The organism is Faecalibacterium intestinale (genome assembly GCF_040096575.1).
GTDB lineage: Bacteria > Bacillota > Clostridia > Oscillospirales > Ruminococcaceae > Faecalibacterium > Faecalibacterium intestinale.
Genome location: NZ_JBBMEN010000006.1, coordinates 1 through 101827, shown reverse-complemented (window position 1 = coordinate 101827; position 101827 = coordinate 1). Strand labels below are relative to the sequence as shown.

General features: G+C 57.3%; 106 protein-coding genes, 2 tRNA genes, 3 pseudogenes and 1 other annotated feature. Of the genes and pseudogenes, 80 read left to right on the top strand and 31 right to left on the bottom strand.

The window, feature by feature from the left end; all coding sequences use genetic code 11:
* The 6 genes from WMO20_RS07255 to WMO20_RS07230 all read left to right on the top strand — a co-directional run.
* Positions 1 to 186, top strand: a 186-nt coding sequence (locus tag WMO20_RS07255) for an L-2-amino-thiazoline-4-carboxylic acid hydrolase (RefSeq protein WP_349186262.1), incomplete at its 5' end; no start/stop codon positions are given.
* Between the two features lie 151 nt (positions 187 to 337).
* Positions 338 to 1288: a helix-turn-helix domain-containing protein gene (locus WMO20_RS07250; RefSeq protein ID WP_349186261.1), complete on the top strand. Its 951-nt coding sequence runs from the start codon at positions 338 to 340 to the stop codon at positions 1286 to 1288.
* Between the two features lie 108 nt (positions 1289 to 1396).
* Entirely contained in the window at positions 1397 to 2176 is a 780-nt protein-coding gene (locus WMO20_RS07245; RefSeq protein ID WP_349186260.1) for a hypothetical protein, read from the top strand.
* Positions 2177 to 2250: 74 nt separating this feature from the next.
* Entirely contained in the window at positions 2251 to 4020 is a 1770-nt protein-coding gene (locus WMO20_RS07240; protein WP_179859046.1) for an ABC transporter ATP-binding protein, read from the top strand.
* A gap of 3 nt (positions 4021 to 4023) precedes the next feature.
* The gene (locus tag WMO20_RS07235; protein WP_349186259.1) at positions 4024 to 5751 is read left to right on the top strand and encodes an ABC transporter ATP-binding protein; all 1728 of its coding nucleotides are present in this window, start codon (positions 4024 to 4026) and stop codon (positions 5749 to 5751) included.
* Between the two features lie 130 nt (positions 5752 to 5881).
* Complete coding sequence (locus tag WMO20_RS07230) at positions 5882 to 7441, top strand: recombinase family protein (RefSeq protein ID WP_349186258.1); 1560 nt, start codon at positions 5882 to 5884, stop codon at positions 7439 to 7441.
* Positions 7442 to 7684: 243 nt separating this feature from the next.
* Here the strand turns inward: WMO20_RS07230 and WMO20_RS07225 are convergent, their stop codons facing one another.
* Complete coding sequence (locus tag WMO20_RS07225; RefSeq protein WP_316539410.1) at positions 7685 to 7999, bottom strand: helix-turn-helix transcriptional regulator; 315 nt, start codon at positions 7997 to 7999, stop codon at positions 7685 to 7687.
* Between the two features lie 374 nt (positions 8000 to 8373).
* On the opposite strand from WMO20_RS07225, the gene WMO20_RS07220 reads away from it, so the two are divergent.
* The 4 genes from WMO20_RS07220 (at position 8374) to WMO20_RS07205 (ending at position 14275) form a co-directional block, all read left to right on the top strand.
* Entirely contained in the window at positions 8374 to 10620 is a 2247-nt protein-coding gene (locus WMO20_RS07220; protein WP_349186257.1) for an alpha-galactosidase, read from the top strand.
* A gap of 72 nt (positions 10621 to 10692) precedes the next feature.
* Complete coding sequence (locus tag WMO20_RS07215) at positions 10693 to 10899, top strand: hypothetical protein (protein WP_349186256.1); 207 nt, start codon at positions 10693 to 10695, stop codon at positions 10897 to 10899.
* Positions 10900 to 11276: 377 nt separating this feature from the next.
* Positions 11277 to 13274: an FAD-dependent oxidoreductase gene (locus WMO20_RS07210; RefSeq protein ID WP_349186255.1), complete on the top strand. Its 1998-nt coding sequence runs from the start codon at positions 11277 to 11279 to the stop codon at positions 13272 to 13274.
* 119 nt (positions 13275 to 13393) lie between these two features.
* Positions 13394 to 14275: a radical SAM protein gene (locus WMO20_RS07205; protein ID WP_349186254.1), complete on the top strand. Its 882-nt coding sequence runs from the start codon at positions 13394 to 13396 to the stop codon at positions 14273 to 14275.
* Between the two features lie 44 nt (positions 14276 to 14319).
* Here WMO20_RS07205 and WMO20_RS07200 read toward each other — a convergent pair whose 3' ends face one another.
* Positions 14320 to 15621, bottom strand: coding sequence for a GHKL domain-containing protein (locus WMO20_RS07200; RefSeq protein ID WP_349186253.1), 1302 nt, complete (start codon positions 15619 to 15621; stop codon positions 14320 to 14322).
* Complete coding sequence (locus tag WMO20_RS07195; protein WP_112090379.1) at positions 15621 to 16325, bottom strand: LytR/AlgR family response regulator transcription factor; 705 nt, start codon at positions 16323 to 16325, stop codon at positions 15621 to 15623. Before WMO20_RS07195 ends, WMO20_RS07200 begins: the two co-directional genes overlap by 1 nt.
* 258 nt (positions 16326 to 16583) lie before the next feature.
* Between WMO20_RS07195 and ilvA the strand changes: the two genes are divergently transcribed.
* Together ilvA and WMO20_RS07185 are read left to right on the top strand one after the other, a co-directional pair.
* Positions 16584 to 17789, top strand: a complete 1206-nt coding sequence (gene ilvA / locus WMO20_RS07190; protein WP_005920741.1) for a threonine ammonia-lyase — start codon at positions 16584 to 16586, stop codon at positions 17787 to 17789.
* A 315-nt stretch (positions 17790 to 18104) separates the two neighbouring features.
* A complete protein-coding gene (locus tag WMO20_RS07185; RefSeq protein WP_349186252.1) occupies positions 18105 to 18479 on the top strand; it encodes a RidA family protein in 375 nt (124 codons plus the stop codon).
* Positions 18480 to 18568: 89 nt separating this feature from the next.
* Here the strand turns inward: WMO20_RS07185 and WMO20_RS07180 are convergent, their stop codons facing one another.
* The gene (locus WMO20_RS07180) at positions 18569 to 19786 is read right to left on the bottom strand and encodes an ATP-binding protein (RefSeq protein ID WP_055186969.1); all 1218 of its coding nucleotides are present in this window, start codon (positions 19784 to 19786) and stop codon (positions 18569 to 18571) included.
* Between the two features lie 181 nt (positions 19787 to 19967).
* Positions 19968 to 20225: a binding site (T-box leader), on the top strand.
* An 87-nt stretch (positions 20226 to 20312) separates the two neighbouring features.
* On the opposite strand from WMO20_RS07180, the gene ilvB reads away from it, so the two are divergent.
* The 4 genes from ilvB (at position 20313) to ilvD (ending at position 25499) form a co-directional block, all read left to right on the top strand.
* Positions 20313 to 21977 carry a biosynthetic-type acetolactate synthase large subunit gene (gene ilvB, locus WMO20_RS07175; protein WP_044959584.1) on the top strand — a complete coding sequence of 555 codons (1665 nt, stop codon included), beginning with the start codon at positions 20313 to 20315 and terminating at the stop codon, positions 21975 to 21977.
* 15 nt (positions 21978 to 21992) lie between these two features.
* A complete protein-coding gene (gene ilvN / locus WMO20_RS07170; protein WP_005920730.1) occupies positions 21993 to 22556 on the top strand; it encodes an acetolactate synthase small subunit in 564 nt (187 codons plus the stop codon).
* Positions 22557 to 22655: 99 nt separating this feature from the next.
* Positions 22656 to 23675, top strand: a complete 1020-nt coding sequence (gene ilvC / locus WMO20_RS07165) for a ketol-acid reductoisomerase (protein ID WP_055186968.1) — start codon at positions 22656 to 22658, stop codon at positions 23673 to 23675.
* A gap of 165 nt (positions 23676 to 23840) precedes the next feature.
* Positions 23841 to 25499 (top strand): dihydroxy-acid dehydratase, encoded by a 1659-nt coding sequence (gene ilvD / locus WMO20_RS07160; protein ID WP_112090382.1) that lies wholly within the window; start codon positions 23841 to 23843, stop codon positions 25497 to 25499.
* 141 nt (positions 25500 to 25640) lie between these two features.
* On the opposite strand, the gene upp is transcribed toward ilvD, so the two are convergent.
* From upp to WMO20_RS07135, 5 genes are all read right to left on the bottom strand, one after another.
* The gene (upp, locus tag WMO20_RS07155; protein ID WP_005920380.1) at positions 25641 to 26267 is read right to left on the bottom strand and encodes a uracil phosphoribosyltransferase; all 627 of its coding nucleotides are present in this window, start codon (positions 26265 to 26267) and stop codon (positions 25641 to 25643) included.
* A gap of 104 nt (positions 26268 to 26371) precedes the next feature.
* Positions 26372 to 26818 carry a ribose 5-phosphate isomerase B gene (gene rpiB / locus WMO20_RS07150; RefSeq protein WP_112090383.1) on the bottom strand — a complete coding sequence of 149 codons (447 nt, stop codon included), beginning with the start codon at positions 26816 to 26818 and terminating at the stop codon, positions 26372 to 26374.
* Positions 26819 to 26859: 41 nt separating this feature from the next.
* Entirely contained in the window at positions 26860 to 27570 is a 711-nt protein-coding gene (tsaB, locus tag WMO20_RS07145) for a tRNA (adenosine(37)-N6)-threonylcarbamoyltransferase complex dimerization subunit type 1 TsaB (RefSeq protein WP_112090384.1), read from the bottom strand.
* Positions 27567 to 27992: a tRNA (adenosine(37)-N6)-threonylcarbamoyltransferase complex ATPase subunit type 1 TsaE gene (gene tsaE, locus WMO20_RS07140; RefSeq protein ID WP_112090385.1), complete on the bottom strand. Its 426-nt coding sequence runs from the start codon at positions 27990 to 27992 to the stop codon at positions 27567 to 27569. Before tsaE ends, tsaB begins: the two co-directional genes overlap by 4 nt.
* An 85-nt stretch (positions 27993 to 28077) precedes the next feature.
* Complete coding sequence (locus tag WMO20_RS07135) at positions 28078 to 29289, bottom strand: hypothetical protein (RefSeq protein WP_349186251.1); 1212 nt, start codon at positions 29287 to 29289, stop codon at positions 28078 to 28080.
* Positions 29290 to 29535: 246 nt separating this feature from the next.
* Here WMO20_RS07135 and WMO20_RS07130 point away from each other — a divergent pair, with 246 nt between their 5' ends.
* Positions 29536 to 30753 carry an FtsW/RodA/SpoVE family cell cycle protein gene (locus WMO20_RS07130; RefSeq protein ID WP_308563446.1) on the top strand — a complete coding sequence of 406 codons (1218 nt, stop codon included), beginning with the start codon at positions 29536 to 29538 and terminating at the stop codon, positions 30751 to 30753.
* A 130-nt stretch (positions 30754 to 30883) separates the two neighbouring features.
* On the opposite strand, the gene WMO20_RS07125 is transcribed toward WMO20_RS07130, so the two are convergent.
* Entirely contained in the window at positions 30884 to 32212 is a 1329-nt protein-coding gene (locus tag WMO20_RS07125; protein ID WP_349186250.1) for an MATE family efflux transporter, read from the bottom strand.
* Positions 32213 to 32250: 38 nt separating this feature from the next.
* A complete protein-coding gene (locus tag WMO20_RS07120; protein WP_349186249.1) occupies positions 32251 to 33162 on the bottom strand; it encodes a pyridoxal-phosphate dependent enzyme in 912 nt (303 codons plus the stop codon).
* 226 nt (positions 33163 to 33388) lie between these two features.
* Between WMO20_RS07120 and WMO20_RS07115 the strand changes: the two genes are divergently transcribed.
* The 8 genes from WMO20_RS07115 to uvrC all read left to right on the top strand — a co-directional run bounded on the left by WMO20_RS07115 (position 33389) and on the right by uvrC (position 40228).
* Entirely contained in the window at positions 33389 to 33772 is a 384-nt protein-coding gene (locus tag WMO20_RS07115) for a sigma factor-like helix-turn-helix DNA-binding protein (protein WP_015536880.1), read from the top strand.
* A gap of 26 nt (positions 33773 to 33798) precedes the next feature.
* Positions 33799 to 35154 carry a signal recognition particle protein gene (gene ffh / locus WMO20_RS07110; protein ID WP_349152541.1) on the top strand — a complete coding sequence of 452 codons (1356 nt, stop codon included), beginning with the start codon at positions 33799 to 33801 and terminating at the stop codon, positions 35152 to 35154.
* 69 nt (positions 35155 to 35223) lie between these two features.
* Positions 35224 to 35466 carry a 30S ribosomal protein S16 gene (gene rpsP / locus WMO20_RS07105; protein ID WP_022257433.1) on the top strand — a complete coding sequence of 81 codons (243 nt, stop codon included), beginning with the start codon at positions 35224 to 35226 and terminating at the stop codon, positions 35464 to 35466.
* Between the two features lie 17 nt (positions 35467 to 35483).
* Complete coding sequence (locus tag WMO20_RS07100) at positions 35484 to 35717, top strand: KH domain-containing protein (RefSeq protein WP_005920371.1); 234 nt, start codon at positions 35484 to 35486, stop codon at positions 35715 to 35717.
* 200 nt (positions 35718 to 35917) lie between these two features.
* Complete coding sequence (gene rimM, locus WMO20_RS07095) at positions 35918 to 36454, top strand: ribosome maturation factor RimM (RefSeq protein ID WP_005920369.1); 537 nt, start codon at positions 35918 to 35920, stop codon at positions 36452 to 36454.
* A 3-nt stretch (positions 36455 to 36457) separates the two neighbouring features.
* A complete protein-coding gene (gene trmD / locus WMO20_RS07090) occupies positions 36458 to 37705 on the top strand; it encodes a tRNA (guanosine(37)-N1)-methyltransferase TrmD (RefSeq protein ID WP_097782477.1) in 1248 nt (415 codons plus the stop codon).
* A 282-nt stretch (positions 37706 to 37987) separates the two neighbouring features.
* Positions 37988 to 38251, top strand: a complete 264-nt coding sequence (locus tag WMO20_RS07085) for an HPr family phosphocarrier protein (RefSeq protein ID WP_005920365.1) — start codon at positions 37988 to 37990, stop codon at positions 38249 to 38251.
* A 126-nt stretch (positions 38252 to 38377) separates the two neighbouring features.
* On the top strand, positions 38378 to 40228 hold the full coding sequence (gene uvrC, locus WMO20_RS07080; protein ID WP_316544891.1) for an excinuclease ABC subunit UvrC: 1851 nt from the start codon (positions 38378 to 38380) through the stop codon (positions 40226 to 40228).
* A gap of 55 nt (positions 40229 to 40283) precedes the next feature.
* Here uvrC and WMO20_RS07075 read toward each other — a convergent pair whose 3' ends face one another.
* The 5 genes from WMO20_RS07075 to WMO20_RS07055 form a co-directional block, all read right to left on the bottom strand.
* Entirely contained in the window at positions 40284 to 41384 is a 1101-nt protein-coding gene (locus WMO20_RS07075; protein WP_349186248.1) for a DUF1700 domain-containing protein, read from the bottom strand.
* Between the two features lie 3 nt (positions 41385 to 41387).
* Positions 41388 to 41705, bottom strand: coding sequence for a PadR family transcriptional regulator (locus tag WMO20_RS07070; RefSeq protein ID WP_005920353.1), 318 nt, complete (start codon positions 41703 to 41705; stop codon positions 41388 to 41390).
* Positions 41706 to 41969: 264 nt separating this feature from the next.
* On the bottom strand, positions 41970 to 42797 hold the full coding sequence (locus WMO20_RS07065) for a transporter substrate-binding domain-containing protein (RefSeq protein WP_349186247.1): 828 nt from the start codon (positions 42795 to 42797) through the stop codon (positions 41970 to 41972).
* 48 nt (positions 42798 to 42845) lie between these two features.
* Entirely contained in the window at positions 42846 to 43646 is an 801-nt protein-coding gene (locus WMO20_RS07060; RefSeq protein ID WP_349186246.1) for an amino acid ABC transporter ATP-binding protein, read from the bottom strand.
* An 18-nt stretch (positions 43647 to 43664) separates the two neighbouring features.
* Positions 43665 to 44348 (bottom strand): amino acid ABC transporter permease, encoded by a 684-nt coding sequence (locus WMO20_RS07055; protein ID WP_349186245.1) that lies wholly within the window; start codon positions 44346 to 44348, stop codon positions 43665 to 43667.
* A gap of 359 nt (positions 44349 to 44707) precedes the next feature.
* Between WMO20_RS07055 and WMO20_RS07050 the strand changes: the two genes are divergently transcribed.
* From WMO20_RS07050 to WMO20_RS07025, 6 genes are all read left to right on the top strand, one after another.
* Complete coding sequence (locus tag WMO20_RS07050) at positions 44708 to 45742, top strand: NAD(P)H-dependent glycerol-3-phosphate dehydrogenase (RefSeq protein WP_147323020.1); 1035 nt, start codon at positions 44708 to 44710, stop codon at positions 45740 to 45742.
* Between the two features lie 237 nt (positions 45743 to 45979).
* Positions 45980 to 46777, top strand: a complete 798-nt coding sequence (locus WMO20_RS07045) for a zinc dependent phospholipase C family protein (protein WP_112090398.1) — start codon at positions 45980 to 45982, stop codon at positions 46775 to 46777.
* A gap of 42 nt (positions 46778 to 46819) precedes the next feature.
* Positions 46820 to 48076, top strand: coding sequence for an MFS transporter (locus WMO20_RS07040; RefSeq protein WP_349186244.1), 1257 nt, complete (start codon positions 46820 to 46822; stop codon positions 48074 to 48076).
* A 201-nt stretch (positions 48077 to 48277) separates the two neighbouring features.
* Positions 48278 to 49255 carry a TAXI family TRAP transporter solute-binding subunit gene (locus WMO20_RS07035; protein WP_349186243.1) on the top strand — a complete coding sequence of 326 codons (978 nt, stop codon included), beginning with the start codon at positions 48278 to 48280 and terminating at the stop codon, positions 49253 to 49255.
* Between the two features lie 34 nt (positions 49256 to 49289).
* Positions 49290 to 50474: a sodium/glutamate symporter gene (gene gltS, locus WMO20_RS07030; RefSeq protein WP_112090401.1), complete on the top strand. Its 1185-nt coding sequence runs from the start codon at positions 49290 to 49292 to the stop codon at positions 50472 to 50474.
* Between the two features lie 59 nt (positions 50475 to 50533).
* On the top strand, positions 50534 to 50740 hold the full coding sequence (locus WMO20_RS07025) for a hypothetical protein (protein WP_316539392.1): 207 nt from the start codon (positions 50534 to 50536) through the stop codon (positions 50738 to 50740).
* Between the two features lie 141 nt (positions 50741 to 50881).
* On the opposite strand, the gene WMO20_RS07020 is transcribed toward WMO20_RS07025, so the two are convergent.
* The 6 genes from WMO20_RS07020 to WMO20_RS06995 form a co-directional block, all read right to left on the bottom strand.
* Positions 50882 to 52252: an NCS2 family permease gene (locus WMO20_RS07020; protein WP_349186242.1), complete on the bottom strand. Its 1371-nt coding sequence runs from the start codon at positions 52250 to 52252 to the stop codon at positions 50882 to 50884.
* Positions 52253 to 52552: 300 nt separating this feature from the next.
* Positions 52553 to 55306 (bottom strand): insulinase family protein, encoded by a 2754-nt coding sequence (locus tag WMO20_RS07015; protein WP_349186241.1) that lies wholly within the window; start codon positions 55304 to 55306, stop codon positions 52553 to 52555.
* A gap of 48 nt (positions 55307 to 55354) precedes the next feature.
* Positions 55355 to 55666 carry a hypothetical protein gene (locus WMO20_RS07010; protein ID WP_055185601.1) on the bottom strand — a complete coding sequence of 104 codons (312 nt, stop codon included), beginning with the start codon at positions 55664 to 55666 and terminating at the stop codon, positions 55355 to 55357.
* A 113-nt stretch (positions 55667 to 55779) separates the two neighbouring features.
* On the bottom strand, positions 55780 to 56778 hold the full coding sequence (locus WMO20_RS07005; RefSeq protein ID WP_097778562.1) for an ABC transporter permease subunit: 999 nt from the start codon (positions 56776 to 56778) through the stop codon (positions 55780 to 55782).
* A gap of 18 nt (positions 56779 to 56796) precedes the next feature.
* Positions 56797 to 58338, bottom strand: coding sequence for a sugar ABC transporter ATP-binding protein (locus WMO20_RS07000; RefSeq protein ID WP_349186240.1), 1542 nt, complete (start codon positions 58336 to 58338; stop codon positions 56797 to 56799).
* 156 nt (positions 58339 to 58494) lie between these two features.
* Entirely contained in the window at positions 58495 to 59547 is a 1053-nt protein-coding gene (locus WMO20_RS06995) for a substrate-binding domain-containing protein (RefSeq protein ID WP_349186239.1), read from the bottom strand.
* Between the two features lie 735 nt (positions 59548 to 60282).
* Here WMO20_RS06995 and WMO20_RS06990 point away from each other — a divergent pair.
* The 10 genes from WMO20_RS06990 (at position 60283) to WMO20_RS06945 (ending at position 69882) form a co-directional block, all read left to right on the top strand.
* The gene (locus WMO20_RS06990; RefSeq protein WP_112090406.1) at positions 60283 to 60570 is read left to right on the top strand and encodes a chemotaxis protein; all 288 of its coding nucleotides are present in this window, start codon (positions 60283 to 60285) and stop codon (positions 60568 to 60570) included.
* Positions 60567 to 62012 (top strand): terminase large subunit domain-containing protein, encoded by a 1446-nt coding sequence (locus WMO20_RS06985; RefSeq protein ID WP_349186238.1) that lies wholly within the window; start codon positions 60567 to 60569, stop codon positions 62010 to 62012. Before WMO20_RS06990 ends, WMO20_RS06985 begins: the two co-directional genes overlap by 4 nt.
* A 25-nt stretch (positions 62013 to 62037) precedes the next feature.
* Positions 62038 to 63822 carry a portal protein gene (locus WMO20_RS06980; protein WP_349186237.1) on the top strand — a complete coding sequence of 595 codons (1785 nt, stop codon included), beginning with the start codon at positions 62038 to 62040 and terminating at the stop codon, positions 63820 to 63822.
* A 1-nt stretch (position 63823) separates the two neighbouring features.
* Positions 63824 to 64750 (top strand): ribosomal-processing cysteine protease Prp, encoded by a 927-nt coding sequence (locus WMO20_RS06975; protein ID WP_349186236.1) that lies wholly within the window; start codon positions 63824 to 63826, stop codon positions 64748 to 64750.
* Between the two features lie 23 nt (positions 64751 to 64773).
* Positions 64774 to 65772 carry a N4-gp56 family major capsid protein gene (locus WMO20_RS06970; RefSeq protein WP_015536641.1) on the top strand — a complete coding sequence of 333 codons (999 nt, stop codon included), beginning with the start codon at positions 64774 to 64776 and terminating at the stop codon, positions 65770 to 65772.
* A 10-nt stretch (positions 65773 to 65782) separates the two neighbouring features.
* Complete coding sequence (locus WMO20_RS06965; RefSeq protein ID WP_005927203.1) at positions 65783 to 65995, top strand: hypothetical protein; 213 nt, start codon at positions 65783 to 65785, stop codon at positions 65993 to 65995.
* 75 nt (positions 65996 to 66070) lie between these two features.
* A complete protein-coding gene (locus WMO20_RS06960; protein ID WP_112090410.1) occupies positions 66071 to 66454 on the top strand; it encodes a hypothetical protein in 384 nt (127 codons plus the stop codon).
* A gap of 12 nt (positions 66455 to 66466) precedes the next feature.
* Positions 66467 to 68347 carry a hypothetical protein gene (locus tag WMO20_RS06955; RefSeq protein ID WP_349186235.1) on the top strand — a complete coding sequence of 627 codons (1881 nt, stop codon included), beginning with the start codon at positions 66467 to 66469 and terminating at the stop codon, positions 68345 to 68347.
* The gene (locus WMO20_RS06950; RefSeq protein ID WP_112090412.1) at positions 68335 to 68520 is read left to right on the top strand and encodes a hypothetical protein; all 186 of its coding nucleotides are present in this window, start codon (positions 68335 to 68337) and stop codon (positions 68518 to 68520) included. The genes WMO20_RS06955 and WMO20_RS06950 overlap by 13 nt, the downstream gene beginning before the upstream one ends.
* Before the next feature lie 18 nt (positions 68521 to 68538).
* The gene (locus WMO20_RS06945; protein WP_349186234.1) at positions 68539 to 69882 is read left to right on the top strand and encodes a cell envelope biogenesis protein TolA; all 1344 of its coding nucleotides are present in this window, start codon (positions 68539 to 68541) and stop codon (positions 69880 to 69882) included.
* 445 nt (positions 69883 to 70327) lie between these two features.
* Here the strand turns inward: WMO20_RS06945 and WMO20_RS06940 are convergent, their stop codons facing one another.
* A complete protein-coding gene (locus WMO20_RS06940) occupies positions 70328 to 71398 on the bottom strand; it encodes a tyrosine-type recombinase/integrase (protein ID WP_349186233.1) in 1071 nt (356 codons plus the stop codon).
* A 253-nt stretch (positions 71399 to 71651) separates the two neighbouring features.
* Positions 71652 to 72104 carry a helix-turn-helix domain-containing protein gene (locus WMO20_RS06935; RefSeq protein WP_349186232.1) on the bottom strand — a complete coding sequence of 151 codons (453 nt, stop codon included), beginning with the start codon at positions 72102 to 72104 and terminating at the stop codon, positions 71652 to 71654.
* Between the two features lie 148 nt (positions 72105 to 72252).
* Between WMO20_RS06935 and WMO20_RS06930 the strand changes: the two genes are divergently transcribed.
* From WMO20_RS06930 to WMO20_RS06870, 13 genes are all read left to right on the top strand, one after another.
* Positions 72253 to 72495, top strand: coding sequence for a hypothetical protein (locus WMO20_RS06930; RefSeq protein WP_349186231.1), 243 nt, complete (start codon positions 72253 to 72255; stop codon positions 72493 to 72495).
* A 3-nt stretch (positions 72496 to 72498) separates the two neighbouring features.
* Positions 72499 to 72657, top strand: coding sequence for a hypothetical protein (locus WMO20_RS06925; protein ID WP_349186230.1), 159 nt, complete (start codon positions 72499 to 72501; stop codon positions 72655 to 72657).
* Between the two features lie 103 nt (positions 72658 to 72760).
* Positions 72761 to 73006, top strand: coding sequence for a hypothetical protein (locus WMO20_RS06920; RefSeq protein WP_349186229.1), 246 nt, complete (start codon positions 72761 to 72763; stop codon positions 73004 to 73006).
* On the top strand, positions 72987 to 73283 hold the full coding sequence (locus tag WMO20_RS06915; RefSeq protein ID WP_349186228.1) for a helix-turn-helix domain-containing protein: 297 nt from the start codon (positions 72987 to 72989) through the stop codon (positions 73281 to 73283). Before WMO20_RS06920 ends, WMO20_RS06915 begins: the two co-directional genes overlap by 20 nt.
* A 43-nt stretch (positions 73284 to 73326) precedes the next feature.
* Positions 73327 to 73605 carry a hypothetical protein gene (locus WMO20_RS06910; RefSeq protein ID WP_349186227.1) on the top strand — a complete coding sequence of 93 codons (279 nt, stop codon included), beginning with the start codon at positions 73327 to 73329 and terminating at the stop codon, positions 73603 to 73605.
* A 120-nt stretch (positions 73606 to 73725) separates the two neighbouring features.
* The gene (locus WMO20_RS06905; protein WP_349186226.1) at positions 73726 to 74067 is read left to right on the top strand and encodes a hypothetical protein; all 342 of its coding nucleotides are present in this window, start codon (positions 73726 to 73728) and stop codon (positions 74065 to 74067) included.
* Entirely contained in the window at positions 74064 to 74285 is a 222-nt protein-coding gene (locus tag WMO20_RS06900) for a hypothetical protein (RefSeq protein ID WP_349186225.1), read from the top strand. Before WMO20_RS06905 ends, WMO20_RS06900 begins: the two co-directional genes overlap by 4 nt.
* A complete protein-coding gene (locus tag WMO20_RS06895; RefSeq protein WP_349186224.1) occupies positions 74282 to 74614 on the top strand; it encodes a LexA family protein in 333 nt (110 codons plus the stop codon). The genes WMO20_RS06900 and WMO20_RS06895 overlap by 4 nt, the downstream gene beginning before the upstream one ends.
* Before the next feature lie 45 nt (positions 74615 to 74659).
* A complete protein-coding gene (locus WMO20_RS06890) occupies positions 74660 to 76873 on the top strand; it encodes a phage/plasmid primase, P4 family (RefSeq protein WP_349186223.1) in 2214 nt (737 codons plus the stop codon).
* Positions 76874 to 77133: 260 nt separating this feature from the next.
* Positions 77134 to 77637 carry a hypothetical protein gene (locus WMO20_RS06885; protein WP_349186222.1) on the top strand — a complete coding sequence of 168 codons (504 nt, stop codon included), beginning with the start codon at positions 77134 to 77136 and terminating at the stop codon, positions 77635 to 77637.
* A 127-nt stretch (positions 77638 to 77764) separates the two neighbouring features.
* Positions 77765 to 78115, top strand: a complete 351-nt coding sequence (locus tag WMO20_RS06880; protein WP_349186221.1) for a hypothetical protein — start codon at positions 77765 to 77767, stop codon at positions 78113 to 78115.
* Positions 78112 to 78390, top strand: a complete 279-nt coding sequence (locus tag WMO20_RS06875; protein WP_349186220.1) for a hypothetical protein — start codon at positions 78112 to 78114, stop codon at positions 78388 to 78390. The genes WMO20_RS06880 and WMO20_RS06875 overlap by 4 nt, the downstream gene beginning before the upstream one ends.
* 188 nt (positions 78391 to 78578) lie before the next feature.
* Complete coding sequence (locus tag WMO20_RS06870) at positions 78579 to 79070, top strand: hypothetical protein (RefSeq protein WP_349186219.1); 492 nt, start codon at positions 78579 to 78581, stop codon at positions 79068 to 79070.
* Positions 79071 to 79165: 95 nt separating this feature from the next.
* Here WMO20_RS06870 and WMO20_RS06865 read toward each other — a convergent pair.
* The 4 genes from WMO20_RS06865 to WMO20_RS06850 all read right to left on the bottom strand — a co-directional run bounded on the left by WMO20_RS06865 (position 79166) and on the right by WMO20_RS06850 (position 80620).
* Positions 79166 to 79242, bottom strand: a tRNA-His gene (locus WMO20_RS06865).
* A gap of 8 nt (positions 79243 to 79250) precedes the next feature.
* A tRNA-Arg gene (locus tag WMO20_RS06860) sits at positions 79251 to 79324 on the bottom strand.
* Between the two features lie 167 nt (positions 79325 to 79491).
* Complete coding sequence (locus WMO20_RS06855; protein WP_112090414.1) at positions 79492 to 80028, bottom strand: phosphatase PAP2 family protein; 537 nt, start codon at positions 80026 to 80028, stop codon at positions 79492 to 79494.
* 28 nt (positions 80029 to 80056) lie between these two features.
* Entirely contained in the window at positions 80057 to 80620 is a 564-nt protein-coding gene (locus tag WMO20_RS06850) for a DUF1643 domain-containing protein (RefSeq protein ID WP_349186218.1), read from the bottom strand.
* 174 nt (positions 80621 to 80794) lie between these two features.
* Here WMO20_RS06850 and WMO20_RS06845 point away from each other — a divergent pair, with 174 nt between their 5' ends.
* The gene (locus WMO20_RS06845) at positions 80795 to 82726 is read left to right on the top strand and encodes a BMP family ABC transporter substrate-binding protein (protein ID WP_349186217.1); all 1932 of its coding nucleotides are present in this window, start codon (positions 80795 to 80797) and stop codon (positions 82724 to 82726) included.
* 21 nt (positions 82727 to 82747) lie between these two features.
* Positions 82748 to 83413 (top strand): metallophosphoesterase family protein, encoded by a 666-nt coding sequence (locus WMO20_RS06840; protein ID WP_112090417.1) that lies wholly within the window; start codon positions 82748 to 82750, stop codon positions 83411 to 83413.
* 127 nt (positions 83414 to 83540) lie between these two features.
* On the opposite strand, the gene WMO20_RS06835 is transcribed toward WMO20_RS06840, so the two are convergent.
* The gene (locus WMO20_RS06835; RefSeq protein ID WP_112090418.1) at positions 83541 to 83831 is read right to left on the bottom strand and encodes a DUF6465 family protein; all 291 of its coding nucleotides are present in this window, start codon (positions 83829 to 83831) and stop codon (positions 83541 to 83543) included.
* 201 nt (positions 83832 to 84032) lie between these two features.
* A complete protein-coding gene (locus WMO20_RS06830; RefSeq protein ID WP_349186216.1) occupies positions 84033 to 84362 on the bottom strand; it encodes a hypothetical protein in 330 nt (109 codons plus the stop codon).
* A 324-nt stretch (positions 84363 to 84686) separates the two neighbouring features.
* Between WMO20_RS06830 and WMO20_RS06825 the strand changes: the two genes are divergently transcribed.
* From WMO20_RS06825 to WMO20_RS06720, 22 genes and pseudogenes are all read left to right on the top strand, one after another.
* Positions 84687 to 84902 carry a helix-turn-helix domain-containing protein gene (locus tag WMO20_RS06825; protein ID WP_165853682.1) on the top strand — a complete coding sequence of 72 codons (216 nt, stop codon included), beginning with the start codon at positions 84687 to 84689 and terminating at the stop codon, positions 84900 to 84902.
* 129 nt (positions 84903 to 85031) lie between these two features.
* The gene (locus WMO20_RS06820; RefSeq protein ID WP_120020528.1) at positions 85032 to 85910 is read left to right on the top strand and encodes a DUF6017 domain-containing protein; all 879 of its coding nucleotides are present in this window, start codon (positions 85032 to 85034) and stop codon (positions 85908 to 85910) included.
* Positions 85879 to 86742: a ParA family protein gene (locus WMO20_RS06815; protein WP_120020529.1), complete on the top strand. Its 864-nt coding sequence runs from the start codon at positions 85879 to 85881 to the stop codon at positions 86740 to 86742. The genes WMO20_RS06820 and WMO20_RS06815 overlap by 32 nt, the downstream gene beginning before the upstream one ends.
* On the top strand, positions 86699 to 87628 hold the full coding sequence (locus tag WMO20_RS06810) for a ParB/RepB/Spo0J family partition protein (protein ID WP_120020530.1): 930 nt from the start codon (positions 86699 to 86701) through the stop codon (positions 87626 to 87628). Before WMO20_RS06815 ends, WMO20_RS06810 begins: the two co-directional genes overlap by 44 nt.
* Before the next feature lie 61 nt (positions 87629 to 87689).
* Positions 87690 to 88112: a hypothetical protein gene (locus WMO20_RS06805; RefSeq protein ID WP_120020531.1), complete on the top strand. Its 423-nt coding sequence runs from the start codon at positions 87690 to 87692 to the stop codon at positions 88110 to 88112.
* Positions 88113 to 88120: 8 nt separating this feature from the next.
* Complete coding sequence (locus WMO20_RS06800) at positions 88121 to 88741, top strand: DUF3846 domain-containing protein (protein WP_120020532.1); 621 nt, start codon at positions 88121 to 88123, stop codon at positions 88739 to 88741.
* Positions 88742 to 88771: 30 nt separating this feature from the next.
* Positions 88772 to 89230 (top strand): PcfB family protein, encoded by a 459-nt coding sequence (locus tag WMO20_RS06795; protein ID WP_349186215.1) that lies wholly within the window; start codon positions 88772 to 88774, stop codon positions 89228 to 89230.
* Entirely contained in the window at positions 89227 to 91008 is a 1782-nt protein-coding gene (locus WMO20_RS06790) for a VirD4-like conjugal transfer protein, CD1115 family (protein ID WP_349186214.1), read from the top strand. Before WMO20_RS06795 ends, WMO20_RS06790 begins: the two co-directional genes overlap by 4 nt.
* A 137-nt stretch (positions 91009 to 91145) precedes the next feature.
* Positions 91146 to 91274, top strand: a pseudogene (locus tag WMO20_RS06785) (Maff2 family mobile element protein); the annotation flags it as partial.
* Between the two features lie 226 nt (positions 91275 to 91500).
* Entirely contained in the window at positions 91501 to 92166 is a 666-nt protein-coding gene (locus tag WMO20_RS06780) for a DUF2178 domain-containing protein (RefSeq protein ID WP_050540877.1), read from the top strand.
* A gap of 2 nt (positions 92167 to 92168) precedes the next feature.
* On the top strand, positions 92169 to 92369 hold the full coding sequence (locus tag WMO20_RS06775) for a helix-turn-helix transcriptional regulator (protein ID WP_032747079.1): 201 nt from the start codon (positions 92169 to 92171) through the stop codon (positions 92367 to 92369).
* Between the two features lie 142 nt (positions 92370 to 92511).
* Positions 92512 to 92916 (top strand): annotated as a pseudogene (locus tag WMO20_RS06770) (helix-turn-helix domain-containing protein); the annotation flags it as partial.
* 160 nt (positions 92917 to 93076) lie between these two features.
* Positions 93077 to 93520, top strand: coding sequence for an RNA polymerase sigma factor (locus tag WMO20_RS06765; protein WP_007054578.1), 444 nt, complete (start codon positions 93077 to 93079; stop codon positions 93518 to 93520).
* Complete coding sequence (locus WMO20_RS06760) at positions 93513 to 93713, top strand: helix-turn-helix domain-containing protein (RefSeq protein ID WP_349186213.1); 201 nt, start codon at positions 93513 to 93515, stop codon at positions 93711 to 93713. Before WMO20_RS06765 ends, WMO20_RS06760 begins: the two co-directional genes overlap by 8 nt.
* Before the next feature lie 582 nt (positions 93714 to 94295).
* Positions 94296 to 94694, top strand: coding sequence for a plasmid mobilization protein (locus tag WMO20_RS06755; protein ID WP_314856985.1), 399 nt, complete (start codon positions 94296 to 94298; stop codon positions 94692 to 94694).
* The gene (locus WMO20_RS06750; RefSeq protein WP_349186212.1) at positions 94666 to 96288 is read left to right on the top strand and encodes a relaxase/mobilization nuclease domain-containing protein; all 1623 of its coding nucleotides are present in this window, start codon (positions 94666 to 94668) and stop codon (positions 96286 to 96288) included. Before WMO20_RS06755 ends, WMO20_RS06750 begins: the two co-directional genes overlap by 29 nt.
* A 184-nt stretch (positions 96289 to 96472) precedes the next feature.
* Positions 96473 to 96685 carry a hypothetical protein gene (locus WMO20_RS06745; RefSeq protein ID WP_082425188.1) on the top strand — a complete coding sequence of 71 codons (213 nt, stop codon included), beginning with the start codon at positions 96473 to 96475 and terminating at the stop codon, positions 96683 to 96685.
* Entirely contained in the window at positions 96675 to 97415 is a 741-nt protein-coding gene (locus tag WMO20_RS06740; RefSeq protein WP_349186211.1) for a phage replisome organizer N-terminal domain-containing protein, read from the top strand. The genes WMO20_RS06745 and WMO20_RS06740 overlap by 11 nt, the downstream gene beginning before the upstream one ends.
* Positions 97412 to 98269, top strand: coding sequence for an ATP-binding protein (locus WMO20_RS06735; protein WP_004612252.1), 858 nt, complete (start codon positions 97412 to 97414; stop codon positions 98267 to 98269). The genes WMO20_RS06740 and WMO20_RS06735 overlap by 4 nt, the downstream gene beginning before the upstream one ends.
* The gene (locus tag WMO20_RS06730) at positions 98266 to 98454 is read left to right on the top strand and encodes a transposon-encoded TnpW family protein (protein WP_002569233.1); all 189 of its coding nucleotides are present in this window, start codon (positions 98266 to 98268) and stop codon (positions 98452 to 98454) included. The genes WMO20_RS06735 and WMO20_RS06730 overlap by 4 nt, the downstream gene beginning before the upstream one ends.
* 111 nt (positions 98455 to 98565) lie before the next feature.
* A complete protein-coding gene (locus WMO20_RS06725) occupies positions 98566 to 100176 on the top strand; it encodes a recombinase family protein (RefSeq protein WP_349186210.1) in 1611 nt (536 codons plus the stop codon).
* Positions 100177 to 100266: 90 nt separating this feature from the next.
* Positions 100267 to 100359, top strand: a pseudogene (locus tag WMO20_RS06720) (Maff2 family mobile element protein); the annotation flags it as partial.
* A gap of 118 nt (positions 100360 to 100477) precedes the next feature.
* Here the strand turns inward: WMO20_RS06720 and WMO20_RS06715 are convergent.
* Positions 100478 to 100648, bottom strand: coding sequence for a hypothetical protein (locus WMO20_RS06715; protein WP_349186209.1), 171 nt, complete (start codon positions 100646 to 100648; stop codon positions 100478 to 100480).
* Between WMO20_RS06715 and WMO20_RS06710 the strand changes: the two genes are divergently transcribed.
* On the top strand, positions 100587 to 101453 hold the full coding sequence (locus tag WMO20_RS06710) for a VirB6/TrbL-like conjugal transfer protein, CD1112 family (protein ID WP_120020536.1): 867 nt from the start codon (positions 100587 to 100589) through the stop codon (positions 101451 to 101453). The genes WMO20_RS06715 and WMO20_RS06710 overlap by 62 nt on opposite strands.
* 15 nt (positions 101454 to 101468) lie before the next feature.
* Positions 101469 to 101827, top strand: a 359-nt coding sequence (locus tag WMO20_RS06705) for a PrgI family protein (protein WP_349186208.1), incomplete at its 3' end; no start/stop codon positions are given.

Genomic DNA, 101827 nt, shown 5'->3' with positions numbered 1-101827 from the left:
GATATGATGAAGTGTCCCTATCACGACACCTGCACAGAATACGGCTGCCCGGAGCTGTGCCGCTGCTTTTGCGACAGTGATGACATCAGCTATACCGGCCTGCATCCGAAGCTGATCTGGGAGAGAAGCATGACGCTGGGGCGTGGAAATGACCGCTGCGATTTTTGCATGAAAACCATAAAATAGATGCACAGGAAGCGGAGAAAATGAAGAAAGAAGAAACGACACCAGAAACTTCAGGAAAGAATACGATGCTTTTTTTGCAGAGAAATTGAATTTGACAGTTCACGTCTGCGAATCAGTAAGAAAAGCGAATCTTCAGGAAAAGAGAATGGCTATGTATAAATCACTTTTTGATCTTTCCCCGGAGCAAACTGCTTCCACGGCGATGCCCCGCACCGTCGTGTTCTCCAACGGAACGGGGAGCGGGAGTATGACCATCTGTCCACTATTTTTGGGTGCAGAGCTGTATTATAACGATATGCACCTTGCATTCTTTGAGGAAGCCACGGCACCAATGCGGAATGTCATTGAGATCAACCACGGCCGCGTGGGGCGTTACGAGTGCAGTTTTGGGGCAAATAGCTGCTGCTATCTGGCGGCAGGGGATTTTGCGGTGTGTGCAGCGGCGCGCAAAAAGTCGTCCTCCTGCTTTCCGCTGCGGCACTACCACGGCATCACCATCCTACTGGATCTGGATGCGATTTCGCCGGAAATGCGGAAACAAATGGAATGGTACGGCGTAGACCTTGATGTCATACGGCGGTACATCTGCACGGAAAACCGCTGCTGTATCCTGCGGTCAGAACCGACCATTGCACATATTTTTTCAGAGCTTTACACAGCGCATTCTGTGCCGGACACCGGCTATCTTCGGCTGAAAGTGCTGGAGTTGCTGCACGTTCTGAGCCGCCTGAAAGGCCGGGATGATGTGCAGCAGACAGACTACTTCAACCAGCATCAGGTGGAATGTGCCAGACGCGCGGCAAAACTTCTCACACAGAGACTGACCGTCCATCAAACCATTGAACAGCTTGCGCAGGATGTTGGACTTTCGGCTACGGCACTCAAGACCTGCTTCAAAGGCGTTTACGGCAGCTCGGTCTATGCATATCAGAAGGAATACCGCTTGCAGCTGGCACAGAAGCTGCTGACCGAAACGGACAGCACTATTGCAGAAATTGCACACCAGATCGGCTACGAAAATCCAAACAAGTTTTCTTCCGCGTTTCGCCAGTCTTTTGGTATGACCCCGACGCAATATCGGAAGATGCGTCCGATTGGATAGATTTTGTCTGCTTGGTTCTTGTAAAAAACGGCCTGTTCCAGTAAAATCTGTTTGTGGTTAGTGGACGCTAATTGCAAAATCAAACGATTTTTCTGGAGGGGATTTTCCATGCGTATGATGAAAAAAGTTCTGGGTACGGTAACCGTACTGGCTCTGTCGGTCTCTTTGCTGGCCGGTTGCGGCAGCACGGCGGTATCCCCAGTGTCTTCTACTGCAAGCACTGCGGCAGAGAGCACTACAAGCTCTGTTGTTTCCGAAACGACATCCGCAGCGGCGGATGAAAACGAAGCTGCCGCTGCACAGCTGCTGAACGACCTAACAGGCAGCTATCAGGAACTGTGGCCGGTGATTCTGGCGGACGAATATAAGCAGACATGGCTGGATGATTGTACCGCTCTCGTGGGCGAGGACAATGCCGAAGCTGCTTTTGAGAAGCTGTCCTCTATGGTGACAGGTGATGTTTACGGCGAAGATGCAGTTAAAGCGTATGCCAACGGCGGCGGAGCCTATTTCTGCGGCTTTACCAATAGCCTTGCGACCTTGACCTTCGATGGTGAAACTTCTACCATTTCCGGCACCGATAAGGACGGCAATGTGCTGTTCTCCCATACCTATCACTATATTGGCATGGAGCCTGTGCGTGGGCTGTATGAGTTTCAAAGCGATGATGCCGATTCCGGCGAGTTCACCTACTTCTTCCTTGCGCCGGACACCAGTGCGGAAACTTACCATATTGAGTTTCGCTATGGTTCGGATGCAGAAGCTCTGAGCCAGTACGATACAGGCGAATATGCTTACTGGCTGGCCTCCGGCATTTCCACCGACTGTGACCAGACGATGATCGACAACTGCATTGAGCTGTTCTGCACCGAAAATCTGGCGGGTTAAAACGCAGAATGTGCTGTGGAGTTGAAATACCACAGCACATTTTTGCCGCAATCTGATTTGAAGGAGGTCTTTCCGTGAAAAAACAGTCCGATCTTTCCCGGCTGATGGGCTACGCCGGGAACTACCGATATTTCACCTACGCTTCGTGGGTGCTGTCTGCGGTCAGTGCGCTGGTGGCGCTGGTGCCTTTTGTGTACATCTGGAAGATCCTGCGGGATGTGTTGAACGCCGCGCCGGACTATGCGCAGGCGGTGAACATCCCCCATTACGGCTGGATGGCAGTGCTGTTTGCGGTGCTGGCTTACCTCATTTACATTGCGGCACTGATGTGCTCCCATCTGTCGGCGTTCCGGGTGGCGACCAATCTGCGGCTGGAGGTTTCCGAACACCTTGCCACACTGCCGCTGGGCTTTACGGAGACGTTTGGCAGCGGTAAGCTGCGCAAGATCATCCACGAGAGTACTGGCGCAGCGGAGACATTTCTCGCCCATCAGCTGCCGGACAAATATAATGCAATGGCAACACCCATAGGTCTGTTGGTTCTTTTGCTTGTGTTCGACTGGCGGCTGGGTCTGCTGAGTCTCGTTCCGGTGGCACTGGGCTTCGTCATCATGTCCGCCATGACAGGAAGGCGGATGGCAGACAAAATGCGGCAATACGGTAATGCGTTGGAATCAATGTCTAACGAGGCCGTGGAGTATGTCCGCGGCATCCCGGTAGTCAAGACCTTCGGGCAATCCGTCTTTTCGTTCAAAAAATTCAAAGCGACCATTGATGAGTACGAAAAGTGGGTCATTGCCTACACCAAAGAGCTGCGGATGCCGATGATGCTCTATACTGCCGCAATCAACGGTGTGTTTGCTTTCTTGATTGTAGGTGGGCTTCTGTTCACCCGGAACGGTGTGACTTCGGAATTTCTGCTGAACCTGCTGTTCTACATCATCATTACCCCGGTAATCTCCCTGACCCTGACCCGCATCATGTACATGAGCGAAAATGAACTCGTTGTGGCAGATGCGTTGGCTCGTGTGGATTCGGTTCTGGATGCGGAACCTGTGCCAGAAAACGATCATCCGCGGCATCCGAAAGATGCCTCTGTGTCCCTGAAGGATGTGCATTTCAGCTATGATGGCAAAACGGATGTTATCAAGGGCGTTTCGCTGAAAATTCAGCCGGGTCAGATGGTGGCTTTCGTTGGCCCCTCCGGCGGCGGCAAATCCACACTGGCAAACCTGATTTGCCGGTTCTTTGATGTGCAGAGCGGCAGCGTCCGGGTGGGCGGAGCGGATGTGCGGGACATCCCCAAGGAAGAGTTGATGGACACCATCTCCTTTGTGTTCCAGAACAGCCGCCTGCTCAAGGGCAGCATTCTGGACAACGTCCGGCTGGGCAGAGCGCAGGCCACCGAAGCCGAGGTGCTGGCGGCGCTGAAAGCTGCACAGTGCATGGATATCGTGGAAAAGTTCCCGGAGGGCATCCATACCGTCATTGGCACAAAAGGCGTGTATCTGTCCGGCGGCGAGCAGCAGCGCATTGCCATTGCCCGCGCCATGCTGAAAAATGCGCCCATCCTGCTGCTTGACGAGGCCACCGCTTTTGCCGACCCGGACAATGAAGCAAAGGTGCAGGCAGCCTTTGCTCAGCTTGCCAAGGGCAAAACCGTGCTGATGATCGCACACCGTCTGTCCACCGTAGCCAACGCCGACTGCATCTATGTGGTGCAGGATGGGCAGATTGTGGAATCCGGCACAAAGGACGAACTGTGCGCGCAGAACGGCCTGTTTGCCCGGATGTGGCAGGACTATCAGGCCTCGGTGCAGTGGAAGGTCGCAAAGGAGGGGTAAGGAATGATCGAAAAAATTCAACACGCCACAGCCAGTTCCCCGGAGGGCGCAAAGGGTCTGGTGAAGGGCGTTCTGGCCTGTGCGTTCCAGAACATGGCGTTCATGCTGCCCACCTGTCTGCTGTATTTTTTGGTAAAAGACCTGCTGAATGACACAACTTCCGGCAAAGCCGTTTTTTATCTGCTGGGCTGTATCGTCTGCTTCGGGCTGATTCTCCTGACAACATGGTTCCAGTACAACGGAACCTATTTTACGACCTATAAAGAAAGCGGTATCCGCCGTCTGGCTCTCGCAGAACGTCTGCGTAAGCTGCCACTGTCTTTCTTTGGCAAACGAGATCTGGCCGATCTGACCAGTACCATCATGTCGGACTGTGAGGTTTTGGAAAAGACCTGCTCTCACTTTATTCCCGGCCTGTTCGGTTCCTTGATCTCCACCGTGATCATTGCGCTGAGCCTGTTTGCGTTCGACTGGCGGATGGCACTGGCAGTTCTGTGGGTCATCCCGGTGTCCATCGCCATCGTGCTTGGCAGCTATCGGGTGCAAGATCGCATTCAGGCCAGAACGATGGCGGTCAAGATGGATTGCGCCGATGGGATCCAAGAGTACATTGAAACGCTCCGGGATCTGAAAGCGAGCAATGCGGAACAAGGCTATCTTTCCGGCCTTTCCAAAAAGATTCGTGCGGTGGAAAAACAATCCGTTGCGGCAGAACTGGAAACCGCCCTGTTTGTATCTTCGGCAAGCATGGTTCTGAAACTTGGCATTTCTTCGGTTGCGCTGACTGGATCGGTCTTGCTGGTCAATGGCAGCATTGATGTACTAACGCTGTTTCTTTTCCTGATGGCAGCTTCCCGGATGTACGATCCTATGCAGGGCGCTTTGCAGAATCTGGCAGCCGTCATTGCCATGCGCACCAACGTGGGCCGGATGAATGAGATTCTGGAATACCCAGTCCAGACCGGCAGCGAAACGATGACCAATCAGGGCTGCGACATCGTGTTTGATCATGTGGGTTTTGCCTACAACTCCGGTGAGACAGTGCTGAAAGACGTTTCCTTTACGGCAAAGCAAGGCGAGGTCACTGCACTGGTCGGACCCTCTGGCGGCGGTAAAACTACCGTTTCCCGTCTGGCCGCTCGATTCTGGGACAATCAGAAGGGCTGTATTACCGTGGGCGGCATGGATATTTCCAAAATTGACCCGGAAAAGCTCATGAGCCTGTATTCCATCGTTTTTCAGGATGTGACCCTGTTTGACAACACAATCCTCGAAAACATCCGTCTGGGCCGCAAAGGTGCAACGGACGAAGAGGTTCTGGCGGCGGCAAAACTGGCAAACTGTGATGAATTTGTCGAAAAGCTGCCGGACAAGTGGAACACCAACATCGGCGAGAACGGCTGCACTCTTTCCGGCGGTGAGCGGCAGCGCATTTCCATCGCCCGCGCCTTCCTGAAGGATGCGCCCATCATCCTGCTGGACGAGGCCACCGCAAGTCTGGATGTTGAGAACGAAACGGCGATTCAGGAGGCTCTGTCCCGCCTCATCAAAAACAAGACCGTTCTCATCATCGCTCACCGGATGCGTACCGTGGCAGGTGCAGACAAGGTTGTTGTGCTGAAGGATGGCATCGTGGCCGAGCAGGGCAGCCCGGCAGAGCTGTACGCCCGGAAGGGACTGTACACCCACATGGTGGATCTGCAGTCGGCAAGCCAGAACTGGACGATCTGAGAATGATGGCGGCTTTTATTTGGGAAAAAGTCTTGCATTCAGTTAAAAACTGTGGTATATACATTATACGAAACACTATTTTGAAAGAACGCTCCACCGTTCAATGATGTGTAAATGGGAGGTGCCTGCCATGACCGCCGTGATCTATGCCCGCTATTCTACTGACAGTCAGCGCGAAGAATCCATTGAAGGTCAGATCCGGGAATGCACTGCCTATGCGGAAAAGAACGGCTTCACCATCGTCAAGCACTATATTGACCGTGCCATCTCTGCCAAGACGGACAATCGCCCGGAGTTTCAGCAGATGATAAAAGACAGCGACAAAAAGCTGTTTGACATCGTGCTGGTCTGGAAGCTTGACCGTTTTGCCCGGAACCGCTACGACAGTGCCCGGTACAAGACCCAGCTGAAGAAGAATGGTGTCAAGCTCATGTCTGCCACCGAGATCATCTCCGAGGGGCCGGAGGGCATCATTCTGGAATCGGTGCTGGAAGGTTATGCCGAGTATTATTCCGCTGACCTGTCTGAAAAGGTCATTCGTGGTATGACCGAAAACGCACTGAAGGGAAAGTTCACTGGTGGTGCCATTCCCTTTGGCTACATCATCAACGCAGACCACCGCTTTGAAATCGACCCGTTGACTGCTCCCTTTGTGGCAGAAACCTTCCAGTGGTACAACGATGGCCAGACCATGCGGGAAATTCGGGATTGGCTCAATGAAAAGGGCATCAAGAATAAGCGCGGTGGGCCAATGACTTTCAATGTCATCCAGCACATGCTGAGCAACCGCCGATATATCGGCGAGTTGAAGTACCGGGACGTCCTGATTCCCGATGCGATTCCACCTATCGTGTCCGTAGAGCTTTTCAACGATGTACAGGAGAAGATGTTGAAAAACAAGAAAGCCCCTGCCCGTAGAAAGGCAGAGGACGACTATCTGCTCACCACCAAGCTGTTCTGCGGCTACTGTGGGGCGTTGATGTTTGGCGAAAGCGGCACGAGTCGGACGGGTGAAGTTCACCGCTATTATAAATGTGCTACTGCCAAAAAGCACAAGGGCTGCAAGAAAAAGACTGTCCGTAAACAGTGGCTGGAAGATTTGGTAGTCAACCAGACGATGCAGCTTGTCAAAGACGATGCCGCCATGGAATCCATCATCGCCAAGGTGATGGAACTGCAAAATAAGGAGAATACCAACATTCCTCTCTATGAGAAACAGCTTCGTGATGCGGAATCCGGTATCCAGAATATGCTGAACGCGATACAGGCTGGTATTCTGACCAGCTCCACCAAGGAGCGGCTGGAGCAGCTGGAAGAAACCAAGCGTGAACTTGAAGCCCGCATTGCGGAAGAAAAGCTGGCAAAGCCCAAGGTCACAGAGGAGTTCATTCGCTTTTGGTTGCTGCGGTTCCGCAAGCTGGACATGAGCCTGAAAGACCAGCGGCAGGCATTGGTGGATACCTTCATCAATGCGATTTATCTATACGATGATAAGGTTTTAATAACCTTCAACTATAAGGAAGGTACACAGACCGTCACCTTTGGAGAAGCGACAGAAGTTGCATCCGAGGGAAATGGTTCGGATTTGGATTGCTTTACTGCACCACAAGAGAGACAGCTTTTGATAGCTGTCTTTTTTGTTTTATACGGCAATTTCTCTTTAACAGCAACAGCGGATAAGAGGACTTGAACAGCAACGACGACGACCGCTGCCTGCGGCAGAAACAGGGAGGAGTTGCCCGAGCAGCGTTCTGATTTTTCAAAGCCCTGCCAAGGGGCTGCGGAAAAATCAGCAAACGCAACCCGTAAGGCCCCGCGCAGCGCCGTAAGCAATCAGCCCAGTGGGCTGTTGCTTAGCCCGCGGTTCCCAACCCATAGGAATGTCTAACGGGAGGACTGCCGCTGATTTATTTCACTGTATTGAGACCAATTTTTATAGTGCAAAATGCTTTGCACGGTAGTCCCGTGGGCTGATGCCATATACATTTTTGAACGCACGGGAAAAGTGAAGCTGATTGGGATAGCTGACCATGGTGCTGATGGTGCTGATGGGAAGGCGGCTTTCAGTCAGCAACTGTGCCGCCCGTGCCATGCGGTAGTGCAGCAGGAACCCCTGTGGGCTTTCGCCCATGGTATCTCGGAACACCTTGCTGAAATAGCTGCGGTTCAGTCCGCAGAAGGAGGAGATGTCCTCGATGGAAATATCTTCGCTGTAATGCTGCTCTATGAAGGACAGAGCCTCTTTCATAATAATTCGCAGTATTCCTTCAAATTGAGATATAACAAGTCGCATTTTTGCATTTACGAAACTACTGGCAGATAGTATAATAATGACACAACAAGAGAAAAGAAACTGTGCAATGTGATGATGCACAAAATTTTCTCACTGCTTTTGTAAGAGCTGACAAAAGCAAGAAAATCGACCCGGCCGGTACGACACAGTACGAAGATCACCCTACGGAATAAGGACTTTGGAGGAGAATAAAAATGAAGATCTCTCGCAGACAATTCGTAAAGGCAATGGCAGCAATGAGCGCCGCCGACAGGCGGGTAGCCGTTCCGACACGACCGCCTGCCTGTCGGCATTTTTATTAAAAATAATCTCGTTGAGGTATAGGATCCATGAGTATTCGATTTGATTCCGAGGCCCGCATTTTTGTATTGGAGACTGCCCATACCAGCTACCACATGAAGGTGGATGCGCTGGGGCACCTGCTGCATCTGTACTACGGCAAAACCATCGGCACCGGGGACCTGATGCAGCTGTATCCCCGCACAGACCGGGGATTTTCGCCGGATTACTACGCTTACCGCACCCACCGGGGCATTTCCCCGGATCTACTCCCGCAGGAGTATACCGGCTGCAATGTGGGCGATTTCCGTCTGTCCTGCCTGACGGTGGCCGACAGCCGTGGCGCCTTTGGCGCGGACTTTACCTATGTGAGCCACACGGTGGAGGCGGGCAAATATCAGCTGACCGGTCTGCCCTGTGCCCACGCAGAGGAAAACGATGCCGAGACCCTGATCGTCCGAATGCAGGACGAGACCACCGGTCTGACGCTGGAGCTGCTGTACGGCGTGTTTGCACAGCAGGATGTCATCACCCGTGCGGCGCGGCTGACAAACCACGGAGATACCACGCTGCGGCTGGACAAGGCGGCATCTGCCTGTCTGGATCTGCCCTTTGGCAGATGGGATCTGCTGCATTTCCATGGCAGACACGCTATGGAACGGCAGCTGGAGCGGGAAGCTGTGGGCACCAATATCCAGACGATTTCTTCGGTGCGGGGCAGCTCCAGCCACCACAATAATCCCTTCCTGATCCTCTGCCAGCAGGATGCAACGGAGACCAGCGGTGCCTGCTACGGAGTGATGATGGTCTATTCCGGCAGCTACCAGATGGACGTGGAGCGCTCTCAGACCGGGCTTGTCCGGGTAGTGAGCGGTATTCAGGAGGAGCGCTTTGCGTGGAACCTGAAGCCGGGCGAGACCTTTGACACCCCGGAGGTGATCCTCTCCTTTGCGGCAGAGGGTCTGACCCCGCTTTCCCAGCAGTACCACCGCTTTTTGCGGCGCAACATCTGCCGCGGCCCGTGGAAGGACAAACGCCGCCCGGTGCTGATCAACAACTGGGAGGCCACCTATTTTGATTTCAACACCGAAAAGATCGTAAAGATCGCTGAAAAAGCGGCCTCTCTTGGCGTGGAGATGATGGTGCTGGACGATGGCTGGTTCGGCACCCGGAATGACGACAATCAGGGTCTGGGCGACTGGACCGTGAACTGCGAAAAGCTGCCCGGCGGACTGGATCCGCTGATCGGGCAGATCAATGCGCTGGGCATGAAATTCGGCCTGTGGATCGAACCGGAAATGGTCAACGAGAACTCCCGGCTGTACCGCACCCACCCGGACTGGGCGCTGACCCTGCCCGGACGCAAGCCTGCCATGGGGCGCAACCAGCTGGTGCTGGATCTCTCCCGCCCGGAGGTGGTGGACTATCTGGCAGGGGTTATCGGCAAGCTGTTGCGGGAGCATCACATTGAGTATATCAAGTGGGATATGAACCGCAGCATGAGCGATGTGTACAGCCGTGCTTTCCCTGCCGAACAGCAGGGTGAGATCATGCACCGCTATATGCTGGGCGTTTATGCGCTGGCAGAGCGGCTGACGCAGGGCTTCCCGGAGGTGCTGTTCGAGGGCTGTGCCGGCGGCGGCGGACGCTTTGATGCCGGAATGCTGTGCTACTATCCCCAGATCTGGTGCAGTGATGATACCGATGCCATTGAACGGTTGACGATCCAGCACGGCACCTCCTTTGGCTATCCGGTCTGCACCATGGGTGCTCATGTTTCTGCCTGCCCCAACCACCAGACCGGCCGCACTACGCCCATCGACACCCGTGCTGTGGTGGCGATGAGCGGCACCTTTGGCTACGAGCTGGATCTGGGTAAATTAAAGCGCGCCGAGTGCACTGCAGTGAAAAACCAGATCAAGCGGTTCAAACGGCTGAACGACCTGATCCGTACCGGCGATTATTACCGGCTGACCGACCCGGCAGAAAACGCATATTTCACGGCATGGCAGTTTGCCGCAGAGGACGGCAGCGAGGCACTGCTGAATCTGGTGGTGACCCATCCGCAGGCAAATCCCTTGCCCATCCACCTGTGCTTCCGTGGGCTGGAAGAAGATGCTGTGTATGAGCTGGATGGCATCGACTATTTCGGCTCCCGGTATGCCCACGACGTAGAGGACGGCATTCACAAGGGAATGCGGTTCAGCGGCAGCACTCTGCTGTATGCGGGGCTTGTCCTGCCGCAGCTGTTTGGCGATTACCCCAGCGTGCAGCTTCATCTTACGCGAAAAGGATAAAGAAAGAGGACAAGTCAAGATAATTTTGCAGTCCGGTTTGCCAAACATAAGGACGAACTGGAATGGCTGTTCATGGAGCTGTACCACAACCCCGGCGTGCTGGCGCTGGTACGCAAGCGCGGCAAGGAAACGCTGGTGGGACTGTTCAACTTTACCGAGTACCCGGCAGGGGCCAGTCTGGACGCTCTGGGCGGCGAGTATCACACCCCGGAGGGTGCTTCCGTCTGGCTGGCGGATGCGGAGCTGGAGCCGTATCAGGCGCTGCTGGTGCGCCGCTGAAAGGAGCAGCCATGGGTATTATAACGATTGGTGAAGTTTTGATCGACCTGACCCCTTCCGCACCGCTACGCTGGATGCTGCCGCCTGCGCCAAAAAGCTGAGCGCTGTCATTACTTATGACCCGAATTACCGTCCAAACCTCTGGAAAAACAAAGAGGATATAGAAACTACAGACGCTCGCTATTCCGCCATACAGATTCATCAGTGACTTCGGCGCATCTGCCCCGGCATACCTCCCCATTACGCAGGGCTTTTTGTCCAACTACGCAATGGAAACGCCCAGTTGCGCAGGATGATTGCAACTCTTTCCTGAAATTGCTATTCTTTTGTCAATCGCCGTATACGAACGGAACAACATACCAAAAGGAGAAGATTTCATGGCAAACAAGGTTTCCAGAAGACAGTTCCTGCACACCGCATCCATTGGTGCGCTGGGGGCTGCTATGGCAGGGGCTCTGGTGGGCTGCTCCGGTTCCTCCGGCAGTTCCAGCACTGCTTCTGCCAGCGGTACTTACACTCCCGGCAGTTATTCTGCCACCTCCAAGGGCATCAGCTCAGACGTTACCGTCACCATGACCTTTGACGCTGAGAGCATCACGGATGTGACCATTGATGTTTCCGGTGAAACCGAGGGCTTTGGCAAGGGCATTGGCGATGAGCTGAAGGAGCAGATCCTCAAGGCTCAGAGCGCCGAGATCGACGGTCATTCCGGTGCGACCATTACCTCGGATGCCGTTAAGGATGCTGTTGCAAACTGTGTGGCACAGGCCAAGGGCGAACCGGTGGTCAGCACCACTCCCGGCCAGAGCACCGCAGAAGGTGAGAGCTGGCGCACCGCTCCCGATGCGATCACTGAATTTGCAAAGGAGTACACCGCCGATGTTGTCATCGTGGGCGGCGGTCAGGCCGGTACGCCGGCTGCCCGTGCCGCTATTGAAGCCGGAGCCAGCGTGATCGTGATCGAGAGCCAGACCGAGGACGCCATGAGCTTCCGCGGCGGCGGACAGATCGGTCACCTGAACAGCGAGTTTTTGGCCAGCAAGGGCATTCCCCAGATCGACATACAGGAGTTTGTTACCGACTGGCAGCTGCGCACCAACAATCGCAGCCGCTGCGGCCTGATCATGGCCTATGCCAAGAACAGCGGCAAGTGCTTTGACTGGATGACCGACAGCTTTACTGCAGAGGAAAAGGACAGCTGGAGTGTACGTCAGTGGCCGCTGAGCAGCAACTACACCCAGAAGAAGAGCGGCATCAGCACCTGGGTGGGCACCCCCACCCTGAACGGTGATGCTTCGCCGGTCAAGCGCTGCATGGAGATCGCCCGCGAAAAGGGCGCAGACTACCACTTTGGCACCAAGGCCTGCCAGCTGATCAAGGACGGCGATGCCGTTGTTGGCGTGGTGGGCAAGGAGGCCGATGGCAGCTATATCAAGTTCACCGCCAAGAAGGGCGTGATCCTTTGCGGCGGCGGCTTTGGTGGCAACGCTGAAATGTGCCGTGACCTGCTGATTGAGATCAGCGACTACTGCTCTGACGATACCGCTATTGGCGGCATGGACGACGATGGCTCCGGCATTCAGCTGGGCTACTGGGCTGGCGGCCGTCTGGAGAGCCGTCCGCTGTCCAGCATGGGCGGTAACTACGTCTACCCCTGCAACAGCCCCGGAGACCCTATTGGCACCACCGCTGCACTGTGGGTCAACTGCCACGGTAAGCGCTACTGCAATGAGGGCTTTGGCGATATCGTGCTTGCAGCAATGGCCGGTGCAAAGGAACCGCAGGGTAAGATCTTTACGGTATTCAACGATACCATCCGCACCGATCTTACCTATCAGGCACCCGGCCACATGGCTGTTGATTATGCCAACGGCGAGGACGAGAAGCTGGATGATATCATGCAGGGTGCCATTGACGGCGGCGATGCCGGCTACGAGGTGACCGGCATGAGCACTGTGACCGTGTATGCCGGCGAGGATGCCCAGCAGCTGGGTCAGCGTCTGGGCTTTACCGGCACCGATCTGGAAAATTTTGTTGCCACCGTAGCACGCTACAACGAGCTGTGCGAAAAGGGCGTGGACGAGGATTTTGCTAAGGAGCCGGTGCTGCTGCGTCCGCTGAACGGCAAGCATATCTTTGCCTACGGTGCTGAGAAATCCATGGGCAGTATGCTGGTGACCACCGGCGGCCTGTTGACCGATGATAACAGTCAGGTGCTGGGCGAGGACTTTGAGCCGATCAAGGGTCTGTTTACAGCTGGCAACAACTGCGGCGGCCGCTTTGGCTTCCAGTATTCTACCTCCATCCCCGGCGAGAGTCTGGGTCTGGCCAACACGCAGGGTATGATGGTTGGTCAGTACGTTGCTGCACTGTAAAAGCGGCATTTCTGAGCGTTTTTCTTTTTTCTTCTTTTTCAGGAGAGCTGCCCCGGTGTCGTTTACGCATCGGGGCAGCTTTCCCTGTCCGGCTGTCTTTGTGCGAAAGGAGTTTTGCCATGTCTGCCCCGCTGCATCTTTATCTGCACGTTCCGTTCTGCGTCCGGCGCTGCACCTTCTGCAACCAAAAAATCTATCCCGCCACGCCGGAGACCTGTAAGGCCTATGCAAATGCACTGCTGGCCGAGCTGGAAGCTACCGCACCGGATTTTTCCGGCGACCCGGTGCAGACGGTCTACTGGGGCGGCGGCAGCCCTACGGCGCTGTCGCAGGACGATTTTGCACGGATCATGCGCCGGATCAGGGAGCTGTTCTCTCTGGCTGCGGATACCGAGATCACCGTGGAAGCATTGCCCAACCGTGTGGATGCCTCGTGGATGGTCGCCTTCCAGAACACCGGGGTCAACCGGCTGGTGCTGGGGCTGGCTACTGCTCGCATCCCGGAGCTGGAACGCATTGGCAGCGCAAACAATATGCCTAGTTCCGAGACCAGCCTGATCCTTCCGCAGCTGTTCCATTTGCCCGGGTATGAGGCAACGCTGCTGTATGGGATTCCGGGGCAGACGGCGGCAAATTTTGCCACCAGCCTGCGGTTCGCAGTCAAGTACAAGGTGTCTGCCTTACGGCTGGACCCCTTGACCCTGCCGAAGGGCGTGGAAGAAACCGTGTGCAGGGACGAGGTTCCGGCGATGCTGGACTATGCTGCCCGCCATCTGACCGAGAAGGGCTACCATGAGTATCTGCCCGGACGCTGGGCAAAACTCGGGCAGGAATGCCGGGACCTGCTGGCGCGCCAAAGCACGGAAAACTACCTGAGTTTTGGCCCGGGCACTACCACCCGGGTAGACGGAGGTCTGTCCCGCAACACAGAGAATATTGCCGTGTACACCCTGCACCCGCAGGAGCCGGAACTGCTGTATAAGCCGGTGACCAGGGCATAAAAGGCACCAGAGGCCGCTGCACAAATGCGCAGCGACCTCTGGTTTTATTTTTTCTCCGGGAACAGCAGGGTGAGCACGAACTCTCCGTTCTCGCTCCGCAGACTCATCTGCCCGCCGTATTTTTCGGTGGCCGAGCGGATACTGGTAAGGCCGAAGCCGTGATTCTCCGGGTCGTCCTTGGTGGTTTTGGGCAGGGCATCTACCGGCAGATGCTGCTGCAGGCAGGCGTTGCGGAAATTGAGCACCACAAACCCGCCCCGCTTCTGGCATCGCACACTCAGGGCGCGGCTGTCCGGATCCGGCAGCGCAGAGCAGGCTTCGATGGCGTTGTCCATGGCGTTGCCAAAAATGACGCAAAGGTCGATGGGCTGTATAAAATTCAGCAGCTTGCCGTCCACTGTAATGGTGCAGGCGATCTGTGCCTGTTGGCATCGTGCCAGCTTTTCACTCAGCAGGATGTCCACGGTCTCGTTGCCGGTGGCGGTCATCTGCTCATAGGGCTGCACCTCCTGCAAGATCTGCCGGATGTGCGCCTGCACGGTTGCCTGATCGCTGCTCTGCTCCAGATAGAGCAGAATATTTTTCAGGTCGTGGTACTTGCACCGTACCGAGTCCACCGCTGTTTTGCGCAGCAGATACTGCTGCTGTTGCTGCTCTGCGGCGATGCGCAGCTGCAGCATGGTGCGCTTTTCCTCCTCAGCGATGGCATAGCTCAGAAAGCTGATGTTTACCAGCAGCGCCAGCACACAGCACCCGGTCAGAAGCACCGGCACGGCGGTGGTCAGTTCTTCATTGGTCAACGGCAGCCAATAGGTGAGCCGACAGACAAACAGATAGGGAACAGCGGCCAGAACATACAATGCAAGTGCAGCGCTGCGAAGGATGCGCAGCTTTTCAGCCGGGCAGAAACTGCGCAGCAGCCACAGCAGCGTTCCCTGCACGGTTGTCAGTGGCAGATACGCCAGCAGCGCCGCCCAGAATGTGCCGGAGCGTAGCGGGTCGTATCCCAGCAGCCGCATATTAGCAAACCGCATGATGGTGTCGGTGCAGTCGGTGAGCAGAAAAAAGCACAGTGCTTGCTGTAGGGCCAGCCCGATGCTACGGCGCAGCAGGGCATAGGCAGTAATGGCATAAAGGGCGATGGAGCAGACGATGCCGACATACTGTCCACCGAGGGTGGCAAAGGTCTGCTCCCACTGCAATATCACCGTCAGTGCCAGCACCAGCACCACCGGCTGCAAGCCCTGACGCTGCAGACTGCGTCGCAGCTCGGTGCCGCAGACGTAAAAGGGGAGCAGCAGTCCATAGCTGACTGCCCGCAAAAAAGTACACAGGCTGATGGTCATCACAGTGCCTCCCCCCAACAGGCTGCCAGCGCGGCAAGCAGCATCTTGCGGCGGTATTTGCTTACCGGTAATCGCTCACTGCCCAGCACAACATCAGCACCGTCCAGCCGGGTCACCTGCTCCAGATTGATCAGAAAGGAGCTGTGGCAACGGAAAAATCCGTTTCCTAAATCCTTTTCCAGTGCGGCAAGGGTGCCGCTGTAGCTCACCACACCCGCTGTGGTATGCAGTACCAGCCGGTGGCTGAACACCTCCACATAGACAAGGTCCTTTGCACGCAGACGGAATACCCCATCGTTGTTTTTAATGGTCAGGATGTGCTCTGCCTGTTGGCAGATCCGGCGGCAGGCACGCTCAAGGCTGCGGCAAAACCGCGGATAGCTGACCGGTTTGACCAGATAATCCAGTGCAGCGACCTCGTAGCTTTCCAGCGCATAGCCGGTAAGGCTGGTGATGAACACAATCTCCAACTCCGGCAGCGTTCCCCGCAGGCGGTGGGCAGTCTCCATGCCGGAAAGCCCTGGCATCTGGATGTCCAGCAATGCCAGCTGCAACCCTTGGGGAATGTTTTCCAGCAGCTGAGAGCCGCTTTCAAAAAACACCGCCTGCACCGGCTGGCCGTTTTCTGCTTGCCAGCGGTCAAGATATTCCTTTAATGCAGTCTGCGCGCTGGTCTCATCCTCTGCGATTGCAATCTTCAGCATTAATCTTCACCGTCACCCATATCCATAGCGTTTTTTCTATTCTACCATATTTATGCTTGCAGGAAAAGCGCTAAAAGCATCCTTATAGAATAGAAAACCGAACCCTAAGAAAGCAGGTAGAGTAAACCGAAAATAGGGTGCGCCCTGCCCTTGCCTTTCTCTTTTTTATGCCGTTTATTGTGAATGAAATTCATTTGACAAAACAATTTTTGTAACTTATACTGGATGACATCACAAAAAATAAAGGAAGTATCTGTCATGCTGACTCTGGATAAGATCTACCACGCCGCCTTTGTGCTGAAGGACGTTGCCCGCAAGACCGACCTCATCGAAGCCCCCAAACTGTCCAAGGACTGCCAGCTGTACCTCAAGACCGAGAACCTGCAGGCCACCGGCAGCTTTAAGGTGCGGGGCGCTTATTATAAGATCAGCCAGCTTTCCGAGGAGGAGAGCGCCAAGGGCGTCATTGCCTGCTCTGCGGGCAACCATGCGCAGGGTGTGGCGCTGGCGGCTACCCGGCGCGGCATCCGCAGCATCGTCTGTATGCCGGACGGCGCGCCCCTGATGAAGGTGGAGAACACCAAAAATCTGGGCGCGGAGGTCTGCCTTGTGCCCGGCACTTACGACGAAGCCCACGACAAGGCCGTGCAGCTGCAAAAGGAGTACGACATGACCTTTATCCACCCCTACGATGACGAGCAGGTCATCGCCGGGCAGGGCACCATCGGCTTGGAGATCCTTGACCAGCTGCCGGATGTGGACGCTGTGGTGGTGCCGGTGGGCGGCGGCGGACTGATTTCCGGCATCGCCTTTGCCATCAAGACCCTGCGGCCGGAGGTCAAGGTGTACGGCGTACAGGCCGAGGGTGCTCCCAGTATGTACCGCAGCCTGCACGAGCACAAGTACCAGACCCTGAAAGCTGCTTCCACCTTTGCGGACGGTATTCAGGTCAAGACCCCGGGCGAGTTGACCTATCAGCTATGCGAGCAGTATGTGGACGATATCGTTACCGTGACCGAGGACGAGACGGCAGCGGCTATCCTCTCCCTGATGGAGAACCAGAAGCTGGTGGCCGAGGGTGCAGGCGCTGTGCCGGTGGCAGCAGTACTGTTCCACAAGCTGCCGGTGGAGGGCAAAAAGGTGGCCTGCGTCATCTCCGGCGGCAACATTGATGTGAATATCCTGAACCGCGTCATCACCCGCGGCCTTGTGATGAGCGGTCGCAAGGCAAACCTGACCATCGCACTGGAGGACAAACCCGGCCAGTTGAAAAAGGTGGCCGAGGTGGTGTCCCGCTGCGGCAGCAACGTGGTGTCGGTGCAGCATGACGGCTCCGACCCCAATATGCCCATTTCCAGCTGCTTCCTCAAGCTGACGCTGGAGACCCGCGATGCCGCCCAGATCGAGCAGATCCGCACCGAGCTGACCAAGGCCGGCTTCCAGCTGGTCACCGAAAGAGTATAATAGAGATAATTGGACGATTTGGAATAGCCGACGCGTTCGCTCTGGCTATATTCAGCGGAAATTTTATTTTATATTTGCAATCCAGAAAAGCCTGCGGGCTTTTCTGGATTGCCTTTTCACGAGAAAGGCCATGGTCGAAACGGCAGCGATTGAGATGCCGCTTCATGTGCCGACCCCTTCGGTGAAAAATGCGTTTGTCGTGCCCCGCAGGGCACGACAAACGCAAAATAAAAAAGAATGATTCCGCTATTTATGGCCAGAGCGAAGCGGAGGCCATTCTAAATTGTGATTTTATAACAAAGGAGAACTGCTACTATGAAAGTCGTATCTACCACCAACGCACCTGCCGCCATCGGCCCTTACAGTCAGGCACTGGATCTGGGCAACATGGTGTTTGTGTCCGGGCAGATCCCGGTAGACCCCGTCACCGGCACCATGGCCGATACCGTGGAGCAGCAGGCCGCACAGAGCCTTGCAAACCTGAAAGCGATTCTGGCCGAGGCGGGGCTGACCATGAACAACGTGGTCAAGACGGTGATCTTTCTGGCCGATATCAACGATTTTGCCGCAGTGAACGCAGAGTATGCCAAGGCCTTTGCCGAGCCGTTCCCCGCCCGCAGCTGCGTGCAGGTGGCAGCCATCCCCAAGGGCGCAAAGCTGGAGATCGAGTGCATCGCTGTGCGGGACTGAACGAAAAATAAGACAAGAAAAGCGGGACACCGAAGCATCTGCGGATGCTTTGGTGTCCCGCTTTTTGATAACGTTTAAAACTGGTGCGTTTACTTCTGCACACCGGCTTCGCATTGTTCGATGAACTGCTTGGCCACCCGGGGGCTGCGGCCACCGGCACGCAGGGCGAAGGCCTCGGCCTTGAGCAGCAGCTGCTCGGTGGGCATCTGGATGTTGTGCTGCTTTGCCAGCTCCTCCAGAATGGTCTCGAACCGGGCTTTTTCCGGCCGCTGGAAGGTGACCGTCAGGCCGAACCGGGCGGAAAGGCTCATCAGTTCCTGCCGGGTATCGGCTTCGTGGATGTCGTCGCCGGTGCGGTCCGAGAGGGTCTCCTTGATGAGGTGGCGGCGGTTGGAGGTGGCGTACACCGCAATGTTCTGGGCGCGTCCGCCTACACTGCCCTCCAAGATGGCTTTCAGGGCGGCAAAGTTGTCGTCGTTGGCGGTAAAGCTCAGGTCGTCGATGAACAAAATAAACTTGAGCGGGTTTGCCGCCAGCTTGTCCATCAGGTCGGGGATCTGGTACAGCTGGTTCTTTTTTACCTCTACCAGCCGCAGTCCCTCGGGCGCAAACTCGTTGGCAATGGCCTTTACCGCGCTGGATTTGCCGGTACCGGCATCGCCGTACAGCAGCACATTGTTGGCAGGCATCCCGGCCAGCAGCGCCTTTGTGTTGGCAATCACCTTTTCCCGCTCCTTCTCGTAGCCGGGCAGCTCCGAAAGGCGCTGGGGGTCGGGGTATTTTACCGGCACAAGCTGGCCGTTCTCCACCGTGAATACATGGTGCTTTGCAAACATACCGTAGCCCTTTTTGCCCACCTCACTCATGCGCTGGGCGTAGGCGGCGGCAAGGTCAAGCTCACAGGTCTGCCACCGGGGCAGAAATGCCAACTCCGGCCGCTGCGCCTGCTCCGAGTAGGCGGTCTGGAACAGCTCGTCCAGCGTCAGTCCGCACAGCTGCTGCAAAAACTGCAGCTCGCTGTCCAGGGCGCTTTGCAGCAGCGCGTCCAGCTGCCCGGCAGCGGCCTGCCGCACGCAGATGGTCTCGGCCTCCAGCACAGCATTGCTCAGGTAGCTGCCCCAGTTGGTGGTGTACTCGAACAGCGCAGCCTCAAAGGCGGCTACGGCATCGCACACCGGGCCGTAGGAGGAGCAGCCCGCCTCCATGCGGTCGGTCAGGTCTAAAAGTCTTGCCACAACAGGGTCGTTCAGCAGGGCGCGGAATACAACAAGCCCATGCAGATGGGCATTCCATTCTCTTAATTTCATAGGCAGATCCCTTTTCCTCTCCATTGGCACATACCCTACAAAACGCAGGTACGCGGATATCAAAAGTATACAGCGGTTCGGGTGTGGATGCAAGGGGTGTTAAAAATGCTTCATCTTTGGGCTGATTCAGGTTACAAATTGTCGATTGACAAAAGCCCGGTTTATAGTATAATTTACATCAACAAATGCGCAGATGGGAAAAAGTACCACACGATCCCCACTGTTCAGAGAGCTGCCGTCTGGTGCAAGGCAGTCAGCGTTTCGTGCGGAAAATCATCCCGGAGCAGCCTGCCCAACGGGTGCAAAACCCTTGTAAGCAGCGCCGGTTGCAGCCGTTACCGTGCAGGGCTTTGTTGGAAGCCCGTGAGAGGGTGTGCACAGCACGCCAACGAGAGTGGTACCGCAGAGAGCTTGATGTTACAAGGTCTTTGTCTCTTGAAAGGAACAGGGGACAAGGGCTTTTTCTTTTTCAAAAGCTCTCCCCGAGGGAATGGATAAGAAGTGGAACAGGAATAGGAGCGACACCATGCAGTTGAATGGTTCTCAGATCTTTGTAGAGGTCCTGTGCGAGCAGGGAGTGGACACTCTTTTTGGCTACCCCGGCGGCGCTGTGCTGAACCTTTACGATGAGCTGTATAAAAATGCCGACCGCATCACCCATGTGCTTACCGCCCACGAGCAGGGCGCAGCCCATGCGGCGGACGGCTACGCCCGCGCCACCGGCCGCACCGGCGTGGTGCTGGCTACCAGCGGCCCGGGTGCCACCAATCTGGTCACCGGCATTGCCACCGCCTATATGGACTCGGTGCCCATGGTGGCCTTTACCGGCAACGTGCCCACCAGCAGCATTGGCAAGGACGGTTTTCAGGAAGCGTACATCGAGGGCATCACAGTGCCCATCACAAAGCATAACTTCACGGTGCGCCGGGTAGAGGACTTGGCTGACACCATGCGGGCAGCTTTCCGCATTGCGCAGAGCGGCCGCAAGGGCCCGGTGCTGGTGGACATCCCCAAGGACGTGACCGCAGCGGTGTGCGAGTTCACCCCCAAGCAGCCGGAGCCCATCCGCACCGTGACTACCTATAATGAGGAGCAGGTGCACTGGGCGGCAGACCTCATCAACGCCGCACAGCGTCCGCTGGTGTACTTTGGCGGCGGCGTGCGCAGCGCAGCCAGCTGCCAGCCCTTGCGGGATCTGCTGCACAAGGCGGAGATCCCCGCCACCTACACCCTGATGGCCGCAGGCGTTGTGCCCTATGGCGACCCGATGAATCTGGGGATGCTGGGGATGCACGGCTGCTACACCTCCAACCGGGCGGTGGCAGAGTGCGATGTGCTCATCGCGGTGGGTACCCGCTTTTCCGACCGCGTGGCGCTGAACCCCAAGACCTTTGCCAAAAACGCCACCATCATCCAGATCGATATTGACGCCAGCGAGCTGGGCAAGAACGTGGATGTGGATCTTTCCATCGTGGGCGATGCAGCCTATGTGCTGAACGCCATGCTGCCCCAGATCAAGCCCGCCAAGCACCCGGACTGGATGACGATGATCCAGAGCTGGCAGGCACAGGATTACCATCCCGTGTCCGACCCCACCCGGCTGATGCCCCATCAGGTCATCGGCGAGGTGTGCAACCAGTGCGGCCCCGACGCCGTGTATGTTACCGATGTGGGTCAGCACCAGATGTGGGCGGCGCAGTACCTGCGCCACACCAAGAGCCGCGGCTTTATCACCAGCGGCGGCCTTGGCACCATGGGATTTGGCTACGGCGCTGCCATTGGTGCCCAGATGGCACTGGGACGCCAGCAGCGTGTGGTGATGTTTACCGGTGACGCCTCCTTCCACATGAACCTGAACGAAGCCTGCACCGCCGTCAGCTACGAGCTGCCCATCATCACGGTCATCTTCAACAACTCGGTGCTGGGCATGGTACGCCAGTGGCAGACCAGCTTTTACGGCAAGCGTTACAGCCAGACCGACCCCCACCGCAAGACAGATTTTGTCAAGCTGGCAGACGGCTTTGGCCTGAAGGGCTACCGCTGCACCAATCTGCCGGAGTTTCAGGAAGCCTTTGCAGATGCCTTGCAGCAGAAAGGCCCCACTTGGATCGAGTGCATCATCGACAAGGACGAAAAGGTGCTGCCCATGATCCCCGGCGGCGGCGATATCAACGACATTATCATGGAATAAGGAGGACACAGCATCATGGAATCTGATCAGCGCAGGGTCATCAGCCTGCTGGTGGACAACCAGAGCGGCGTTCTGGCCCGGGTGTCCAGCCTGTTCTGCCGCCGCGGCTTCAATATCGACAGCCTTACGGTGTCCGCCACCAATGACCCGGCAGTCAGCCGCATCACAGTGACCATTACCAGCGATGAAAAGGCCTTGCAGCAGCTGGTATTGCAGACCGAGCGGCTGGAAGTCACCCGGCAGGTGTTCGTGCTGGACAGCGAAAAAGCGCTGGAGCGGGAGCTGCTGCTGCTCAAGGTGGAATCGGACGTGCACAACCGCACAGAGCTGCGGGAGATCGCTTGCATCTACAAGGCAAAGATCATTGATCTTTCCCCGGACAGTATGGTGTTTGAACTCATCGGCCGGCCGGACAAGCTGGACGCATTTTTGAAAATGTTCGAGGGCTACAACATCCTTGAGCAGTGCCGCACCGGCGTTACTGCACTGGAGCGCGGCGGGATGCACCAGCATATCCAGAAGCCGCCGCAGGAGGTGCGCTCCGTCCAGCTGCCCCCGCCGGGCGCAAGACGGGCATAAATCACATTGCTTTTCCGCTCAGGGTGAGCGAAAGATAGAACAGAGCATACAAGACCGGAAGATAAACCAACCAGAAAAAGTAAAAGGAGAATAACGATTATGGCTATCAAGAAATACTACGATTCCGACTGCAACCTCGGCGTGCTGGACGGCAAGACCGTCGCTGTCATCGGCTTCGGCAGCCAGGGCCATGCACACTCTGAGAATCTGGCCGAGAGCGGCGTCAACGTTGTGGTGGGTCTGCGCAAGGGCTCTGCTCACTGGGCAAAGGCTTCTGAGTTCGCTGCCACCCACGAAAACTTCAAGGTGATGGAAGTGGAAGAGGCTGCCAAGGCCGGTGACGTTGTCATGATGCTGGTGCCCGATGAACTGTGCGCCGATATCTACAACACCCAGGTCGCTCCCTACATGACCGAGGGCAAGGCACTGGCCTTTGCACACGGCTTCAACATCCACTTCAAGACCATCACCGCTCCCAAGAACGTGGACGTCATCATGATCGCTCCCAAGGGCCCCGGCCACATCGTGCGCCGCCTGTACACCGAGGGCGAGGGCTGCCCCTCTCTGATCTGCGTGGAGCAGGACTACACCGGTAAGGCCAAGGACATCGCTCTGGCTTATGCTTCCGGCATCGGCGCAGGCCGTGCAGGCATTCTGCAGACCACCTTCAAGGAGGAGACCGAGACCGATCTGTTCGGCGAGCAGGCCGTGCTGTGCGGCGGCGTTTCCGAGCTGATCCACGCCGGTTTCGACACGCTGGTGGAGGCCGGTTACGAGCCCGAGATGGCCTACTTTGAGACCTGCCACGAGATGAAGCTGATCGTTGACCTGATCAACGAGGGCGGCTTCTCCAAGATGCGCTACTCCATTTCCAACACCGCTGAGTACGGCGACTACCGCACCGGCAAGCGTCTGATCACCGAGGAGACCCGCAAGGAGATGAAGAAGGTCCTGACCGAGATCCAGGACGGCACCTTTGCTTCCGAGTTCCTGACCGAGATGAGCCCCAAGGGCGGCCGCAAGGTGCACTTCCTTGCCAAGCGCCGTATGGAGGCTGAGCTGCCCATCGAGAAGGTGGGTGCTGAGCTGCGCAGCATGATGAGCTGGCTGAAGAAGTAAGAGGAGAACCCTCTCAGGCCGCCTTTCGGCGGCAGCTCCCCCGAAAGGGGGAGCTTTTGTTGAAAAGGGAGCCTTATAGTTTCTCCGCGAAAACCTCTCCCCCTCGGGAGAGGTGGCACGGCGTAGCCGTGACGGAGAGGGTTTTATCAGAAAAGAGGATTTGCAATGAGAAGTGACAACGTGACCAAAGGCTCGGAGCGCGCGCCCAACCGCAGCCTGTTTTATGCGCTGGGCTATACCCCGGAGGAGCTGGAGCGCCCGCTCATCGGCGTAGTGAGCGCCCACAGCGAGATCGTGCCCGGGCACATGAATCTGGACAAGATCGCCGATGCCGTCAAGGCCGGTGTGCAGATGGCAGGCGGCACGCCCATCCTGATCCCCGCCATCGGCGTGTGCGACGGCATCGCCATGGGTCATGTGGGCATGAAGTACTCTCTGGCCTCCCGCGAGCTGATCTGCGACAGCGTGGAGACCATGCTGATGGCACACCAGCTGGACGGCCTTGTGCTGGTGCCCAACTGCGATAAGATCGTGCCCGGCATGGTAATGGCAGCGGTGCGCATGGATGTGCCCGCTGTGGTCTGCTCCGGCGGCCCTATGCTGGCTGGTACTTACGGCGGCGAGGAAGTGAGCCTTTCCAAAATGTTCGAGGCCGTGGGCGCCTATAAGGCCGGTATGATCACCGACGAGCAGCTGGAGGACTGCACCTGCAACTGCTGCCCCAGCTGCGGCAGCTGCTCCGGTATGTACACTGCCAACAGCATGAACTGCCTGTGCGAGGCCATCGGCATCGCCCTGCCCGGCAACGGCACCATCCCGGCTGTGTACTCCAAGCGCCTGCAGCTGGCAAAGCACGCCGGTATGGCTGTGATGGAGATGGTGCGCAAGGGCATCACCGCACGCCAGATCATCAACGAGCGCTCCATCCGCAACGCACTGACCTGTGATATGGCACTGGGCTGCTCCACCAACACGGTGCTGCACCTGCTGGCTATCGCCTACGAGGCCGGTGTGCCCATCGACCTGAAGCTGTTCAACGAGATCAGCGCCAAGACCCCCAACCTGTGCCATCTGGCACCGGCAGGCCCCACCCATATGCCGGATCTGTACGCAGCGGGCGGCATCCCGGCGGTGCAGGCAGAGCTGGCAAAGAAGGGCTTGCTGGACTTGGATGTGCCCACCGTCACCGGCAAGACCCTTGGCGAGAACATCAAGGGTGCCCATATCCTGAACGAAAAGGCCATCCGTCCCATCGAGAACCCCTACTCCCAGACCGGCGGTCTGCAGATCCTGTGGGGCAACATTGCCCCGGACGGCTGCGTTGTCAAGCGCAGCGCCGTCGCCCCGGAGATGCAGCAGCATTCCGGCCCGGCGCGGGTGTTCAACAGCGAAGAGGAAGCCATTGCCGCTATCTACGCGGGCAAGATCGTCCCGGGCGATGTGGTGGTCATCCGCTACGAAGGCCCCAAGGGCGGCCCGGGTATGCGGGAGATGCTCAACCCCACCTCTGCGCTGGCAGGCATGAAGCTGGATAAGACGGTTGCTCTTATCACGGACGGCCGCTTCTCTGGTGCATCCCGCGGCGCTGCCATCGGCCACGTCAGCCCGGAAGCAGCTTCCGGCGGCCCTATCGGCCTGATCGAGGAAGGGGATACCATTACCATCGACATCCCCAATGCTTCCATCACACTGGAGGTCAGCGATGCAGTGCTGGCTGAGCGCAAGGCAAAGTACGTTGCGCCCGAGCCCAACATCAAGACTGGCTGGCTGAGCCGCTATGCCCGCATGGTCACCAGTGCAAATCTGGGTGCGGTGCTGAAATAAGCTGAAGGAAACACAAACAACAAGGCCGCTGCACGGTATGGCACTGTGCAGCGGCCTTGTTTTGCTGTGCGCTCCCGGAAGCGCACAGCAAAAACGCCGTCTCCGGGCGGGAGACGGCGGGGAAGAAGCTTTATGCTGTTTTTACTTGGTGCCGTAGATACGGTCGCCGGCATCGCCCAGACCGGGTACGATGTAGCCGTTCTCGTTCAGGCGGTCGTCCTGTGCGCCCAGATAGATGTCCACATCGGGGTGTGCTTCGTGCAGAGCTTTGATGCCCTCCGGTGCACCCAGCAGACCGATGAACTTGATGCGCTTTGCGCCGTGCTTCTTGATCTGGGTGATGGCGTCGATGGCGCTGCCGCCGGTAGCCAGCATGGGATCCAGCACCAGAACGTCACGCTCGGCGATATCCTGCGGCAGCTTGCAGAAGTACTCCACGGGCTGCAGGGTCTTTTCGTCGCGGTACAGACCGATGAAGCCAACCTTAGCAGCGGGCAGCAGGGTCAGCATACCGTCCAGCATACCCATGCCGGCACGCAGGATGGGCACCAGAGCCAGCTTGCGACCTGCCAGCACCTTGGTCTTTGCCATGGTGATAGGAGTCTCGATCTCCACCTCTTCCAGCGGCAGATCGCGGGTAGCTTCGTAGCACAGCAGGGTCGCGATCTCGCCAACGAGGTCACGGAACTCCTTGGTGCCGGTCTGTTTGTTGCGCAGCAGGCTGATCTTGTGCTGCAGCAGCGGATGTTCAACGATCATCGGGGTCATAAAAACACGCTCCTTAATTTATATAGAACATTCTATCGGGTACTTGTCTGTAGCCTTGCCCGCCCGGTGGGCGCACAAAAGCTCGATTTCCACTTCAGGGAAAATCAGCGGTTTTCCAGTGCGGTCAGCTTGTCGATGCGGCGCTGGTGGCGGCCGCCCTCAAACTGAGTGTTCAGGAAAATGTCCACCAGCTGGCAGGCAAGTCCTGCGCCCACCACGCGGCCGCCCATGCACAGGGCGTTGGCGTCGTTGTGGCGGCGGGTATACTCACAGCTGAAGCTGTCGGAACAGCAGCAGGCGCGGATGCCCTTGATCTTGTTAGCTGCCATGCTGATGCCCACACCGGTGCCGCAGAACAGCAGTGCCTTCTCGCACTGGCCGCTCACCACTGCGTCACAGGCGGGCACAGCCATATCGGGGTAGTCCACGCTGTCGGTGCTGTGGGTGCCAAAGTCGATATACTCCAGACCAAGCTCCTCCAGATGTGCCTTGACAGCCTCTTTCAGTTCAAATCCGCCGTGATCGGCGGCAAGTGCGATGGGTTTTGCCATGGAAAAACGTCCTTTCCCTGTGAGTGGTCACAGCTCCGTTTTTATTGTTTGTTTGCTGCGGCTTCGGCAGCCAGACGCTCTGCCCGCTCCCGCTCCGCCTGACTGAGACGGTGGTAGTCCGGCAGCAGCGCCTCCGGCAGCACAGCCTGCCCGGCTGCTGCCATCTGCTTTGCCACAAGTGCCACGGCAGCGGCACGGCCGCCCCGCAGCGCCGGGGGTGTTTGCAGCACACCCGGCACATTGCTGTATTTATTATAGCACAGACCCGCGCCATCACCAACAAAAAACAGGGGCTTTTTGCAATTTTCTACAAAATCAGCCAGATCTGTCACCGCCCGGGCGTCATCGTCCAGCAGGCGGGTGTGGGTGGCAAGGTCGAAAGCCGCGCTGTATACCTGTGCGCGGCGGGCATCCAGTGCGCAGAGCACCGTGCCCTCGCCGGTGTGGGCGGCAGCCAGCGCTTCCAGGGTAGACACCGGGGCGCACAGGGTCTCGCGCGGGAAGGCCAACCCCTTGACGGCGGCCAGCCCGATGCGCAGGCCGGTAAAGCTACCAGGGCCTGCGTTGACAGCATACAAGTCGATGTCCGCGCAGGTCAGCCCGCACATCTTTAAACAGGTGTCGATCATGGGCATCAGCGTTTCGCTGTGGGTCATGCCGCCGTCCAGATACACCTCGTACAGCAGGCGGTCGTCCTGCAACAGCGCCACACCGGCGGTCTTGCCCGCCGTATCCACGGCCAGAATATTCATACCGTCACCCCCTCAATGGTGATCCTGCGGGTGGTATCGTCCAGACGTTCGATGTTCACCCGGATGGGGTTTTCCAGCGCCAGCAGGTCGGCAAAGTTTTCGCTCCACTCTGCCGCCACCACAGCGCCCTGATCCAGATAATCGTAGAAGCCTGCCGCACACAGATCGTTCTCGGTGGAGATGCGGTACAGGTCAAAGTGCGCCAGCGGGCGCGGGCCCCGGTAGTAGTTCACGATGGCAAAGGTTGGGCTGGACACCGGGTCGGTGCAGCCCAGACCCTCGGCAAGACCCTCGGTAAAGGCGGTCTTGCCCGCGCCCAGACCGCCGGTAAAGGCGATCAATGCCCCGGGGGCCAGCACGGCGGCCATCCGCTTGCCCAGCGCCACCGTCTCGGCGCGGGAATGGGTGATATATTCTGACATGAAGGTTACCTCATCGTTTCAAAAAAGGGATGGCAGACGCTCTGCCATCCCTAAGTATAATATAAAACGTACAAAAGTGCAATGGTCAGGCGGCGGCAGGGGTCCGCTGCTCTGCAGCACTGTTCGTTGCCGTGCCGGGCGCGGTGAGCCGAGCGGTGCCGTCGCCCTGAATGATGGGATAGGACGCCGCCGGGTGGGGACGCCGCCCGGTGTTCTGGTTGAGGTACCATACGATGTCGTTTTCGCCGTAGACCTCAAGGCTGTAATCAATGGCCTGCTGCAAAGTCTCACCCTCGATCAGGCGGTTCACGGTCGCCCACAGCATACTGCGGGAGTACACGCTGTACACGTTGTTCACAAAGCCCGCCACAGCTGCTGCCCCGCCGGAGAGCAGCCCGTCCGAAAGGGCGGTGTCCACATGGCCGCTGCGGCCGTAGAACTCGCAGGTCTCCGAGAGCACGATGGTGCCGTTCAGCCTGCCGCCCCGGTAGGCATTGCGGAAAAAGTCTCCGGTGACGGCGTAGCAGCCGTTCACCTTGATGACCCGGTGGCTGAGCAGATCCATGCCGTAGCGCAGGTCGTTCCAGAAATCCGATTTTTCCAGCAGCAGGAGGATGGGCGCAGTGGCCTGCTTTTTCCACAGCCAGCCGTACTCATAGGTATAGTACGCGCCGTGGGCACTGAGGATGGCAAGGTCGTAGTCTGCCATCCGCTTCAGGTCGGAGACGGTCACCATCATGTCCAGATGGGTGTCCAGCCCGAAACCGTTCCAGTAGTCCTTCATATAAGAATAGTAGGGGTAGCGGTTGCTGTTGACCCCGTTATCAAAGGCATAGTAGATGACCGCATTGCCCACGGTGCCGTTCTCGGCGGCGAGCAGGGCGGGCGCATCCTCCAGCTCCGGCCCGGGCAGGGCGGCGTCCGCCTCGCTCTCGGTGTCGGTGAGCAGAATGCCGCCCAGCGCGCCGCAGCGGTAAGCAAAGCTTACCATGCCGTTTTCCGCATCCACATAGATACTGTCCTTTTCCACAAGCCCCTGCGCCGCCAGCACGTCCAGCTGCGCCAGCGCAGCAGCCTGACGCTCTTCCTCCGACATTCCGGCGTAAGCGGCACTGTCGGTCAGGGCGGTGACGGCGGCATCCGTCTGCTGCATCTCCTGCACCTCGGAGACAGTCAGGGTCTGAGGGGTGCCGGTGGTGTCCTCTGGTGCGGCGGCTACTGCCGGGCACACTGCCGTGAAGGCCAGCGCAATGGCACACACTGCACTGAGCAGGCGGCGATAAAATGTATGCTCCATTTCTTCTTTTCCGTTCCTCTCCCCCGGCACGCTGCCGGGGCTGTTGTACGCAAGGCTGCGTCTACAGGTTCATTGTAGAATGCAGCCGGGGCTTTGTCAAGCTTCCCGGCAATGTTTTACCATTCCGTCACACCCGGCGCATTGCATTGGCGCAGGGATTTGTGTATAATAGCGATATGCTGGGTTTTTATCGCCTGTACGCAGGCACGCCCCGGCAGACTGTTCTGACGAAAGGCGGTGCTTTCCTTGGATAGCATTCGACAATATTTTAAGCGCACCGATAAGATGTATCTGCTGCTGTGCATTTTCAGCAGCGTGATGGCGGTGCTGGCGCTGTCCTCGTGGGCAGCCAAGCAGGGCAGCGGCTTTGCTACTGACGAGGTGACCGGAGCCATCATCGGCATTGGCGACTACCGCCGCGCAATGGTGCAGGCGGGCGCTGCCGCCATTGGCATCGTGATCGCGCTGCTGCTCTCCTGCGTGGACTACCGCAGCCTTGTAAAGGTGTGGCCGGTGCACGTTGTGCTGACGTGGGGTCTGGTGCTGCCCACGCTGGTCATCCGCAACGTATCCATCGGCCCGCTGACCATCGGCTACAATGCCGGCGATACCGACAACTACTCGTGGTACAAGCTGGGCGGCTTTACCTTTCAGCCCACAGAGCTGGCAAAGATCAGCTTTATCCTGACCTTTGCCATGCACCTGAATAATGTGCGCAGCCGCATCAACGAGCCAAAGGAGCTGGCAAAGCTGTTGCTGCACCTGCTGGTGCCCATTGCCATCATTCATGTGCAGGGCGATGACGGCACGGCCATCATCTACGGCATCATCGGTTGCTGCATGATGTTTGCGGCGGGGCTGAGCTGGAAGTATATCTTTGCGGCCTTTGCGGCGGCGGGTGCTGCCGTAGCGGTGGCCTTTGCCTTTTTCAGCGATAAGATCGGCAAGGGGTACCAGTGGTACCGCATTCTGGCGGTGCTGGACCCGGAAAACACCACCGGCTGGGCACCCAGCGAGACGGTGTGGAAGAACATCATCTACCAGCAGCAGCGCGGCGAGATCGCGCTGGGCTCCGGCGGCATCTTTGGCAACGGCTTATTCAGCGGCCGGTATTACAGCGTGCCCAACGCCCACAACGACTTCATCCTCAGCTGGATCGGCAACGTGGCGGGTTTTGTGGGCTGCTGCGTGGTGCTGGGCGTTCTGCTGGCGCTGGTGATCAAGACCTTTGCCACCGGTGCCCGCAGCGAGGATCTGCTGGGCAGCTACATCTGCGCCGGTATCGGCGGTGCTCTGATGGCGCAGATCGCGGTGAACGTAGGCATGAACCTGCGGGTGCTGCCAGTCATCGGCGTCACCCTGCCTTTCTACTCTGCCGGCGGCAGTTCAGTGCTTATGCTGTATATCTGTGTTGGCTTAGTACTGTCTGTATACTCTCACAACACAAAAAGCCTGTTCGGATAACAGAATAAAGAGCTTATTCAGAGGGCGCTGCACCGTGCTGGGTGCAGCGCCCTCTTTTGCCGTTACACCCTTCCGCGAAAATACTAATGCCGGAGTGTCCGCAGACGCTCCGGCATTGCTCTTTATATTCTTACATCTCACTGCTGCGCAGAAAACGCACCAGCATGGGCAGCTCGTACAGCAGCATCAGCAGCCAGCCCACGGCGTAGCTGAAGGGCAGGGCTTCAATATCCATCTTCATCACCAGCACAAACAGCGCAGCGGCGGCGACGCGGCCGCCCATGTTCAGCATACTGCTGTTCAGGGTGACCTTCAAATCGCCCATGCCGCGGAAAAAGCCTTGTATTCCGTTGGTGGCGGCGGGCAGCATATAGAACAGGGCGCTGGTGCGCAAGAACCGCACGCCCAAGTCCACCACAGCCGGGTCGGTGGCAAACAGCCGGATGATGGGCTGGGCAAACAGCAGGCAGACGGCGGTAAGCAGGATGCCGTAGGCAAACTCGATGCGCATACCGCAGTGGTAGCCCTGCCGTACCCGGTCGGTCTTGCCCGCGCCACGGTTCTGCGCCATCAGGGTGGTCATGGCGTGGCCGATGTTCTGCTGCGGGGTATAGGCGAAGTCGTCGATGCGGGAGGCGGCGGTAAAAGCTGCCATGGCGTTGACGCCCATGGTGTTCACGATGGCCTGCACCGCAATTTTGCCCAGCTGCACCGTGGCCTGCTGCATGGCGCTGGCCCAGCCGTAGCTTACGGTCTTGCGCAGCAGCTTGCCGTCATACACCAGCCACCGTCTGCCCAGCTGCAGGACCGGCACTTTGTAACGGATGTACACCACGCACAGCAGACAGCAGGCGGCTTCGCTGAGCACGGTGGAAAAGGCACAGCCCTCGCTGCCCCAGCCCAGTGCTTCCACAAAAAACAGGTCGCCGCCAATGTTCAGCACGGCGCTGATCATCAAAAAATACAGCGCGCTCTTGCTGTCGCCCAGCGCACGCATGGTGGCAGCAAGAAAATTATAGAAGAAGGTGAAGATCAGCCCCGCAAACACGATGCGCAGGTAGTTCACCGCAATGGGCAGAATGGCGGTGGGCACTTGCAGCAGCCGCAGCAGCGGGTCTGCCAGCAGCACGCACAAGGCAGAAAAGGTCAAAGAGAACACCGTGCCCGCAATGGCGGTGGTGGAGACCTGACGCTCCACCAGCTTGGTATCTCCCGCGCCAAAGGCGGTGCTGACCAGAATGCCCGCGCCCAGACACATTCCGTTGATGAACAGGATGGCAAGGGTCATCAGGGGGTTGGAGGTGCCCACGGCAGCCAGTGCGTCCTCGCCCACAAACTTGCCCACGATGATGCTGTCGGCGGCGTTGTAGGTAAGCTGGAACAGGTTGCCCAGCACCAGCGGAATGGTAAATTTGATCAGCAGCGGCGTAATAGCACCGCTGGTCATGTCCTTGGTCATGAAAGACGTCCTTCTTTCCTATTTATGGAAGCAGCCGCTTACACGATGCTGGCGCGCCCGCTGAAAATGGCCAGCGCAGCGCGGCTGTTGCAGTTGGCCAGCAGCTGGGCGGCGGCGTGCAGGGCAGCACCGGCGCTGACCGAAGCGGGGATGGCATCGGTGCGCAGCACCTGCTGGGCAGCCCGCTGGGCGTCCCGGCTTGCCACGGCGGAAACATTATCCACCACATAACTGTTGTAGTTTTCCGGCACGATGCCGTAGCCGATATCCGGGATGCCGTGCGGGCCGGTAAGCCCGCCGCCCAGCACCTGATTTTCGTACGGCTCTACCGCCACGATGCGCACATCGTTCGTCCATGCCTTGATGGTCTCGCCCACGCCGGTCACCGTGCCGGCGCTGCCCACGCCGATGGTAATGGCGTCCACAAGGCTCTTGTTCTGCCGGGCAATGCTTTGCACGATGGCGGGGCCGGTGACCCGGCGGTGGTACTCCGGGTTGTCATCGTTGGCCAGCCAGTTCATATAGTACCAGCCGTTTGCGGCGGCGGTCTGCGCCGCCAGCGCCCGCGCCCCGGCCAGACCGCTGCGGGCGGGGCTGTGCCGGATCTGTGCACCCAGCCGCAGCAGGTACTCCTGCCGCAGGGCAGGGGCGTCCTCCGGCATCACCAGCACGATGGGGTGCCCGGCGGTCAGGCTGGCCAGCGTCAGGGCGGTGGCAAAGGGGCCGGAAGCCGCCTCGATGATGGGCTGCCCCGGGGCAAGCTGCTTTTTTTCAATGGCAAGCGCCAGCATCCCCTCGGCAAGGCCGTCCCGGGCGGTGCCGGTGGGACCGTAAAAATCCAGATACGCGTACAGATGCCCCTTCAGCCCGCAGGCGGCGGCATAGCCCCGCAGCTCCACAATGGGACAGGCGGTGGTAAGGGTCTGGTAAAAGTTAGAGTAGATCGGCACAAGGGCACTCCTTTCTCTTGGGATACAACACTATTATCCTAACGCAAAGCCCCCGGCTGCGTCAAGATGCCTTTTGGCAAAAACAGCGAATTTCAGGCAGATATTTCAGAAAAAACTCCAAAATCCCCTTGACAAGGGGCAGGGGTTCTGGTATACTCCATCCGTAAAGCAAAAAAACTTTACAACACAGCAAGTACAGACAGCAGAGCACCGGGGGTCAACAGCAATGGCAAAAGATCTGGAAATGGGGTATCTGCTGGATTTTTACGGCGAGGTGCTTACCCAGAAGCAGCGCGAGATGCTGCGCCAGTATTACAACGATGATCTTTCGCTGAGCGAGATCGGCGAAAACTTCGGCATCACCCGGCAGGGCGCACGGGACGCCATCAAGCACGGCGAGACCACCCTGAAGGAGCTGGAAGAAAAGGTAGGCTTTGCAGCCCGCTACCGGCGGGTGCAGCAGAAGCTGGAACAGCTGGAACAGCTGGTCATCGACACCCGGTTCGAGTGCACCGGCCCCCGCGCCAATATCACCACCACGGAATATGTGGAAACGCTGACAAAAATGCTGGAGATCATCCGCTCGATGGATGAAGCAAACGAAAGCTGATCGAATTTTGAAAGGAGCACCGCACAATGGCATTTGAATCCCTAACCGACCGCCTTGCCGGTGTATTCAAAAAGCTGCGCGGTCACGGTAAGCTGACCGAGGCAGATATCAAGGCCGCCATGCGCGAGGTGCGGATGGCTTTGCTGGAAGCTGATGTCAACTATAAGGTTGCCAAGGACTTCTGCGCAAAGGTGTCTGAGCGCGCCATGGGTCAGGAGGTCATGGAGAGCCTGACCCCCGCCCAGCAGGTGGTCAAGATCGTCAATGAGGAGCTGGTAGCTCTCATGGGCGGCAGCGAAGCCGCCCGCCTGAACATCAAGAACAAGGGGCAGACGGTCATTATGCTCTGCGGCCTGCAGGGCAACGGTAAAACCACCCACGCGGCAAAGCTTGCCAAGTTTTATATCAAGCAGGGACGCCGCCCCATGCTGGTAGCCTGCGATATCTACCGCCCTGCGGCTATTGACCAGCTGCAGGTGGTGGGCAAGCAGGCCGGTGCGCCGGTGTTCACCCTGCCCGGCGCAAAGCCGCCGGAGATCGCCCGCAAGGCGCTGGCGCACGCCAGAGACTACGGCAACGACATCGTCATTCTGGATACGGCAGGCCGTTTGCAGATCGACGAAGTGCTGATGCAGGAGCTGGTGGACATCAAGGCCGCCGTTCCCGTGGACGAGACCCTGCTGGTGGTGGACGCCATGGCCGGTCAGGACGCCGTCAATGTGGCTAAGACCTTCAACGAGACGGTGGGCGTGGATGGCATCATCCTTACCAAGACCGACGGCGATACCCGCGGCGGTGCAGCGCTTTCCGTGCTGGCCGTTACCGGCAAGCCCATCAAGTTTCAGGGCACCGGCGAAAAGCTGGATGATCTGGATGTGTTCCACCCGGACCGCATGGCAAGCCGCATCCTTGGCATGGGCGACGTGCTCAGCCTGATCGAGCGCGCACAGGATGCCGCTGACGAAAAGGCTGCTGAGGAGACCGCCAAGCGGCTGATGGAAAACAAGTTCGATATGAACGATATGCTGGAGCAGTTCGCCCAGATCCGCAAGATGGGCGGCGCAGGCGCGATGCTCAGTATGCTGCCCGGCGCTTCCGGTATCGACGCCAGCCAGATCGACGAAAAAGCCTTTGACCGCATCGAGGCCATGATCTATTCCATGACCAAAGAGGAGCGGGAAAAGCCTTCCATCATCAACCCCAAGCGCAAGCGCCGCATTGCCGCAGGCAGCGGTACCCGCGTGGAGGACGTGAACAAGCTGCTCAAGCAGTACGAGATGATGCAGAAGATGATGAAGCAGTTCAAGAAGAGCCCCAAGGGCTTTGCCCGCCGTCTGGGCGGCATGATGGGCAACCCCAACGCCTTCCGCGGACTGAAATAACAATGGTATACAACCCCGGCGGGGTTTGTAACATATATCAAAAACAACAATTTTTGGAGGATATCTATTATGGCAGTTAAGATTCGTCTGCGCCGCGTTGGCGCCAAGAAGGCTCCCTTCTACCGTGTTGTCGTTGCTGACAGCCGCTTCCCCCGCGATGGCCGCTTCATCGAGGAGATCGGCACTTACGATCCCAACAAGGAGCCCTCTGAGGTGAAGATCGATGCCGAGAAGGCAAAGCAGTGGATCGCTAACGGCGCTCAGCCCACTGATACCGTTCGTGTCCTGCTGAAGAAGTCCAACATTCTGTAAGTAGGGAGGGCTGACTCATGCAGGAGCTGTTGCTGGCAGTTGCCCGCGGTCTCGTGGAGGACAAGGACGCCGTTAAGGTCACGGTGGACGAGCCCCGCGAGGACGGTACCATCGTCTACCACCTGAGCGTGGCAGAGGGAGATATGGGCCGTGTCATCGGCAAGCAGGGCCGGATCGCAAAAGCCATTCGTGTGGTGATGCGCGCGGCTGCTGTGCGGGTCGATGAAAAGGTCCTTGTTGAGATCGACTGAGCACCCTACGGGCCCTTTGCCTTTGCGGCAAGGGGCCTTTTTGTTATTAACAGGCTCACCCTCTCCGGCATTGCTTGCGCAATGCCACCTCTCCCAAAGGGAGAGGCAAGAGCCTGACCGCAACATTCTTGGCTCTCCCTCTGGGAGAGCTGTCACCGCAGGTGACTGAGAGGGCGAGGATGCTACACAGGAGCGAATTTATGCAGCAATATCTGGAAGCCGGAAAAGTTGTTACCACCCACGGTGTGCGCGGGGAAATGAAGCTGGAGCTTTGGTGCGACGGGGTGGATTTTTTGAAAAAAGTGGGCCGCCTGTACCCGTCGGCACAGGGCGGCAAGGCATATAAGATCCTTTCCATCCGTCCGCAGGGGCAGATGGCGCTGCTCCAGCTGGAAGGGGTCAGCGATATGGACGCCGCCCGGGCGCTGCGCGGGCAGGTGTTCTACTTTGACCGCAACGATGCCACCCTGCCCGCAGGCCGGTGGTATGTGGCAGACCTCATCGGGTGCGAGGTGCGGGACGCCGACACCGGCAAGGTGTACGGCGTGGTGACCAGCGTGGACCACCCGGGTGCGCAGGATATCTACACCGTCAAGGCACCCGGCGGCAAGGAGTATATGTTCCCCGGGGTGGATGCCTTTTTGAAAGAGCGCAACCCGCCGGAGGGGTATATCCTTGTCACCCCCATCCCCGGCCTGCTGGATGATGATTTTGACAGCGAGCGGGAGGAGGAGTAAGCCATGGGAATGCGTGTGGATATCGTGACTCTGTTCCCGGAGATGTGCCAGCAGGTGCTGGACGCCAGCATCATCGGCCGGGCGGCAAAGCGGGGCTATATTGAGACCCACTGCCACCAGATCCGGGACTATACCCTGAATAAGCAGAAGCAGACCGACGATTACCCTTACGGCGGCGGCTGCGGCATGGTGCTGTACGCCCAGCCCATTGCGGACTGCCTGCGGGCGGTGCAGCGCGAGGTGGCCGAGCAGGGACGCCCCGCCCCGCATATCGTGTTCTTGACGGCGGGCGGGCAGCGCTACACCGAGGAACACGCAAAGCGCTTGGCACAGTACGACAACCTGACGCTGGTCTGCGGCCACTACGAGGGCATTGACGAGCGTGTCATCGACGCTTTTGCGGACGAGGAGATCTCCATTGGTGATTATATCCTGACCGGCGGCGAGCTGGCCAGCCTTGTGGTGGCAGACAGCGTGCTGCGCCTGAAGCCCGGCGTACTGGCCGAGCAGAAGGGTTACGAGGAGGAAAGCTACTGGGACGGTCTGCTGGAATACCCCCAGTACACCCGCCCCGAGGTGTGGGAAGGCCGTGCCGTGCCCGAGGTGCTGCTGGGCGGCGACCACGCAAAAATCGACGCATGGCGCGGTGAGCAGAGCCGCACCCGCACCCGTCTGCGCCGCCCGGAGCTGTACGAGCAGTGGTGCACGAGCCACCCCATTGCCGAAGTGCCCAAGTGGAAGCGGGGCGAGAATGTCCGGCTGGTAAAGACCGCTGAACAGTTTGCTGCCGCCGCAAAGCTGTTTGCCGAGGGTCGGCAGGCTGTCTGCGCCGATAACTGGACGCCGGAATACTGCCGCACCCTGACCGAGCCGCAGTTTTTGCTGCAATTGCAGCAGGAAAAGGCGGCGGGCTGGGTGTGCTACCTGCACACCACCAAGGACGTGCCGGACGGCATGGTGTGCGTCAGCCATAAGGCGGGGCATATCGAGCACCTGTTCGTCACGGAAAAAGCCCGGGGCAAGGGCATTGGCGCAAAGCTGCTGGATTTTGCCCGCAAAAAGCTGCCGGAGCACGCACACCCGGTGCTGAGTGTTCTGAACACCAACACCCGCGCCATTGCGCTGTATACCCGCATGGGCTGGCAGCTGGACGGCAGCACCAGTCTGGAATTTGACCCGCAGCAATACCCCACTGTGACGCGTAAATGCGCACTGGTGCAGATGCGCTACGCAGGCCCTGCGCAGGAGTGAGCCGGCACCGGAAATGTCGGTGAAAATACACAAAATTCAGAGGAAAACTCCCCGGCGGTCTAAAAGTTGTTGAAAACTTTTGTATTACCCCTCTAACCTTCGGGGTATAATTTTATTGTCTTTGTACAAAACCTGAAAAATGCTCTCGGTTTCATTGGGAAAACCGCCAAAAATGCAAAAGGGGACTGTACAACCGTTTCGACTTGCGCTAAAATGAGTGTAACACAACAGGCACACTATGCTTTTGTACACCAAAACGATATTAGATAGGAGCGCTTTACTATGTACGTAAAAGAAGTTACCGTTGAAAATCAGGTTGGTCTGCACGCTCGTCCGGCTACCTTCTTTATCCAGAAGGCAAACGAGTTCAAGTCTTCCATCTGGGTCGAAAAGGAAGAACGCCGCGTGAACGCAAAGAGCCTGCTGGGCGTTCTGTCTCTGGGTATCGTTGGCGGCACTACCATCCGCATCATCGCTGACGGCGCTGATGAGCAGGCTGCCGTGGACGGCCTGATCAAGCTGGTGGAGTCCGGCTTTGCAGAGTAAGTCTGTATCACAAGCAACAGAAAGCGGCGGGGGCTCCCTGCCGCTTTTTTAGTACGCTTTTTACCGGGAGCAAAGGGCTTTCCATTGCCGGAAGCCCCGTCCCACAGACACGGAGGAAAGTGCTGCATGACCAAGGCCGAGCTCTATCAAAAAGCCTGTATGCTGCCGCTGCTGCCCGGGGTGTATATCATCCGGGACAAAAGCGACACCATCATCTATATCGGCAAGGCCAAGCGCCTGCGCATCCGAGTAAGCCAGTATTTCCGTGAGGGCGTGCCCCACGATAACAAGGTCAGCCAGATGATCGCCCATGCCTACGCCTTTGACGTTATCGTCTGTCAAAGCGAGTTCGAGGCGCTGGTACTGGAAGCCAGCCAGATCAAGGCGCATACGCCCAAGTACAACATTCTGCTCAAGGATGACAAGGGTTACAGCTATATCCGCGTCACCCGGGAGGACTGGCCGCGCCTTTCCTTCACCCTGCAAAAGGAGGAGGACGGGGCGGAGTATATCGGCCCCTACACCTCCAGCTTTGCGGCGCGGCAGATGGCGGAAACGGCCATGGATGCCTTTCTGCTGCCGCGCTGCTCCAAGCGCTTCCCGCAGGAGATCGGCAAAGGCCGCCCCTGCCTGAACGCCCATATCGGCAAGTGCATGGCAGTGTGCAGCGGAAAGATCAGCTGCGAGACCTACAATCAGGCGGTCAAAAACGCGGTGCACCTCATCCGCTACGGCAAAAAGGATATCCTGAAAACCCTCAACGAGCGGATGCAGGAAGCCTCCGACCGGCTGGAATTTGAGACCGCTGCCCTTCTGCGGGATCAGATCAATGCCATCACCAAGCTGACGGCAGGGCAGAAGGTGGTGGTAGACCCGGACGTGGAGATGGACGTGGTGGCGCTGGCGGGTACGCCGGACAGTGTGTGCGCGGCGGTGCTGCGCTTCCGGGAGGGACGGCTGACCGACAAGCGGGAGTTTTTGTTCCACGATACCTCGGATATCGATGCGGTGCGGGAGGAATTTCTGCCCCGGTACTATCTGGATGATGAACAAATTCCAAAAATTATCGCGGTGGACGCGCTGCCGCCGGACATGGACGCCTTGCAGCAGGCGCTGAACCAGAAGCGGGGCAGCGAGGTACAGCTGTATGTGCCCCAGCGGGGCGATAAAGCGCATCTGGTGGAGATGGCACACACCAACGCGGTGGAACGTCTGGCGCGGGAGAGCGGCCGCTACGCCCGGGAAGAAAAGCTGCTGGACGAGCTGGCGCAGGTGTTGGGGCTTTCAAAGCCGCCCCGCGCTATTGAAAGCTACGATATCTCCAACTGGGGCGATGGCAGCAGCGTCTGCGGCATGGTCACCTTCAAGGACGGCAAGCCCTTCAAGGCGGGCTACCGCAAGTTCAAGATGAAAACTGTGGCGGGCACGGACGACTACGCTTCGCTGGCAGAGACTGTTTCCCGCCGGGCGGCAGAGTACGAAAAATACGCTGCACAGGCAGAAAACGGACAGCCAAGCGGCAACTGGTTCGGACAGAAGCCGGATCTTTTGCTGATGGACGGCGGCAGGGGACAGGTGAGCGCCGCAAAGGAAGCACTTGCCGGTACGGCACTGGCAGATGTGCCGCTGTACGGCATGGTAAAGGATGACCACCACCGCACCCGCGCCATCGTGGACAGCGACGGGCGGGAAATCGCCATCAACATGAACCGCGGCACCTTCACCTTTATCACCGCCATTCAGGACGAAACGCACCGCTTTGCCAACGCCTACCGCAAGCAGCAGATGAAGCAGAAAAGCTACTCCTCCACCCTGACCGAGGTGCCGGGCGTAGGCCCCAAAACAGCCAAAGCCCTGCTGGCGCAGTTCAAGAGCGTGGGCGCGGTGAAGGAAGCCACCCCCGACCAGCTGGAAAACACCCCCGGTGTGGGCAAACAGCTGGCGCAGACCATCTACGAGTATTTTCATCAGGCATAAACACAAAACCGCCCCTCTTCGCTGGCGCAAAGCCATGGAAGAGGGGCGCTTTCTGTTATGCGGGGCGTTGTTCGTCAACGTTCAGATAAATCAGCCCTTTGGCGTAAAGATTCAGGATGCCGTTGGAACCGGAAGAGGTATAGCGTTTATCATATTCCTTATTGCCGATGCGTACAACGTTATCCGTGCGGGCATCGGTCGTGTAGTCGGCGGGGTCGCCATCCAGATGCAGCTGGATGCAGCGGGTCGCGGTGATGTTGGCGTATTCCGCAACGGAAAGGTGATCGATCACGCATCCCCCAGCAGGAAGCTCGACCAGCAGGTCGCGGGTCACGGTCAGGTCTTCGGCACGCAGACCGCCATTGGTCAGCGCAACATTCAGCGTTTTCAGCTGCATGGGCGCAAGGCGGACATCGCCGGTCTCCAAGCTGATGAGCAGCCGGGTGAGGGCGTCTGCCGGAATGGTGACGGTGAGCATGGCTTCCGGGGCATTCTCGGCTACCTGCCAGTTTTCCGGCATTTCAAAGGTCAGGGTAGTGCGGCCATCCCCGCCGGTGGTGCGCAGAACGGGTGAATGGGGGAAGTTGTCGAACTGGAAGGTGGCGTATTTGTCCGAGGTGAGGGACGGGTCGGTGACAAAGGTCACAGAGCCGTAGTTCAGGCTGAGCTTCAGTTCCTGATCCAGCTTTTCCAGCGGGATCTGTAGGGTGCTTTCCCCAAGGTCATCAGCAGGAATGGTGAGGGGCACGGTATCGGCCGGGACAGCGAGGTAGCTGCTGCTGGCATCCTCCGGGACAGAACTGCTGTCTGCTGCCGAGGACGCAGGCTCGACCGGCTGTACGGGGGTAGCTTTGGAGTGCTGGAAGAAAAAGCAGGCCAGCACCAGCACCGCCAGCCCGCCGCCCAGCACCATGCGCCAGCGGGAACGCGGGGCAGGGGATGCCGGGGCGGCAGAACTGCCTGCCGGGGTCTGCTCGTCCAGAATTTTGCGGGCGACCTCCTCCGGGCTGCCCAGCTCCGCAATGGCGCGGGCTTCGTTCTCCGGCCCGGCGGCATCCAGATAATCTTCGTAATAACTCAAAGCGTCCTTGCGCTCGGACTCCGGCAAGGGAGCCAGAAGCTGCTCCAGCGCAGCAAGAAATGCAGTACGGGTCATAGATCATTCCACCTCTCTGAAAAATGTGTCAATGGAAGAACGGTAGCGGCTCCACTCCTGCGCGTAGGCGGCAAGCTGCGCCCGCCCGGCGGAGGTGATCTGATAATAGCGGCGGTTGCGGCCATTGAAGGGCGCATCGTAGACCGTGAGCAGCTGATCTTTCTGCAACCGGCGCAGCACCGGGTACAGGGTGGATTCGCTCAGTTCCAGCGTGTGGGTGACCTGTTGGGTGATCTTGTAGCCGTAGGTACCTTCCGGCTCCTGCGCCACCACGGACAGCACAATGGCGTCCAGCAGCGCGGCACTGATGGGAAAACTCATGCAGGAACAGCCTCCTTTCGATATGGTGTGTTTCTATAATATTATATATCATATAATATTGCATAAGTCAATAGGAAATTTACCCCTTCAGCCGCCTGCGGCGTCAGCTCCCCCAAGGGGGCGCCTTTGGCATGGCGGTACAGTTTCTGGTGCAAGCGCAAAGTTTCCGGTTTCGCCAGAGGGAGTTCGTTCCTAACAAAAAAGCTCCCCCTTTCGGGGGAGCTGGATGCGAACGAAGTGAGCAGACTGAGAGGGTCGAGCTTCTCAGTTTTCAGAAGAGATATCCTGTCCGAAGTACTTTTCGCTCAGGGTCTTTAAGGTGCCGTCGGCGCGCAGTTCCTCAATGGCGGTGTTCAGCGCGTCCAGATAGGCGGTGTCCTCGCTCTTGAGCACCGGGATGGCCACATGAGAGGCCTCGGCGGTCTGTGCCACCAGCTTGAAGTCTGCGTCCGGGTGGACATTCAGGTAGTCGTAGAAGGAAACATCTGCGTTCAAGGTGGCATCAATGCGGCCTGCGGTCAGCAGCTGGATGGTTTCCTCCAGCGTGTCGATGCCCTGCACGGTAGCGCCGTAACTCTCGGCCAGCTCCATGTAAGTAGAAGCCAGACTGTTGGCGGTGGTCTTGCCCTTCAGGTCCTCAAAATTGGTAATGTCAGTATTGTCCTTGCGTACAGCCAGCGCAGTGTGGATGTAGCCGTAGGGGGTGGTGAAAGCGTAGGTCTTGGCGCGCTCCTCGGTCACTTCCACGCCGTTGCACACCATGTCGTAGCGGCCGGCATCCAGACCGGCAAACAGGCTGTCCCAGTCGCTCTCCACATACTCCGGCTCTACGCCCAGCTTTTCGGCAATGGCGCGGGATACCTCCACGTCATAGCCCACCAGCGTGTCGGAGGAATCGTGGTAGCTCCAGGGCTGCCATGCGCCTTCCAGCGCCACCACCAGCTTGCCGCTCTTCTGGATGCTGTCCAGCTTATTCAGCGGTGCGGGACCGGCGGTACTGGAGGCAGTGTCCTTGGAGGAGCAGCCGGTCAGGCCCAGCACCCCGGCGGCAGCCATAACGCCCATCAGAGAAATAAAGGTTCTGCGTTTCATAAGTAAAAATTCCTTTCTGTCGTAAAAAATGCAAAAAGAGAAGTGGTTTTATTCCGTATGGGCGATCCTGCGCAGGAAAGCCCGGGTGCGCTCCTCCTTGGGGGATGCAAAGAACTGCTGAGAGGGGGCCTGCTCCACCACCACGCCGTTTTCCATGAATACGGTCTTGGAGGAAACGTTGCGGGCAAAGCCCATCTCGTGGGTGACCACCAGCATGGTCATGCCCTCCTCGGCCAGCTGCCGCATCACGCTGAGCACCTCGCCGGTCAGCTCCGGGTCAAGGGCGCTGGTGGGCTCGTCAAAATAGATGATCTCCGGGTCGGCGGCAAGGGCGCGGGCAATCGCCACCCGCTGCTGCTGCCCGCCGGAAAGCTGGCGGGGGTAGTAGTCGGCACGGTCGGCAAGCCCTACCTTGGCAAGCATCTTCATGCCGATCTCATCCGCCTGCTCCTTGGGCAGCTTCCGCGCCACAATGAGCCCCTCGGTCACGTTCTGCAGGGCGGTCTTGTTGCGGAACAGGTTGTAGTTCTGGAACACAAAGGCGGTCTTTTTGCGCAGCCGGGCAATGTCGGCGCGGCTGGCATGGGCAAGGTCGAAGCTTTCGCCGTCAAATACCAGCTGCCCGGCATCGGCGGTTTCCAGAAAGTTCAAACAGCGCAGCAGGGTGGTCTTGCCGGAGCCGGACGGCCCAAGAATCGCCACCACATCGCCCTTTTCCACGGTCAGGTCTACCCCGCGCAGCACGGGCAGCTCGCTGATGACCTTCCGCGCACCGGGGCGGTGGAAAAAGCCGGGCTTTGCGTAGGTGCGGAAGGTTTTTTGCACATTGCGGATCTCAAGCATAGCCATAGGTGCGCACCTCCCTTTTTACTGAAAGCCGCGGGCGTTGAGCTGACGTTCCAGCAGCGCCTGCAGCTTGGTGATGACGGTACAGAACAGCAGATACACCACAGCCACCTCGCAGTAGATGGGCAGGAAGATGTAGGTGCGGGCGGCTACCCGCTGCCCGGCCATGAACAGCTCTGCCACCGTGATATTGGACGCCAGCGAGGTGTCCTTGATCATACCGATGAGGGAGTTGGACAGCGCGGGCACGGCGGTGCGCAGCGCCTGCGGCAGCACAATGCGGCGCATGATCTGCCACCAGCTCATGCCCACGCAGTAACCGGCTTCCAGCTGCCCCTGCGGCACGCTTTCCAGCGCGCCGCGCATGGTCTCGGCGCAGTAGGCACCCTCGTTGAAGGCAAAGGCGATGACTGCCGCCGGAAAGGCGTTCAGCATGATGCCCAGGCTGGGCAGACCGTAAAAGATGATGAACAGCTGCACCAGCAGGGGGGTGCCCCGGATGACCCAGATGTAGAACCGGGCGATCTGCCGCAGCACCGGCACATTGGCGTACTGCACCAGCGCCACCGCCACTGCGATGAGCATGGCAAAAAAGAAGGAGAGAAGGGTCAGCGGAATGGTCATGGTCAGGCCTGCCGTCAGGATGCGGGGCAGCGCCTCCACCAGCACGCTGACCGTGCGGTTGGATAAAAGTGCTTCAAACATCGTTTTTTCCTCAAAGCCAAAAAGTGCACAAGCCGGCAAAGCTTTTGCCGACTAAAGCAGTATATACCTTAAAGTAGGGTCTAAGTCAAGAGACTGAATCACCAATCCCTACAAAACCTACCAGAATACTATAATAGCATGAAATGCCCCGCAGCGCAAACGGTTTGCACAAAACGTGTGATGTGACCGAAAAATGGCATAAACTTGTTAAATATTTGTGCAATGCGGCAGATGCTTGACGCTGTGGGTGCTTTCGTGTACAATGGTCATAGTAGTGCGCAGGCGCGGGGCAACGGCCCGGCGCGGCGCAAATCCACCGGCAGGAGCTCCTGCCCGGTGCAGACACGGAGGATACGAACGTGAAAAAGTTTAGTATTGGTGTTCTGGGTGCAGGTACCTGGGGCATGGCTCTGGCACGGATGCTGACCGTCAGCGGCAACGATGTGCAGGTGTGGTCGGCTATTGAAGCCGAGGTGGACAACCTTTCCACCACCCGGGTGCACCCCAATCTGCCGGGGATGGTCATCCCGCAGGAACTGCGGTTTACCAAAAGCATAGAGGAAGTGTGCACCGGCAAGGACGTGCTGCTGTTTGCAGTGCCGTCGGTGTTCGTGCGCTCCACGGCAGCCAAGGCGCGGCCTTATATCCGCTCCGGCCAGATCATTGTGGACGTGGCAAAAGGCATTGAGCCCGATACCTTATATACCATGACCGAGATCCTTGCCGATGAGCTGAGCCACGAGAACGGCCCCCGTGCGGTGCGTCTGGTGGCGCTCAGCGGCCCCACCCACGCCGAGGAGGTGGCGCTGGATCTGCCCACCACCATCGTTTCCGCCAGCCCGGATCTGGAAGCTGCCGAGGTGGTGCAGGAGGTGTTCAGCAACACCTGTATGCGCGTGTACACCAACACTGATATCAAGGGCGTGGAGCTGAGCGGTGCCATGAAGAACGTTATCGCGCTGGGCGTTGGCATCTCCACCGGCCTTGGCTACGGCGATAACGCCCGCGCCGCCCTGATCACCCGCGGCATTGCCGAGATCGCCCGGCTGGGCGTGGCCATGGGCTGCAATGTCCAGACCTTTGCGGGTCTGGCCGGTATCGGCGACCTGATCGTTACCGCCACCAGTATGCACAGCCGCAACAACCGCGCCGGTATCCTGATCGGCAAGGGCGAAAGCCCGGAGCAGGCCGTGAAGGAGGTAGGCATGGTGGTGGAGGGCATCAACGCCCTGCCCGCCGCCATGGAACTGGCGGAGAAGTACCATGTGGAAATGCCCATCGCCCAGACGGTGAACGCCATCGTCAAGGAGGGCATGAGCGCCAGCGATGCGCTACGCAACCTGATGTCCCGCGACCGCAAGAGCGAGATGCCGCAGGGCTATGAGAGTGTGTGAACCTGAATGATTAGAAAGGGACTTCCTGAAATGCCTGCGGGCATTTCAGGAGGTCCCTTTTCTGTTTGGGGGAGCGGCGGGAAGTGCAGCAAAATTATTAAAACTTTTTACAGAAAACAGACACAAAAGGGTAGAAGGTCGGCAAACTTTCTGCTATACTGAAAACGATAGGATTATTGGTCAGTGCAGCCGGAACAGGGCGGCGGGCGCTGGCACTGCAAGAAGGAGGAATGAGAGATGCCCTCTACCTACGCACACCGCCGCTTTGGCGCAAATGTGCTGGATCATCTGCCTGCGCCGCTGCGGGAAAAGCTGGAAGCGCACCGGGAGCTGTACGATATCGGCCTGCACGGGCCGGATCTGCTGTTCTACTACCATGCAGAAAAGTCCACCCCGGTCGCCGCGCTGGGCAACGCCATGCACGACGAGCCGGGCAGAACGTTTTTTGACCGGGCACGGCGGGTGGTGCACGAGGAAGCCGACCGCGAGGCTGCGCTGGCCTACGCGCTGGGCTTTGTGTGTCATTTTGCGCTGGACAGCACCTGCCACCCCTTTGTGGAGCAGTTTACCCGGGAGAGCGGTGTGACCCACTGCGAGATCGAGACCGAGTTCGACAATATGCTGCTGCGCCGGGACGGCTATGACCCGCTGACCTTCTTTACCGCCAGCCATATCCACCCCAGCGCGGAAAACGCCCGGGTCATTGCGCCGTTCTACAGGGATATCTCGGAGCAGACCGCGCTGGAAGCCATGAAGGGGATGATCACGGTGCATAAGGTGCTGCAGGCTTCGAACCCGGTCAAGCGCTGGGTGGTGCTGACCGGCATGAAGATGCTGGGCAAGTATGATGGGATGCACGGCCTTGTGGCAAACCCGCAGCCGAACCCGCAGTGCACCGAGAGCAACCGCAAGCTGGACGCGCTGTACGCCAAGGCGCTGCCGCTGGCAGAGCGGCTGATTTTAGAGTATGTGGCAAAGCTGGATACGGACGAGCCGCTGGATGCCGCCTACGACCACACCTTTGGGGAATTTTAAAAACGCGCCGCCCGGCGGTGCAAGGGGAAAAGGGAAAACACGATGAAAACTGAAAAATTCAAGGTGACACCGCTGGAGCGGGCATGGATCTTATACGACGTGGGCAACTCGGCCTTTGTGCTGATGATCGCCACGCTGGTGCCCATCTTCTTCAATGCACTGGCCGAGGCCGGTGGGGTGAGCAAGGTGGACTATCTGGCCTACTGGGGCTATGCAAGCTCCATCGTCACGGTGGTCACCGCCATTCTGGGCCCCATTCTGGGCACGCTGGCCGACACCAAGGGCTTTAAAAAGCCCATCTTCATGCTCTGCCTTTTTGTGGGCGTCATCGGCTGCTGCGCCATGGGTCTGGCGGGCACATGGCTGGCCTTTCTGGTCATTTTTATCATTGCCAAGATCGGCTACTCCGGCAGTCTGGTGTTCTACGACTCCATGCTGGGCGATGTGACCACCCCGGAGCGGATGGACATGGTGTCCTCCCGCGGGTACGCGTGGGGCTATATCGGCAGCTGCGTGCCCTTTGTGGTCTGTCTGGCGCTGGTGCTGGGCAGCAGTGCAGTGGGGCTCAGCCAGATGACTGCTTTGTCCATCGCGCTGATCATTACCGCCGTGTGGTGGCTGGTGGTCACCCTGCCGCTGCTGAAAAAGTACCGCCAGATCAACTATGTGGAGGTGGAACAGCACGCCATCCGCCAGAGCTTTGTGCGCATTGGGCAGACTTTGAAGCACCTGCCGCAGGACAAGCAGGTGTTCTGGTTCCTGCTGGCTTTCTTCTGCTATATCGACGGTGTGTATACCATCATTGACATGGCCACCGCCTACGGCACGGCATTGGGTCTGGACACCACCGGCCTGCTGCTGGCGCTGCTGGTCACCCAGATCGTGGCTTTCCCCTCGGCGCTGATCTTCGGCCGCCTGAGCCAGAAATATGAATCCAAGATCCTGATCCCGGTGTGCATCGCGGCCTATACCGGCATTGCCGTCTTTGCCTTCTTCCTGAAGAGCCAGTGGCAGTTCTGGGTGCTGGCTGTTGTGGTGGGGATGTTCCAGGGCGGTGTGCAGGCGCTGAGCCGCAGCCACTTTGCCAAGATCATCCCGCAGGAAAAATCCGGCGAATACTTTGGCCTGTTCGATATCTGCGGCAAGGGCGCTTCCTTCCTTGGCACCATGATCGTCAGCGTGGGTAGCCAGCTGACCGGCAGCGCCAACGTGGGCGTTGGCTCCATTGCCATCCTGTTTGTCATCGGCTTTGTGCTGTTCGGTATTTCTACCCGGACGGAAGAGACGAAACGGGTCTGAGCCTTCGCGGTGAAACGCTCTTTATAACGGTACAAAGGACTGCTGCACGGCATCTGGTGCAGCGGTCCTTTTTTGCTGCAGGCGGCACAAAATAGAAGCTTTTTCGGAAAAAATAAAAACAGGTGATTGATTTTCACCTTTGACTTGCTTATAATTGAAGAAAAATCATCTGCTGCACGGCGGCGGCAGAGAGAATGCGGGGTGCAAACATTGAAACACAAAGGAATTGCGGTGCTGCTGACGGGAATTATGCTGGCGGCGCTGCTGCTGGCGGGCTGCACGTCTGCCGACACTGCCCGGCGGATGCGCATGGGCGTAGCCGGAGAGGGCGGCGTATACCACGCCTTTGGCGAGGGCTTTGCGGCGCTGGAAAATGACAGCGGGAATGGCGCTGTGGAACTGAAGAATACCGCCGGGTCTGCGGCAAACCTGCGTCTGCTGATGGGGGATTACCTGCAGTTGGCGGTGGCACAGGCAGACCTTGTGCAGGATGCCTACGAGCAGAGCGGCATTTTTCAGGATGAGGAGATGGAAAACAAATTCTGTGCGGTCGCTGCACTGTATACCGAGGCCTGTCAGGTGATCGTGCGGGCGGATTCTGATATCCAGTCCGTAGAAGAATTGCAGGGTAAAACGGTGAGTATCGGTGCAGAGGAGTCCGGTTCGGAGCAGAACGCATGGCAGATCCTGTCTGCCTACGGTCTGAACGAAAAACTGGTAGAGACCATCAACCTGAATTACGAGGATGCCGCTGCGCAGCTGAAAGCTGGCAGGATCGATGCCATGTTCATCACGGCCGGTGCGCCCAGTGCGGTGGTGACCGCGCTGGCGGAGGACTGCGGCATCCGGCTGCTGTGTGTGGACGGTGCGGCTGCAAAGCGTCTGCAGGACAGCTGCAGCAGCTACAGCGTGTGCACCATTCCGGCGGGCACTTACCCCGGACAGGAAGAGGAAGTGCAGACGGTAGGCGTAAAAGCGGTGCTGCTGGCCAGCGCGGCGCTGCCGGAAAAGCAGGTGGAGCAGCTGACAAAGCTGTTGTTCGACGGGCGCGAAAACCTGAGCACGCAGCTGGGTATCCGGCTGGATACCGAAGCCGAAGCGACCGAGGGCGTGGGCATCCCGTTCCACAAGGGAGCTGCCGCCTACTATAAGACGGCAGACATCACGGTGGCATCCTGAATGCTGCCGGGAAACAGAGGGAAAGAAAGACGATATGAAAATAGAACTGGATATGTATCAGACACTGGCACTTTCGGTGCTGGTGCTGCTGCTGGGCAAATTTTTGCGGGAGCGGGTGCGGGTGCTGGAAAAATTCTGCATCCCGGCTCCGGTCATCGGCGGCGTGCTGTTCGCCATTTTTACCTGTGTGTGCTACGTTACCGGCGTGGCAGAATTCGCCTTTGACGACATCCTCAAGGAGGTCTGCATGGTGATGTTCTTCACCTCAGTAGGCTTTCAGGCAAACCTGAAGGTGCTGAAAAGCGGCGGCAGGGCGATGATCGTATTTCTGGGCGTGGTCATTGTGCTGATCGTCAGCCAGAACTTTATTGCAGTGGGGCTGGCAAGCCTGCTGCAGGTGGACCCGCTGGTGGGGCTGTGCACCGGCTCCATTCCCATGGTGGGCGGCCACGGCACGGCGGGTGCCTTCGGCCCGGTGCTGGAGGATTTTGGCATCCGGGGCGCAACCACCCTGTGCACCGCCGCCGCCACCTATGGACTGATCGCGGGCAGCATGATGGGCGGTCCTATCGGCAAAATGCTTATTGAGCGGCACCATCTGCTGGACACTGCGGTGACAGAGGATGACAGCCTGCTGGTGGAGGAGGAGATCAAGCACGAGCGGCACAGTATGTACCCTGCGGCCAGCTTTCAGCTGATCCTTGCCATGGGCATCGGCACAGTGCTTTCCAAGCTGCTGTCCCTGACCGGGATGACCTTCCCCATCTATATCGGTGCTATGATCGCGGCGGCCATCATCCGCAACGTGGGCGAGTACGGCGGCGGCTACACCGTATATATGGGCGAGATCAACGATATCGGCGGTATCTGCCTGTCGCTGTTCTTAGGCATGGCAATGATCACCCTGAAGATCTGGCAGCTGGCAGAGCTGGCGCTGCCGCTGGTCATCCTGCTGGCAGGGCAGACGCTGTTCATGATCGTGTATGTCATTGTGGTGGCGTATAACGTGATGGGAAGGGACTACGATGCGGCGGTCATCGTTTCGGGTCTGTGCGGCTTCGGCATGGGTGCTACTCCCAATGCCATGGCCAATATGCAGGCTGTGTGCGACAGGTATGCACCTTCCGTCAAGGCATATCTGCTGATCCCGCTGGTGGGCAGCCTGTTTGCGGACTTCCTGAACAGTCTGGTCATTACGGTATTTATCAACTTTATCTGAGACGTCCGGTGTGCGCACGGAGGGAGAAAATCCTCCGTGCCGGAAAGGAGAAAAAGGCTATGGCCATCCATCAGCGGCTGAAAAACTGGTTCCGGCAGAAGAGCCGGAGCAGAAAGAACGGACAGGAAGAAACGGTGGCAGTGCCGGAGGTGCACACCGGCAAGGTGCGGCACGAAGCGGCGGACAGCACCCCGGAGGCAGACTGTCCCATCCATTACGACAATGTAGCCATCCCGGAGATCCATATTCATTCGCGGAAAAAATAAGGATACAAGAGCGCACAACAGCCGGGCCTGCGGGTCAGGCTGTTGTGCTTTTTTGCGCTTTCTCCTCCCCAACAAAAACACCCCCTGCAGTCTGTACGGGCAGACCGCAGGGGGGCTTGGCTTTTTTAGACGCTCAGGGAATTAAAGGCACACGTACTTGAGGATGAACAGCACGGTGAGCACATACATCAGCGGGCTGATCTTCTTCTCCTTGGCCTTGCCGGTGACCACGTTGATGATGGTCCAGGAGATGATGCCGATGGCGATACCCTCGGAGATGCTGTAAGCAGTGGGCATAGCCAGAATGGTCAGGAAGGCGGGGATGCCCTCGCTGGGATCGTTGAAGTCGATCTTGACGGCAGAGCCCATCATGTAGAAGCCCACGATGATCAGAGCCGGAGCGGTAGCAAAGCTGGGGATGGTGAGGAACAGCGGGCTGAAGATGGTAGCCAGCAGGAACAGCACGCCGGTGGTCATAGCGGTCAGACCGGTGCGGCCGCCCTCGGTAACGCCGGAGGCGCTCTCCACGAAGGTGGTGGTGGTGGAAGTGCCCAGCACAGCGCCCACGCAGGTGCCGATGGAGTCTGCCATCAGTGCGCCCTTGATGTTGGGCAGACGGCCGTCCTCGTCCAGCATATCAGCCTTGGAGGCCACGCCGATCAGGGTGCCCAGCGTGTCGAACAGGTCCACGAACAGGAAAGAGAACATCACGGCGAAGAAGTTCAGCAGGCCGACACCGGAGAAGTCGGTCTTGAACACCTGACCAAAGGTCTCGCCCAATGCCGAAAAGTCGAAGCTGACAAAGGCGGTGGGGATGACGGAGTACATACCGGCTTCCACATCGGGGACGTAGATACCGGTCAGCTCGCACACGATGCCCAGCAGCCAGGTGATCAGGATGCCGTACAGGATGCCGCCCTTGACCTTTTTGACCAGCAGGATGGCGGTGATGACCACGCCCAGCAGAGCCAGAATAGCGCCCACGCCCACGCTGTGGAAGGTTGCGCCCTTGAAGTGCTGGTAGGTGACCAGCGTAGAATCGCTGTTGACGATCAGCTTGGCGTTCTGCAGACCGACAAAGGCCACGAACAGGCCGATACCCACGCTGACGGCGCTCTTCAGGGTCATGGGAATGGCGTTGAAGATGCCCTCGCGTACATTGGTCAGGGACAGTGCGATGAAGATGACGCCCTCAACAAAGACTGCCATCAGCGCCAGCTGCCAGCTGTAGCCCATGGTCAGCACGACCGTGTAGGCAAAGTAGGCGTTCAGGCCCATGCCGGGAGCCAGTGCAAAGGGGTAGTTGGCCAGCACAGCCATCAGTGCGGTGGCAATGAAAGATGCCAGCGCGGTGGCGATCAGCACAGCCTTGGAATCCATGCCCGCTGCGGACAGGATGTTGGGGTTGACGGCAAGGATGTAAGCCATGGTCATGAAGGTGGTGATACCAGCCATGATCTCGGTCTTTACATCGGTGTGGTTTTCTTTCAGGTGAAAGAACTTTTCTAACATGAGAAACCTCCTGCTTCCAATAAAACACTCCGCCGGTTGCGGACGGCGGAGAAAGAACAGTTTCCATTCTATCAGCTGAAAACGTTTTTGTCCACATCAGAAACACATAAATTTCGCAATTTGTTCAAATTTTCTTAAATAAGTATGACTTATATGACAAAAAATCTGGCATTTTTTAGTAATTTGGACGGAATGCGGGCAATTTGTGCAGAAAAAGTGTGTGTGGGAAAAAGTAGTTCCGAAACACCCGCAGGGTGTTTCGGAACTACAAATAAAATATTTTTTACAAATGACCGGCGCTTACAGCGTCTCTACCCGGTCGAACAGATCCTTTGCCGCTTCCACGGCGTCTTTGCTGCCAAAAGCGACCCGCACGCCGCCGGACAACGCGTCAGACAGGGCAGCGGCCTGTGCTTTGAGCAGGGCGGCGTCCACGCTGCACAGCGCCTTGCGGTCGGCGGTGCGCATCTCGTCCGTGATGCCGCAGAAGTACCGGTGGTCCAGTTCCCGGGCGGCGGCACGCGCCTTGCGGGGCGTATCCAGCTTGGCAGCAGTGCCCACGATGAACTCGTCCAGGTCCCGGGCGGTGTAGTCCCGGGCGGCAAGGGCGGCAGGGGCGGCGGCAAAGGTATCGTAGCTTTCCCGCAGGTGGGGATCCCGGTAGGTGTACAAAAACTCGATGCCGTCGGCACAGAGCATTCCGGTGCCGTAGGCACCGCCTACCTCCCGGATGGTGTGCCACAGGTACTCGTAGCTCATCACCCGCGCCAGCACCCGGCGGCGGCTGTCCCGGGGCATGGGCCAAGCCAGCACATCGTAGTTCACGCCGCCGTCAATGATAAAGGCTTCGTTCACCGGGGGCGTCAGGGGCTGGGTGTAGGGCTGCGCCGGGGTGCGCCGGGCAGCGGCAAAGCGGCTTTCCGGCAGCAGGGTGCGCAGCTTTTCCAGTGCGTCCTCGGTGCCGTGCAGGCTGACGGTCAGGGCAGCGTTTTGCAGCACCCGGCTGCGCACAGCATCCAGCTTTGCGCCCAGTGCCGCCCAGTCGGCCTTTTCCAGCAGACCGCACAGGAAGTGATAATAGCTCACGCCGGTGCAGGCTTCGTCCGCAGCGCCCTCTACATAATAATGGGCGCGGGCACGGGTGGAAGCGAACTCGTTGCCCTGCTGGATGAACAGCTGCTCCATGCGCAGCTTCAGCTGACTGACCACCCGGGCATAGGCGGCTTCGGCGGCAGCGCCGGTAAGGACGGTGTCGTACAGCCACTCGCCGCCGATCTCCACCGCCTTTTCCAAGCTGCGCTCCAGCAGGCTCAGGCAGAGGGAAAGCTTCGCATGGCAGGGACTGCCCTCCTGCCGCCCTGTCCAGAGATCCAGCTGGGCGCGGCTGTCGCCCAGCCATGTGCTGCGCAGGGTGTTCAGCTGCTGGGCGGTGTGGGCGGGGGTGTCCAGCTCGTCCAGTACATCGGTGAGCAGGTTCAGATATTGCAGTTCCTCCGGGGTGATGCTGCCCAGATCATAGTAGAAATTCAGGTACAAGCTGCCGGCAGAGGGGTGACGCAGCAGGGTGGCACCGGCCAGCTGTTCGGCGCTGCCCTGCGGGGCGGTATCGCCCGCGCCAAGGTCGGCGGCGGTGAGGGGGTGCTCCAGCACCAGCTTGCCATCGGTGCGTGCCGGGGCGGCGGCTTCCCCGGTTTTGGGTGCGGTGGGAATTTGCACCACCTGCACCGGGGCGGGGGCAAACAGCTCCCGCAGCAGGGTGTCGAACCAGCCCTCTTCCAGCTTATTGCGCAGGGCGGCGAAGAGCTTGTCCGTGTGCAGCAGCAGGGCGGCATCGCCGGTATGCAGCCAGCCGGTGGCGGCGTTGATGGCGTCCAGCACACCGTCCGGCAGGCTGCCCGGGCGCTCCAGCGAAGCAAACTCGGCCTCGTTCAAAGCGGCCAGCAGCAGGTCGTGAGGAATGCCGGTCTTTAGCAGCTCGTCCACGGTCTTGCGCACAGCGGGGGCAAACTTGCGGGCAGAATCCACCGTAGCACCGCGCAGCAGCAGCTCCAAGGTGGGCTGCAGGGTGCTGTCGTCAAAGCCGATGTCGATATCTGCGCCCAGCTGCTCGGCCAGCAGCGCGGCCTTGAGGGGGGAGCTGTTAGTGCTCAGCAGCGCACCCAGCAGAATCTCCACACCCAGCTGCCGCTCCCGGTCGGCAAAGGCGCCGGTGTACCATGCCAGTGCGCACTGCACCTCGTCCGGCTTGGGCTGGTCGGTGTAGTAGGGCAGCTCCACGAATGCGCCGGGCTGCTCGTCCTGCATGGTCAGGCGGGGACGGGCAGCGGCCTTGGGCATCTTGGACAAGTAGTCCTGATCCAGCCGCGCCAGCTTGTCGGCCATATCCATCTTGCCGTACAGGGTGATGCAGCAGTTGTCGGCGCTGTAATGGCGGCGGTACACCCGCTGGTATTTCTCGTAGGTCAGGGCGGGGATGGACGCCGGGTCGCCGCCGGACACAAAGCCGTAGGCGGTATCCGGGAACATCGCCCGTTGCAGGGCGTTTTGCAGCTGAGCATCCGGGGAAGCCAGTGCACCCTGCATTTCATTGTAGACCACACCGCTGACCGTGCCGTCCGCGTCCCGGTGCCAGCCCTCCTGCTCGAACACGGCAGAGTCCACCATGGCCAGCGGGCAGAACACCGCGTTCAGGTAGACATCCATCAGGTTGCAGAAATCGGTCTCGTTGGGGGTGGCAAAGGGGTAGACCGTCTTATCCGGGAAGGTCATCGCATTGAGGAAGGAAGCCATGCTGCTTTTGAGCAGCTGCACAAAGGGGGAACTGACCGGGTATTTTTCGCTGCCCGCCAGCACGGAGTGCTCCAGAATGTGGAACACGCCGGTGTCATCGGAGGGGAAGGTGCCGAAGCCGATACCGAAGGCCTTGTTGACGTCCTCATTTTCCACCAGCAGCACGGCTGCGCCGCTGACGTCATGGGTGAGCAGGGTCAAAGTACCGTGCTGCTCGGGGCAGTCCTCGGTGCGCAGGACGGTATAACCGGGATAGTGTGCCATTTTTATTCTCCTTTACGGGATATTTTTCACAGAGGATACACCTGCGGCTCAGCCGCCGAACAGGCCGAAAAAGCTGGTGTGGGTCACGCCCAGCACAAGGAAAAGAGCAATCAGGGCGAACAGCACGCCGATGATGATATCCATCTGGTGCACCGTGAGCGGAAATTTATCGTAAAGCTTTTCCTTGGGGTTTACAAAGTCCTTGTTGCCGTTGTCCAGCAGGCGCTTTTTGCCCTGCTCAAAATCGGCCTTCTGCGCCTGCAATTCAGCCTGCTGGCGGGCAAGTTCTGCCTCGCGGGCGGCCAGTGCGGCCTCGCGGCGTTCAAGCTCGGTCTGGGTATCCGGGGTGGGCTGTGCCATGGAAAGTCCCTCCTGTAAGCATAAGATGTTTTCCTTATGATACCACAAAAATGTGGACAAAAAAAGCACCCGCAGTGCAAAGACTGCGGGTGCAAAGGGGGATGATGAGGAGATTACTTCTTAGCCAGATACTTGCGGATATCAATGGCGACAGCCACGATAATGACAAGGCCCTGAACGATGTAGGTGTAGGAGGAGTTGACGTTCATGAACTGCAGAGCGACCTTCATCAGCTCAAAGACCAGAACGCCGACCAGAACGCCGGGAACAGTACCAACGCCGCCGGTGGTGGAAACACCGCCGATGGTGCAGGCTGCGATGGCGTCCAGCTCATAGCCCATTGCAGTGTTGACGGATGCGCCGCCGGACTTTGCAGCCAGCAGGCAGCCTGCCAGACCGAACATACAGGAGGCCAGGATGTAGATGCGGATCTTGGTAGCGTGCACGTTGACACCGGCCACCTCAGCAGCAGCTTCGTTGCCGCCGATGGCGTACATATACTTGCCGTGACGGGTCTTGTTGTACAGGAACCAGAAGCAGACAGCCACGATCAGAGCGATCCAGATCAGCACGGGGACCTTCAGGATGGTGTTGGAGGCCAGAGAGGTGAAGTTTTTGTTCAAAGAGCCGATGGGGGTACCGCCGGTGTACACAAGGCAGATACCGTAGACCACCTGCTGCATACCCAAGGTAGCAATGAAGGGCTGCACCTTCAAGTAGCTGACCACCAGTCCGTTGCACAGACCCACGATGGCGCAGATGGCAATGACCAGAATGAACACCACGGGGGTGGACAGGGTGGGCATATTGGGGTAGAACTTGCCGGAAGCGCCTTCGGTCTGCGCAAAAATGCAGGCAAGGCAGGCGGCAAAACCAGCCAGACGGCCAGCGGACAGGTCGTTACCGGTGGTGATCAGGCAGCCGGAAATGCCCAGCGCGATGATGTAGCGGATGGACACGTTCTTGAACAGGTTGATCATGTTGGTGCCGGAGAAGAAGTTGGGGTGAATGATGCCAACGATCAGAGTGATGGCCAGCATCATCATGATAATGGCGTTGTTGCTGAGCCACTTGCCCACAGCCTTGCCATTCAATTTTTTGGTAGCTTCCACGATAGACAGCCTCCTTAATTACTGATTTGCCGCAGCTGCGTCAGGTGCGGTCTCGAACTGGGTAGCCAGCGCCATGATGTTCTCCTGCGTGGCATCCTTACCGTTGATAAAGCCGGTGATACGGCCATCGCACATGACCATGACACGGTTGGACATACCGATGATCTCGCTCATTTCAGAGGAGATCATGATAATGCTCTTGCCCTGCTTGGCCAGATCGGCGATGATGCAGTAAATTTCATACTTTGCACCGACGTCGATGCCGCGGGTAGGCTCGTCCAGAATGAGCACATCGGGGTTGTTGGCAAGCCAGCGGGCGATCAGCACCTTCTGCTGGTTGCCGCCGGAAAGGCTCTTGATCTGGGTCTTGGGGCTGGGTACCTTGATGGCCATCTTTTCCTTGTTGGTAGCCACCAGATCGAGGATCTTTTTGTTGTCCAGCATGATGGGGCCCTTGCGCAGGGCGTCCAGAGAAGCGATGGAGATATTATCGGCAACGCTCAGCACGCCCAGAATGCCGGTAGCACGGCGGTCCTCGGTCAGCAGAGCAACGCTCTTCTGGATGGCATCGCGGGGCTGCTTGATGGTAACTTCCTCGCCCTTGATCCACACCTTACCGGAGGTATGGGCACGCAGGCCGAAGATGCCTTCCATCAGCTCGGTGCGCTGTGCGCCCACCAGACCGGCAACGCCCAGAATTTCGCCCTTTTTCAGCTCAAAGCTGCAATGGCGGAAGGAACGGGGATGGATGGAGGTGAAGTCCTCCACCTTCATCATGACCTCGTCCGAGGGCACGTTCTCCAGCGGGGGGAACAGGTTGGACAGCTCACGGCCGACCATCTTTGCAATGATCTCTTCCTTGGTCATGTTGGCAACGTCCCACTTGCCGATGTACTGGCCATCGCGCATGATGGTGACTTCGTCCGCAATCACCTTGATCTCGTCCATCTTGTGGCTGATGTAGACCAGAGCAACGCCCTGCTCCTTCAGATCCCGCATGATGCGGAACAGGCTCTCGACCTCGTTCGCGGTCAGAGAAGAGGTGGGCTCGTCCAAAATCAGCACCTTACAGTTGGCGGAAACGGCCTTGGCGATTTCCACCATCTGCATCTGGGCGATGCTCAAAGAGCCCAGCTTTGCATGGGGGTCGATGTCCAGCTTCAGTTTCTTCAGCAGTTCATCGGTATCTTTGTACATTTTGGCATGGTCCACAACAGTGACGATGCCGTATTTCTTGGTGGGGTAGCGTCCCAGCCAGATATTCTCGGCCACGGTACGGGCCGGAATGGGCTGCAGTTCCTGATGCACCATGGCGATGCCACGGTCCAGTGCATCCAGCGGGGTGGGGATGGTTACCTTCTGCCCCTCGTATTCGATCTCGCCCTCGTCCATCTTGTAAATGCCGAACATACATTTCATCAGAGTGGACTTACCGGCGCCGTTTTCGCCCATCAGAGCCATGACTTTGCCGGGACGGAGCTCCAGCTGTGCATGATCCAGGGCTTTGACACCGGGGAAGGTCTTGACCACGCCTTTCATTACCAGACGGTATTCTGACATTCCGCAAAAGCCTCCTTTTTGGTTGTTTACAGGCGGGCAGTTTTTTTTCTAAAATAAGGCGCGTGCGTGGAGACGTTTTCTCGCACGCACGCGCTTTTTAGCTTACATTCAAGCCGTTAAGGCCTGCTGCGCACCTTGCATTGGTTCCGGGAAACTTTAGTCTTCCTTCAGGTACTGAGAAGCGTTGTCCTTGGTGACCTTGACGTAGTCGACCCAGTAGTACTTCTCGACATCCTTGCCCTCAACGAACAGCTTGGTAGCCTCGGCAGCCTTGGTAGCCTGGCCCACGTCGTCGTTCAGAACGGTACCGGTCATGTTGCCGTCCACAACGTTCTGGACAGCCTCTACCAGAGCATCGACGCCGACCAAATAGATGTCCTTGCCGACGGTGCGGTTTGCCTGCTGGATGGACTGCAGAGCGCCCAGTGCCATTGCGTCGTTGTTGCAGAAGACGACTTCGATCTTATCGCCGTACTGAGACAGAGCGTTTGCAACGTCCTGCTGAGCGGTGGTCTGATCCCAGTTGTCCAGGTACTCGTACAGGCACTCGACTTCCTTGCCTTTATCGGTCAGAGCCTTGATGGAGTACTCGGTGCGGTACTGAGCGTCGATGTTCTCGGGGTCGCCCTTGCACATAATGTAGGTGATCTTGCCGTCACCGTTGATATCGCCCTGAGTCTCGGTCTCCAGGATCAGCTCGCCCTGATAAGTACCGGACTGACGTGCGTCAGCACCAACGTAGCAGCACTTGCCCTTGTAGGAATCCAGCACGCTCTCCTCGGGCTCACGGTTAATGAACACGATGGGGGTGCCGGAGGGAGAAACGGTGTCAACGATGGTCTGAGCGGAAGTGGTCTGGACAGGGTTGATGACCAGCACGTCCACGCCCTGCTGCAGGAAGGTGTTGATCTGCTCGGTCTGGGTGTTCTGGTCGTTCTTGCCGTCCATGATGGTGACGGAGTAGCCCATGTCCTTCAGGTAGCCTTCCAGATCGGAGCGGTACAGGGTCATGAAGTTATCAGCAAACTGATAGATGCAAACGCCGATGTTGGCGGAGCCGTTGGTAGCAGCGGCAGAAGCAGCGGTGGAAGAAGCAACGCTGGAAGCAGCGGTGCTGGTGGAGGAAGAGCCGCCGCAAGCGGTCATAGCAGCGGTAGCGCCCACAACAGCGGAAGCCTTCAGGAAGTCGCGACGAGAAATCATTTTCATAATAGTAATCTCCTTCATTTGTGTGTCACAGCATATTCACAGACGCATTTGTCGCATACGTCCGTAATCCCTGACAGTATTATACCCTTGTATGGGGGTGTTCCGCAAGAGAATAAGTTCACAAGATTGGTGCAAATGTTTTGTTACGTTTCTACAAAAGCGGACCAAAGGTTACAAAATCTTTTCACGAATTATCGCAATTTTTCATACCGTTGCAACCAACATACAAATATGATGCAGGTATGTAAAAAAACGCCCTTCAACATGACGGAATGTTGCATGGTTGCTAAAAAACCGCGAAAAGGGGCGATACATTTCTTGAAAGATATTTTCAGGGATACTACGCAGCGGAAAGAAAACGCCTTTTATACAGCCTTTCCTAGCGAGAAAAACAACACAGGTCGAGAAAAGCTCTGCTCCCCGGGTGGGGGTGGTGCTGCGACCTTGGGGTACGGCGCCGCTGTACCTTTATAGTGATAGGGCGTGCGGGACGCAGCGAACGTTTTTGTGGGAGGTGTCCGAAATACAAGCGGACGTTTTTTGCGTGCCGCACCAGCCGGGAAAATAAATCTGACGCAGCTGCGTTGTGCCTTGAAAATATAAAATATACTATCTGGATAATACTTACATGAAAATACCCGATGACCCCGCAAAAGTGCACACTGTCGGGTGCGGCGGGCGGGTGATATCCTGTGTACAGAGCCCGGGACACCGGACGAAAGGAGGAAGAACATCATGGGGCAGACAAAGCCCGCCGCCGGGCTGAAGAGCCTGAACCGCGCCGCCGATACCCTGAGCACCCTGCTGGCGCAGGAGGTGAAGGAGCTGAATGAGCGGCAGAAGGCCGCCCGGAGGGAAAACACCCCCGACCCCGGGATGATGAAGGGGCTGAAGGAGGCTACCGCCGTGCTCAAGGATCTGGCGGGCGTGGTAAAGACCCTGAACGATCAGGGCACAGAGTTGGAAGGAACGGAGTGCGGCGTGGTGCTGCTGCCGCCGGTGGAACAGGAGGAAAAGGCATGAGCAGGACTGAGCGTGCAGTCATCGTGTGGAAGCCGCAGCCCCGGCAGCTGGAATTTATGCGCAGACCGGAACCGGAAGCGCTGTACGGCGGCGCGGCGGGCGGCGGCAAGAGCGATGCACTGCTGATCGAAGCGCTGCGGCAGGTGCACATCCCGCATTACCGGGCGCTGATCCTGCGCAAGACCTACCCGCAGCTTTCCGACCTTGTGGATAAGAGCCAAATGTATTACCGCCGGGCTTTCCCGGAGGCGCAGTACAACGCCACCTCCCATGTATGGGTGTTTCCCAGCGGGGCAAAGATCTGGTTTGGCTCTATGCAGTACACCAAGGACCGCACCAACTATCAGGGCAAAGCCTACGATTTTATCGGCTTTGACGAGCTGACCCACTTTGAGTGGGACGAGTACAGCTACATGATGAGCCGCAACCGCCCCACCGGGCCGGGCACCCGGGTGTATATGCGTGCTACCACCAACCCCGGCGGCATCGGCCACGGCTGGGTGAAGGCGCGGTTCATCACCCCCGCCCCGCCCGGCACGCCCATTGTGGAAACGGTCACGGTGCGCCTGCCGGACGGCACCGACCAGCAGATGGAGCGGGCGCGGGTGTTCATCCCGTCCAGCGTGTTCGATAACCCTGCCCTGCTGGCCAACGACCCCGGGTATCTGGCAAGCCTTGCCAGCCTGCCGGAAGCCGAAAAGCAGGCGCTGCTCTACGGCAGCTGGGACAGCTTTTCCGGGCAGGTGTTCACCGAATGGCGCAACGACCCGGCGCACTATCAGGACCAGCGCTGGACCCACGTCATCGCGCCCTTTGCCATCCCCAAGCACTGGCCCATCTGGCGCGGGTACGACTTCGGCTTTTCCAAGCCCTTTTCGGTGGGGTGGTATGCGGTGGACGAGGAGGGGCGGCTGTACCGCATCAAGGAGCTGTACGGCTGCACCGGACGCCCCAACGAGGGGCTGCGCATCGACCCGGTGGAGCAGGCAAAGCGCATCCGGGAAGCCGAGCAGAACGACCCGCTGCTGCGGGGCAGGGTGATCCACGGGGTGGCAGACCCCGCCATCTTTGACGAGAGCCGGGGCGAGAGCATTGCGGCCATGATGGAGCGCAGTCCGCATTTTTTGCGCTGGCAGCCCGGGGACCACACCCGGCTGGCAGGTAAGATGCAGTTTCACTACCGACTGCGGTTCGCGCCGGACGGGCGGCCGATGCTGCAGGTGTTCAGCAGCTGCAAGCACTTCATCCGCACCCTGCCGAACCTTGTGTACGACGAGAGCAATGTGGAGGATATCGACACCCGGCAGGAGGATCACATCTACGACGAGTGCCGCTATGTGCTGATGGAGCATCCCATCAGCCCGCCCGAGGCTTCTGCCGCGCCGCCAAGGCCGGACGACCCGCTGGAGCTGCACCGGCAGGCACGGTTCTACCGCATCTGAAAAAACAGGACAGAAAGGAAAGATTATGGAAGATACAAGAGCAGAAGCCCTGCCCATCGGCGCGGCAGAGGCGGCGGCTGCGCTGCAGACGCTGCAGCGCTACAAGGCGGGCAAGGCGGCGCTGGACAAGCGCCTGATCGATAACGAACTGTGGTTCCGCATGGGACACTGGAAAAACTATCGCGACCCGCTGATGCCCGGCAAGGCGCAGCCCTCCAGCGGATGGCTGTTCAACAGCATCGCCAACAAGCACGCCGATGCCATGGACAACTACCCCGAGCCCATGGTACTGCCCCGGGCGGCAGACGATCAGGCCACGGCGCAGGCGCTTTCCAGCGTGCTGCCGGTGGTGCTGGAACAGGCAGATTACGAGCAGGTGTACAGCGATGTCTGGTGGCGCAAGCTCAAGCAGGGCACTGGCGTTACCGGCATCTTCTGGGACCCGGCGGCGCGCGGCGGGCTGGGCGACATTGCGGTGCGCAGCGTCAACCTGCTCATGCTCTACTGGGAGCCGGGCGTGCAGGATATTCAGGACTCGCCGGACTTGTTCCACCTCAGCCTTGAGGACACCGCCCGGCTGACCGCGCAGTATCCGCAGCTGGCAGGGCACGCCGCCGGTGTGGTGGACGTGCCCCGGTACATCCACGAGGACGGCCAGACCACCGCCAACAAGAGCGTGGTGGTGGACTGGTACTATAAGCGCCCGGACGAGAACGGCAAATTGCGGCTGCACTACTGCAAGCTGTGCAACGGGGTGGTGCTGTATGCCAGCCAGAACGACCCGGCGCTGGCGGCGCGCGGGCTGTACGACCACGGCAAGTACCCCTTTGTGTTCGACCCGCTGTTCGTGGAGGAGGATTCTCCCGCCGGGTTTGGCTACATCGACGTGATGAAGGACTGCCAGAACGCCATTGACCGGATGAACCACGCCATGGACGAGAACGTGTTGCTGGCCTCCCGCCAGCGGTATGTGCTCAGCGATACCGCCGGTGTGAACGAAGAGGAGCTTGCCGACCTGAGCCGGGACATCGTGCACGTTGTGGGCCGATTGAACGACGACAGCTTTCGTCCGCTGCAAACGGCGGGCTTGCAGGGCAACAGCCTGAGCTACCGCAACAGCCGCATTGAGGAGCTGAAGGAGATCAGCGGCAACCGCGACCTGACGCAGGGCGGCACCAGCGGCGGCGTGACCGCCGCCAGCGCCATCGCCGCCTTGCAGGAGGCAGGCAGCAAGCTGAGCCGGGATATGCTCAAGAGCGCCTACCGCGCCTTTGCAAGGCAGTGCTACCTTATCATTGAGCTGATGCGGCAGTTCTACGACGAGCAGCGGGTGTTCCGCATCACCGGGCAGCGCGGCGAGAGCGAGTTCGTGCCCTTCTCGGCGCAGGGGCTGCGCGCAAAGCCCATGCCCGCCGTGGGCGGGGTGGAGCTGGGCAGCCGGGAGCCTGTCTTTGACATCGTGGTCAGCGCCGCCAAAAAGAGCACCTTCAGCCGCCTGTCCCAGAACGAGACCGCCAAGGAGTGCTATAAGCTGGGCTTCTTTGACCCCGCCAACGCGGACGCTGCCCTTGCGGCGCTGGAAATGATGGACTTTGAAGGGGTGGAAAAGGTGCGCGCCCGGGTGCGGCAGAACGGCACGCTGGCGCAGCAGCTGGTACAGCTGCAAGGGCAGATGGCAAGACTGTCTGCCGCTCTTGCGCAGCAGCCCGGCGGCACCCAAGCGGCGCAGGACACTGCCGGTCTGACGGCACAGCTGCCGGTGGCGGCGGCTGCCCGCGCCATGAACTGGAACGGAAAGGAGGTGAAGTGAGATGATCAAGGTATGTTACAGCGAGCTGGACGGCCCCGAGGGGCTGAGCCTGCGGCTGGAAGCCGCCGGCCACGCGGGCTATGCGCCCGCCGGGCAGGACATCGTATGCGCTGGCGCAAGCACCCTGATGCAGGCACTGGTGTACCTGCTGGCAGGGGAGGAAAACGCCCGCAGCGATGCATGGGACGAGCCGGAAGGCCCGCGCCTTGCTGTGGCAGCGCAGGCACCGGTAGCGCCGTGGGTGCAGGGCGCGTTTGAACTGGCCAAGGCGGGCTTTACTCTGCTGGCAGAGCGCTACCCGGACAACCTGCGCTTTGCGGATGTGAGCCGCAGCGGACAGCAGAGCATGATGGACTTGCAGCTGTTTGCGGAAGGTGAAGCCGCCCCCGCATTGAGCCCGGAGCAGAGCCGACAGGCAGTGGCTGCGGGCACCCTGAAGCCGGAAGCCCCCGCCGCGCAGCCGGAGGTGCCGCAGCAGACCCCGGCAGAGCCGAAGCCGCAGCCGGAAAAGCCCGCACAGCCGGAGCGTCCGGTGCTGCCACCTCTGCCGATGCCGGTGGAAAACACGGTGCGCGGCCTGCACGCCCGCTGGGCGGCAGAGGAAGCCGCCATGCGCCGCAGCCAGCCGGGCTTTGACCTGAAAGCAGAGCTGAAGAACCCGGAGATGCGCCGTCTGATGCAGCTGCCCGGGATGCGGGTGCAGGACGCCTACCGCCTTGCCCACTACGAGGATGCCATGCGTACCACGGCACAGACCGTGGAGCAGGGGGTGGTGGAACGGGTGCAGCAGCGCGCCGCGCGTCCGCTGGAAAACGGCCTGCGCCCCGGTGCTGCGGCTTCGGTACGGCCGGACGTAGCCGCTATGACCCGCGCCCAGCGGGAAGCCTTGGAGCGCCGTGTGCTGCACGGTGCACAGATCGAACTTTAACCTGACAGGAGAAAGGAAAAAACATGATGAATTTCAACATCCAGCTGTTTGCGGACGCGCAGACCAACACCACCGGCACCATGTCGGTGGAGATGAAGACCTTTTACGAGAAGCGCCTGATCGATCAGGCAGAGCCGCGCCTTGTGCACGACCAGTTTGCGGATTACTACCCCGTGCCCCAGAACGGCGGCAAGACCATCGAATTCCGCAAGTACGACAGCCTGCCCAAGGCCAGCACCCCGCTGACCGAGGGCGTTACCCCCAACGGTCAGGCCCTGAACGTGACCAGCATCACCAGCGACCTGCACCAGTACGGCGGCTGGACCCCGCTGACCGATGTGCTGCAGATGACCGCCATCGACAACAACGTGGTGCAGGCTACCCGCGTGCTGGCAAGTCAGGCCGGCCGCACCATGGACAGCATCACCCGCGATGTGCTGGCGGGCGGCACCAATGTCATCTACGCCCCCAAGCTTGGCGCAGACGGTGCCGAGACCGCCGTTACCAGCCGCAAGGCGCTGGACAAGAGCTGCACCCTGACCCCGAAGCTGTTCTTTCAGGCGGCGGCGCAGCTGGGTGCAATGAACGCCGACCCCATCGGTGACAGCTACGTTGCCATCATCCACCCCTATGCGGCCTACGACCTCAAGACCTGCAAGGAGTTCATGGAGGTGCACAAGTACGCCGACCCCGACACCATGTTCCGCGGCGAGATCGGCAAGCTGGGCAACATCCGCTTTATCGAGACCAGCGAGGCCAAGATCTGGAAGGACGATACCTGTCCGGCGGGTCTGGCAGTGTTCGGCACGCTGGTGCTGGGTGCCCATGCCTATGGCGTGACCGAGCTGGAGGGCGGCGGCCTTGAGCACATCGTCAAGCAGCTGGGCTACGGCGACGACCCGCTGAACCAGCGCGCCTCTGTGGGCTGGAAGGGTATGCGTGCCGCTGAGCGTCTGGTGGAGCAGTACATGGTGCGCATCGAGAGCGTGTCCAGCTACTCGGCCACCGCTGCCGCCAACTAAGGAGGTGCCCATGGCTGAAAAGAACGTGCGCATCCGGCTGTTCAAGGACAACAGCCGCTACAAGGGCGATCTGTTCGTCAGCGTCAACGGTGTGAATTACAAGATCCGCCGGGGCGTGGAGGTGGAGGTGCCGCCCGCTGTGGCCGAGGTGCTGGAACACAGCCAGCGTCAGGACGAGCTGACCGCTGCCCGCATTGCTGCTGCGGAGAACGCGGCACAGTAAAATCTGTAAAATCAACGCTGCCCGGCTGGGAGAAATGCCCCCGGCCGGGCTTTTTATAAAAAGGATGTGATGAAGATGACAGTAGGAGAAGCTTTGGAGCGTGCCGAGCAGCTGCGCCCGAACTGCCGCATTGAAACCGAGACCCGGCTGCAATGGCTGCGGGAGACGGACGCCCTGCTGCGCACAAAGCTGTTTGACCGCAGCGCCGCCGGGGCGTTTGACGCGGTGGGCGCAGACCGTCCGTGGGAGCAGCCGGTGCAGGACGACCAGCCGCTGCTGGCGCCGCCGCCCTTTGATGCACTGTACCCGCACCTGTTGTGTGCGCAGATGGACGCCGCCTTGGGCGAGACCGACCGCTACGCCGGAGAGCAGGCGCAGTACAACGCCCTGTATGCGGAACTGGCGGTCTGGCTGCGGCAGAACTACCCGCCCCGCAGCCGGGCGCAGTGGCGCTGGTAAGGAGGTGGGAACATGGTACTGGCAGACAGAATGCGGCTTGCCAACACCCGGCAGCTGCTGCGGGCCTTTGGCGGCCTGAACGAGACCTACGGCTGCTCGGAAGCAGAGTACAGCGCCGGAGTAAACTTTTCTGCCCGGGATTTCCCCGCCCTGAGCACCCGCACCCCGCGCCGCAAACTGCGGGCGCTGACCGGGCTGAACGGGATGTACCACCTGAACGGTCTGCTGACGGTCTGCGGGCGGGATATCACCTATACCCCGGACGATGCCGCGGCCCCGGCGGTGACGAAGGCGGACGCCGTGACCGATGGCCGCAAGGCGCTGGTGGGCATCGGCACAAAAATTTTGATCTTCCCGGATAAGCTGGCCTTTGATACGGCAGACGGCAGCGTGACCGCACTGGGGGCGCTGTGGACGGCGGCGGACAAAAGCGTGACCTTTGCCCCCTGCGATGCCGCAGGCAAGACCTATCAGGTGGAAGCCTTTGGCAGGGACGAGCCCGCCGATCCGGCAGACGGACAGCTGTTTTTAAGGGTGGAGGATGCCGACCATCCGTGGCGGTACGACAGCACGCTGGAAATGTACAGCAAAAACTCCGGCAGCTGGGCGGCCATCCCGCTGGAATACTGCCGCATCACGGCGGCAGGGCTGGGCAAGCTGTTCCGGCAGTGGGACACCGTGACCGTGCAGGGCGCAGCTGCCGAGACTGCGGGGCAGAGCCCGGAGCTGAACGGAGATCAGATCGTGTATGACATGGGCGAGGACTGGCTGCGGGTGCGCTGCACCCCGCAGGGCGAGTATTTTTACGGCACACTGGTGCAGAACGCCGCCGCCGCGCAGTGGCAGAGCATGGACGGCAAGCAGCACCGCAGTGTGGATGCCGCACAGACGGTATCCATGGAGCGCCGGGTGCCGGAACTGGATTTTGTGACCGAGTGCGACAACCGGGTGTGGGGCTGCAACAGCAGGGAGAACGTTATCTACGGCTGCAAGCTGGGCGACCCCACCAACTGGTTCAGCTACCGGGGCATCGCTGCAGACAGCTACGCCGTCACTGTGGGCAGCGACGGCGCCTTTACCGGGGCGGCTTCCTGCATGGGCTATGCGCTGTTCTTCAAGGAGAACACCCTGCACAAGCTGTACGGCTCCAAGCCTTCGGATTTTCAGCTTTCCAGCCTGCGCTGCCGGGGCGTGGCAAAAAACGCCGCCCGCAGCCTGTGCGTGCTGAACGAGACGCTGTATTATCTCTCGCCGGACGGGGTCATGGCGTGGGACGGCAGTCTGCCCACCAAGGTGTCCGGTGCGCTGGACGCCGCAAAGCTTGCCAACGTGCAAAGCGCCGTGGGCGGTGCGCTGGATGGCCGGTACTATCTGCACATCTCCCGGGAGAGCGCGCGTCTGCTGGTCTACGATACCGAGAAAGGGCTGTGGAGCGAGGAGGACGTCTGCTCCTGCGATATGACCAGCACCGGCGGGCAGCTTTATCTGTGGGACGGGCAGGCGCTGTGGGCAGCAGACCCCACCCGCGAGCCGGACTGGCAGAGCACCGATGGCGTGGAGACGGACATCCCCTTTGAACTGGTCACAGGCGATGTGGGACTGGACGGCACCGAGCAGCGGTACCTCTCCCGGCTGACCTTGCGTCTGGACGCCGAACGCACCAGCACGGTGGAGGTGGCAGTAAGCTATGACGGCGGCGCGTGGGAGACGGTGGCCACCCTTGCCGCCCAAGGCCGCCGCCGCAGCTATGACCTGCCTTTTGTGCCCCGGCGGTGCGGGTCGCTGCGGCTGCGGCTTCGTGGCAAAGGACAGATCACCCTGCGCAGTCTTGTGCGCACCATCGCCCCGGCAAAGGGAAAATTATGGGAGGAGGATACCTCATGGCAAGCATGAACGGCCTGAGCAAGCTGGGTCTGCCCAAGCTCAGCGATAACATGGACCCGGAGGATGCCCGGGCACTGCGCAGCTATCTGTACCAGATGCAGGAGCAGCTGCAGTATGTACTGACCAATCTGGATACGGAAAATATGTCCGACACCCTGCGCAGCAAGCTGCAGGGATTATAAGTACGAAAGGAGAATTTTATGGCATCCAAAAAGAAGGAGGAACTGCTGCAGCCGGACGTGCAAACGCAGGCACAGCCTGCTGCGCAGTCCGCTTACAGCACCGAGGGGCTGGACAGCCGCGCCGAAGTGGAAAAGGCTATGGCAAACGCCAGCTACCGCCCCAGCCAGCAGGTGACCGATGCAGCCAACGCCCTGAAGCAGTGGCAGCAGAACCGCCCCGCAGACTACCAGAGCAGCTATCAGGACAGGATCAACGAGCTGCTGGGGCAGCTGCTGGAACGGGAGAATTTTCAGTACAGCTACACCCGCGACCCGCTCTATCGCCAGTACGAGCAGCTGTATACCCAGAACGCCCACAACGCCAGCGCGGACGCGGCGGCGCAGGCGGCTGCTCTGACCGGCGGCTATGGTTCCAGCTATGCCACCAGTGCGGCGCAGCAGGCTTATCAGCAGCAGATCGGCGGGTTGGCAAGCGCTATCCCCGCCTTGTACAGTCTGGCGCTGGATACCTACCAGAGCGGCGGCGAGGAGCTGGTGACCCGGCTGGAGCAGCTGAACGGACAGGAACAGAACGCCCAGAGCTTATATGACCGGCAGCTGCAGGACTACTACACCCAATTGCAGCAGAAGGGCGATGCCTACAACGATGCCTACGCCAAGGACTACGGTCAGTATCAGGAGCACCTGAACCGGCTGGACACCCTGCACGGCTACTACACCGCGCAGGAGCAGGCGCAGATCAGCCAGCGTCAGCAGGCTTTTAATAATGTTATGACCGTGCTGGGCGTCATCGGGGATGTGGTGCAACTGGCCATCAGCGGCACCACCGGTCTGGGCAGCTTAGCGGGCAGTCTGCTGAACACCGGGTACAACATCTACTCCGGCAACCGCGCCTACGAGGCCGAGCGCGCCGACACCCAGTGGAGCCAGCAGATGCAGGAGAAGCAGCGTCAGGACGCACTGACCCAGCAGCAGTACGACAACACCGCCAGCGAGCGTGCCTATCAGGACGCGCTGAAGCAGCAGGCCTTCAACAATAACGTGACCAGCCAGAAGCTGAACATCGCCAAGGGCGAGTGGGCGCTGAAGCAGGCGAATGCCCAGCAGAAGGCCGCACAGGCTGCCGGTAAGGCGGCGGCTGCGGGCACAAAATCCGGCAGCTCCGGCAGCGGCGGAAAGGCCACCGGCAGCAGCGGCTCTGCTTCCGGCGGCAGCCGCAGCACCGTCAGCGCCGGGGTGCCCTACACGGCAGCGCTGCTGCGCAGTCAGGGCAAGAGCGAGGTAGCCATCACCTCTGCCCTGCGGCAGGAGGGCTACACCCCCGCCCAGATCGCAAAGATCCTGCAGGAGATGAATCAATAAAATAAAAATCTCCCCGGCAAAGCAGCTGCTTTGCCGGGGAGATTTACCTTTATGGTATATTTTGAGCCCACTGGACACCCCACCAAATAAAAAAATCCGCTGTGAAAACAGCGGACAGTAGTCACCCCGGTAGACATTCCTGAAGATTGGGACCCGCGGGCTAATCAAGGCCCCACTGGGGCTTTGATTGCGTCGCTTTGCGCCGCCGCCCTGTTCGAGCCCACCGGGCACCCCACCAAATAAAAAAATCCGCCGTTGCAATGCAACAGCGGATTTTTTGGTGGGGTGCCCAGTGGGACTCGAACCCAAGAAATTACTATCTACCGTTGAAAACTGGCTGCAAAGAGTGTGGCGTAACGTGCGTTTTATCCCAATGACATACACACTAAAAAGGGCAAATATCAAGGCTGGAAGGTGACAGTGTGGTAAAAAGTGGGGTACAGATTCAGCCCTCGCCAAGCAGTTTATCAAAAGCAGCGTTCACGGCCTGGGCGATGTTCTCAGCGTCACCGGTGAGGGCATGGCCGTACACGCCGAAAGTGTCCATGTCCTGGCTGTGGCCCACAAGGCCCTTCACTTCACCCGCCGGGAGCGTCTTTGCAACGCTGACGAAGGTGTGGCGCAGCTCATAGGTGGAGATGGTCACAATGCCGTTTGTGCGGCAGTAGGCCCACCACCGCGTGTGATAGTGGTGCTGGTTGTTGATCCTGAACACGCTGCCGGTGTTGCCGGTGATCTTGTGTTGATCCTCCAGCACGGCCCACGCTCTGGCGGAGAGTGCAAAGGAGCGGACGGCGTTCTGGTTCTTGCCTTGCGTCTCCTCGCCAAGCTGGTTGATGGAACGGCAGATATACACCACGCCGCCGTGCACATCTTCCCAGCGCAGGCCCAGCAGCTCACCCGGGCGCAGGCCGGTGAGGACCTGGAACCGATAGGCGTTGATATAGGGGTCGGGCACGCGCTGGCGGTTGAATGTGGTGGTGTCTGAGTTGAACAGCACCGCCAGTTCATCGGGCTGTAATACGTTCTTGCCCTTGTACCGTGCCCCGGCGGGGATCGTCAGTTCTTCCGGTTCGTAGGCTGAAATTTTGCTTTTGCGGCAGTACTTGCAGAATGCCCGCATATCGGCTGCAATGGACTTCAAGGTTTTGCGGCTCTTCCCGGCAGCGTGGGCCAGATTGAGCACGTCTTGCAAATCCTGATCGGTGAGGCGGTCAACCTTCTTTGCGCCGATGACCGGCAGCACCCAGACCCGCCAGCGGCTTTCTAGTGGCCGGTAGTTGTCCGTTGAGGTGGACAGCTCCACCGAACGCAGCCAGAGTGCGCCAATGTCCGCCACACGCGCACCTTTGGCGCAAACGCCGCTGTCTAACCATGCGTCCGCTTTGGCGTTCGCTTCTCGCTGGCCTGCGCGGCCCTGTGTGCTGCTGTAAAAATACCGGCGCTGTCCATCCTTCTGCACAGCAATGCGCCACTGTTTGCCGTTCCAAGTGGCTGTGTTCGTTCGTTTACCCATGTGTGTTATAACCTCCTGAGTATAGCTTGAAAAGCCTGCTCAGAAAGGGTATAATACCAGATGTGAGGGTGGTATTGTCCTTCGTGGGCAAGCTATCTATCAAAAGCCGTTCCCGGTTGCCGCCGGGGGCGGTTTTTCTGTTTTATTGTGCAAATTGTATAGTGCTGTGGTGCTGATCGGGGGAGATCGGCAGCCCCGGCGGGGTCAAAATGCACAAACAAGGGCGTTCCCGGTTGCCGCCGGGAGCGTCCTTTTACTTTTTGTCGGGGAAAAAATCATCAATTTTTCTTTGTTTTAGCCGTTCCAATTCAAAAGTTAAGAAATCATCTGTCAGTACGTCCAGCTCTTGCAATTCGTGTTCGGTGATTAAAAGGGTGCCGTCTGGGTATCTAATCCAAAGATATGCGTTTTCTTCGTCAAAACCGATATCATGCCCAGTAAAAAGCAACTTGCTTCGAATATGCGTAGTTCTTCGTGGGTCGTCTGGCGCGGAAAGATCAAACAGATTTTTGTGAAAAGAATCGACATTGACACCAAGTGCGTGAGCGATTTTTTCCAGAGTGTTGTACTTTGGGTTTCTTATTCCACGTTCATATTGGCTGATGTTCTGTGATGTAGTACCGACTTTTTCGGCAAGTTGCGCCTGTGTCAGGCCTGCTTTTTCTCTAGCCGTTTTGATTTTTTCGGCTACGCTGTCATTGCCCATGTGCATTACCTCCCTATTCAACAGAATATCACAAGTCTAAGAAAAATTCAATTGAGTTTCAAAAAAGGTTCTTGACAAACTCAAAAGAACTATTATAATGCAATATAGAAACTCAATTGAATCACGCCGCACACAGGAGGAACACATCATGAAACGACTGAACATCACTTACGACACCGCAGAGATCGAGAACGGCGAGAAGATCACCGGCGAGACCTGTTACACAGTTGAATTCGCAGACGACCGCGTGGCGGATCGCCTGTTGGATCATGGCACATCTGGCGTTGCCGTCGCTGAGCTGGAAAAGCTGCTGCGCGTGGTTGAGCGGTTCAAGGGCCGTTGCTACGTTCCCGGCAGTATCAAGCACTATGAGCTGGTGAAGGAGGGCTAAACAATGAAAGAGACTATTACTGCTGCAGAGCTGGAAGACGCAATGAACGCTGTTTTGAAGCAGGCCCGCAAGATGGAGGATTCCGACGTGTACGAGGAACGTCGCCATGGCTTCGGTATGGAAAGCGCGTTGACTGCTCTTGCGATTTATCTTAACGCGTAACCCGCCTGATAATGGCCCCCGGCAAGGGCCGAAACGCTCCAGTGTGGAGCGTCGCGGGAGCCAAAAGACCCGTAAACAAACGAAAAGGAGTGGTTTTTACATCATGGCAAAGTCGATTATCCTTGACCGTGTTGCGGTCATTGCAGAGATGGCCCGCCAGGACCTCACCACGGAGGAGCTGAGCCGCAAGGCAGGCGTTGGCCGTTCTGCTATCAGCAAGGCCCGCATTGGTGGAGCGATGTGGCGGACGACCGCCGGGCACATCGCCGACGCTCTGGGCGTTCCGCTGGAGTCGCTCAGGCTGCCGCCGCAGGAACAGGAGGTGCACCATGTTGAGCGCCAGCAGTAACACCGCCGTCCCGGTGGCACCGTATGGCCGTTTCCAGCAGATACCCTTCTGGCGGCTGCGTGCCCTGTTCCGGGAGCGCGGACTGTACGACGAAGACGTGGCCGCGCTGACAGGTATCACGGTGCCCACTCTGGGCCGCAGAATGCGCGGCCACATCCCATGGCAGGCGGACGAGATCGCCGCCGTCTGCCGCGTCGTGGGCATTCCTAGGGCAAGCGTGGGGGAGTTCTTTTTCCCTGACCTGCCCGACACAAACGAAAACACCCCGGCGGACTGACCGCCAGGGCGAGAGAACAACAAAAATTTTGGAGGGAAACACCGTGAAGATCATCGAGAATTTTGTCCGCCCTGTTACCGTGGAGCAGCTCAACGGCGAACTGTCCGGCATTGGTGCCCAGCTGATCGACGTTGTGCAGGCAGGCCCCGAAAGCCTGATGCTGTACTTCGACCACGTTGACGGCGCTGCCGACTGCCTGCGCCTGAGCGCCCAGCGCGGCCCGCAGGGCGCGCCGACTCTGGCCGTCGAGTACCTGCCCGCTGAGAATGAGAACGCCCAGCAGGAGCCAGCAGAGGGCGTGCAGGAGACCGACGCAGAGTAAAAACAAAAATCCCCTCCTGACGGCAGATCAGGAGGGGACCACATGGGCGGAACGGGTTACGCACGGGTCAGGAGGAACCCTTCCGCCTCCCAGTATACCACACTTTGGAGGGAAAACGTTATGGATTCTTTGAATTTGAAGCAGAAAATCACGCTGGTGGCCTTTGAGGTCGATTACTACGACCGCAGGGAAGTAAAGCCCCGCACGCTGCACCATGAGCGTGTCGTGCTCAACGGTGGCCGTTTGAACGCGCTGGATCGTCTGGGCATTCGGCCCGCGTCCTGGATCGTGCAGCAGTTTGAGACCCAGGGCTTCGCGGTGCAGCAGGTCAAGAAGGGCCAGAGCATGGACGCGCAGGTGGACCTGACCGCCCTTTGGAGTAAGACCGCAGCGGAAAAGGCACTGCACCGCCTGGGAGCGAACGTTGCCCAGATCGTCAGCGGGGGAGGGCAGCACGCATGAAAAACTATCAGGAGGTCCCCGGTTGGGGTCGTCCGGTGTTCATCCGCAAGGGCAGCAGTTTTGACTGCGTTGTGTGCATGACTCTGGGCGCGGTGCTGGTTACGGTGCCGCCAGATATGAGCCGCTGCCAAGCTATCAAAAAGGCTCTGACGCTGGCAGCAGCGGCCGACCGCGATTACAGGGCGAAAGCCACCAAAGAAGGGAGCGAGGCAGAATGACCCCAGTACATACCTATGTGCAGCCGGATTTCTGCGCGGTTATGCCCGACGACAGCATGACCGGCGCAGGCATTTACAGCGGCGACCTTGTTTGTTTTGTTGCCTGTGACCATGTGGCGAGTGGAAAGATCGCTGCTGTTTGCATTGGGGATGCTCTTGTTGTTCGCCGCGTCAATAACGCCGGGTCCTGCCTTGCTCTCACCCCTGAAAACCCGGCGTACTCCTCCACAATCGTTGACGGATCCGCTGAGAATGTGGAGCTTCTGGGCCGACTGGTGGAGGCACGGCACATCCTTGACGAGGACGCAGCCGCCGATATGCCGCCCTGAGCGGCTTTTGTCCGACTACATACACCGCATAAACAGGAGAAAAAGATGCAGGTTTTTCACTTATTCACAGCAGACGTGCGCGGGGATCGCTGGAACACGGTGTACCCCCGCGCCGTCGAGATCAACACACTGGCGCAGCTCCAGCAGGCCGCGCAGTACGACCATGTGGGGGCGGCGTTCAAGGACAATCGCCGCCAGAACGAGGGCTTTTTGTGGGCTGATTGCCTGATTGCCGACGTAGACAACGCCGCCGGTGATGTGGTAGAGCCCGCCCAGATCGTGGACGACCTGCCCGACGTGCAGCACTATATCCTGTTCAGCCGTCACCACCTGTTGGCGAAAGGCACGGCCCCGGCGGTGCCCCGGTTCCATGTGTTGTTTCCCATTGATCGCACTGAAGACCGGGAGCAGCTGGAAGGGCTGAAGCGGGCCCTGTGCAGCCGCTTTCCGTACTATGATGGTGCGTGTGTGGACGGCGCACGGTTCTTCTTTGGCACTGAGCAGCCTCAGGGCGAGGCCGTGGACGGCCTTTTTACTCTGGACGAGGTGCTGGACCCTGAGACGGAAATCCCGCCGGAGAAGCCTGCAGCAGCCTTTGCGGACATTATCCCGCAGGGCAGCCGAAACCACACCCTGAGCGCCTACGCACTGAAAGTGCTCAAAGCCAAGGGCGCGGACGATGGCACGGCCCGCCAACTATTCGACGCAAAGGCCGCGCAGTGCGTGCCGCCGCTGGACGACGCGGAGATAACGACTATCTGGCGGGCTGCTGTGAGGGCCTACAAGGCCAAAGTAGCCAGTAGGGCCGATTATCTGGACCCGACAGCCTACGCGCTGCAGGGCCTTCAGGAGGGCAGCACAGACGCGGCAGGCCTACGACCCTCCGACTACTCAAACCTTGCCCAGGCGCGTATCTTCGAGCGCCGTAATGCAGGCGAGGTGCTGTATAATGCCGGTCTGGGCTGGCTGGTCTGGGATGAAAGCAAGTTCACCGCCGATGAGTCGGCAGCGCACCGCCGGTTCCATGCCCTGACTGATGCGCAGATCGTACAGGCCCGCGAGGAGGTCAAGGTAGCAGCCGCCGCCAGGATCGAGGACAGCAGCAACGCCAAAGCAAAGCAGGATGCCGCCAAGGCGTTTGCAAAGTTTGTCATTGCCCAGCGCTCTGGTGCTGCGATTCGGGCCACACTGGGCGAGGCACAGCACCTTTGCGACGTGCCTACAGAGAAGTTGGACAGCAATGCGTTTTTGCTGAACTGCCCTGGCTGCACCGTGGATCTCAAGACCGGCAAGGCACGACCGAATGACCCGGCGGACAAGTGCACCAAGGCGTGCGCGGTGGACCCGGGCAGCACGGGCGCGCCCCTCTGGCTGGACTTTGTGCGGCGCTTCACCTGCGGCGATGCTGCGCTGGCGGAGTACCTCCAGAGGGTAGCGGGCGCTGCTGCAGTCGGGCACGTCTACCAAGAACAGCTCATCATTGCATACGGCAGCGGTGGTAATGGCAAATCGACCTTTTTCAATGTGCTGGCGCGTGTTCTGGGTAGCTATGCGGGCACTCTGAGCGCCGACGCGTTGACGGCGAACCCGAATCGGAACAAACTGCCCGAACTGGCGGAACTGCGCGGCAAGCGGCTTGTACTGGCTGCAGAGCTCGAGGAAGGCACGCGGCTTGATGTTTCCATGCTCAAGCGCCTGTGCAGTACGGACGCGGTGCACGCTGAACCGAAGTATAGACAGCCGTTCGAGTTCATCCCGTCGCACACCTGCGTCCTTTTCACAAACTTCTTGCCCAAGGTGGGCAGCTCTGATGCTGGCACATGGTCGCGTCTGGTGGTGGTGCCGTGCCGTGCGAAGTTCCGCAACGAAGCGGGCGAGGTCAAGGACTACGCCGGGCACCTGTTCGACCACGCAGGCGGCGCGGTGCTGTCCTGGATCATCGAGGGCGCGCGCCGGTTCATTACGGCGGATTTCAAGCTGGACCCGCCGCCCTGCGTCCGCGAGGCGGTGGAACAGTATCGCCAAGAAAACGATTGGCTGGCCCACTTCCTGGAGGACTGCTGCGAGATCGGCCCCGATTACAGCGAAAAATCAGGCGTTGTTCTGGCGACTTATCGCGAGTGGAGCACACGCATGGGTGAGTTTCCCAGAAGACAAGACGAGTTCAAGGCCGCTTTGGAGGGCGCGGGCATTCGCTGGAAGAAAACAAAACAGGGCAATTTCTACCGTGGTTTGAAACTCTTGCCTGAGTGGTTCTGACTCTTGTTATAGGCTAAGGGTGGAGGACAACGGAGGACAAACCGGAAACTTTTCTAAAGAAAATTTAGTGTTCTTTATAGGGTTTTACCTATTGTCCTGCACTGTCCTCCACCTAAACGACATAACGTCATTTTTTGTGATTCGTAAAACTGACCCTGACCGCCGCGCGCCCACTGGCGCAGGGCGCCAGAGCTGGCCCTGCCCAGCGCGGCAGACAGGGGAGAAGAGGGCGGCAGAGACCGCCCCGAAAGGAGTGTTTTATGGTACCTTCACGCTTTATCGACCAGGACGTTGAGGTGTTTGTGGAGATCTTCGCGGTGCCCACCAAGGGCGAGCTTTTCGACTTCAGCGTGCAGCGGCGTTTTGAGGTCACGGAGCAATGGTTTGGTGAGATGTCCGCCATGCCGGTGTGCCCGGATCGGAACCATTATGGCACGGCGTTTGCTCCCTCAGACGTTGCGGTGCTGCTGCTGCAGGCTGGAGTGCTCCAGATCCCTGAGCGTCGCAGTTGGTGTGTGCAGTACGCTGGAAGCGGCCAGTATTTCGACAGCAGCAGAGATGCACTCGCATATTGCCGGAAGCGCTGGCCCGCTGAAATGGCGAGGTTTACCAAACGTTTGCACCTGGGTGCGTCGCTGGATATTTCGCCCTCCAGAGCGGCAGCGTTTGAAGAGAACAAGGCAAAGCTCCAGCCCTGGAAGGATCGGGCTGACGCTCTGGCGGAGCAGATCCGGAACAACAACGCCGCCCCGACGGATGGCTGAACATCTGACAAGTTACCATATTTTACCGTGAAAGAGGTGAGTGTTTCTGTTATCAGCAAAACAGCGTCGAGCACTGGCGGCTGTGCTTTCCAGCCCCTCCCGTGCCGCCGCGGCCCGTGCCTGTGGCATGAGTGAAAGCACCCTGTACAAGCTGGAGCACCAGAACGAGGAATACGCCGCAGCTCTTTTCGCCGGGCGTGATGCCCAGATGCAGGAGGCAGTGCAAAGCCTGAGCGCCTGCACCGGTGCTGCTGTGGAGACTCTGCGAAAGATCGTGGACAACCCCAGTGCATCGGATATCAACAAGATTGCTGCCGCGCGGGCGCTGCTGGAATTCGCTCTGCGCTTCTCCGACAGCGCAGGCGGCGCAACGGTGCCCACTGTGGTACTGATCGATGACGTGCCCCGTGTGGCCCCGCAGGGGATCCTGGGCGCAGGTGGCGAGAACAACGAACAGGAAGGAGATGTGAACGGATGACACCAAGCGCAAAGAACTTTCCCATCATCGAACGTGTGGATGAACCGGATCTGACGCAGCCAAGTTTCTGGACGGCCCAGCGTTACCCGACGACCGACGAGCAGTTTCCGCTTGTGCAGATCGTGCAGGTGCGCGCCCCCTATGGCGTTGTGACCGCCTGGCAGGTCTGGGCAGGCCTTGGAAAGTGGGCTTTCCATACTGAGGTCGAGGCTCTGAATTTTGCCGCCAAACGCTTTGGCGTAGGTCCTTACGCCAACAAGAACACAGATAAATGAAAGAATGAGAGGTACAGACCATGAACCAGAATGCAAACTTTATCGACGATGCCCGCCAGATCGTGCGGGATTACTTCGAGCAGCGCGTGCACTATGAGAGGATTATGGAACGCGCAGCAGCTGGCCGACGCTCTGGCGCATACACGGAGGACTACGAGCGCGGCGTGCGGATCGACTGCGAAAACGCTATGATTAACCTCCGTACCGTTGCTACTGCCCGTCTGGGCCAGCTTGAGCAGGAGTTTAAGGAGGATCTGTTGAAGCGTACCGCGCCCAATGGTGCAGAGCTTGATAGTGCAGATTTTCGCCTGCTGAGTAGCGGCCTTCCCATGAGCACCGCCGAGTTTTCCGCGCTGTGTGAGCGCAACGCCAGCAATGAAACGGTGCTGCGCGCTGCTGGCAGCTATGCAGCCCAGCACGACATGATCCCCTATTTCCGCCAGTACTACCGCACGCCCACCGAGCGCGTGGACGCATTCAGCCACATCATCAAGACTGCCCGCGTCGCTCTGGACGCTCAGCGCCAGTACTGCAGCGCCCTGGACCCCAAGCACTGGGCCTGCGTCACTGGCGACGATGCTAAAGTGATCGGCCCTAGCGCTGATTACTACAAGGGCAAGACCGGCAGCAGCTCCACCACATGGAGCGCTCGGGACAGCACCATTAACGGCGTCGTCTGAGCCCTGAAAACCCCGATTTTTGCCCAAGTGTGGTAAAAAGTGGGGTATAAACAAGAAAAAGCACCTAGAAACTTTCGTTCCTAGGTGCTTTTTGGTGGGGTGCCCAGTGGGACTCGAACCCACGGTCTCCAGATCCACAATCTGGCGCGTTAACCGACTACGCTATGGGCACCACATAGATGCGCCCGAAGGGACTCGAACCCCCGGCCCACTGCTTAGAAGGCAGTTGCTCTATCCACCTGAGCTACGGGCGCACGTTGTTATCCCAATGGGTTCCATTATGGCGGCAGTTCTGTGTCGGCACAGGCTGCGAGAGAAATAATACCATACCCATCGCATTCTGTCAAGGAAAATCTGAAAAAAGTTTCAACTTTTTTGCCCTGTGGGCAAAAACAGACGCTCCGGCGTGCACAAAACGGCCTTACAGCAGCCACATTCCGGCAAAGCCCAGCACAAAGCCCAGCACAAAGCCGCACACCACGTCCCGTACATGATGCACCCCGGTGAGCACCCGCAGACAGCAGATGAGCAGGGCAATGCCCACCATCACGCAGCCCGCAGCGGGGTAGAAATACAGCCACACCGCCGCCAGCACGGCGGCGCTCAGCGCGTGGCGGGAGGGCATGGAGTGCCCACGGCTCTCTTTTGCCACCAGCGGGGTAAAGCCGGGCTGCTCGTAGGGGCGGGGAAAGTGCAGCCGGCTGCGCAGCAGCGTGCCGCCCCAGAACACCAGCCCCGGCACAAAGACGGAACGGGCGATGAGCACCATAAAGTCCAGCGCGGCCTGCTTCTGGGTGAGGAACAGCCGCGAGAGCCGGACGTTCAGCAGGCACAGCAGCACCGGATAGCACACAAAGGGTACCAGCGGCAGCCACCGATCCAGAAAAACGACCAGCCGCTTTACAGCCGGGTGGGTGTTGAACCAGTGATAGATGGGCTTATACTGTTCGGCGGTCAAAGCAGCTCTCCTCCTGTCGGGTCGGACATCAGAAGCAGGTGTCCAGATAGTTTTCCACATCAAAGGGCTCCGGGGTGGAATCCTTGCGCAGGTACAGCGGGTGGTGCGGGTGTCCCTTTTTGCTGCGCTTGCCAAAGGTGACCCACGGGATCTCCCGCTCCCGCGTCAGGGCTACCATCTCCCGCATCAGACCGGGCAGGTAGTCCCGCTTTTCGATCAGGGTGCCCCATGCCGCCCACATGGTAGGCTCGGTCTGCGCCAGCACGGCCTGCAGCCAGCGCAGGTTTTCATCGCACAGGGCGCGGTCGGGGGTCTTATCCATATCGTTGGGGTCGGTGGCGCGCTGGGGGTAGACGTTGAACATGATCCAGCTGTCAAAGCCGTTGGCGGCGGCCAGACGCTCCACACTTTTTAAGGTGGGGTCCAGCGCGCCGGGCTGGGCGGTGCTGGGGTTGATGCCGATGCACACCAGCGGGTGCCTGCCCACACGCCCCAGAACATAACGGTAGTTTTGGTAGGTGTGGGGCTCGTAATACCATACGCCGCCGGCGTATTCGCCCGCCTCAAGCACGGGCAGAGAAACGGTCTGCATGATAGTAAACTCCTGTCGGTTTTGAATGTCGTTATTATCGTACCTGAATCTACCGGGAAAATCAACAGTTTTAGCCCCAAAATACTGCCTTATTTCTGTTTTTGTGGTATACTGGGGGTGTTCCGGTGCGGCAGGGGGACTGCGGCACCGTGTTTATAGAAAAAAGGAGTTCTTATGCTGGAAGATTATAAAAGTGCACTGCGCGCAGGGCAGCGCGCCTATCGTGCCCGCATAGCCCGCGGCCAGTCGCCCTATCTGGCTGTTCTGGACGATGTGCTCAAGGGCGTGGATATCGTGGCGCAGGAGCCGCTGGGTCTGGTGGAGATCCCATCGGACAGTCTTGTGGGCACCAAGACCAGCGGACGGCACACTGCCTTTTCGTATGACTTTATGCCCTTGCTGGAGCCGGATACCGAGTTTGCTGTCAAGTGGTCGAACCTGTGCGACGCGCATCTGGAAGAGGGCATCCATACCCCCATCATCGCCTTTGAGTACATGAACCAGTTCTATGTGCAGGAGGGCAACAAGCGGGTCTCGGTGCTCAAGTATTACGGTGCCGTCAAGATCCCGGGCACGGTCACCCGGCTCATCCCCGCCCGCACCGACGAGCTGGAGAATAAGATCTACTACGAGTTTCTGGATTTCTATAAGCTGTCCAAGGTGAACTATGTGCATTTCTCCAAGCTGGGCGGCTATAGCAAGCTGCAGACGCTGGTGTGCAAGGCCAGCGGCGAGGCATGGTCGGAGGATGACCGGCTGAACTTTGCAGCTTTTTACACCATGTTCCATCAGCAATTCGAAGCCTTGGGCGGCACGTCCATGGGGCTGACTACCGGCGATGCGCTGCTGGTGTACCTGTCGGTGTATCGCTACTCCGACACCTACGACGCCACCCCTGCGCAGGTGCGGCAGAACCTGGAAAAGCTGTGGAACGAGGTAAAGGTGCTTACCGAGCCCCACGGTGTGGAACTTTCGCTGGATCCGCCCAAGAGCCCCGCAGAGCCGCTTTTGTCCAAGCTGAATATCTTCAGCCCCAGCAAACAGCCCAGTGAGCTGCGGGTGGTGTTTCTTCACGAGTACAACGCCAAGATCAGCGCATGGGTGCGTGCGCATGACGAGGGGCGCGAAGCGCTGGCTAAGGTTTTCCCGGACAAGGTGTATATCAGCAGCTACGAGGACGTGAACCCGGAGGTGGACGCGGAGCAGGTGCTGGAGGAGGTAGCCCACAACAATGCAGACGTGGTGTTCACCACCAGCGTACGGATGTACAACGCCTGCCTGAAGGTGGCGGCGCAGCACCCCAAGACCCGTATCCTGAACTGCTCGCTGAACGCGCCGCACCCGCTGGTGCGCACCTACTATCCCCGCACCTATGAGGTGACCTATCTGCTGGGGATGCTGGCCGGCATCATGACCAAGACCGGGCATATCGGCTATGTGGCGGCAAACCCCGTGTATGGCGTGCCCGCTGCGATCAACGCCTTTGCACAGGGGCTGAAGAGCGTGCGCCCGGCAGGCCGTATCCGGCTGCGCTGGGCCTGCCAGACTGATGCAGCCCACCCGCTGGATTTTGCCGACTGCCCGGAGATCGACATGGTCTACGCCCGGGACAGCCGGGAGCCCGCCGATACCAACCGGGACTATGGTCTGTGCCGCAAGCTGCCGGACGGCAGTTTGCAGCCGCTGGGGCTGCCGATCTGGCGGTGGGATACCTTCTATGTGGAGATCGTGCGCTCCATCTTTGACGGCAGCTGGGACAACGCAGCCACAACCCGCGCAGTGAACTACTGGTGGGGTCTGCGCAGCGGCGCAGAGGATCTGGAGTATCAGGAAACACTGCCCAGCGGTACGCGGCAGCTGCTGGATCTGCTGGAAACGCTGCAGGGCTCGGATAATGTGCACATCTTCCCGGAAAAGCTGTATGATAACGAGGACAACCTGCACTCCCCGGAGAATAGAGTTTACAGCCCCAAAGAGCTGATGGAGATGGATTGGCTGGATGCCTGCGTACACGGCAAGCTGCCCCATTACGATGAACTGGACGTCAAGACCCGTACCGTGCTGGCGATCAACGGACTGGACAACGTAAAGGGTCTGGAAAAATGAGCCGGCCTGACCGGAGACAGAATGGAGCATACGAACGTGAAAATTCTTGCCATCTCAGATGTCCCGTCCAAGGCGCTGTGGGACTATGACACCCGCGCCCGGCTGGAAGGCATCGACCTGATCCTCTCCTGCGGGGATCTGCCCAAGAAGTATCTGGAATATCTCACAAACTTTACCGCTGCACCTATCCTGTATGTGCACGGCAACCACGACGGCAGCTACCAGACCGAGGGCGAGCCCGGCGGCTGCATCTGCGTGGACGATCAGGTGTACACATGGAAGGGGCTGCGCATCATGGGGCTGGGGGGCTGTCAGCGCTATAATAAAGAGGACACCTACCAGTACACCGAGAAAGCCATGCGCCGCCGTGCGCACAAGCTGGAGCATCAGGCGCACAAAAAGGGCGGCATCGACCTGCTGCTGACCCACGCCCCGGCAAAAGGGCTGAACGATGGGGACGACTGTGCCCACAGGGGCTTTGAGTGCTTCAACGAGATTTTGGATGAGTACCAGCCGAAGTGGTTCATCCACGGGCACATACACCTGAATTATGATGCAAAGCTGCCCCGGGTATGCACCCGCGGCAACACCACCGTCATCAACGCCACCGAGCGCTATGTGTTCGAGATCCCGGATCCGGACCCGGCAGAAGAGCGTAAGACCCTCTGGCGGATGCTGGGGTTCTGAGTGACTGCTGCCTATGCAAAAAAAGACACCGCACAGCTGTGCGGTGTCTTTTTTGTTTATGGAGCCTTATTGTGGGAATGGCGGGCGCGGCAGCAGTGCGGTGCAGCCTGCGGCCCTGTGGAAAAAATTACAGTTCCAGTTTGCCGGAGAATTTGTTGATAACGTAGTAGGCTGCGCCCTCCTCGGGCTTGACGTACACCTTGCAGGACTGCACGCCGACCTTGTGGGTGGTGCGGTAGTCTGCCTTGGCACGGTCGATGATGTCGGTGATGTTGTACTGCTCACCGCCCATCTCCACGTACAGCTCGGGTGCCAGCGGCGGGCGGCCGCGGCGGGCGGGAGCCTTGGCGGATTTGCGGGTCTTGCCCTCGGCAGCCGGAGCATCGGCTGCGGGAGCAGAAACTTTCTTTTCAGGCATGATGCATAACCTTCCTTCTGTATTTGATCATGGTGCAGCAGGGCTGCACCGGCGGGCTCCAATGGATCTATCGTAAGGCAGAAGCGGTGCGGAAAGCGCACGCCTGTCTGCCCCATACGAACCGATATGAAAACGTTTGCATAAAGAAGCTGAGTTTATAATTATATAATATGTTTTTGAAATTCATTTGTAAAGCCTTTTTCATAAAAAACATTGTAAAATCGGTAAGAAACGGTGGAATAAATGGTCGGAGCAGGGTTTTGATGCTTTTTTCTCGGGTATAGTACGACCTTTCGGCAAAACAGGCGGTCGTTTCCGGAAATGCCGGGCGGCACTGCGGCTATAAATACGGGCGGCAAAAAACACTCCCTGCAAGGGCGGAATAAGGCGGAACAGAACTGCCGGCGCACGCAGGATGTACCGCATATAAAAAAGAAGCGTCCCGACAAAATCGGGACGCTTCTTTTGGGAGAGTGTGCAGTGCTGTTCGACCCGCTCACACGCCGCAGATAAAAAAGGAAACTCCACCAACTTGTCTGGGGGAGTTTCCTTTTTATGCCGGTGGTGGGGGTCGAACCCACACGTGTTATTAGCACAAGGGATTTTGAGTTTTTATACTCATCTTCCATCTGGTGCCATCCAGTGATATCTGGCGATATCTAGTTCCCGGCGCAAAAAATGTTTTTTAGCGCATCTGCGCTATGTTTTCGCCCAAACTTACGACTTTTCGATTGTTTTTCCCTCTATCCCGGTTTTTCAATTTGGAACGTCCAAAAGAAAATTGGAGGGATATTTAGGAGGGATGCAGAGCTAAACGCCCCTCTGCTTAGGCACAAAATGAAAGGAAAGTCAAGGATGATGAATAAAATTCAAGCAAAAGAACTTTACGAGAAAATGTTTGCAAACTATCCCGATGTTCTTACCGTGGAGGATGCAACAAAATTATTAGGCTTCAAAAGCCAGACTGCCGTGATACGGCGGGTGCATCAGCACAGGATTCGCTGCCTGAAAGTTGGCCGATCTTTCATGATTCCTAAAGAATATCTCATCGATTATCTTTTGGATGACTAATCATATCGAATATTGTACCGCACAGCACACTACTTTTTCAACAAAAATAGTGTGCTGTTTTTATTTACTCCCAAAAGATAGGAGGTCTTATTTTGAACATTAAAAAGGACACACCGTTGAAAAATCAGCATGACCCTTGATTACTTCTATGGACAGGCCGGAGAACTTTTCTCATTCTACCGCATCCCCAAAGCACTGTTTCAGGAACCACGATTCCAGAACTTGTCAACCGATGCCAAAACACTGTACGGTATTCTGCTCGACCGCATGAGCCTGTCTGCTAAAAATGGCTGGCTGGACGAGCAGGGCCTGGTGTTCATCATCTTCACGATTGAGGATGTCAAGAGGGCGTTGTGTTGCGCAGACAACAAAGCGACCAAGCTGCTGCGGGAACTTGAAGAATTTGGTTTGATTGAACGAAAACGCAGAGGTTTGGGCAAGCCAAGTTTGGTGTATGTGAAAAACTTTTCGGCAGAATCGTCAAAATCAATATTCCAGAATCGTGATTTTCACGATTCTGGAGGCTTCAAAAGCGCAAGTCAAGACCCTGCAAAATCACGATGTAATAAGACTGATGAAAATAATACTGAAAAGAGTGAAACTTATCCTTTCTATTCGGAAGAAGAGGATGGGATGAGCAAACGCGAACAACTGGAAGAATATTTTTCACAGTCTTTGGAGGTGGACACTCTGCTCCGGCTCTGCCCGGACGATGAGGACACCCTCTATCAGATCGTAGATTTGCTGGTGGACACCTGCGCCACCAATCGCAAGATGCTGCGCATTGCTGGGGACGATAAGCCCGCCGAAGTCGTGCGCAGCCGCTTTATGAAGCTGAACGCCGACCACATCCAATTTGTGTTGAAGTGCCTTGCAGAGAACAGCAGCCCGATCCGAAACATGAAACAATATCTGCTCGCTTCTCTGTACAACGCACCGACCACGATGCAGCTGACCTATCAAAATCGAACGAACCATGACTTTGCGCACGGTTCCCAAAGGGGGTGATTTTATCGCAAAGAAATGTACCACGATTGCCATTGTCAACCAGAAAGGCGGCACCGGCAAGACCACGACCTGCGAAAATTTGGGCATCGGCCTTGCTGCCGAGGGCAAAAAAGTTCTGCTAGTGGATGCTGACCCGCAGGGCAGCTTGACCATCAGCATGGGTTGGCAGCAGCCCGATGAGCTGCCCACTACCCTTTCCACCCTGATGGCAAAAGCCATGAACGACCAGAGTATTCTGCCCGGTGAAGGTGTCCTGCACCATGATGAAGGGGTTGATCTGATTCCTGCCAACATCGAGCTGGCAGGTCTGGAAGTATCCCTTGTCAATACCATGAACCGGGAGAAGATGCTGAAGCAGGTGCTGGAAAGCGCAAAACGCGAGTACGACTATATCCTGATTGACTGCACTCCTTCCCTCGGTATGTTGACGGTCAATGCCTTAGCTGCGGCAGATACGACATTGATTCCGGTGCAGGCGCAGTATCTTCCGGTTAAAGGTTTGGAGCAACTGCTCCAGACCGTCCAGAAAGTCAGGCGACAGATAAACCCTCACTTAAAAATCGAGGGCATCCTGCTGACCATGACAGACAGCCGCACCACTTACGACAAGCAAATCAGTAATCTGATCCGCCAAGCCTATGGCGGAAAAATCAAGGTATTTGAGCCAACCATTCCACGCTCTGTCCGTGCTGCTGAAATCAGCACGACCGGCGAAAGCATTTTCACCTATGACCCAAAGGGTAAAGTAGCGGAAGCCTATCAATCTCTGACGAAGGAGGTGCTGGCCGATGCCGAAAAGCAGCTTAAACGTGTCACTGAAAGCAGCAGATGACATCTTCTCCACCGAAGAATCCCGGCAGGAGGAAAAGTGGGAGCAGGTGCAACAAATTCCCCTTGCAGAACTGTTTCCGTTCAAGAACCATCCTTTTAAGGTGCTGGACGATGAATCCATGCAGCGCACTGTGGAAAGCGTTGAACAGTACGGAGTACTTTCGCCGCTTATTGCCCGGCCCCGACCAGAGGGTGGTTATGAAATCATCTCCGGCCACCGCCGCCAGCACGCTGCTCAGCTTGCCGGGCTGGACACACTTCCTGTCATTGTCCGAGAAATGGATGATGATGCCGCCATCCTGCTCATGGTGGACAGCAATCTCCAGCGCGAGAGCATTTTGCCCAGCGAAAGGGCTTTTGCGTACAAGATGAAGTTGGAAGCCATGAAAAGAACTAGCGGTAGACCGTCAAAAGAAAATGTGTCCCAAATTGGGACACAAAAACGTTCCGACCAAATCATGGCCGAAGAACTTGGTGAAAGTCGCAATCAGATTCAACGTTTCATCCGTCTGACCAATCTTATCCCGGAACTACTTGACATAGTAGATGAAAAGAAAATTTCGTTCAATCCCGCTGTGGAATTGTCCTATCTGGACGAAGCCCAACAGCGGGATTTTTTAGAAGCCATGAACGATACGCAGAACTTCCCATCACTCTCACAGGCACAGCGGCTTAAAAAGCTGGCACAGGAAGGACATTTCTCGTATGACGTTGCCTTTGCTGTGATGGGCGAGCCGAAAAAAGACGAACTGGATAAGGTGATTATCAAAAATGACACCTTGCGGAAATACTTTCCCCGTAACTACACGCCAAAGCAGATGGAAGATACCATCATCATGCTGCTGGAACGCTGGCAGCGCAAACAGCAGCGTGAGAACGAACGCTGACCATACCGTACTGAAAGACCCGATTGGGTCTTTTTCTTTTGCAAATAAAGGAGAAAAGCCTATGAACAACACTACCCGTACCATCCGTTCTGAAGAAATCACCATTGATATGCGCGTCCTCACCATCATGGAGGATGGGCGAAAGAACGGCGAAATCTATCTCGCCGCCATCGCACCTAACATGGAACTTACCGTTATCACGCTGGACGAAGCCCCCGACATCCTGCCCTGTTTCGATGAAGATGATGCCTGTGTCAACATCCCTGACAGCACCCTGATGCTCTGCTACAACCCGGCGCAGGTGCTGGAACTGGGCGGCAAGCACTATCTGACCGGTCCGGTCATCCTGATGCGCATCGACATGGACGGTGACATTATTTCGCTGTCCATGGATGAACTCTACCGCTTCCAGAAGTATCTGGCAGGTCACAGCATTACCCTGATGGCTGACGATCAGAAGTTGCCCTGCATCTGCATGGAGTGAGGAAGCCTATGAAAAAATTTGATGTGGAGATCACCGAAACGCTTCAGCGCACGGTATCCGTAGAAGCTGCCTCGCAGGAGGAAGCAGAGCGGATGGTCACGGAATCATGGAACAACGATGATTATGTCCTCGATTCCAAGGACTTTATCGACGTTGACTTCAAAACCGTGGGCGAACACGAACTTTCTGAAAACAAAGAGAAGCTGGATGTTCTTCTGGTTCAGCCCGGTGCGTATCCGCAGAAAATCAGCATCGGCACCGACCTGAAGGATTTGCAGGATGCCGTCGGCGGCACGATCACAGCCACTTATCCTTTTACTGACCCGGTGGCCATCGTGTGCAACGATGAGGGCAAACTGCTCGGTCTGCCCATGAATCGCGCCCTGCGGGATGAACACGGCCAGACCTATGATGTGGTCGCAGGAAATTTTCTGGTAGTCGGTCTGGGTGAGGAAGATTTTGCCTCGCTCTCTCCAGAACTGGCGCAGAAGTATGAGCAGTTCTTCCACCAGCCTGAAACCTTCGTTAAACTGGGCAGTCATCTCGTGATTCTGCCCACCCCGGATGAAGCTGTCCAGCCCGCAGAGGAAAAATCCCACATCAAGCCCCCCGCAGAGCATGACCGTTAAAATCATCTTGTTGCACAGGAGGTGGTGACAATGCAGGAAGAAATCGAGCATAAAACGGTCAACTTTGCCATCTCGACCACAAAGCTATCTGCCCGCACCCTGCTGCATGGGATGCAGTTCCTGCTGCGGCAGTACGATAAGCACGCTTCGCAGGGCAAGCAGTCCATGAAACGGCTGGTGCGGCAGAATCGCGGTGTAACCAATGTCGAGATTCAGAAAACCGGCATCAAGGACTTTGACAAGTATGCCAAACGGTATCACATCGACTATGCCATCCAGAAAGACCTGTCCTACACCCCACCGCACTATATGATCTACTTCAAGGCTCAGGACACCGATGCGTTGAGTGCAGCCTTCAAGGAATATTCAGCGGCAGTTTTGGACAAGACCAAACGCCCCTCTGTGCTGGCAAAGCTGCACGATCTGGCGCAGACCGTTGCAAACCTGCCTGACAAGGTGCGGCACAAGCAGGAGGAGCGTGGCTTATGAGCAAAAAGAAACTTTCCAAGCTGCTGGCTCTCTACCTGCCCTATGTGATGATTGGCCTGCTGGCCACCAATCTGGGTGAAGCATGGCGGCTGGCCGTAGGCGAAGAACTGGGCGATAAAATCGTGTCGCTGATGGGAACGCTCCCGGCTGCATTTGCAAATCCGCTGCCCAGCCTGCATCCGTTTGACTTGTTCATTGGTCTGTGCTGCGGTGCCGGGATGCGGCTGGCGGTGTACCTGAAAGGCAAAAACGCTAAGAAGTACCGTCACGGCATGGAGTACGGCTCTGCCCGGTGGGGAAATGCCAAGGACATTGCCCCATTTATGGCCGAAAAATTTGAGGATAACATTATCCTCACCAAAACGGAACGGCTGATGATGTCCAACCGTCCATCCGATCCGAAAAACGCCAGAAACAAGAATGTTTTGGTAGTCGGCGGTTCTGGCAGTGGTAAAACGCGCTTCGTCCTGAAACCGAATCTGCTGCAATGCAATTCCAAAGATTTTCCGGTATCATTCGTGGTCACCGACCCGAAAGGTACAGTCGGCGTTGAATGTGGTAAGGCCCTGTTAAAGTACAGCTACAAGCTAAAATTCTTCAACACAATCAACTTTTCCAAGTCGATGCACTATAACCCCATGGCGTATATCCACAGTGAAAAGGATGTTCTGAAACTCGTGACCGCACTGATGACCAACACAAAAGGTGAGGGTCAGGGAGCCGACCCATTTTGGGACAAGGCGGAGCGGCTTTTGCTCGTTTCGCTTATCGCATATCTCCACTATGAAGCCCCGGTTGAGGAGCAAAACTTCGCAACACTGTTGGAAATGCTCAACACCATGCAGGTATCCGAGGACGATGAAACCTATCAAAATCCGGTTGACCTGCTGTTTGAGGATTTAGGCAAGAAAAAGCCCAATTCCTTTGCCGTGCGCCAGTATAAACTTTACAAGTTAGCCGCAGGTAAGACCGCCAAGAGCATCCTCATTTCCTGCGGTGCCCGCCTCTCGCCCTTTGATATTCAAGAGATCCGGGACGCCACCATGTACGATGAATTGGAGTTGGACAAACTGGGCGACCGGAAAACAGCCTTGTTCCTTATCATGAGCGATACGGACAGCACCTTCAACTTCCTGATTTCCATGATCTACACCCAGCTTTTCAACCTCTTATGCGACAAAGCTGATGATGTGTACGGCGGCAAGCTGCCTGTCCATGTGCGGTGCCTGATTGACGAATGTGCCAACATCGGGCAGATTCCACAGCTGGAAAAGCTGGTAGCCACCATCCGCAGCCGCGAGATTTCGGCTTGCTTGGTTTTGCAGACCCGCAGCCAGTTGAAAGCCATCTACAAAGATAATGCCGATACGATTGTCGGCAACATGGATTCTCAGATTTTCCTTGGCGGCAGCGAACCTACCACCTTGAAAGAATTGTCCGAAACACTCGGCAAGGAAACAATTGATGGGTTTAATACTTCCGATACGCGCGGAAACAGCCCCAGCTATGGCACCAACTATCAAAAACTTGGTCACGAACTCATGAGCCGCGATGAACTGGCTGTGCTGGATGGCGGCAAGTGCATCCTCCAACTGCGCGGTGTCAGACCTTTTCTTTCAGACAAATATGACCTGACGCAGCATCCAAACTACAAATACACATCCGATTATGACCCTAAGAACGCACTCGATATCGAGAAGTTCTTGAACCGAAAAGAAAAAATCCACCCGGATGATACCTTCATCATGGTGGATGTCGATTCACTCCCGCCCGCCTGACAAGACGAGCGGTTATTTTTTACCCATTGACCCAAAAGTACGCCAGAAAATCAACCTTCGCCGTGGCTTTCGGCTTTTTACAAACAGATTTCAGGAGTGTGCAGGGTCACTTTTTCAAAACAAAGGAGATCAAAACTATGGAATTCTTTAACAGTGCAGTGGATGTTCTGAAGACTCTGGTCGTGGCACTGGGTGCCGGTCTGGGCGTGTGGGGTGCCGTGAACCTCATGGAAGGCTACGGCGGCGATAACCCCTCTGCCAATGCTCATGTGCGGTAAAGTAACAAATGATAATTTGATAGACAGCAGCCACTATTTCCGAAACACAGACCAATACGAAAAGCTGATGTGGGGATTTTCCTATATCAGCTTTTGTCTTTCTAAGCATTTTGGGGAAAGTGATGTATTTGTATCTTTCCTATTGACAGCCAGCCTTTGAAGTGATATATTTATCTCGACAAGCGACAAATACATCTCATTGGAGGACACCATTATGAAAAAAAGAACGAAACTCACAATTTGCCTGGGCGTGATATGCGCTCTGCTGGTAGCAATATCTTCATGGTACACGATAGCATTTAACAATTCAAGGTTTATTGTGCCTATGGATTTATCTGAATATGTTTTCAGAGTGCAAGACCTGCCTATGATTATTTCCGGCGTACTTCTTACCTTGTATATTGTGAATATTGTTGTGTTGTTTTTGGAATCTATTAAAACAAACAGGCGTAGGGAATTAACCTTGCAATCCACCAGAACAATAAATCCAAAACTGGGTTTTTTAGGTTTATTAGGATTTGCCGGATTTTTGGGATTTTGGACTTACAGCGTTGACAAGACAATTTTTCCTTTTGTGTTTTTCCTGTTTTTCGGCTTTTTCGGATTTTTCTATGAGGGAAAAATGTCAAATACTCTTATAGATGAACGATACAAAGAAAACAAAATGAAAGCGCAAAGTGTAGCGAACAAAACTTCTCTGTCCATTATTTTTCTTGCAATACTCATTTTGGGACAGGGAAAGCTCATGGATAACCTTGAATATACCTTAATTGCTCTTGTTATTGTTATAGCTCTCTCCATAGCACTTGAAATATTCCTTAGCGAATATCTGCTATATCATTATGATAACGATGAACAGTTTGATGAAAGCGAGGAATAAGCGTGCCGGATTTTGAATGTAGATTAAAAAAGTACAGGCTATTAAAGGATTTGACACAAGAGCAGTTAGCGGCACAGGTAGGCGTGCGGCGAGAAACAATTATGCGGCTGGAAAAGGCACAATACAATCCCTCACTTAAACTGGCGATTGATATTTCAAGAGTTGTTGAAGCACCGATTGAAGAAATATTCGTTTTCAAGTGATTTGTGCGGAATTATGCTTATTTTATAGGCAGTTGCGCTAATGTTAATCTGCATTGCTTGCCGCATAGCAGCTATCATGCTATTTTTGATTTACCAAGACAAAGGAGTGGAACGCATCATGTTTCTATGAAATCTAAAAACTCTCAGAAAACAGAAAGGCTTTTCACAGGAAGAATTAGCAACCAGACTTCATGTAGTCAGACAGACTATCTCCAAATGGGAGAAAAATTTGTCCGTTCCCGACGCTGATACTCTTATTCGTCTGGCTGAAATATTAGAGGTATCTGTCAGTGAATTGCTGGGTACGAAAATTGAAAATGAAAATGTCGCCAGTGATGTTGCCGAACAACTATCCAGAATAAACGAGCAACTGGCAATCAAGAACCGCCGCTCATGTCGTATCTGGAAAATTGTTGCCATTATATTAGCAGTAATCGTTCTTGTGAATATTTTTATTGCTGTCTTTTTCAGCGTTCCAGACCTCAACAGCAATACCCAGAATAACCCGCTAGCAATAAGTGATGAAACGATAAGCATAGATGAATGAAGTCGCTAAAAATAGCAAAACCAGCCGAGCCAGTCAACGGCAAGTAAATGGGCTGCACCCACCGTTGACAGCCCCGCCTGTCCTTGCCGGTGGGTAATCAAGGGGCGACAGCAGAAAATGCTGCCGCCCTTTCCCATAATTGAAGAAAGGGGGATTTTCCATGACCGAACAGGAAGCCTATCAAGAACATATCCGCTATACCCATGATACCTATTGCCGGATTGTTATTCGCCATGCGTCCTTTGACGCTGCCCGTATGCTGGCGGCGAGGTGGAGACGGGAAATCTCTCTTGAATATTTGACCGAAGAAAAGTTTGTCCCACTAAGCACCACAGACGAGTATTTTCAAGTGCCGGACTATGGCGAAACTTATCTGTTTTCTGTCCGGGGGCAGACGATATTTTTAGATAGCTGTTCCCTTGCGGCGGCTCTTGCCGGGCTGCCGGAACAGACACAAGAGGAAATCTTTTTATATTACTTCCAGCACTTGACACAGAAAGAAATCGGAGAACAAAGCGGCTGGACACGCAGCACAATCGGGCGGCATATTCAGCTTGCCTTGAAGCGGCTGAAAGAGGAAATGGAGGTGTTGTCCCATGAGTAACCGACTTCTCCCCTATGACACTATCATAAAGGCACATGAGGGCGACCCCATAGCGATACAAGCCGTCCTTGACCGATACGCTGGATATATCCGCTACTTCTCCAACATGAACGGTTATTATAACTCTGATATGGAGGGCTACATCAGAACAAAGCTGATTGAAAGCCTGTTCAAGTTTCGGCTTGACCGATAACATAAAAACTGAATATCCCGCCGCCCCGCAGCGGCACATGAAGCAGTAAATCCGAAAAAGATTTGCTGCTTTTTTTGCGCCCATTTTTGGCAAATTTCCAAATGTTCCGTATTAGACAGTGAAGCCAAAAAAGATTGCCGTTTTTTTCAGACGGCGAGCAAAACACAGTTTCCAAAACGCCTTATTGTCGGGAAAGACCACGCCGCAGGAAAAGTTCTTGCCGGAAAGTCCGTCATTTTTGCTTTTTGCGGTGTTGTAGGGAGTAAGGGGAGAACGCCGCCCGCAGCCTTTTATAAAAAAGCTGGTTATAGATTTCCCGAAAAAGTGGCAGTAGCAAGTGAACGGCAGTCCGGCAGTTTCTTAGAGCAAGATTCTACCGCAGTACCAAAATTCGCTTTTCGCTCATTTTGCCCCTGCGGGAATCTTGTTGGGGAGTGCCTTCCCCAAACCCTGCTTATGCGGCTTGCGCCGCTTAAAAATCCCTCAAAATATTTTTTCGGATTTTTCAAAAACAGTTCCGCTTCACACCCCGTTTTTCTCCTATTAGTGAGAGGACACCACGCACAGAAAGGAGGTTTTACCATGCGAAAACGATACAACACGCCGCACCGCAGCCGGGTAGTCAAGACACGCATGACCGAGGAAGAATATGCCGAGTTTGCGGAAAGGCTTTCTGCCTGCAACATGAGCCAAGCCGAGTTTATCCGGCAAGCCATAACCGGGGCAGCCATACGCCCCATCATAACCGTTTTCCCCGTCAATGACGAGCTGCTTGCTGCTGTCGGGAAGCTGACCGCCGAATACGGCAGGATCGGCGGCAACTTAAACCAGATAGCCCGGACGCTGAACGAGTGGCACAGCCCCTACCCGCAGCTTGCCGGGGAGGTACGGGCGGCGGTTTCCGACCTTGCTGCCCTAAAGTTTGAAGTCTTGCAGAAAGTGGGTGACGCTGTTGGCAACATTCAAACATATCAGCTCTAAAAATGCCGACTATGGCGCGGCGGAAGCCTACCTCACATTTGAGCATGACGAGTTTACCATGAAGCCCACCCTTGATGAAAACGGGCGGCTGATACCGAGAGAGGATTACCGCATTTCTTCCCTCAACTGCGGGGGCGATGATTTCGCCGTTGCCTGTATGCGAGCCAATCTCCGCTATGAGAAAAACCAAAAACGGGAAGATGTGAAAAGCCACCACTATATCATCAGCTTTGACCCACGGGACGGGACAGACAACGGCTTGACCGTAGACCGGGCGCAGGAGCTGGGCGAGCAGTTCTGCAAGGAGCATTTTCCCGGACACCAAGCCCTAATCTGCACCCACCCGGACGGGCATAACCACAGCGGCAATATCCATGTGCATATCGTCATCAACTCCCTGCGGATTTATGAAGTCCCGCTTCTGCCCTACATGGACAGACCAGCCGATACACGGGAGGGCTGCAAGCACCGCTGCACCAACGCCGCTATGGAATATTTCAAGAGTGAAGTCATGGAGATGTGCCACCGGGAGGGGCTTTACCAAATCGACCTCCTAAGCGGCAGCAAGGAACGGATAACGGAACGGGAATTCTGGGCGGCAAAGAAAGGGCAGCTTGCCCTTGATAAAGAGAACGCCGCCAGAGAAGCCGCCGGACAGCCGACCAAGCCCACCAAGTTTGAAACGGACAAGGCGAAGCTGCGCCGGACGATACGGCAGGCACTTTCCCAAGCTACCAGCTTTGACGAGTTTTCTTCCCTTTTGCTGCGTGAGGGTGTGACTGTCAAGGAGAGCCGGGGGCGGCTTTCCTACCTCACGCCGGACAGGACAAAGCCTATCACAGCCCGGAAGCTGGGGGACGATTTTGACAAGGCTACTGTCCTTGCCCTGCTTACACAGAACGCCCGCAGAGCCGCCGAACAGACCAAAGCCATACCCGAATACCCTGCCGCAGTTAAAAAGCCGTCACAAGGGGAAAAAACCACAAAAACCACCCCGGCAGACAACACCTTGCAGCGCATGGTTGACCGGGAAGCCAAGCGAGCCGAGGGCAAGGGCGTGGGCTATGACCGCTGGGCGGCAAAGCACAACCTAAAGCAAATGGCAGCTACCGTTACCGCCTACCAGCAGTACGGCTTTTCTTCCCCGGAGGAACTGGACGAAGCCTGTTCTGCCGCCTATACCGCCATGCGGGAAAGCCTTACAGAGCTGAAGCAGGTGGAAAAGACGCTGGACGGGAAAAAGGAGCTGCAACGGCAGGTGCTTGCCTATTCCAAGACCCGCCCTGTCCGGGACGGGCTGAAACAGCAGAAAAACGCCAAAGCAAAAGCAGCCTACCGACAGAAGCACGAAAGCGACTTTATCATAGCAGACGCAGCCGCCCGTTATTTTAGGGAGAACGGCATTTCCAAGCTGCCAAGCTATAAAGCCCTGCAAGCAGAGATTGAAACCCTTATCAAAGAGAAAAACAGCGGCTACAACGATTACCGGGAAAAACGGGAGGAATACCGCCGCTTACAGACCGTCAAGGGCAATATCGACCAGATTTTACGCCGGGAGCGCAAGCCTGTGAAAAGGCAGGAACAGGAGCGATAAAAACCACCCCAAAATGTACCCGAACCCATACAGAACAAGGGGGCTGCCCCGTACCCTATCCCCAATACCAAAGGATTTTTTAACGGGCTTACAGGGCAGAAAAACCCCGAAAATGATACCGAGATGATACAGAATTACCGCCGATACCGCCACACCAGCGGAAACGGCAGAAAGGAGCGCACCCATGCCAAGAATGAGCAAGAAACGGCGGCTGGAATGGTCTTTTTTCCTGCGGCAAGTGAAAGTCGGGAATGCCACCTGCGACCGTATCACATACAACGACCTCTGCCGGAGCTGTACCCATAGCTGCAAGCAGAGCTTCCGGGTGGTTATCATACTCTGCCCCCGCTACTACTCCAAACGCCGGAAAAAGGAGGACAGGGACAATGGCAGATAACCGCAAGTATTACTACCTCAAGCTGAAAGAGAACTTTTTTGACAGCGACTCCATTGTACTGCTGGAAGATATGAAAGACGGGATTTTATATTCCAATATTCTCTTGAAGCTGTACTTAAAATCGCTGAAAAACGGCGGGAAGTTGCAGCTTGACGAGCATATCCCCTACACAGCGCAGATGATAGCGACACTGACCCGCCACCAGATAGGGACAGTTGAGAGGGCTTTAGAGATTTTCCGGCAGTTGGGGCTTGTGGAGCAGCTTGACAGCGGGGCTTTCTATATGACCGACATTGAGCTGATGATAGGACAGTCCTCTACCGAAGCCGAGCGAAAACGGGCTGCAAGGCTGGAAAACAAGGCACTTTTACCGCCCCGGACAAAAGGCGGACATTTGTCCGACATTCGTCCACCAGAGATAGAGATAGAGTTAGAGAAAGAGGAAAAAGAGAGAGAGGGAGAAACGGGACACCCCGTCCCCGCTGCTTATGGCAGATACAACAATGTAATACTGACCGATACAGAGCTTTCCGGGCTGAAAACAGAGCTGACCGACAAGTGGGAGTATTATATTGACCGGCTTTCCTGCCATATCGCTTCCACCGGGAAGCAGTACCACAGCCATGCAGCCACCATTTACAAGTGGGCGCAGGAGGACGCTGCCAAAGGCAAGGCTGCCCCGAAACAGGGCATACCCGATTATTCATGCAAGGAGGGCGAGAGCTTATGAAAAACGAGATTGAAGCTATGATTACGGACATTACAGCCACTACCGCCGAAGCAGAGGACTACACAGGCGAGGACGGGCTTTTATACTGCGGCAAGTGCCATACGCCAAAAGAAGCATACTTTTCAAAAGAAACCGCCCAATGGTTAGGGCATGACCGACACCCGGCAGAGTGCGACTGCCACCGGGCAGCCCGTGAAAAGCGGGAAGCCGCTGAAAGCCGACAGAAGCACCTTGAAACAGTGGAGGACTTGAAACGCCGGGGCTTTACCGACCCCGCTATGCGGAACTGGACATTTGAGCATGACAACGGCAGAAACCCACAGACCGAAACCGCCCGCTTTTATGTGGAGAGTTGGGAAACCATGCAGGCTGAAAATATCGGCTACCTGTTTTGGGGCGGCGTGGGGACAGGAAAAAGCTACCTTGCCGCCTGTATCGCCAACGCCCTTATGGAAAAAGAGGTTGCCGTTCGCATGACAAATTTTGCAACGATACTCAATGACCTTGCCGCCAGCTTTGAGGGCAGGAACGAATATATTTCCCGCCTTTGCAGCTACCCTCTGCTGATACTTGATGATTTTGGTATGGAGCGAGGAACAGAGTACGGGCTGGAACAGGTTTACAGCGTGATTGACAGCCGTTACCGAAGCGGCAAGCCGCTGATCGCCACGACCAACCTCACGCTGGAGGAATTGCAGCACCCGCAGGACACGCCCCACGCCCGTATCTATGACAGGCTGACTTCCATGTGCGCCCCCGTCCGCTTCACGGGCAGCAACTTCCGAAAGGAAACCGCACAGGAAAAGCTGGAACGATTAAAGCAACTGATAAAGCAGCGAAAGGAGAGCCTATGACAGAAACCAAACAGACAAGCACCACCAAAACAGACCGCCGCCCGGACTGTGTGACGGAAATCCGCATGGGCAACTCCGTCCTTACCGTTTCCGGCTTCTTCAAGCAGGGCGCAACCGACACCGCAGCCGACAAGATGATGAAAGTGCTGGAAGCGGAAGCTGCTACACAAAAAACGGCGATTTGACCGACCATAAAGAAGCAGATTTGACGCTTTTGCCGCTATACAGACAGCCGCCCCATGTGGTACAATCAAGGTACGGAATAGTGGGGCTGGCTGTCGGAAACGGAGGCTTTTATGTTAAGACAGACCAACCAACAACCAATTACCGCCCTTTACCCAAGACTTTCCCATGAGGACGAGCTGCAAGGCGAGAGCAATTCCATTTCCAATCAGAAGCGTATCCTTGAAACCTATGCGAAGCAGAACGGCTTTTCCAATCTGCGCTGGTACACGGACGACGGTTATTCTGGTGCGAACTTTCAAAGACCCGGTTTTCAAGCCATGCTTGCGGACATTGAAGCCGGAAAAGTCGGGACAGTTATCGTAAAGGATATGTCGAGGTTAGGGCGAAACTACCTGCAAGTGGGAATGTACACGGAAATGATTTTCCCACAGAAAGGCGTCCGCTTCATCGCTATCAATGACGGAGTGGACAGCGCACAGGGCGACAATGACTTTGCCCCGCTGCGGAATATCTTTAACGAATGGCTGGTGAGAGATACGAGCAAGAAAATACGGGCGGTAAAACGCTCAAAAGGCATGAGTGGCAAGCCCATCACAAGCAAGCCTGTGTATGGCTACCTCATGGACGAGGACGAAAATTTCATCATTGACGAGGAAGCTGCACCCGTAGTCAAGCAGATATACAACCTCTGTCTTGCCGGGAATGGTCCGACCAAGATAGCCCGTATGCTCACAGAGCAGCAAATCCCCACGCCGGGAACGCTTGAATACCGCAGGACGGGCAGCACCCGCCGCTACCACCCCGGCTATGAGTGCAAGTGGGCGACCAATACCGTAGTGCATATCCTTGAAAACCGGGAATACACAGGCTGTCTGGTAAATTTCAAGACAGAAAAACTTTCTTACAAAGTCAAGCACAGTGTAGAAAATCCCCCGGAAAAGCAAGTGATTTTCGAGAACCACCACGAGCCTATCATAGACACCCAAACATGGGAACGGGTGCAGGAGCTTCGCAAACAGCGCAAACGCCCAAACCGCTATGATGAAGTGGGTTTGTTCTCCGGCATACTGTTCTGTGCGGACTGCGGCAGCGTGATGTATCGGCAGCGATACCAGACGGACAAGCGCAAGCAGGACTGTTATATCTGCGGCAACTACAAGAAACGCACCCATGACTGTACGGCGCACTTTATCCGCACCGACCTCTTGACCGCTGGTGTACTCTCCAATCTGCGGAAAGTGACCAGCTATGCGGCAAAGCATGAAGCCCGGTTTATGAAACTCTTGATTGAGCAGAACGAGGACGGGGGCAAACGCAGGAACGCCGCCAAGAAAAAGGAACTGGAAGCCGCCGAGAAACGCATAGCCGAGTTATCCGCTATCTTCAAGCGGCTGTATGAGGACAGCGTGACCGGGCGCATATCAGACGAGCGTTTCACAGAACTGTCGGCAGACTATGAAGCAGAACAACGGGAGCTGAAAGAAAGAGCCGCTGCTATCCAAGCGGAGCTTTCCAAAGCACAGGAAGCCACCGTGAACGCAGAAAAGTTTATGAATGTTGTCCGGCGGCATACCAGCTTTGAAGAACTTACCCCTACTCTGCTGCGGGAGTTTGTAGAGAAAATCGTTGTGCATGAGTGCAGCTATGACGAGAACAAGACCCGCAGACAGGACATTGAGATTTATTATTCTTTTGTTGGCAAGGTGGACTTGCCCGAATAACCGCCCGACCTATCCGACACAATGCGCAAGTGCCGGATAGGAACGGCAAAATTTTTTACACTTCTATTACTTCTTTATCACACATCAGTAAAGAGTCAGGGCATGAAGCAGCTGATGGCTGGCGGCGGCGTGGCCCTGATTGGCATCACTCTGGTACCCCTGCTGTCCGGTCTGTTCGGCTGATCTTTTTTGGGCGGCATTTGCTGCCCTTACATATTACTTGCAAGCAGCTTCCAGCCCCACCGTGGCAAACGGCTTCTTATTATAATAAGGAAGCGCATTGCAAACCGAATACTCACCTTTATTTTGAAAGGACGGTGCTTTTATGCAGCTTCTGACGAACATTATCTTTCTGCTCAACCTGCTCAAAAATTTGATCAATCATTTTTCCTGATGGGTGGTGGCTCTGAGTGGAAACAGTTCTCAAGGCGATCTCGGATTGGATCAAATCGTTGCTGACAGCAGCCATCATGTCCAATCTCAGCGGCCTGTTCGATGATGTCAACACCCAAGTAGGCAGCATTGCACAGCAGGTCGGCACCAAACCATCCAATTTTGAGCCGCGTGTTTTTGCCATGATCGAGGCACTATCCCGTAATGTGGTTCTGCCCATCGCAGGCATCATCCTGACCTTCATTGCCTGTTACGAACTGGTTCAGATGATTACAGAGCATAACAACATGGCGCAGTTTGAACCAGCATTGATTCTAAAATGGATTTTTAAGACTGCCATTTCGGTCTGGATGATTTCAAACACTTTTGACATCATCATGGCCGTATTTGATGTAACCCAGCAGGTCGTGGCAAATTCCAGCGGCATCATCAGCGGCAATACGAGGGTCAACGACATTGGCTTGTCGATGCTGGAAAGCAGTATGATGAGCATGGATGTCGGCCCACTGTTCGGCTTGTTCCTGCAAAGTTTTCTGATCGGCATTACCATGCGCATCCTGTCCATCGTGATTTTTGTAATCGTGTACGGAAGAATGATTGAGATCTATATGATGGTCAGTCTGGCCCCAGTGCCTATGGCCACATGGGGCAACCATGAGCAGAGCCATGTCGGACAGAATTACCTGAAATCCCTGTTTGCGCTGGGCTTTCAGGGCTTCCTGATTCTCATCTGTGTTGCCATCTATGCCGTATTGATCCAAAACATTGCCATTTCCGGTGATGCCATTGGCTCCATCTGGTCAATTGTGGGATACACCGTACTGCTCTGCTTCTCACTGTTCAAGACCAGTTCTGTTGCAAAAACTCTGCTGGGTGCCCATTGATTCGGAGGTGAAATTTTGGCAGCTTATATTTCTGCTCCGCGCGATTTCAGCAAGGTGAAATCCAAAGTGGCGTTCAATCTGACCGCACGGCAGCTTGTTTGTTTCGGTGCAGCGGCAGTTGTAGGGGTGCCGCTGTTTTTTGTTCTGCGGGATACCGCAGGCAATACCGGTGCGACCCTCGGTATGATGGCAGTCATGCTGCCCATGTTCTTTCTGGCTATGTACCAGAAAAACGGCCAGCCCGCTGAAAAAATCCTGATGTACTACATTCAGGCACGGTTCATCCGCCCGAAAGTACGTCCGTACCAGACCCGCAATTACTATGCACTGCTTGTGAAGGGAGATGACGCCCATGATTCCGTTTCTGAAAAAGA

Excerpts from the sequence above, each read along its gene's own strand:
- WMO20_RS06935 (WP_349186232.1), bottom strand. The coding sequence starts at position 72,104 with ATGGGCAATGACAGCGTAGCCGAAAAAATCAAAACGGCTAGAGAAAAA.
- WMO20_RS06945 (WP_349186234.1), top strand. The coding sequence starts at position 68,539 with ATGGCATCCAAAAAGAAGGAGGAACTGCTGCAGCCGGACGTGCAAACG.
- rimM (WP_005920369.1), top strand. The coding sequence starts at position 35,918 with ATGCAGCAATATCTGGAAGCCGGAAAAGTTGTTACCACCCACGGTGTG.
- ilvD (WP_112090382.1), top strand. The coding sequence starts at position 23,841 with ATGAGAAGTGACAACGTGACCAAAGGCTCGGAGCGCGCGCCCAACCGC.
- WMO20_RS07125 (WP_349186250.1), bottom strand. The coding sequence starts at position 32,212 with ATGACCAAGGACATGACCAGCGGTGCTATTACGCCGCTGCTGATCAAA.
- gltS (WP_112090401.1), top strand. The coding sequence starts at position 49,290 with ATGAAAATAGAACTGGATATGTATCAGACACTGGCACTTTCGGTGCTG.
- WMO20_RS07025 (WP_316539392.1), top strand. The coding sequence starts at position 50,534 with ATGGCCATCCATCAGCGGCTGAAAAACTGGTTCCGGCAGAAGAGCCGG.
- WMO20_RS06725 (WP_349186210.1), top strand. The coding sequence starts at position 98,566 with ATGTTAAGACAGACCAACCAACAACCAATTACCGCCCTTTACCCAAGA.
- WMO20_RS06850 (WP_349186218.1), bottom strand. The coding sequence starts at position 80,620 with ATGCAGACCGTTTCTCTGCCCGTGCTTGAGGCGGGCGAATACGCCGGC.
- WMO20_RS06805 (WP_120020531.1), top strand. The coding sequence starts at position 87,690 with ATGAACAACACTACCCGTACCATCCGTTCTGAAGAAATCACCATTGAT.
- WMO20_RS07210 (WP_349186255.1), top strand. The coding sequence starts at position 11,277 with ATGGCAAACAAGGTTTCCAGAAGACAGTTCCTGCACACCGCATCCATT.
- WMO20_RS06895 (WP_349186224.1), top strand. The coding sequence starts at position 74,282 with ATGACCCCAGTACATACCTATGTGCAGCCGGATTTCTGCGCGGTTATG.
- WMO20_RS06990 (WP_112090406.1), top strand. The coding sequence starts at position 60,283 with ATGGGGCAGACAAAGCCCGCCGCCGGGCTGAAGAGCCTGAACCGCGCC.
- WMO20_RS06965 (WP_005927203.1), top strand. The coding sequence starts at position 65,783 with ATGGCTGAAAAGAACGTGCGCATCCGGCTGTTCAAGGACAACAGCCGC.
- ffh (WP_349152541.1), top strand. The coding sequence starts at position 33,799 with ATGGCATTTGAATCCCTAACCGACCGCCTTGCCGGTGTATTCAAAAAG.
- ilvN (WP_005920730.1), top strand. The coding sequence starts at position 21,993 with ATGGAATCTGATCAGCGCAGGGTCATCAGCCTGCTGGTGGACAACCAG.
- WMO20_RS07220 (WP_349186257.1), top strand. The coding sequence starts at position 8,374 with ATGAGTATTCGATTTGATTCCGAGGCCCGCATTTTTGTATTGGAGACT.
- WMO20_RS06760 (WP_349186213.1), top strand. The coding sequence starts at position 93,513 with ATGAGTAACCGACTTCTCCCCTATGACACTATCATAAAGGCACATGAG.
- WMO20_RS06975 (WP_349186236.1), top strand. The coding sequence starts at position 63,824 with ATGATCAAGGTATGTTACAGCGAGCTGGACGGCCCCGAGGGGCTGAGC.
- WMO20_RS06915 (WP_349186228.1), top strand. The coding sequence starts at position 72,987 with ATGTTGAGCGCCAGCAGTAACACCGCCGTCCCGGTGGCACCGTATGGC.
- WMO20_RS06745 (WP_082425188.1), top strand. The coding sequence starts at position 96,473 with ATGCCAAGAATGAGCAAGAAACGGCGGCTGGAATGGTCTTTTTTCCTG.
- WMO20_RS07070 (WP_005920353.1), bottom strand. The coding sequence starts at position 41,705 with ATGAGTTTTCCCATCAGTGCCGCGCTGCTGGACGCCATTGTGCTGTCC.
- WMO20_RS06735 (WP_004612252.1), top strand. The coding sequence starts at position 97,412 with ATGAAAAACGAGATTGAAGCTATGATTACGGACATTACAGCCACTACC.
- WMO20_RS07235 (WP_349186259.1), top strand. The coding sequence starts at position 4,024 with ATGATCGAAAAAATTCAACACGCCACAGCCAGTTCCCCGGAGGGCGCA.
- WMO20_RS06930 (WP_349186231.1), top strand. The coding sequence starts at position 72,253 with ATGAAACGACTGAACATCACTTACGACACCGCAGAGATCGAGAACGGC.
- WMO20_RS06955 (WP_349186235.1), top strand. The coding sequence starts at position 66,467 with ATGGTACTGGCAGACAGAATGCGGCTTGCCAACACCCGGCAGCTGCTG.
- WMO20_RS06815 (WP_120020529.1), top strand. The coding sequence starts at position 85,879 with ATGACTTTGCGCACGGTTCCCAAAGGGGGTGATTTTATCGCAAAGAAA.
- WMO20_RS06920 (WP_349186229.1), top strand. The coding sequence starts at position 72,761 with ATGGCAAAGTCGATTATCCTTGACCGTGTTGCGGTCATTGCAGAGATG.
- WMO20_RS07135 (WP_349186251.1), bottom strand. The coding sequence starts at position 29,289 with ATGGAGCATACATTTTATCGCCGCCTGCTCAGTGCAGTGTGTGCCATT.
- WMO20_RS06740 (WP_349186211.1), top strand. The coding sequence starts at position 96,675 with ATGGCAGATAACCGCAAGTATTACTACCTCAAGCTGAAAGAGAACTTT.
- WMO20_RS06940 (WP_349186233.1), bottom strand. The coding sequence starts at position 71,398 with ATGGGTAAACGAACGAACACAGCCACTTGGAACGGCAAACAGTGGCGC.
- WMO20_RS07055 (WP_349186245.1), bottom strand. The coding sequence starts at position 44,348 with ATGTTTGAAGCACTTTTATCCAACCGCACGGTCAGCGTGCTGGTGGAG.
- trmD (WP_097782477.1), top strand. The coding sequence starts at position 36,458 with ATGGGAATGCGTGTGGATATCGTGACTCTGTTCCCGGAGATGTGCCAG.
- ilvB (WP_044959584.1), top strand. The coding sequence starts at position 20,313 with ATGCAGTTGAATGGTTCTCAGATCTTTGTAGAGGTCCTGTGCGAGCAG.
- WMO20_RS07075 (WP_349186248.1), bottom strand. The coding sequence starts at position 41,384 with ATGACCCGTACTGCATTTCTTGCTGCGCTGGAGCAGCTTCTGGCTCCC.
- WMO20_RS06885 (WP_349186222.1), top strand. The coding sequence starts at position 77,134 with ATGGTACCTTCACGCTTTATCGACCAGGACGTTGAGGTGTTTGTGGAG.
- WMO20_RS06970 (WP_015536641.1), top strand. The coding sequence starts at position 64,774 with ATGATGAATTTCAACATCCAGCTGTTTGCGGACGCGCAGACCAACACC.
- WMO20_RS06925 (WP_349186230.1), top strand. The coding sequence starts at position 72,499 with ATGAAAGAGACTATTACTGCTGCAGAGCTGGAAGACGCAATGAACGCT.
- WMO20_RS06835 (WP_112090418.1), bottom strand. The coding sequence starts at position 83,831 with ATGCCTGAAAAGAAAGTTTCTGCTCCCGCAGCCGATGCTCCGGCTGCC.
- WMO20_RS07115 (WP_015536880.1), top strand. The coding sequence starts at position 33,389 with ATGGCAAAAGATCTGGAAATGGGGTATCTGCTGGATTTTTACGGCGAG.
- WMO20_RS07215 (WP_349186256.1), top strand. The coding sequence starts at position 10,693 with ATGGAGCTGTACCACAACCCCGGCGTGCTGGCGCTGGTACGCAAGCGC.
- tsaB (WP_112090384.1), bottom strand. The coding sequence starts at position 27,570 with ATGAATATTCTGGCCGTGGATACGGCGGGCAAGACCGCCGGTGTGGCG.
- WMO20_RS07085 (WP_005920365.1), top strand. The coding sequence starts at position 37,988 with ATGTACGTAAAAGAAGTTACCGTTGAAAATCAGGTTGGTCTGCACGCT.
- WMO20_RS06900 (WP_349186225.1), top strand. The coding sequence starts at position 74,064 with ATGAAAAACTATCAGGAGGTCCCCGGTTGGGGTCGTCCGGTGTTCATC.
- WMO20_RS07200 (WP_349186253.1), bottom strand. The coding sequence starts at position 15,621 with ATGACCATCAGCCTGTGTACTTTTTTGCGGGCAGTCAGCTATGGACTG.
- WMO20_RS07180 (WP_055186969.1), bottom strand. The coding sequence starts at position 19,786 with ATGAAATTAAGAGAATGGAATGCCCATCTGCATGGGCTTGTTGTATTC.
- WMO20_RS06875 (WP_349186220.1), top strand. The coding sequence starts at position 78,112 with ATGACACCAAGCGCAAAGAACTTTCCCATCATCGAACGTGTGGATGAA.
- WMO20_RS06825 (WP_165853682.1), top strand. The coding sequence starts at position 84,687 with ATGATGAATAAAATTCAAGCAAAAGAACTTTACGAGAAAATGTTTGCA.
- WMO20_RS07100 (WP_005920371.1), top strand. The coding sequence starts at position 35,484 with ATGCAGGAGCTGTTGCTGGCAGTTGCCCGCGGTCTCGTGGAGGACAAG.
- WMO20_RS06960 (WP_112090410.1), top strand. The coding sequence starts at position 66,071 with ATGACAGTAGGAGAAGCTTTGGAGCGTGCCGAGCAGCTGCGCCCGAAC.
- WMO20_RS07225 (WP_316539410.1), bottom strand. The coding sequence starts at position 7,999 with ATGAAAGAGGCTCTGTCCTTCATAGAGCAGCATTACAGCGAAGATATT.
- ilvA (WP_005920741.1), top strand. The coding sequence starts at position 16,584 with ATGCTGACTCTGGATAAGATCTACCACGCCGCCTTTGTGCTGAAGGAC.
- WMO20_RS06845 (WP_349186217.1), top strand. The coding sequence starts at position 80,795 with ATGCTGGAAGATTATAAAAGTGCACTGCGCGCAGGGCAGCGCGCCTAT.
- WMO20_RS06780 (WP_050540877.1), top strand. The coding sequence starts at position 91,501 with ATGAAAAAAAGAACGAAACTCACAATTTGCCTGGGCGTGATATGCGCT.
- WMO20_RS07185 (WP_349186252.1), top strand. The coding sequence starts at position 18,105 with ATGAAAGTCGTATCTACCACCAACGCACCTGCCGCCATCGGCCCTTAC.
- WMO20_RS07195 (WP_112090379.1), bottom strand. The coding sequence starts at position 16,325 with ATGCTGAAGATTGCAATCGCAGAGGATGAGACCAGCGCGCAGACTGCA.
- WMO20_RS06840 (WP_112090417.1), top strand. The coding sequence starts at position 82,748 with ATGGAGCATACGAACGTGAAAATTCTTGCCATCTCAGATGTCCCGTCC.
- upp (WP_005920380.1), bottom strand. The coding sequence starts at position 26,267 with ATGACCCCGATGATCGTTGAACATCCGCTGCTGCAGCACAAGATCAGC.
- WMO20_RS06950 (WP_112090412.1), top strand. The coding sequence starts at position 68,335 with ATGGCAAGCATGAACGGCCTGAGCAAGCTGGGTCTGCCCAAGCTCAGC.
- WMO20_RS07000 (WP_349186240.1), bottom strand. The coding sequence starts at position 58,338 with ATGTCAGAATACCGTCTGGTAATGAAAGGCGTGGTCAAGACCTTCCCC.
- WMO20_RS07205 (WP_349186254.1), top strand. The coding sequence starts at position 13,394 with ATGTCTGCCCCGCTGCATCTTTATCTGCACGTTCCGTTCTGCGTCCGG.
- WMO20_RS06890 (WP_349186223.1), top strand. The coding sequence starts at position 74,660 with ATGCAGGTTTTTCACTTATTCACAGCAGACGTGCGCGGGGATCGCTGG.
- rpsP (WP_022257433.1), top strand. The coding sequence starts at position 35,224 with ATGGCAGTTAAGATTCGTCTGCGCCGCGTTGGCGCCAAGAAGGCTCCC.
- WMO20_RS07045 (WP_112090398.1), top strand. The coding sequence starts at position 45,980 with ATGCCCTCTACCTACGCACACCGCCGCTTTGGCGCAAATGTGCTGGAT.
- WMO20_RS07250 (WP_349186261.1), top strand. The coding sequence starts at position 338 with ATGTATAAATCACTTTTTGATCTTTCCCCGGAGCAAACTGCTTCCACG.
- WMO20_RS07020 (WP_349186242.1), bottom strand. The coding sequence starts at position 52,252 with ATGTTAGAAAAGTTCTTTCACCTGAAAGAAAACCACACCGATGTAAAG.
- WMO20_RS06755 (WP_314856985.1), top strand. The coding sequence starts at position 94,296 with ATGCGAAAACGATACAACACGCCGCACCGCAGCCGGGTAGTCAAGACA.
- WMO20_RS06870 (WP_349186219.1), top strand. The coding sequence starts at position 78,579 with ATGATTAACCTCCGTACCGTTGCTACTGCCCGTCTGGGCCAGCTTGAG.
- WMO20_RS06995 (WP_349186239.1), bottom strand. The coding sequence starts at position 59,547 with ATGAAAATGATTTCTCGTCGCGACTTCCTGAAGGCTTCCGCTGTTGTG.
- WMO20_RS06985 (WP_349186238.1), top strand. The coding sequence starts at position 60,567 with ATGAGCAGGACTGAGCGTGCAGTCATCGTGTGGAAGCCGCAGCCCCGG.
- WMO20_RS06765 (WP_007054578.1), top strand. The coding sequence starts at position 93,077 with ATGACCGAACAGGAAGCCTATCAAGAACATATCCGCTATACCCATGAT.
- WMO20_RS06795 (WP_349186215.1), top strand. The coding sequence starts at position 88,772 with ATGCAGGAAGAAATCGAGCATAAAACGGTCAACTTTGCCATCTCGACC.
- WMO20_RS07230 (WP_349186258.1), top strand. The coding sequence starts at position 5,882 with ATGACCGCCGTGATCTATGCCCGCTATTCTACTGACAGTCAGCGCGAA.
- uvrC (WP_316544891.1), top strand. The coding sequence starts at position 38,378 with ATGACCAAGGCCGAGCTCTATCAAAAAGCCTGTATGCTGCCGCTGCTG.
- WMO20_RS06730 (WP_002569233.1), top strand. The coding sequence starts at position 98,266 with ATGACAGAAACCAAACAGACAAGCACCACCAAAACAGACCGCCGCCCG.
- WMO20_RS07010 (WP_055185601.1), bottom strand. The coding sequence starts at position 55,666 with ATGGCACAGCCCACCCCGGATACCCAGACCGAGCTTGAACGCCGCGAG.
- WMO20_RS06980 (WP_349186237.1), top strand. The coding sequence starts at position 62,038 with ATGGAAGATACAAGAGCAGAAGCCCTGCCCATCGGCGCGGCAGAGGCG.
- rpiB (WP_112090383.1), bottom strand. The coding sequence starts at position 26,818 with ATGGCAAAACCCATCGCACTTGCCGCCGATCACGGCGGATTTGAACTG.
- WMO20_RS07245 (WP_349186260.1), top strand. The coding sequence starts at position 1,397 with ATGCGTATGATGAAAAAAGTTCTGGGTACGGTAACCGTACTGGCTCTG.
- WMO20_RS06790 (WP_349186214.1), top strand. The coding sequence starts at position 89,227 with ATGAGCAAAAAGAAACTTTCCAAGCTGCTGGCTCTCTACCTGCCCTAT.
- ilvC (WP_055186968.1), top strand. The coding sequence starts at position 22,656 with ATGGCTATCAAGAAATACTACGATTCCGACTGCAACCTCGGCGTGCTG.
- tsaE (WP_112090385.1), bottom strand. The coding sequence starts at position 27,992 with ATGTCAGAATATATCACCCATTCCCGCGCCGAGACGGTGGCGCTGGGC.
- WMO20_RS06905 (WP_349186226.1), top strand. The coding sequence starts at position 73,726 with ATGGATTCTTTGAATTTGAAGCAGAAAATCACGCTGGTGGCCTTTGAG.
- WMO20_RS06810 (WP_120020530.1), top strand. The coding sequence starts at position 86,699 with ATGCCGAAAAGCAGCTTAAACGTGTCACTGAAAGCAGCAGATGACATC.
- WMO20_RS06880 (WP_349186221.1), top strand. The coding sequence starts at position 77,765 with ATGAGTGAAAGCACCCTGTACAAGCTGGAGCACCAGAACGAGGAATAC.
- WMO20_RS07065 (WP_349186247.1), bottom strand. The coding sequence starts at position 42,797 with ATGAAACGCAGAACCTTTATTTCTCTGATGGGCGTTATGGCTGCCGCC.
- WMO20_RS07040 (WP_349186244.1), top strand. The coding sequence starts at position 46,820 with ATGAAAACTGAAAAATTCAAGGTGACACCGCTGGAGCGGGCATGGATC.
- WMO20_RS06820 (WP_120020528.1), top strand. The coding sequence starts at position 85,032 with ATGACCCTTGATTACTTCTATGGACAGGCCGGAGAACTTTTCTCATTC.
- WMO20_RS06800 (WP_120020532.1), top strand. The coding sequence starts at position 88,121 with ATGAAAAAATTTGATGTGGAGATCACCGAAACGCTTCAGCGCACGGTA.
- WMO20_RS07060 (WP_349186246.1), bottom strand. The coding sequence starts at position 43,646 with ATGGCTATGCTTGAGATCCGCAATGTGCAAAAAACCTTCCGCACCTAC.
- WMO20_RS07015 (WP_349186241.1), bottom strand. The coding sequence starts at position 55,306 with ATGGCACACTATCCCGGTTATACCGTCCTGCGCACCGAGGACTGCCCC.
- WMO20_RS06715 (WP_349186209.1), bottom strand. The coding sequence starts at position 100,648 with ATGATGGCTGCTGTCAGCAACGATTTGATCCAATCCGAGATCGCCTTG.